The following is a 111,253-nucleotide window of genomic DNA, read 5'->3' as shown; positions in this document are numbered from 1 at the left end:
ATGGTAGTGTGGGGTTTCCCCATGTGAGAGTAGGTCATCGTCAAGATTAAATTCCAAAACCCCAATTGCGAAAGCAGTTGGGGTTTTGTTTTGGGCGCTCGAAAATCTGGTGGGGCGTCGATCATGACTGATATCCAGCCTTTCTATGCAATGACCCTGCGCATGGCTATCATGCGTGCCTCATTCTGAGGCGATATGTGCATGCTGACGTTGTTGAAACTTCTGAAAGATGGTCGCTTTCATTCTGGAGAAGCGCTTGGTGCCGCCCTAGGCGTCAGTCGCAGTGCCGTGTGGAAGCAGCTTCAGCATCTTGAGGCAGAACTGAATCTCCCCATTCATAAGATTCGGGGGCGAGGATATAGATTGGCTGCGCCATTGATGTTTTTGAATGCGCAGGAAATTTCCCAGAGGGCGGCTTCCCTGGCTTGGCCTGTTCACATTTTCGACTCCATTGACTCCACTAATGCTGAGGCTTTACGTCTTGTCGATGCGGGCAGTGCGGCTCCTTTTATTGTGTTAGCGGAGCAGCAGACGGCTGGTAGGGGGCGACGAGGCCGCAAATGGGTCAGTCCATTTGCGCAAAACATTTACTACAGCCTTGTATTGCGTGTTGAGGGCGGCCTGCGGCAACTGGAAGGGCTGAGTCTGGTGGTGGGGCTGGCAGTCCTGCAGGCTCTGCGTGAGTCGGGCGTGGAGGGCGCAGCTTTGAAGTGGCCAAACGACGTCCTGGTTGGGCACAAGAAAATCTCAGGCATCTTGCTTGAGTTGGTGGGAGATCCCGCAGATATCTGTCACGTTGTGCTAGGGATAGGTATCAATGTGAATATGCAGAAAGCTGTAGAGGTTGATCAGCAGTGGACCTCGATGCAGCTCGAGACGGGCTCTTCTGTTGATCGCAATCACCTGGTGGCGCGACTGGGCTTGCAACTGCAAGCCTACCTGGACCGACACAAGGCTGCGGGTTTTGCTGGGCTGCAAGCAGAATGGGAGCAGCATCACGCGTGGCAAGGGAAGTGTGTGTCGCTTATCGCGGGCGTCAATCAGATTGATGGGGTTGTGCTCGGTGTGGATTGTCAGGGTGCGTTGCGTTTGGATGTCGGTGGCGTTGAGAAAATATACAGCGGTGGTGAGCTAAGCCTGAGGTTGCGTGATGATTCTTGAGCTCGACTGTGGAAATAGCTTTATCAAGTGGCGTGTTCTTGAGTCGAGTGATGCAAGTGTCCGCGCCGAAGGCATCGCAGGTTCGGATATTGCGCTGATCGACAGTTTGGTGGCTTTGCCTGGTCTATTGCTCACGCGTTGTCGGTTGGTGAGTGTTCGCGCGCTTGAGGAGACCGATAAGTTGATAGCAGCGTTGGTAGGGGCATTTGGCGTTGCTGTTTCCTGTGCCACCTCTGCTCGAGAAATGAGCGGAGTACGCAACGGCTACGAAGACTTCCAGCGCCTAGGAATGGATCGATGGCTGGCCATGCTAGGCGCGTTCAAGTTGGCGTCAGGTGCATGTCTGGTACTCGATTTTGGTACGGCGGCGACCGCAGATTTTATCGGTCCGGACGGTGAGCACCTGGGGGGGTTTATTTGCCCGGGTATGCCGCTTATGCGTAATCAACTGCGAACCCATACTCGCAAGATACGTTATGACGACGCGGCCGCTGAGCGGGCGCTGGAGCGTCTCTCTCCAGGTCGCACGACCGTAGAGGCCGTCGAGCGTGGTTGTACGCTCATGCTTAGAGGTTTCGTGCTGACTCAGCTCGAGTTGGCGCGAGGCTATTGGGGGGGGGATTTCACGGTCTTCCTCACTGGAGGCGATGCCGACCTGGTCAGGGATGCTGCGCCTCAGGCTCGGCTGGTCCCGGACCTGGTGTTTGTTGGTTTGGCGATGGCGTGTCCTTTGTCTTGAGGTGATTATGCGCTGGCTGTTTTTACTTTTACTGGTTCTCAATGTTTTTTATTACGTCTGGCATCAGCAAGAGGCGCCATTGCGGGCCAAGGATGTCACGCCCTTGAATCTCCATCGAGGAGCGCAGCAAGATATTCGCCTCTTGAGTGAGTCGGCAGATGCGGTGGCTCGGCGTGATCGAGCGAGGTCGACGGAGGCGCAGAATACCTGCTTGTACATCGGTGGTTTCTCGGATCGACGCCAGGCCTCTTCTCTTGAGCAAAGGCTCACGAGCCTGGATATAAAGGTCACGGTCCAGTTGCTGAATGCACAGAGCGCCTCGGGTTATTGGTTGCGTGTGGCCCCTGAAAGCCGTCGCCTGGCTGACGATCTGCCCTTTGAAAGCCTTGCTAATGAATTCAATGAGTTAAAACATAAAATAATGCTGTGCGAAGGCATTGCAACTCTCGAATAGTTTGCATAGAATGGCGCCCGCTTCGCAGTGAAGACCTTTAAGGGCTACAGTGCGAAGCTACCGTCAATGCAGCTAACCTCATAATTTAAATGAGAAAATGCTTGACAGAAGGTCGGCGTGATGTAAAATGCCGGCTCGCTTAGGAGGGGTTCCCGAGCGGCCAAAGGGATCAGACTGTAAATCTGACGTCTACGACTTCGAAGGTTCGAATCCTTCCCCCTCCACCATTTTTAGCGTGAGCTGCAAGCTCCGCGGGTATAGTTTAGTGGTAGAACCTCAGCCTTCCAAGCTGATGATGCGGGTTCGATTCCCGCTACCCGCTCCAAGTTTGCAGGTTGTGCAAGGTGTTTCGCTCTTGTAGCTCAGTTGGTAGAGCACACCCTTGGTAAGGGTGAGGTCAGCGGTTCAAATCCGCTCAAGAGCTCCATATGACAAGGCAGATATGAAAATATCTGCCTTTGTTTTAACAGCTGCCTCGGCTTGAATGTTGTTCGATGTTTCAGGTCTTGTGGGGTTGGTTGTTGTAAAGTCTTTTTCAGGCCTGCATAATGGTCGGCCTGATTTTGTTTTAGGTCAGTAGCTCAATTGGCAGAGCGACGGTCTCCAAAACCGTAGGTTGGGGGTTCGATTCCCTCCTGACCTGCCAGATTCACGTGGTGTGTCTGGCTTTCTTTTCACAGGATCTTCATAGATGACTCCTAAGGCTGAAGCTCAAAGCTCTCGTTTCGATCTGGTAAAGTGGCTCGCTGTAGTCGCCTTGGTGGTCGTAGGCGTTGTTGGCAATCAGTACTATTCTGCTTCGCCGATCCTGTACCGTGTACTCGCTTTGCTTGCCCTCGCTGCTGTAGCTGCCTTTGTAGGCCTGCAGACTGCCAAAGGCAAGTCCTTCGCGGTACTGGTTAAGGAAGCTCGCACCGAAATCCGTAAAGTCGTTTGGCCGACTCGCCAAGAAACCACTCAGACCACATTGATTGTCGTGGCTGTTGTTCTGGTTATGGCGTTGCTGTTGTGGGGGCTTGATTCCCTGCTCGGCTGGCTTGTTTCCTTGATTGTTGGCTAAGGGTGTCCCGTGGCTAAGCGTTGGTACGTTGTGCATGCTTACTCGGGTTACGAGAAGCATGTTATGCGCTCTTTGCTGGAGCGCGTAAAGCTGGCAGGCATGGAAGATGGCTTCGGCGAAATTCTGGTTCCCACTGAAGAAGTGGTTGAAATGCGGAATGGGCAGAAGCGCAAAAGCGAACGCAAGTTCTTCCCTGGCTACGTGCTGGTACAAATGGACATGAACGAAGGTACTTGGCACTTGGTCAAGGATACCCCTCGCGTCATGGGCTTCATTGGCGGTACTGCCGACAAGCCTGCTCCGATCACCGACAAAGAGGCGGAAGCAATTCTGCGTCGTGTTGCTGACGGTAGCGACAAGCCCAAGCCGAAGACATTGTTCGAGCCGGGTGAGGTTGTTCGCGTTACAGACGGTCCGTTCGCTGATTTTAACGGTACGGTCGAAGAAGTTAACTACGAAAAGAGCCGGATCCAAGTGGCAGTGCTCATTTTCGGTCGCTCTACCCCGGTAGAGTTGGAGTTCAGCCAGGTCGAAAAGGTCTAGCAGGACAAGCATCCCAACCCCGCAGCCTAGGCTGTGGGGTTTTGTCGTCACTGGGATAAACGCGCAAGTAACCGGGGAGCCTTTCGAGGCGTTTGAACCCGTAATTGGAGTGCCTCATGGCCAAGAAGATTACCGCTTACATCAAGCTGCAAGTGAAGGCCGCTCAGGCCAACCCTAGCCCACCCGTCGGTCCAGCTCTGGGTCAGCACGGCGTGAACATCATGGAATTCTGCAAGGCCTTCAACGCCCGTACTCAGGGTCTTGAGCCAGGTCTGCCGACTCCAGTGATCATCACTGTATACAGCGACCGTAGCTTCACCTTCGAAACCAAGTCGACCCCGGCTTCGGTTTTGCTGAAGAAAGCTGCCGGTCTGACCAGCGGTTCCGCTCGTCCTAACACCGTTAAGGTTGGCACTGTAACCCGTGCTCAGCTGGAAGAAATCGCGAAAACCAAAAACGCGGATCTGACTGCAGCTGATATGGATGCAGCCGTGCGTACCATCGCCGGTTCTGCTCGTAGCATGGGCCTTAACGTGGAGGGTGTGTAATGGCTAAGCTGACCAAGCGCCAAAAGGCTATCGCCGGCAAAATCGAAGCGGGCAAGTCCTACAACTTCGTAGACGCTGCTGCCCTGCTGACCGAGCTGTCGACTGTCAAGTTCAGCGAGTCTGTTGACGTTGCTGTGAACCTGGGCGTTGACCCACGTAAATCCGACCAGGTCGTTCGTAGCGCTACTGTGCTGCCACACGGTACTGGCAAGACTGTACGTGTTGCCGTCTTCACCCAAGGCCCAGCTGCTGAAGCTGCTCTGGCCGCTGGTGCTGATCGCGTTGGCATGGATGACCTGGCTGCCGAAATGAAAGGCGGCGACCTGAACTATGACGTCGTAATTGCTTCCCCGGATGCAATGCGCGTTGTAGGTCAGTTGGGTCAGATCCTCGGTCCACGTGGCCTGATGCCTAACCCTAAAGTCGGCACCGTAACTCCAGACGTAGCTACCGCGGTTAAAAACGCCAAGGCTGGTCAGGTTCGTTATCGCACCGACAAAAACGGCATCATTCACACCTCCGTTGGCAAAGTCGGCTTCGATGCCGTCAAGCTGAAGGAAAACGTTGAAGCCCTGATCGCTGATCTGAAGCGTATCAAGCCTGCTTCCTCGAAAGGTATCTACGTCAAGCGCGTTACCCTGAGCACCACTATGGGCCCAGGTCTGGTCATCGACCAAGGCTCGCTGGACGTATAAGACATAAATTGGCGCGAGCAATTGCGCCAATTGAAAGATTGGGGTCCCTGCCTGGCGGGGGCTATCCAAGACCGTAGGCGACGCAAGTCTTAAACCAACAAGCCTACGCAGATGGTGCTCCCGGTTCCTTACCGAATCAGACACCAAAACGACATCAGGCCTAGGCCAGATGAAACGGTAACAAGCAGGAGTTAAACCCGTGGCAATTAATCTCGAAGACAAGAAGGCCATCGTCGCTGAAGTCAACGAGGCTGCCAAAGCTGCTCTGTCCGCTGTCGTGGCTGATGCCCGTGGTGTGACAGTAGGCGCTATGACCGGACTCCGTAAAGAGGCTCGTGAAGCTGGCGTATACGTACGTGTTGTACGTAACACCCTGCTCAAGCGCGCCGTTGCTGACACTGAATACAGTGTTCTCAACGACGTGTTCACTGGCCCGACTCTGATCGCGTTCTCTAAAGATCATCCAGGCGCTGCTGCCCGTTTGTTCAAGGAATTCGCCAAGAGTCAGGATAAGTTCGAGATCAAGGCAGCTGCGTTCGAGGGCAAGTTCCTCGCAGCTAACCAAATCGACGTACTGGCAACACTGCCGACCCGCGACGAAGCCATTTCGCAGCTGATGAGCGTGATTCAAGGCGCTACCAGCAAGCTGGCTCGTACTCTGGCTGCAGTTCGCGAGCAAAAAGAAGCTGCCGCAGCCTAAGGCTGAGCAACCTCTCTCGCGTATTTTTGTTTATTTCGATGGCCGCGTAGGCCGTCCCCCAATTCAGGAAATACAGCAATGTCTATCTCCCAAGACGATATCCTCAACGCCGTAGCTGAAATGTCGGTTCTGCAGGTTGTTGAGCTGATCAAAGCTTTCGAAGAAAAATTCGGCGTTTCCGCTGCTGCTGCTTCCGCCGGTCCAGCTGCTGCTGCTGCCGTTGTTGAAGAGCAAACCGAATTCAACGTCATGCTGACCGAAGCTGGCGAGAAGAAAGTAAACGTGATCAAGGCAGTACGTGAACTGACCGGTCTGGGCCTGAAAGAAGCCAAGGCTGTAGTTGACGGCGCTCCTGCCATGGTTCTGGAAGCTGTTACTAAAGACGCAGCTGACAAAGCCAAAGCTACTCTGGAAGAAGCAGGCGCTAAAGTCGAGCTGAAGTAAGCATCGACCTTGCGTCTCCAGCCCAAGCGTTAAGCTGAAGGCTGATGGCTGGTGGCTCTTGCCACCGGCCTTTTTCCGTTCTTGGCTGTCGACTCGGTCGCCGCCATTAACGCGCTGTAGCCACCCGAAGCGGTGGTGCAAACCATGGGGTTTGCAAGATTTTCTGGCTGCTCCCGTCGGAGGGGCCAAACAAGCAGGTGACCAAGCTGGGGAACGCTGATGGCTTACTCATATACTGAGAAAAAACGTATCCGCAAGGACTTTAGCAAGTTGCCGGACGTCATGGATGTCCCGTACCTTCTGGCTATCCAGCTGGATTCGTATCGTGAATTCTTGCAGGCGGGAGCGACCAAAGATCAGTTCCGCGACGTGGGCCTGCATGCGGCCTTCAAATCCGTTTTCCCGATCATCAGCTACTCCGGCAATGCTGCGCTGGAGTACGTCGGTTATCGCCTGGGCGAACCGGCATTTGATGTCAAAGAATGCGTGTTACGTGGCGTTACGTACGCCGTACCTTTGCGGGTAAAAGTCCGTTTGATCATTTTCGACAAAGAATCGTCGAACAAAGCGATCAAGGACATCAAAGAGCAAGAAGTCTACATGGGCGAAATCCCATTGATGACCGAGAACGGTACCTTCGTAATCAACGGTACCGAGCGTGTAATCGTTTCCCAGCTGCACCGTTCCCCGGGCGTGTTCTTCGACCACGACCGCGGCAAGACGCACAGCTCCGGCAAACTCCTGTACTCCGCGCGGATCATTCCGTACCGCGGTTCGTGGTTGGACTTCGAGTTCGACCCGAAAGACTGCGTGTTCGTACGTATCGACCGTCGTCGCAAGCTGCCGGCCTCGGTACTGCTGCGCGCACTCGGCTATACCACTGAGCAAGTGCTGGACGCTTTTTATACCACCAACGTATTCAGCCTGAAGGATGAAACCCTCAAGCTGGAGCTGATCGCTTCGCGTCTGCGTGGTGAAATTGCCGTCCTGGACATCCAGGATGAAAAAGGCAAGGTCATCGTTGAGGCTGGCCGTCGTATCACTGCGCGCCACATCAACCAGATCGAAAAAGCCGGTATCAAAGAGCTGGAAGTGCCTCTGGACTACGTTCTGGGTCGCACTACCGCCAAGGTCATCGTTCACCCGGCTACAGGCGAAATCCTGGCTGAGTGCAACACCGAGCTGAACACCGAGATCCTGGCCAAAATCGCCAAGGCCCAGGTTGTTCGCATCGAGACCCTGTACACCAACGATATCGACTGCGGTCCGTTCATCTCCGACACACTGAAGATCGACTCCACCAGCAACCAATTGGAAGCGCTGGTCGAAATCTATCGCATGATGCGTCCTGGTGAGCCGCCAACCAAAGACGCTGCCGAAACCCTGTTCAACAACCTGTTCTTCAGCCCTGAGCGTTATGACCTGTCTGCGGTCGGCCGGATGAAGTTCAACCGTCGTATCGGTCGTACCGAGATCGAAGGTTCGGGCGTGCTGTGCAAGGAAGACATCGTCGCGGTATTGAAGACTTTGGTCGACATCCGTAACGGCAAAGGCATCGTCGATGACATCGACCACCTGGGTAACCGTCGTGTTCGCTGCGTAGGCGAAATGGCCGAGAACCAGTTCCGCGTTGGCCTGGTGCGTGTTGAGCGTGCGGTCAAAGAGCGTCTGTCGATGGCTGAAAGCGAAGGCCTGATGCCGCAAGACCTGATCAACGCCAAGCCAGTGGCTGCGGCGGTGAAAGAGTTCTTCGGTTCCAGCCAGCTTTCGCAGTTCATGGACCAGAACAACCCGCTCTCCGAGATCACCCACAAGCGCCGTGTTTCTGCACTGGGCCCGGGCGGTCTGACCCGTGAGCGTGCTGGCTTTGAAGTCCGTGACGTACACCCGACGCATTACGGTCGTGTATGCCCGATCGAAACGCCGGAAGGTCCGAACATCGGTCTGATCAACTCCCTGGCTGCCTATGCGCGCACCAACCAGTACGGCTTCCTCGAAAGCCCATACCGTGTGGTGAAAGACGCCCTGGTCACCGACGAGATCGTATTCCTGTCCGCCATCGAAGAAGCTGATCACGTGATCGCTCAGGCTTCGGCCACGATGAACGACAAGAAAGTCCTGGTCGACGAGCTGGTAGCTGTTCGTCACTTGAACGAGTTCACCGTCAAGGCGCCGGAAGACGTCACCTTGATGGACGTTTCTCCGAAGCAGGTAGTTTCGGTTGCAGCGTCGCTGATCCCGTTCCTGGAACACGATGACGCCAACCGTGCGTTGATGGGTTCCAACATGCAGCGTCAAGCTGTACCGACCCTGCGTGCTGACAAGCCGCTGGTAGGTACCGGCATGGAGCGCAACGTAGCACGTGACTCCGGCGTTTGCGTCGTGGCTCGTCGTGGCGGCGTGATCGACTCCGTTGATGCCAGCCGTATCGTGGTTCGTGTTGCCGATGACGAAGTAGAAACTGGCGAAGCCGGTGTCGACATCTACAACCTGACCAAATACACCCGCTCGAACCAGAACACCTGCATCAACCAGCGTCCGCTGGTGAGCAAGGGTGATCGCGTTCAGCGTAGCGACATCATGGCCGACGGCCCGTCCACCGACATGGGTGAACTGGCTCTGGGTCAGAACATGCGCATCGCGTTCATGGCATGGAACGGCTTCAACTTCGAAGACTCCATCTGCCTGTCCGAGCGTGTTGTTCAAGAAGACCGCTTCACCACGATCCACATCCAGGAACTGACCTGTGTGGCGCGTGATACCAAGCTTGGGCCTGAGGAAATCACTGCAGACATCCCGAACGTGGGTGAAGCTGCACTGAACAAGCTGGACGAAGCCGGTATCGTTTATGTAGGTGCTGAAGTTGGCGCTGGCGACATCCTGGTCGGTAAGGTCACTCCGAAAGGCGAGACCCAACTGACGCCTGAAGAGAAGCTGCTGCGTGCCATCTTCGGTGAAAAAGCCAGCGACGTTAAAGACACCTCCCTGCGTGTACCTACCGGTACCAAGGGTACGGTCATCGACGTACAGGTCTTCACCCGTGACGGCGTTGAGCGTGATGCTCGTGCACTGTCCATCGAGAAGACTCAGCTCGACGAGATCCGCAAGGACCTGAACGAAGAGTTCCGTATCGTTGAAGGCGCGACCTTCGAACGTCTGCGTTCCGCTCTGGTAGGCCACAAGGCTGAAGGCGGCGCAGGCCTGAAGAAAGGTCAGGACATCACCGACGAAATCCTCGACGGTCTTGAGCACGGGCAGTGGTTCAAACTGCGCATGGCTGAAGATGCTCTGAACGAGCAGCTCGAGAAGGCCCAGGCCTATATCGTTGATCGCCGCCGTCTGCTGGACGACAAGTTCGAAGACAAGAAGCGCAAACTGCAGCAGGGCGATGACCTGGCTCCAGGCGTGCTGAAAATCGTCAAGGTTTACCTGGCAATCCGTCGCCGCATCCAACCGGGCGACAAGATGGCCGGTCGTCACGGTAACAAGGGTGTGGTCTCTGTGATCATGCCGGTTGAAGACATGCCGCACGATGCCAATGGCACCCCGGTCGACGTCGTCCTCAACCCGTTGGGCGTACCTTCGCGTATGAACGTTGGTCAGATCCTTGAAACCCACCTGGGCCTCGCGGCCAAAGGTCTGGGCGAGAAGATCAACCGCATGATCGAAGAGCAGCGCAAAGTCGCAGACCTGCGTAAGTTCCTGCACGAGATCTACAACGAGATCGGCGGTCGCAACGAAGAGCTGGACACCTTCTCCGACCAGGAAATCCTGGATCTGGCGAAGAACCTGCGCGGCGGCGTTCCAATGGCTACCCCGGTGTTCGACGGTGCCAAGGAAAGCGAAATCAAGGCCATGCTGAAACTGGCAGACCTGCCAGAAAGCGGCCAGATGCAGCTGTTCGACGGCCGTACCGGCAACAAGTTCGAGCGCCCGGTTACTGTTGGCTACATGTACATGCTGAAGCTGAACCACTTGGTAGACGACAAGATGCACGCTCGTTCTACCGGTTCGTACAGCCTGGTTACCCAGCAGCCGCTGGGTGGTAAGGCTCAGTTCGGTGGTCAGCGTTTCGGGGAGATGGAGGTCTGGGCACTGGAAGCATACGGTGCTGCATACACTCTGCAAGAAATGCTCACAGTGAAGTCGGACGATGTGAACGGTCGTACCAAGATGTACAAAAACATCGTGGACGGCGATCACCGTATGGAGCCGGGCATGCCCGAGTCCTTCAACGTGTTGATCAAAGAAATTCGTTCCCTCGGCATCGATATCGATCTGGAAACCGAATAACACGTGACGCGAATCGAGAGCGGGGCTGTTTAGCCCGCTCTCTGCTCCGCCAGGAGGAAAGGCCTTGAAAGACCTACTGAATTTGCTGAAAAACCAGGGTCAAGTCGAAGAGTTCGACGCCATCCGTATTGGATTGGCATCGCCTGAGATGATCCGTTCGTGGTCGTTCGGTGAAGTTAAAAAGCCGGAAACCATCAACTACCGTACGTTCAAACCTGAGCGTGACGGCCTGTTCTGCGCCAAGATCTTTGGCCCGGTAAAGGATTACGAGTGCCTGTGCGGTAAGTACAAGCGCTTGAAGCACCGGGGTGTGATCTGTGAGAAGTGTGGCGTTGAAGTCGCACTGGCCAAGGTTCGTCGTGAGCGCATGGCGCACATCGAACTGGCTTCGCCGGTTGCCCACATCTGGTTCCTGAAATCGCTGCCGTCCCGTATCGGCTTGCTGATGGACATGACCCTGCGTGATATCGAACGTGTTCTCTACTTCGAGAGCTATGTCGTTATCGACCCAGGCATGACCACCCTTGAAAAAGGTCAGCTGCTGAACGACGAGCAGTACTTCGAAGCGCTGGAAGAGTTCGGCGACGATTTCGATGCCCGCATGGGTGCCGAAGCTGTCCGCGAACTGCTGCACGCTATCGACCTGGAGCACGAGATTGGTCGTCTGCGCGAAGAGATTCCGCAAACCAACTCCGAAACCAAGATCAAGAAACTGTCCAAGCGTCTGAAGTTGATGGAAGCCTTCCAGGGTTCCGGCAACTTGCCAGAGTGGATGGTGCTGACCGTTCTGCCGGTTCTGCCGCCAGACCTGCGTCCGCTGGTACCGTTGGACGGTGGTCGTTTCGCGACGTCCGACCTCAACGACCTGTACCGCCGCGTGATCAACCGTAACAACCGCTTGAAGCGCCTGCTTGATCTGTCCGCTCCGGACATCATCGTGCGCAACGAAAAGCGTATGTTGCAAGAAGCGGTTGATGCCCTGCTCGACAACGGTCGTCGTGGCCGCGCTATCACCGGTTCGAACAAGCGTCCTCTGAAATCCTTGGCTGACATGATCAAGGGTAAGCAAGGCCGTTTCCGTCAGAACTTGCTCGGTAAGCGTGTTGACTACTCCGGTCGTTCGGTAATTACCGTAGGCCCGACCCTGCGTCTGCACCAGTGCGGTCTGCCTAAGAAGATGGCACTCGAGCTGTTCAAGCCGTTCATCTTCGGCAAGCTTGAAATGCGCGGTCTTGCGACCACCATCAAAGCGGCCAAGAAAATGGTCGAGCGCGAACTGCCAGAGGTTTGGGACGTTCTCGCTGAAGTGATCCGCGAACACCCGGTTCTCCTCAACCGTGCACCGACCCTTCACCGTCTGGGTATCCAGGCGTTTGAACCTGTACTGATCGAAGGTAAGGCTATCCAGCTGCACCCTCTGGTCTGTGCTGCGTACAACGCCGACTTCGACGGCGACCAAATGGCCGTGCACGTACCGCTGACACTGGAAGCCCAGTTGGAAGCGCGTGCGTTGATGATGTCGACCAACAACATCCTGTCGCCAGCCAACGGTGAGCCAATCATCGTTCCGTCGCAGGACGTTGTATTGGGTCTGTACTACATGACTCGTGAAGCGATCAACGCCAAAGGCGAAGGTCGTGTGTTCGCTGACCTGCAAGAAGTTGACCGTGTGTTCCGTGCTGGCGAAGCCGCACTGCACGCCAAGGTCAAGGTGCGGATCCACGAAACCGTCAACGACCGTGACGGCGGCAGCGTGAGCAACACCCGTATCGTCGACACTACTGTCGGCCGTGCGCTGTTGTATCAGGTTGTGCCAAAAGGCCTGTCGTACGACGTCGTCAACCTGCCGATGAAGAAAAAGGCGATCTCCAAGCTGATCAACCAGTGCTACCGCGTGGTTGGTTTGAAAGAGACCGTTATCTTCGCTGACCAGTTGATGTACACAGGTTTCGCTTACTCGACTATCTCCGGCGTTTCCATCGGTGTTAACGACTTCGTTATCCCGGATGAAAAAGCTCGCATCATCAGTGCTGCCACTGACGAAGTGAAAGAGATCGAGAGCCAGTACGCCTCCGGCCTGGTAACCCAGGGCGAGAAGTACAACAAAGTGATCGACCTTTGGTCCAAGGCCAACGACGAAGTGTCCAAGGCGATGATGGCCAACCTCTCGAAAGAGAAAGTCATCGACCGTCACGGCGACGAAGTTGACCAAGAGTCCTTCAACTCGATGTACATGATGGCCGACTCGGGCGCACGGGGTTCTGCTGCGCAGATCCGTCAGCTCGCCGGTATGCGTGGCCTGATGGCCAAGCCGGACGGTTCCATCATCGAAACGCCGATCACTGCGAACTTCCGTGAAGGTTTGAGCGTACTTCAGTACTTCATCTCCACTCACGGTGCTCGTAAGGGTCTTGCGGATACCGCGTTGAAAACCGCTAACTCCGGTTACCTGACTCGTCGTCTGGTAGACGTTGCACAAGATCTGGTTGTAACCGAGATCGATTGCGGCACCGAGCACGGCCTGCTGATGACGCCGCACATTGAAGGCGGTGACGTTGTAGAGCCGCTGGGTGAGCGCGTATTGGGTCGTGTTATTGCCCGTGACGTATTCAAGCCAGGTACCGAGGAAGTTATCGTTCCTGCCGGCACCCTGGTTGACGAGAAGTGGGTCGAGTTCATCGAACTCAACAGCATCGACGAAGTGATCGTTCGCTCGCCGATCAGTTGCGAAACCCGCTACGGCATCTGCGCCAAGTGCTATGGCCGTGACTTGGCTCGTGGTCACCAGGTGAACATCGGTGAAGCGGTCGGCGTTATCGCTGCCCAGTCCATCGGTGAGCCGGGTACCCAGCTCACCATGCGTACGTTCCACATCGGTGGTGCGGCAAGCCGGACCTCCGCAGCCGACAGCGTTCAGGTGAAGAATGGCGGTACCGTCCGCCTGCATAACCTCAAGCACGTTGAGCGAGTGGATGGTCACCTGGTTGCTGTGTCCCGTTCCGGTGAGCTGGCCATCGCTGATGACTACGGTCGTGAGCGTGAGCGTTACAAGCTGCCGTACGGTGCTGTGATTTCGGTTAAAGAAGGTGACAAGGTCGACGCTGGCGCAATCGTGGCCAAGTGGGATCCGCACACTCACCCAATCGTTACCGAAATGAAAGGTACCGTGACCTACGTGGGCATGGAAGAAGGCATCACGATCAAGCGTCAGACTGACGAATTGACCGGTATGACCAACATTGAAGTACTCGACGCCAAAGATCGTCCAGCTGCTGGTAAGGACATCCGTCCTGCCGTGAAGATGGTCGATGACAACGGCAAGGATCTGTTGCTGCCAGGCACTGACGTAATCGCTCAGTACTTCCTGCCAGCCAACGCCCTGGTCGGTGTAGCGGATGGTGCGAAGATCGCGATCGGTGATGTTATCGCGCGTATCCCGCAAGAAACTTCGAAGACCCGTGACATCACCGGTGGTCTGCCGCGTGTTGCCGACTTGTTCGAAGCTCGTCGTCCGAAAGAAGCGTCGATTCTGGCTGAAGTCAGCGGCACCATCGCGTTCGGTAAAGAAACCAAAGGCAAGCGCCGTCTGGTTATTACCCCGAACGACGGTAGCGATCCGTATGAAGAGCTGATTCCGAAGTGGCGTCACCTGAACGTGTTCGAAGGCGAACAGGTAAACCGCGGCGAAGTTATCTCCGACGGTCCGAGCGATCCACACGACATCCTGCGTCTGCTGGGTGTGAGTGCGCTGGCCAAGTACATCGTTAACGAGATCCAGGACGTTTACCGTCTGCAAGGCGTGAAGATCAACGACAAGCACATCGAGACCATCCTGCGTCAGATGCTGCGTAAAGTTGAAATCGCTGAATCCGGCGATTCCAGTTTCATCAAGGGCGACCAGATGGAACTGACTCACGTACTGGTAGAAAACGAGCGCCTGGCGAACGAAGAGAAGTTTGTCTCCAAGTTCACTCGCGTGCTGCTGGGTATCACCAAGGCGTCGTTGTCCACTGAGTCGTTCATCTCGGCGGCCTCCTTCCAAGAGACCACTCGCGTACTGACCGAAGCAGCGGTAACCGGCAAGCGCGATTACCTGCGCGGCCTGAAAGAAAACGTAGTCGTGGGTCGTCTGATCCCGGCAGGTACCGGTTTGGCTTACCACAGCGAGCGTAAGCGTCGCCGTGATGCTGACAAGCCGCTGCGCGTAAGCGCCAGTGAAGTGGAAGCTGCACTGACCGAAGCGCTGAACTCAAGCGGTAACTGAGTTCTGCGATAGATGAGTCTGGGCCCTGGCACTCCCGTTCGTCGGATCGAGGCATTTTTGCCCCGGTTCGACGCGAGGGGAGGTCGGGGCCTTGCCTTGACTGGGGACAAGATCCTCTTTAGACTCTTGTACCCCTAAATTTGGCGGGAATTCGTTCCTGCCATTTTGCTTTTCTTGCAAGACAATAGCGTCGCAAGACAACAGTGGAGCTAGTAGATGGCAACTATCAACCAGCTGGTACGTCAGCCGCGTAAGCGTATCGTCGAGAAATCCGACGTACCTGCGCTGCAGAACTGCCCGCAACGTCGTGGCGTATGCACCCGTGTGTATACCACCACGCCGAAAAAACCTAACTCGGCACTGCGTAAAGTATGCCGTGTGCGTCTGACCAACGGTTTCGAGGTTTCCTCGTACATCGGCGGTGAAGGCCACAACCTGCAAGAGCACAGCGTGGTACTGATCCGCGGCGGTCGTGTAAAAGACTTGCCAGGTGTTCGTTATCACACCGTACGCGGTTCCTTGGATACTTCCGGCGTTAAAGGTCGTAACCAGGGTCGTTCGAAGTACGGTACCAAGAAGCCTAAGTAGTAGCGGCTTTTTGTAAACCTGAATCATCTTATTTTCTGAGTCGATAAGAGTAAGGTCGGAGGCGTCCCGAAAGGGCACCGATTCCGAGCGAACCTGAAGACCGTTTGAGGGCTTATCCATGCCAAGAAGACGCGTAGCAGCCAAGCGCGAAGTGCTTGACGATCCAAAATACGGAAGCCAAATCCTGGCCAAGTTCATGAACCACGTGATGGAAAGCGGCAAGAAAGCCGTTGCCGAGCGTATCGTTTATGGCGCGCTGGAAAAGGTTAAAGAACGCAAGAACAGCGACCCCCTGGAAATCTTCGAGAAAGCTCTCGACGCCATCGCTCCGCTGGTCGAAGTGAAGTCGCGCCGTGTAGGCGGTGCTACTTACCAGGTTCCGGTTGAAGTTCGCCCGTCCCGTCGTAACGCTCTGGCAATGCGCTGGTTGGTAGACTTCGCCCGTAAGCGCGGCGAGAAGTCTATGGCTCTGCGTTTGGCCGGCGAACTGTTGGACGCTGCTGAAGGTAAAGGTGCTGCTGTTAAGAAGCGTGAAGACGTGCACCGTATGGCTGAAGCCAACAAAGCTTTCTCGCACTACCGCTTCTAATTTTAGCTTCACTAATTTTGCGAGGGCTTTATGGCTCGTACTACTCCGATTAGCCGCTACCGTAACATCGGTATCGTCGCTCACGTGGATGCTGGTAAAACCACCACCACCGAGCGCGTACTGTTTTACACCGGCAAAAGTCACAAAATGGGCGAGGTGCATGACGGCGCCGCGACCACAGACTGGATGGTTCAGGAGCAGGAGCGTGGTATTACCATTACTTCTGCTGCTATTACCGCCTTCTGGAAAGGTTCCGAGAAGCAGTACAAAGACGAGCATCGCTTCAACGTAATCGATACCCCGGGCCACGTAGACTTCACCATTGAAGTTGAACGTTCCCTGCGCGTACTCGACGGCGCTGTCGTTGTGTTCTGCGGCACCTCGGGTGTTGAGCCTCAGTCGGAAACCGTATGGCGTCAAGCCAACAAGTACGGTGTTCCACGTCTTGTTTATGTAAACAAGATGGACCGTGCTGGTGCCAACTTCCTGCGCGTGATCGGTCAGATCAAGCAGCGTCTGGGTCACACTCCGGTGCCTATCCAGTTGGCTATCGGTTCCGAAGACAACTTCCAGGGTCAGATCGATCTGATCAACATGGAAGCTGTTTACTGGAATGATTCCGACAAAGGTATGGTTCCTGTTCGTAAGCCTATCCCTGAAGAACTTCAGGAACTGGCTGACGAGTGGCGCAACAATATGGTTGAGGCTGCTGCCGAAGCCAGCGAAGAGCTGATGAACAAATACCTCGAAGGTGAAGAACTCACCAACGTGGAAATCAAGGCCGCTCTGCGTCAGCGTACTATCGCTGGTGAGATCGTCTTGGCTGTTTGCGGTTCCTCGTTCAAGAACAAGGGTGTTCCCCTGGTTCTCGACGCCGTTATCGACTACCTGCCTGCTCCAACCGACATTCCTGCTATCAAGGGTTCCAACCCTGATAACGAGGAAGAAGAAATGGAGCGTCACGCCGATGACAACGAGCCGTTCTCGGCTCTGGCGTTCAAGATCGCTACCGACCCATTCGTGGGTACTTTGACCTTCGTCCGCGTTTACTCGGGCGTGTTGGCCTCCGGCGACGGCGTGATCAACTCGGTTAAAGGCAAGAAAGAGCGCGTGGGTCGTATGGTGCAAATGCACGCAAACGCCCGTGAAGAGATCAAGGAAGTACGCGCTGGTGACATCGCGGCCCTGATCGGCATGAAGGACGTCACCACTGGTGAGACTTTGTGCGACGCTGCCAAACCAATTATCCTGGTTCGCATGGACTTCCCGGAGCCGGTTATTTCGGTTGCCGTAGAGCCTAAGACCAAGGATGACCAGGAAAAAATGGGTATCGCTCTGGGCAAGCTTGCTCAGGAAGATCCATCTTTCCGCGTCAAGACTGATGAAGAGACTGGTCAAACGATCATCTCCGGCATGGGCGAGCTGCACTTGGACATCCTGGTTGACCGGATGCGCCGTGAGTTCAACGTCGAAGCCAACATCGGTAAGCCTCAGGTTTCCTATCGTGAGCGCATCACGAAGAACTGTGAAATCGAAGGCAAGTTCGTTCGTCAATCCGGCGGTCGTGGTCAGTTCGGTCACTGCTGGATCCGTTTTGCTCCTGCTGACGAAGGTCAGGAAGGTCTGCAATTCGTGAACGAAGTAGTAGGTGGTGTTGTTCCTAAGGAATACATCCCTGCTATCCAGAAGGGTATCGAAGAGCAGATGAAGAACGGTGTTGTTGCCGGCTATCCGCTGATCGGCCTGAAAGCAACCGTTTTTGACGGTTCTTACCACGACGTCGACTCCAACGAGATGGCGTTTAAGGTGGCTGCTTCCATGGCAACCAAGCAACTGGCCCAGAAGGGCGGTGGTGAGTTGCTTGAGCCAATCATGGCGGTAGAAGTTGTTACACCTGAAGACTATATGGGTGATGTCATGGGCGACCTTAACCGTCGTCGCGGCATGATCTTGGGTATGGAAGACACGGTTTCCGGCAAAGTGATTCGCGCCGAGGTTCCGTTGGGTGAGATGTTCGGTTATGCGACCGACGTTCGCTCCATGTCCCAGGGTCGCGCAAGCTACTCTATGGAATTCAAAAAATACAACACAGCTCCGGCGCACATCGCTGAAACTGTATCCAAAAAACAAGGCTGATTCAGTCCTTTAGGCAAGGAGTTAATTGTCGTGGCTAAAGAAAAATTTGATCGTTCCCTACCGCACGTAAACGTTGGCACCATCGGCCACGTTGACCACGGTAAAACCACTCTGACCGCTGCTCTGACTCGCGTCTGCTCCGAAGTTTTCGGTTCGGCTCGTGTTGACTTCGACAAGATCGACAGCGCACCAGAAGAAAAAGCTCGTGGTATCACCATCAACACCGCGCACGTTGAGTACAACTCGACTATTCGTCACTACGCTCACGTTGACTGCCCAGGTCACGCTGACTACGTGAAGAACATGATCACTGGTGCTGCCCAGATGGACGGCGCTATCCTGGTTTGCTCGGCCGCTGATGGTCCGATGCCACAAACCCGTGAGCACATCCTGCTGTCCCGCCAGGTTGGCGTTCCGTACATCGTGGTTTTCCTGAACAAGGCTGACCTGGTAGACGACGCTGAGCTGCTGGAACTGGTTGAGATGGAAGTGCGCGATCTGCTGAGCACTTACGACTTCCCGGGCGACGACACTCCGATCATCATCGGTTCTGCTCGTATGGCTCTGGAAGGCAACGACGAAAACGAAATGGGCACCACTGCCGTTCGTAAACTGGTTGAAACTCTGGACAGCTACATCCCAGAACCAGTTCGTCTGACCGACAAGCCGTTCCTGATGCCAATCGAAGACGTATTCTCGATCTCCGGTCGCGGTACTGTTGTGACTGGTCGTATCGAGCGCGGTATCGTTCGCGTTCAGGATCCACTGGAAATCGTTGGTCTGCGTGACACTACTGTCACCACCTGCACCGGTGTTGAAATGTTCCGCAAACTGCTCGACGAAGGTCGTGCTGGCGAGAACTGCGGCGTTCTGCTGCGTGGTACCAAGCGTGACGACGTTGAGCGTGGCCAGGTTCTGGTTAAGCCGGGTTCGGTCAAGCCGCACACCAAGTTCACCGCAGAAGTTTACGTTCTGAGCAAAGAAGAAGGCGGCCGTCATACTCCGTTCTTCAAAGGCTACCGTCCACAGTTCTACTTCCGTACTACTGACGTGACCGGTAACTGCGAATTGCCAGAAGGCGTTGAAATGGTAATGCCAGGCGATAACATTCAAATGACTGTTACCCTGATCAAAACCATCGCAATGGAAGACGGTCTGCGCTTCGCTATCCGTGAAGGCGGCCGTACCGTTGGTGCTGGCGTTGTAGCTAAAATCATCGAGTAATCTCTCTTTTGAGTGAGCTCTGATGTTTTGAAAAGGCCCCCGCTTAGCGGGGGCCTTTTTTATTGGGTTGACACCTATCTAGGGCGTCTATAGAATTGCGCCTCCTTTTAACGGGCGTATTGCGCCCGGTGGGAATAGCAGCCGGAGTCTGAAATCCAATGCAAAATCAGCAAATCCGTATCAGGTTGAAGGCTTTTGACCATCGCCTGATCGACCAATCCACCCAGGAAATCGTGGAAACCGCGAAACGTACTGGTGCTCAAGTGCGTGGTCCAATTCCACTGCCTACCCGTAAAGAGCGGTTCACCGTTCTGGTCTCCCCGCACGTCAACAAAGACGCGCGTGACCAGTACGAGATCCGTACTCATAAGCGCGTACTGGACATCGTCCAGCCAACGGATAAAACCGTTGATGCACTTATGAAGCTCGATCTGGCGGCCGGTGTGGAAGTACAGATCAGCCTCGGCTAAGACTTGGGTCTTAGTCGTGTAACGCTCTGAAATGGGCGGCCATAGCGGGTGAAAGCCCCGTACACTCATGAGGTTTACAACATGACTATTGGTGTAGTCGGTCGTAAATGCGGTATGACCCGTATTTTCACCGAAGAAGGTGTCTCCATTCCGGTCACGGTCATTGAGATCGAACCGAATCGCGTCACCCAGTTCAAAACTGAAGAAACCGATGGCTATCGTGCAGTGCAAGTCACTGTCGGCGAGCGTCGTGCTTCGCGCGTGACTGCTGCTCAAGCAGGTCACTTCGCTAAAGCAAACGTTGCAGCTGGTCGTACTGTCATGGAGTTCCGTCTTGAAGACGGCGACTACCAGGCTGGCGATCTGATCAACGCTGAAATCTTCGCCGCTGGTCAACTGGTTGATGTAACCGGTCAGTCCAAGGGTAAAGGCTTCCAGGGTACGATCAAGCGTTGGAATTTCCGTGGTCAAGACAACACTCACGGTAACTCCGTTTCCCACCGCGTCCCGGGCTCTATTGGCCAGTGCCAGACTCCTGGTCGTGTATTCAAGGGCAAAAAAATGTCCGGTCATATGGGCGCTGAGCGCGTGACCGTGCAGTCCCTCGAAGTAGTGCGCGTCGACGCTGAACGCAATCTGTTGTTGGTCAAGGGTGCTGTTCCTGGCGCTACTGGCGGCAACCTGGTTGTACGTCCAGCGGCCAAGGCTCGCGGTTAAGGGGAAGCTGACATGCAATTAAATGTAAATGACGCTCAAGCGATCGAAGTTTCCGAACTGACATTTGGCGGCGAATTCAACGAGACGCTCGTTCACCAAGCAGTCGTGGCCTACATGGCCGGCGGCCGTCAAGGTAGCAAGCAGCAAAAGACCCGTTCCGACGTACGTGGTGGCGGTAAGCGCCCTTGGCGTCAGAAAGGCACTGGCCGTGCTCGTGCCGGTACTATCCGTAGCCCAATCTGGCGTGGCGGCGGTACCACTTTCGCAGCTCGTCCACAGGATCACTCTCAGAAGCTCAACAAGAAGATGTACCGCGCAGCACTGCGCTCCATCCTTGCTGAACTCGTGCGTACTGATCGTCTGGTCGTGGTTCAGGACTTCGCTGTTGAAAGTCCAAAAACCAAAGATCTGCTGGGCAAACTGAACAACATGAGCCTGACCGACGTTTTGATCGTGTCCGAAGCTGTTGATCAGAACCTGTACCTGGCTGCTCGCAACCTGCCACACGTTGATGTACGTGACGTGCAAGGTTCCGATCCAGTTAGTCTGATCGCATACGACAAGGTGTTGATCACCGTGTCGGCCGTGAAGAAATTCGAGGAGCTGCTGGGATGAACCAGGAACGCGTATTTAAAGTTCTGCTTGGCCCGCACGTTTCCGAAAAGGCTACGGTTCTGGCTGACAAGAAAGGCCAGTTCGTTTTCAAGGTTGCAACTGACGCAACCAAGCTGGAAATCAAGAAGGCCGTCGAAAGCCTGTTCAGCGTGAAAGTAGAGCGTGTTACTACCCTGAATGTTCTGGGTAAGAGCAAGCGTACTGCTCGCGGTCTGGGCAAGCGTAATGACTGGAAGAAGGCAGTTATCTCCCTTCAGCCAGGCCAAGATCTCGATTTCAGCAGCAGTGCTGAGTAAGGAAGGGGTGCATCATGGCAATCGTTAAATGCAAACCGACTTCCCCTGGCCGCCGTTTTGTGGTCAAGGTGGTCAACCAGGAGCTGCATAAAGGCGCTCCTCACGCACCGCTGCTCGAGAAAAAATCGAAGTCTGGTGGTCGTAACAACAATGGTCGTATTACCACTCGTCACATCGGTGGTGGCCATAAGCAGCATTATCGTCTGGTCGACTTCCGTCGCAACGACAAAGATGGCATCGCTGCCACTGTCGAGCGTATCGAATACGATCCAAACCGTACTGCTCACATCGCTCTGCTGCTGTACGCAGATGGCGAGCGTCGCTACATCATCGCCCCTAAAGGCGTGAGTGCTGGCGACCAGCTGATCGCAGGTGCTCTGGCACCGATCAAGCCGGGCAACGCTCTGCAACTGCGTAACATTCCAGTTGGTAGCACCGTACACGGCATCGAATTGAAGCCAGGTAAAGGCGCACAGATCGCTCGTTCCGCTGGTGCTTCGGCTCAGTTGATCGCTCGTGAAGGTGTCTACGTGACCCTGCGTCTGCGTTCTGGTGAGATGCGTAAAGTACTGGCTGAATGCCGTGCGACCCTGGGCGAAGTCTCGAACTCCGAGCACAGCCTGCGTTCGTTGGGTAAAGCTGGTGCCAAACGCTGGCGTGGCGTTCGCCCAACCGTTCGTGGTGTTGCCATGAACCCGGTTGACCACCCACACGGTGGTGGTGAAGGTCGTACCTCTGGTGGTCGTCATCCGGTATCGCCATGGGGCTTCCCGACTAAGGGCGCGAAGACTCGTGGTAATAAGCGTACCGACAAAATGATCGTCCGTCGTCGCAAGTAAATAGAGGGATACGACAGTGCCACGTTCTCTGAAAAAAGGTCCTTTTATTGATCTTCACCTACTGAAGAAGATCGAAGTGGCGGCGGAAAAGAACGATCGCAAACCAGTTAAGACCTGGTCGCGTCGTTCGATGATCCTGCCACAAATGGTCGGTCTGACCATCGCAGTACACAACGGTCGTCAACACGTCCCAGTTCTCGTTAACGAAGACATGGTCGGCCACAAACTGGGCGAGTTTGCCGGTACCCGCACTTATCGTGGGCACGTGGCAGACAAGAAAGCCAAGCGTTAAGGGGTTAGGAAATGGAAGTAGCCGCTAAGTTGTCGGGCGCTCGAATCTCCGCCCAGAAAGCCCGCTTGGTCGCCGACCAGATCCGCGGGAAGAAGGTGGGCGAAGCGCTCAACCTGTTGGCTTTCAGCAGTAAGAAAGCCGCCGAGATCATGAAGAAAGTGCTGGAGTCGGCCGTAGCCAACGCCGAGCATAACGAAGGCGCAGACGTTGATGACCTGAAGGTCAGCACCGTTTTCGTCAACGAAGGGCGTTCGCTGAAGCGCATCATGCCACGTGCCAAAGGCCGTGCTGATCGCATCGTCAAGCGGTCTTGCCATATCACTGTCAAGGTTGCTGACAAGTAACGGAGTCGAAGAGATGGGTCAGAAAGTACATCCCATTGGCATTCGCCTGGGAATCGTCAAGGAGCACACCTCCGTCTGGTACGCAGACGGTCGGACTTATGCGGACTACTTGTTCGCTGATCTGAAGGTGCGTGAGTATCTCCAAGACAAACTAAAAAGCGCGTCCGTAAGCCGTATCGATATCCATCGTCCGGCGCAAACTGCACGTATCACCATCCACACCGCTCGTCCAGGTATCGTTATCGGGAAGAAAGGTGAAGATGTTGAGAAACTGCGTCAGGACCTGACCAAGCAAATGGGTGTGCCTGTGCACATCAATATCGAAGAGATCCGCAAGCCGGAGCTCGACGGTATGCTGGTTGCGCAGAGCGTAGCTCAGCAGCTGGAGCGTCGCGTAATGTTCCGTCGCGCTATGAAGCGCGCCGTACAGAACGCCATGCGCATTGGTGCCAAAGGCATCAAAATCCAAGTGAGCGGTCGTCTCGGCGGTGCTGAAATCGCACGTACTGAATGGTATCGCGAAGGTCGTGTGCCACTGCACACCCTGCGTGCCGACATCGACTATGCCAACTACGAAGCTCACACCACTTACGGTGTGATCGGTGTAAAGGTTTGGATCTTCAAAGGCGAAGTAATTGGTGGTCGCCAAGAAGAACTGAAACCACAAGCACCAGCGCCTCGTAAAAAAGCTGCTAAGTAAGGGGTACGCCAAATGTTGCAACCTAAGCGTACGAAGTTCCGCAAGCAGATGACAGGCCACAACCGTGGTCTGGCTCAGCGCGGTAGCAAAGTCAGCTTCGGCGAGTTCGCGCTGAAGTCTGTAGCTCGTGGTCGTCTCACCGCTCGTCAGATCGAGTCAGCGCGTCGTGCTCTGACCCGTCACGTAAAACGTGGCGGCAAGATCTGGATCCGTGTATTCCCGGACAAGCCGATCTCCAAAAAACCTCTCGAGGTTCGGATGGGTAAAGGTAAGGGTAACGTGGAATACTGGGTAGCCCAGATTCAGCCAGGCAAAGTCCTGTATGAAATCGAGGGTGTTTCTGAAGAGCTGGCGCGTGAGGCTTTCGCCCTGGCTGCTGCAAAGCTGCCGCTCGCCACCTCCTTTGTTAAACGGACGGTGATGTGATGAAAGCGAATGAACTTCGTGAAAAATCCGCACAGCAGCTGAACGAGCAACTGCTCGGCCTGCTGCGCGACCAGTTCAATCTGCGTATGCAGAAAGCAACTGGCCAGTTGGGGCAGTCTCATCTGCTCTCGCAAGTTAAGCGTGACATCGCTCGCGTGAAGACTGTGCTCAACCAGCAGGCAGGTAAGTGATCATGGCTGAAGCCGAAAAGACTGTCCGTACGCTGACTGGCCGTGTTGTCAGCGACAAGATGGACAAAACCATCACCGTTTTGATCGAGCGTCGCGTTAAGCACCCGATCTACGGTAAATATGTTAAGCGTTCGACTAAGCTGCACGCGCACGACGAAACCAATCAGTGCCACATCGGCGACAAAGTCACTATTCGTGAAACTCGTCCGATGGCCAAGACCAAGTCTTGGGCACTGGTTGATGTTCTCGAACGCGCTGTGGAAGTCTAAGGACTAGGGGTCGGAGAAATTATATGATTCAGACTCAATCCATGCTCGATGTGGCCGATAACAGCGGCGCTCGCCGTGTTATGTGCATCAAGGTGCTGGGTGGCTCCCATCGTCGTTACGCTGGTATCGGTGACATCATCAAAGTTACCGTGAAGGAAGCAATTCCTCGCGGTAAGGTGAAAAAAGGCCAAGTGATGACTGCTGTTGTAGTCCGCACTCGTCACGGCGTACGTCGTGCTGATGGCTCCATTATCCGCTTTGATGGCAACGCTGCTGTTCTTCTGAACAACAAGCAAGAGCCGATCGGCACCCGTATCTTTGGGCCAGTGACCCGTGAACTTCGTACTGAGAAGTTCATGAAGATCGTCTCGCTCGCCCCAGAAGTGCTGTAAGGAGATCCGACATGCAAAAGATTCGTCGTGACGACGAGATCATCGTGATCGCCGGCAAAGACAAAGGTAAGCGCGGTAAGGTGCTTAAGGTTCTCGCTAATAACCGTCTGGTTATCGGTGGTCTGAACCTGGTCAAGCGTCATACCAAGCCTAACCCGATGTCGGGCGTGCAGGGCGGTATCGTCGAGAAAGAAGCTCCGCTGGACGCTTCTAACGTCGCCATCTTCAACGGCGAAACCAACAAGGCTGACCGCGTTGGTTTCAAAGTAGAAGACGGTAAGAAAATTCGTGTCTTCAAGTCGACCCAAAAAGCGGTTGATGCTTGAACACTGCTAGGTAGATTAGACCATGGCACGACTACAAGAGATTTACCGGAAGGAAATCGCCCCTAAGCTTAAGGAAGAACTTAAGCTCGGGAACGTGATGGAAGTTCCGCGCGTCACCAAAATCACCCTGAACATGGGTCTGGGCGAAGCGATCGGCGACAAAAAAGTCATCGAGCACGCTGTTGCTGACCTGGAAAAGATCACCGGTCAAAAAGTCGTTGTGACTTACGCTCGGAAATCCATCGCTGGCTTTAAAGTCCGTGAAGGTTGGCCGATCGGCGTCAAAGTGACTCTGCGCCGTGAGCGTATGTACGAATTCCTGGATCGTCTGCTGTCGATCTCCCTGCCTCGGGTCCGCGACTTCCGCGGCCTGAATGCCAAGTCCTTCGATGGTCGTGGTAACTACAGCATGGGCGTAAAAGAGCAGATCATCTTCCCGGAAATCGACTACGACAAGATCGATGCTCTCCGCGGTCTGGACATCACCCTGACCACCACTGCCAAGAACGATGATGAAGGCCGCGCTCTGCTGCGTGCGTTCAAATTCCCGTTCCGCAACTGATTGGAGTAGGACCATGGCCAAGATGAGCATGAAAAACCGCGAGCTGAAGCGTCAGCTCACGGTTGCCAAGTACGCCAAGAAGCGTGCAGCACTGAAAGCAATCATCGTTGATCTGAACGCAAGTCCAGAAGCGCGTTGGGAAGCTACAGTTGCTCTGCAGAAGCAGCCACGTGACGCAAGCGCTTCGCGCATGCGTAACCGCTGCCGCCTGACCGGTCGTCCACACGGCGTTTACCGCAAGTTCGGCCTCGGCCGTAACAAACTGCGTGAAGCGGCAATGCGTGGTGACGTACCAGGTCTGGTTAAAGCCAGCTGGTAAGTACTTTCAACGTCCAGGTGGTCGGAATCGCAAGATACTGACCGCCGGTGACCTTGAATCTGGATCAAGCCCCTTTTGGGGCTTGTTTCATTTCTGGAGTATGTCTAAAATACGCGGCTCGCCTGAGCCCGTGTTTTTTGTGCTCGGAGATTCTCGGCGACATATGTAGCCGCAAGGCTAATTTTTTTGTATTAGGAGCGTCTAGCCCATGAGTATGCAGGACCCGTTAGCGGACATGCTAACTCGTATCCGTAATGCCCAGATGGCTGAAAAGTCCGTCGTAAGCATGCCATCTTCCAAGTTGAAGGTAGCTGTTGCCAAAGTCCTGAAAGACGAAGGCTACATTGCGGGTTATCAGATCAGCAGCGAAATCAAACCACTGCTGTCCATCGAGCTGAAGTACTTCGAAGGCCGTTCGGTCATCGAGGAAGTGAAGCGCGTTAGCCGTCCAGGCCTGCGTCAGTACAAGTCCGCTGAAGATCTGCCGAAAGTTCGTGGCGGTCTGGGCGTGTCTATCGTCTCCACCAACAAAGGTGTGATGACGGATCGTGCTGCGCGCGCTGCCGGTGTCGGCGGCGAAGTTCTTTGCACTGTGTTCTAAGGGGGGATAAGCATGTCTCGCGTCGCTAAGAACCCCGTTAAGCTGCCAGCCGGTGTCGAAGTCAAATTCGCAGGCCAACAGCTTTCGGTGAAGGGTGCCAAGGGTACTCTTGAACTGAACATCCATTCGTCCGTTGAGATCGTTGAAGAAGCTGGTGAGCTGCGTTTCGCTGCTCGCAATGGCGATCAACAAACTCGCGCAATGGCCGGTACCACGCGTGCGTTGGTAAACAACATGGTCCAAGGCGTAAGCCAAGGCTTCGAGCGTAAGCTCCAGCTGGTCGGTGTTGGTTACAAAGCGCAAGCAAAAGGCACGGTTTTGAACCTTGCCCTTGGCTTCTCGCACCCAGTGGATTACGAACTGCCAGCGGGCATCACTGCTGAGACTCCTAGCCAGACCGATATCCTGATCAAGGGCATCGACAAGCAGCTGGTAGGTCAAGTGGCCGCTGAGATCCGCGACTTCCGTCCACCAGAGCCGTACAAAGGCAAAGGTGTGCGCTACGCGGACGAAGTCGTCCGTCGTAAAGAAGCCAAGAAGAAGTAGGGCATAGCAAATGACCGACAAAAAAGTTACTCGACTGCGTCGCGCTCGCAAAGCACGCCTGAAAATGCACGAACTCGAAGTCGTGCGTCTCTGCGTGTTCCGCTCGTCGCAGCACATCTACGCCCAGGTCATCTCGGCCGACGGCAACAAAGTCCTGGCAAGCGCCTCGACTTTGGATAAAGAACTGCGTGATGGTGCCACTGGCAACATCGACGCGGCCACAAAGGTTGGCCAGCTGGTCGCTACGCGTGCTAAGGCCGCTGGCGTCTCGCAAGTGGCTTTCGACCGCTCTGGCTTCAAGTACCATGGCCGCGTGAAAGCGCTGGCTGATGCTGCTCGTGAAGCTGGGCTGGAGTTCTAAGTTATGTCAAATAACGACCAAAAGCGCGACGAAGGCTACATTGAGAAGCTGGTTCAAGTTAACCGCGTAGCCAAAACCGTTAAAGGCGGCCGTATCTTCACTTTCACCGCGTTGACCGTGGTGGGTGATGGTAAAGGGCGTGTTGGCTTCGGCCGTGGCAAGTCACGTGAAGTGCCTGCTGCGATCCAGAAGGCAATGGAAGCTGCTCGTCGCAACATGATCCAAGTTGATCTGAACGGCACCACTCTGCAGTACGCAATGAAGTCCGCTCACGGCGCTTCGAAGGTGTACATGCAGCCTGCTTCTGAAGGTACCGGTATCATCGCTGGCGGCGCTATGCGTGCTGTCCTCGAAGTTGCTGGCGTTCAGAACGTTCTGGCCAAGTGCTACGGCTCGACTAACCCGGTAAACGTGGTTCACGCCACTTTCAAGGGTCTGAAGGCTATGCAATCTCCTGAGTCCATCGCTGCCAAGCGTGGCCTGACTGTCAAGGAGATCTTCTGATCATGGCTACCGTTAAAGTAACGCTGATCAAAAGCATGACCGGCCGCATCCCTAACCACAAATTGTGCGTTAAAGGTTTGGGTCTGCGTCGCATCGGTCACACTGTAGAAGTCCAGGATACTCCCGAGAATCGCGGGATGATCAACAAGGCTTACTACATGCTGCGTGTAGAGGGTTAATCGATGAAACTCAATGATCTGAGTCCAGCGCCGGGTTCCCGTCGCGAAAAGCATCGTCCGGGCCGTGGTATCGGTAGCGGTTTGGGTAAGACTGGTGGCCGTGGCCACAAAGGTCAAACCTCCCGTTCCGGTGGCACCATCGCTCCAGGCTTTGAAGGCGGTCAACAGCCGCTGCATCGTCGCCTGCCTAAGTTCGGTTTCGTATCCCTGAAAGCCATGGACCGCGCAGAAGTGCGTCTGTCCGAGCTGGCTAAAGTGGAAGGCGACATCGTTACTGTGCAGACCCTGAAAGATGCCAACGTGATCAACGTCAACGTACAGCGTGTGAAAATCATGCTGTCCGGTGAAGTGACTCGCGCTGTCACTATCGGCAAGGGAATCGGCGCCACCAAAGGTGCGCGTTCGGCTATCGAAGCAGCTGGCGGCAAGTTCGAGGAATAAATGGCTAAGCAAGGTGCTCTCTCAGCGCTCGGCAAAGGCGGTATGTCTGAACTTTGGGCTCGTCTGCGTTTTCTGTTCCTGGCGATTATCGTCTACCGAATAGGCGCACACATCCCGGTTCCAGGTATCAACCCGGACCGACTCGCAGACCTGTTTCGACAGAATGAGGGGACCATTCTTAGCTTGTTCAACATGTTTTCCGGCGGCGCGCTGGAGCGGATGAGCATCTTTGCACTGGGGATCATGCCGTATATCTCGGCATCGATCATCATGCAGCTGATGACAGCCGTCAGCCCGCAGCTGGAGCAGTTGAAGAAGGAAGGTGAAGCTGGCCGTCGCAAGATTAGCCAGTACACCCGCTACGGCACTGTCGTCCTCGCCCTGGTTCAAGCTATCGGCATGTCCGTTGGCCTGGCAGGGCAGGGCGTTGCGTTCACTGGTGACTTTGGCTTCCATTTCGTCGCGGTATCCACGTTTGTGGCTGGTGCGATGTTCATGATGTGGCTGGGTGAGCAGATTACTGAGCGTGGTGTTGGTAACGGTATCTCGATGTTGATTTTCGCAGGTATCGTCGCCGGTCTTCCGAGAGCAATCGGGCAGTCTTTCGAGTCTGCGCGTCAGGGTGATATCAATATCTTCGCCTTGGTTGCCATCGGTTTGCTGGCAGTAGCGATTATCGGTTTTGTGGTGTTCATTGAGCGTGGCCAGCGTCGTATTGCTGTTCACTACGCCAAGCGTCAGCAGGGCCGTAAGGTCTTTGCTGCGCAGACCAGCCACTTGCCGCTGAAAGTGAATATGGCCGGTGTTATTCCGGCAATTTTCGCGAGCAGCATCTTGCTGTTTCCGGCTTCGTTGGGTACCTGGTTTGGTCAGTCTGAAAATATGGGCTGGCTGCAGGACCTCTCTCAGTCGATCGCTCCTGGTCAGCCGTTGAATATTCTGCTGTTTAGTGCAGGGATTATTTTCTTCTGCTTCTTCTATACGGCGTTGATGTTCAATCCGAAAGACGTAGCGGAAAACCTGAAGAAGTCCGGTGCCTTTATTCCGGGTATCCGTCCAGGTGAGCAGTCGGCACGCTACATTGATGGCGTTCTGACCCGTTTGACCCTGTTCGGTGCTCTATATATGACGGCCGTGTGCTTGTTGCCCCAGTTCCTGGTGGTTGCAGCAAACGTTCCGTTCTACCTTGGCGGGACCTCGTTGCTGATCGTGGTCGTGGTTGTGATGGACTTCATGTCCCAAGTACAATCGCACCTCGTTTCGCACCAGTACGAATCCCTGATGAAGAAAGCCAACCTGAAGGGCTACGGCAGCGGCATGTTGCGCTGAGTACCCCATAAGGTTCGAGGAGTTGGTGATGAAAGTTCGTGCATCGGTGAAAAAGCTGTGCCGTAACTGCAAGATTATTCGCCGCGAAGGTGTTGTTCGAGTAATTTGCAGCGCGGAACCGCGTCACAAACAGCGCCAAGGCTGAGTGTGATCCGCTTGAAGCCCGGCAGCTAGTGCGCTGCCGGGTTGATTATTTGTTATTACAGCGATATTATCTCGCGCCCTATTTCTTGGCTTCCGGGGCGTAGGTAGCTGTCAATTGGAGTCCCACTGAATGGCCCGTATTGCAGGCGTTAACATTCCAGATAACAAGCACACTGTTATCTCGCTGACCTACATCTATGGTGTTGGTCGCACTACTGCGCAGAAAATTTGCGCAGTTGCTGGGGTAAACCCAGCCGCTAAGATCAAGGATCTGAGCGACGAGCAGATTGAACAGCTGCGTGGCGAAGTGGCGAAGTTCACCACTGAAGGTGACCTGCGTCGCGAAATCAACATGAAAATCAAGCGTTTGATGGACCTCGGTTGCTATCGCGGTCTGCGTCATCGTCGTGGTCTTCCAGTACGCGGTCAGCGTACCAAGACTAACGCGCGTACCCGTAAAGGTCCGCGTAAGCCGATCCGCAAGTAATCGCCCCAGCGAATCGACAGGAAAATTATCATGGCAAAACCTGCTGCTCGTCCTCGTAAAAAAGTTAAAAAGACAGTGGTTGATGGCATCGCCCACATCCATGCATCTTTTAACAACACCATCGTGACCATCACCGACCGTCAAGGTAACGCGCTTTCTTGGGCTACCTCCGGTGGTTCGGGTTTCCGCGGTTCCCGCAAGTCCACCCCGTTTGCTGCTCAAGTAGCTGCTGAACGTGCTGGTCAAGCTGCGCTGGAATATGGCCTGAAAAACCTCGACGTTAACGTCAAAGGTCCAGGTCCAGGTCGTGAGTCTGCTGTCCGTGCTTTGAACGGCTGTGGCTATAAGATCGCCAGCATCACCGACGTGACGCCAATCCCGCACAACGGGTGCCGTCCGCCGAAGAAGCGCCGCGTGTAATCCAGGAGATTGTAAAGAATGGCTCGTTACATTGGTCCAAAATGCAAACTCGCTCGTCGCGAAGGCACCGATCTCTTCCTGAAGAGCGGCGTGCGCGCGATCGAATCGAAGTGCAACATTGAAGCAGCACCTGGTATCCACGGCCAACGCCGCGGTCGCCAGTCCGACTACGGCACCCAACTGCGTGAAAAGCAGAAGGTCCGTCGTATCTACGGCGTTCTCGAGCGTCAGTTCAGCGGCTACTACAAAGAAGCTGCTGGCAAGAAAGGTGCAACCGGTGAAAACCTGCTGCAACTGCTCGAATGCCGTCTGGACAACGTTGTATACCGTATGGGCTTTGGTTCGACTCGTGCCGAATCCCGTCAGCTGGTATCGCACAAGTCGATCAGCGTTAACGGTCAGACCGTAAACGTTCCGTCCTACCAGGTTCGTGCTGGTGACGTGGTCGCAGTTCGCGAGAAAGCAAAAAACCAACTTCGCATTGTCCAAGCTCTCGATCTGTGTGCCCAACGTGGCCGCGTAGAATGGGTAGAAGTAGACACTGAGAAGAAGTCGGGCGTTTTCAAGAACGTTCCTGCTCGCAGTGATCTGTCCGCCGACATCAACGAAAGCCTGATTGTCGAGCTCTACTCCAAGTAAGGGCTAGAAAATAGGTGCATCCATGCAGATTTCGGTAAATGAGTTCCTGACACCCCGCCACATTGATGTGCAGGTTGTCAGTCCAACCCGCGCCAAAATTACTCTCGAGCCTCTCGAGCGTGGTTTTGGCCACACCCTGGGCAACGCGCTGCGCCGCATCCTGTTGTCCTCAATGCCCGGCTGTGCAGTAGTCGAGGCCGAGATTGACGGTGTGCTCCACGAGTACAGCGCCATCGAAGGTGTACAGGAAGACGTAATTGAAATCCTGTTGAACCTTAAAGGTCTGGCTATCAAGCTGCACGGCCGTGACGAAGTTACGCTGACCTTGTCGAAGAAGGGTTCGGGGGTGGTTACCGCTGCCGATATTCAGCTGGATCATGATGTCGAGATCGTTAACCCCGATCACGTAATCGCTAACCTGGCGTCTAACGGCGCCCTGAACATGAAGCTCACTGTAGCTCGTGGTCGTGGTTATGAACCGGCCGACTCGCGTCAGAGCGATGAAGACGAAAGCCGCAGCATTGGTCGCTTGCAGCTTGACTCTTCGTTCAGCCCGGTTCGCCGTATCGCATACGTGGTGGAAAACGCCCGTGTCGAGCAGCGTACTAACCTGGACAAGCTGGTTATTGATCTGGAAACCAACGGTACCCTGGATCCTGAAGAGGCTATCCGCCGCGCTGCAACCATTCTGCAACAGCAGTTGGCTGCGTTCGTCGACCTCAAAGGTGACAGCGAACCAGTGGTAATCGAGCAGGAAGACGAGATCGATCCGATCCTGCTTCGCCCGGTTGACGATCTGGAACTGACTGTACGTTCGGCTAACTGCCTTAAGGCGGAAAACATTTACTACATCGGTGACCTGATCCAGCGCACCGAAGTAGAACTGTTGAAGACTCCGAACCTGGGCAAGAAATCCTTGACTGAAATCAAGGACGTTCTGGCCTCCCGCGGTCTGTCCCTCGGCATGCGCCTCGACAACTGGCCGCCTGCAAGTCTTAAGAAGGACGACAAGGCGACTGCCTGATCGTCGTAATCACCGAACGTGAGTTTGGTAAGGAATGAACCATGCGTCATCGTAAAAGTGGTCGTCACCTGAGCCGTACCAGCTCGCACCGCAAGGCCATGTTCCAAAACATGGCGGTGTCGCTGTTCGAGCACGAGCTGATCAAAACTACACTGCCGAAAGCTAAAGAACTGCGTCGCGTTGCTGAGCCGCTGATCACTTTGGCCAAGACAGACAGCCTGGCTAACCGCCGTCTGGCTTTCGACCGTACTCGTTCGAAAGCTATCGTTGGTAAGCTCTTCAACGACCTGGGCAAGCGTTACGCTACCCGTGAGGGCGGCTACCTGCGCATCCTCAAGTGCGGTTTCCGCGCTGGCGACAACGCGCCTATGGCGTACGTCGAGTTGGTTGATCGTGCTACTGCCGGCGAAGCTGTAAGCGCCGAGTAATACGACAAGCTGCAACGAAAAACCGGGCCTAGTGCCCGGTTTTTTGTGCGCGTAACAAAAGCGCGTTACGTACAAGAATCTTCAGGCGGCACGCTTCACTATGAGCGTCGGGCATGTTGGTAGTTATTTTCTATTGAAGCCTACAATTTAATGAATTTGTAGGTGTCATGTGGATGGTCAATACTCCCTCCAAGCCGATTAGCCGGCAGTTTCAAGCCCGACCTGAGGAAGATGCGCATGAGCCAGAATAAAGTCCTTACCACCGCCAGCGGCGCGCCCGTTGCGGACAATCAGAACTCACGTTCCGCCGGCCCTCGTGGCCCCTTGCTGCTCGACGATTTTCACCTGATCGAGAAGCTCGCTCACTTCAACCGTGAAAACATCCCTGAGCGTCGCGTGCACGCCAAAGGTTCGGGTGCCTTCGGTACCTTCACGGTGACAAAAGACATTACCCAATACACCAGCGCCAAATTGTTCGAGTCCGTTGGCAAGCAGACCCCTACGTTCTTGCGTTTCTCCACGGTGGGTGGGGAGCGCGGTTCGGCCGACACTGAGCGCGATCCACGTGGTTTCGCCTTGAAGTTCTACACCGAGGAAGGTAACTGGGACATCGTCGGTAACAACACCCCTGTGTTCTTTATCCGTGATCCGCTGAAGTTCCCGGACTTTATCCACACCCAGAAACGCCTGCCGCAGAGCAACCTGAAAAGCGCGCAGATGATGTGGGACTTCTGGTCGCACTCACCAGAGGCGCTGCATCAGGTCACCATTCTGTTTTCGGACCGTGGCATCCCGGACGGCTATCGCCACATGCATGGTTTCGGCAGCCACACTTACAGTCTGATCAATGCCCAGGGCGAGCGTCATTGGGTGAAGTGGCACTACAAGACCAAGCAAGGCATCAAGAACCTGGCGCCGGCCGAGGCTGCCCGCTTGGCGGGTACCGATCCTGACTACGCCCAGCGCGATCTGTTTGGTGCAATCGAGCGCGGTGACTTCCCCAAATGGCGCGTGTGCATCCAGATCATGACCGAGGCACAGGCGAATGCCCATTACGAGAACCCGTTTGATGTGACCAAGACCTGGTCGCAAAAAGAGTTCCCGTTGATTGAAGTGGGTGAGCTGGAGCTCAACCGTAATCCGCAAAACTACTTCGCAGAAGTTGAGCAGGCTGCATTTGGCCCAAGCAACATGGTCCCAGGCGTTGGCCTGTCCCCAGACCGTATGCTCCAAGGTAGGGTGTTCGCCTACGCAGATGCTCACCGCTACCGTGTCGGCACTAACCACCAGCAACTGCCGGTGAACGCGCCACGTAGCCCGGTTAACAGCTACCAGCGTGACGGTTCCATGGCTTTCGGCAGCAATGGTGGGGCGGCTCCGAACTACGAGCCAAACAGCTATGCCGACGCACCAAAACAAGCCCCGCAATATGCAGAGCCAGCACTGGCCCTGAGCGGTGCCGCCGATCGTTACGATCACCGCGAAGATACGGACTACTACAGCCACGCCGGTGCGCTGTTCCGTCTGATGAATGATGAGCAAAAAGCGTTGCTCACCAATAACATCGCGGGCGCAATGGCTGGGGTTTCCAGCGATGTGGTCCAGCGTCAACTGCAGCACTTCTATAAGGCCGACCCGGCTTATGGAGAAGCAATTGCAAAGGCATTGGGTGTATCGCTTAACTGACTCTAAACGATAAGCAGAACCGCCCTCATTTGGGCGGTTTTTGCGTTATTTCAGCTACTTTTCTCCGGAAATCTTCACTTTTCTGCCGTTTGTCCCGTGACCTTCAAGTCAGCATGGTTCAAACTACAGTCTTTCAAGCAGGGAGATGTAGGGCGATGCAAGGTCACCCCGACGTAATCGATTACCTCAACACGTTGCTGACGGGCGAACTGGCAGCTCGTGACCAATATTTCATCCATTCGCGTATGTACGAAGACTGGGGCTTTACCGAGCTCTATGAGCGTATCAACCACGAAATGGAAGAAGAGGCACAGCACGCTGACGCCCTGATGCGCCGCATTCTGATGCTCGAAGGCACGCCGCGTATGCGTCCTGATGATCTGGACGTGGGTACCACAGTGCCTGACATGCTCGCTGCCGATCTTCGCCTTGAGTACAAGGTCCGTGCCGCACTCTGCAAGGGCATTGAGCTTTGCGAACAGCACACCGACTATGTCACCCGGGAAATATTGCGGGTGCAGTTGAATGACACCGAAGAAGATCACACCTACTGGCTGGAAAAGCAGTTGGGCCTGATCAAGTTGATCGGCCTGGAAAATTACCTGCAATCGCAGTTCTGATTCCCGGCTATAAAAAAGCCCCCGTCACCGCAAAGTGGCAGGGGCTTTTTATTGGGCGATGAAAAAATCAGGCCCTGTCGCGTTCCAGCAACGGTTTCAAGTAGTAACCGGTGTGCGATTGAGGCATTTCGGAAACCTGCTCCGGAGTGCCCACTGCGATGATCTGGCCACCCTTAGAACCACCTTCTGGCCCCAGGTCTACCAGCCAGTCGGCAGTCTTGATCACATCAAGGTTGTGCTCGATCACCACCACGGTATTGCCGTGGTCCCGCAAGCGGTGCAGTACGTCCAGCAACTGCTGGATATCCGCGAAGTGCAGGCCAGTGGTCGGCTCATCGAGGATATACAAGGTTTTGCCGGTATCACGCTTGGACAGCTCGCGAGACAGCTTGACCCGCTGCGCCTCGCCACCCGACAGCGTGGTCGCTGACTGCCCCAGCTTGATGTACGACAGGCCCACATCCATCAGCGTCTGCAGCTTGCGCGCCAGCGCCGGCACTGCGTCGAAGAACTCGCGAGCTTCCTCGATCGTCATTTCCAAGGTCTCGTGGATGCTCTTGCCCTTGTACTTGATCTCCAGGGTCTCGCGGTTGTAGCGCTTGCTCTTGCACACATCGCACGGCACGTAGATGTCCGGCAGGAAGTGCATTTCCACCTTGATCAGGCCATCGCCCTGGCACGCTTCACAGCGGCCGCCCTTGACGTTGAACGAGAAGCGGCCCGGCCCATAACCCCGTGAGCGCGACTCTGGCACGCCAGCGAACAACTCACGGATAGGGGTAAACAGCCCGGTGTAGGTGGCTGGGTTGGAGCGAGGCGTACGCCCAATCGGGCTCTGGTCGATGTCGACCACCTTGTCCAGATGTTCCAGGCCCTTGATGCTGTCGTGAGCCGCCGCTTCCAGGGTGGTCGCGCCATTCAGGGCGGTGGCACTCAGTGGGAACAGGGTGTTGTTGATCAGCGTCGACTTGCCCGAACCGGAAACACCGGTCACGCAGGTCAGCAGGCCCAGCGGAATCTCCAGGTCGACATTGCGCAGGTTGTTCCCGCGCGCGCCCTTGAGATGCAGCGCCATCTTCTTGTTACGCGGCGTTCGCTTGGCGGGTACTTCAATCTTCACACGCCCCGACAAGTATTTGCCGGTCAGTGAATCAGGATGTGCCATCACCTCGGCAGGCGTGCCTTCAGCAACGATATGGCCACCATGCACGCCCGCGCCGGGGCCGATATCGACCACGTAGTCCGCCAGGCGGATAGCGTCTTCATCATGCTCCACCACGATCACGGTATTGCCGATATCGCGCAGGTGTTTCAGCGTGCCCAGCAGGCGGTCGTTATCTCGTTGGTGCAAGCCAATCGACGGCTCGTCGAGGATATACAGCACGCCCACAAGGCCCGCGCCGATCTGGCTGGCCAGGCGAATGCGCTGTGCCTCACCGCCAGACAGGGTATCGGCACTGCGGTCCAGCGACAGATAGTCCAGGCCCACGTTGACCAGGAACTGCAACCGCTCGCGAATCTCCTTGAGGATCTTGTCGGCAATTTCGCCACGACGACCGGTCAGCTTCAGCACGCCAAAGTATTCACAGGCATCGCCGATCGGCAGGTTGGTTACTGCAGGCAAGGTCTTCTCGCCCACCCATACATGCCGGGCTTCACGGCGCAGGCGCGTGCCACGGCAATCCGGGCATGGCTGTGTGCTGAGGAACTTCGCCAGCTCCTCGCGCACGCTCGCCGATTCGGTTTCGCGGTAACGGCGTTCCAGGTTCGGCACGATGCCTTCGAACGGGTGCGAGCGCTTGACGATATCACCGCGATCGTTCAGGTATTTGAAGTCGACATTCTGCGAACCGCTGCCATTTAGAATGACCTTCTGCTGGTCTGCCGGGAGTTGGTTGAACGGTACTTCCAGGCTGAACTTGTAGTGGGAGGCCAACGACCCAAGCATCTGGAAGTAGTAGACGTTACGTCTGTCCCATCCGCGTATCGCCCCCTCGGCCAGGGTCAGGTCACCATTGACCAGGCGCTTGATATCGAAAAACTGCTTCACACCCAGGCCGTCGCAAGTCGGGCAGGCGCCGGCCGGGTTGTTGAAGGAAAACAGCTTGGGTTCCAGCTCACTGATGGCATGGCCACAGATCGGGCACGCAAAGCGCGCGGAGAAGATGATCTCTTCGCCCGGCTCGTCATCCATCGGCGCTACCAGGGCAATGCCATCGGCCAGCTTCAGCGCGGTTTCGAACGATTCCGCCAAACGCTGCTGCAAGTCGGCACGCACCTTGAATCGGTCGACCACCACATCAATGGAGTGCTTTTTCTGCTTGTCCAGCTTCGGCGCTTCGTCCAGCTCATAGAGCTTGCCGTTGATGCGCGCACGTACAAAGCCCTGGGCACGCAGCTCTTCGAAGACCGACAGGTGTTCGCCCTTGCGCTCGCGAATGACAGGCGCCAGCAGCATCAGCTTGGCGCCTTCGGGCTGGGCCAGCACCAGGTCGACCATCTGGCTGACGGTCTGGGCTTCCAGGGGGATATCGTGGTCCGGGCAGCGGGGGATACCCACGCGTGCGTAGAGCAGGCGCAGGTAGTCGTAGATCTCGGTAATGGTACCCACGGTGGAGCGCGGGTTGTGGGACGTGGATTTCTGCTCGATGGAAATAGCCGGCGACAGGCCTTCAATGGTGTCGACATCGGGCTTTTCCATCATCGACAGGAACTGCCGGGCGTAGGCCGACAGGGATTCCACATAGCGGCGCTGACCTTCGGCATACAGCGTGTCGAACGCCAGGGACGATTTGCCGGAGCCGGACAAGCCGGTGATGACGATCAGTTTGTCCCGGGGCAGGGTCAGGTCGATGTTCTTCAGGTTGTGGGTTCTAGCCCCACGAATCAGGATCTTGTCCAAGATGGCCTCGCACGGCGGGCGTAAATGATGCCGGAGTATACGGCTAAAGACTGGATGAATATACACTGTCAAAACGCCGCCTGCAGCCTTACATGAAAGCTGCGCGGCAAAGCGCCGCATATACCCTCTCAATCGATGGGACTGGTAGAATCGCCGCCGGTTCACACGAGGTTTTTCCATGCACGATCCCCACAGCGAACGCATGAGTAGCGGCGAGACCCGAGCGGCAAGCGGGCTGGCCCTGGTGTTCGCCTTCCGTATGCTGGGCATGTTTATGGTGTTGCCAGTGCTGGCCACCTATGGGATGGATCTCGCAGGTGCGACCCCCGCCTTGATCGGCCTGGCGATTGGTGCCTATGGCCTGACCCAGGCGATTTTCCAGATCCCGTTCGGGATTATTTCCGACCGCATTGGCCGTCGCCCGGTGATCTATCTCGGGCTGATCGTATTCGCCCTTGGCAGTGTGCTAGCGGCCCAATCCGATTCGATCTGGGGCGTGATCGCCGGCCGCATCCTGCAGGGCGCCGGTGCGATTTCCGCCGCCGTGATGGCGCTGCTGTCGGACCTGACCCGCGAACAACACCGCACCAAGGCCATGGCGATGATCGGCATGACCATCGGCCTGTCGTTTGCCGTGGCCATGGTGGTCGGGCCCTTGCTCACGCGCGCGTTCGGCTTGCATGGGCTGTTCCTGGCCACGGGCGGCATGGCGTTGTTTGGCATCCTGATCGTTGCCTTTATGGTGCCGCGCTCCACCGGTACCCTGCAGCATCGTGAATCGGGCGTCGCACGCAAGGCGTTGCTTCCCACGCTCAAGCACCCGGACTTGCTGCGCCTGGATTTAGGTATCTTCGTATTACACGCCATGCTGATGTGCAGCTTCGTCGCCTTGCCCCTGGCCCTGGTGGAAAAAGCCGGCCTGCCCAAGGAACAGCACTGGTGGGTCTACCTCACTGCGCTGTTGATTTCGTTCTTCGCCATGATCCCGTTCATCATCTATGGCGAGAAGAAACGCAAAATGAAACGAGTTTTACTCGGCGCCGTCGCGACATTGATGCTCACTGAACTATTCTTCTGGCAGTTCGGCGACAGCCTGCGAGCATTGGTGATCGGTACGGTGGTGTTTTTCACCGCCTTCAACCTGCTCGAAGCGTCGTTGCCGTCATTGATCAGTAAAGTTTCACCGGCAGGCGGCAAGGGCACGGCCATGGGGGTGTATTCCACCAGCCAGTTCCTGGGTTCCGCGTTGGGCGGCATCATGGGCGGCTGGATGTTCCAGCATGGCGGTTTGTCGGTTGTGTTCCTCGGATGCGCCGGGCTGGCTGCACTTTGGCTGGTCTTTGCTGTTACCATGCGCGAACCTCCCTACGTCACCAGTCTGCGTTTGCCGCTATCGCCCGAGGCGATCCGCGAAGCCGGCCTGGTAGAGCGCCTGAAGGCTGTCGTAGGGGTAACGGATGCAGTCGTGGTCGCTGAAGAGGCGGCCATTTACATCAAATTGGACACCGAATTATTGGATCGCGCGACGCTCGAGCAACTGGTCAACCCAGTGCCGACAGCGCGCCCAGCCTAGGAGAACGTTATGGCCCGTGGGGTTAACAAAGTCATATTGGTCGGTACTTGCGGCCAGGATCCCGAAGTTCGCTACTTGCCTAACGGTAACGCCGTGACCAACCTGAGCCTGGCGACCAGCGAACAGTGGACCGACAAGCAGACCGGCCAGAAGGTCGAGAAGACCGAATGGCACCGCGTGTCGATGTTCGGCAAGGTTGCGGAGATCGCCGGTGAATACCTGCGCAAAGGTTCGCAGGTGTACATCGAAGGCAAACTGCAAACCCGCGAGTGGGAAAAAGACGGCATCAAGCGTTACACCACCGAAATCGTGGTCGACATGCAAGGCACCATGCAACTGCTGGGCGGCCGTCCACAGAGCGACCAACAGGGCCAGGGCGGCATGTCCAACTCGGCACCGCGCCCACAGCAGTCGCGTCCGCAGCCAAGCCAGCAGCCACAGCGTGAGTCGCGCCCAGCACCACAACAGGCTGCTCCGCAACCGGCTCCGGATTTCGACAGCTTTGATGACGATATCCCGTTCTAAGGTCCAAGACCGACCCTGAACAAACAAAACCCCCGATAGCGAAAGCATCGGGGGTTTTTTATGGTCGACGTGCAGGCGTCGCGCGCGGGGTGCCTTTGTACAGGCAGCACACCAACCCCAGCATTTGTTCTCATGGCTCACAAGATTTAGGCTGGCGCCACCTCTAACAAAGAAGGAAGGCTGTGATGACCTGGTCCGCCAAGCAGTACACGATGTTCGAACAGCAGCGCACTCGCCCCGTCCGTGACCTGGTTGCGGCAATTCCCAACACCGACGTGGGCACCGCAGTCGACCTGGGGTGCGGGCCGGGAAACTCCACTGAAGTGCTGGCCGAGCGTTTCCCCCAAGCGCACGTCACTGGCATGGACAGCTCCGATGACATGTTGGCAGACGCCCGCAAGCGCCTGCCCAGGTTGAACTTCGAGCTGGCGGACATCGGCGCCTGGCATCCTGCGCAACGCTTGGATGTGATTCTGGCCAATGCCTCGCTGCAATGGCTGCCCGACCACGCCACGCTCTACCCGCATTTGGTCCACCAACTGAACCCAGGCGGTACGCTGGCGGTGCAAACCCCGGACAATCTTGACGAGCCCGCCCATCGTCTTGCCCGAGAAGTCGCGGCCGATGGCCCATGGTCGGCAAAGATAGGGGCGGTCAAACACAATGAACGGCACACCGCCAGTTACTACTACGAACTGCTGAGCAAGCATTGCAGTACCGTGGACGTGTGGCGCACCACCTATCAACACCCCTTGGCGGACCACGCGGCGGTGGTGGAGTGGTTCAAGGCTTCGGCATTGCGGCCTTTTCTTGCGCCGTTGACGGACGATGAAAAAGCCGCCTTCCTGCAGCAATACCAGGCGCGAATTACCCAGGCTTATCCAGCCCTGGCCGATGGCACGGTGTTGTTGCCCTTTCCGCGGCTGTTCATCATTGCCACACGCTAAAGCGATCAGCCCAGGTGGCGGTCACGCAGCCGCTGCTTGGGCTTTCAGATATTCCTCTGCCGACACTACACCCGCATAGCCAAATGCCAGGGAGGCCATGTACGCCCCGTGCACCTGTGCCGCCGGAATCACCTGGCCGTTGAATTCCTGGTCGCGGGTCGCGCAGGCGTCATGGATCACCGTAACCTTGTAGCCCAGGTCCGCTGCCGCCCGCACCACGGCGTCAACGCACATATGGCTCATGCTACCCACCACCACCACCTCGGTGATGCTGCGCTGTTCCAGCAGTTCGCGCAGGTTGGTTTGGCGAAACGCATTCACGAAGTGTTTGAGCACCACCGGTTCATCGCCCTCGTTGAGCACCTTGGCATGCAAATGCGCGCCTTCGGAGCCCGGTGTGAAGAACGGTGCGTCGTCGCCAGCGAACTCATGCCGTACATGAATCACCGCATCGCCTGCTTGTCGAAACGCCTGGAGCACCTGCGCCGCCTTGTCCGCTGCGGCTTCCACGCCGTCGAGCGGCCACTTGCCCTTGGGGAAGTAGTCGTTCTGGATATCGATTAGGATGAGCGCCTGCTTGGCCATGTGTGTTGCCTCGTGATGGGTTGATGGGCCTAGTATCTTAGCTGGCGATCACACCGAGAATTGGCTGCACCGACAATAACAGGGGGAAAACTGACAATGGCCGCGCAACGCAGCACTGTCGAGCTGGGTGTGTTGATCTACCAGGGCGCGCAACTCGCCGCAGTCCACGGGCTGACCGACCTGTTCGGGGTCGCTAACCGCATCGCCGCCGAGCATGAATCTGCGCAATTACCGCTGCTGCGGGTCAGCCACTGGCAGGTAGATGCCCACGGCACGCCCGCGCGCACGTTCGACAGCCACCCAGGCCCCGAGCAACCGATGATGGCCGTGTTGGTGCCGCCCTCGATTGCAGAGTTCACCGAAGACCAGGCGCCGCCTGCGCTGCTGGAATGGCTGCGCCTGCAACATGCGGGCGGCACCGTGCTGGGCTGCGTGTGCATCGGCTCGATCATGCTGGCGCGCAGCGGCCTGTTGGATGGCCGCAGTGCCACCACCCACTGGTCCTCCGCGAAATCTTTTGCGGCCTGTTACCCGGCGGTGCGACTGGAAGCGGATAAACCTATCGTCGATGACGGCGACCTGATCACCTCCGCTGGGCTGATGGCCTGGTCGGAATTGGGCCTGCGCCTGGTCGATCGGCTTATGGGGCCGAGCATTGCAGCTGACACTGCGCGCTTTCTGGTGATCGAGCACAGCGCCAGTGCCAGCCAGTGCGGTAGCAACTTTGCGCCGATTCTCAGGCATGGTGATGGTGCGGTCCTCAAGGTCCAGCATTGGCTGCAGGCCAGTGGTGCGGTGGATGTGTCCGTGGCGGCGATGGCGCAGGAGGCGAACCTGGAGGAGCGCACGTTCTTGCGCCGCTTTCGCAACGCCACCGGATTGAAACCCACCGAGTACTGTCAGCATCTGCGAGTCGGCAAGGCGCGGCAGATGCTGGAGTTCACCAATGGCACCATCGATCACATTGCCTGGACCGTGGGCTATCAAGACCCCAGCGCCTTTCGCGCCATCTTCAAGAAAATCACCGGCCTGTCCCCCAGTGATTACCGCAACCGCTTCGGGGTTTGAATCGTGCAGAACGCCGCAGGGTTCGCACCGGGTCGTGCAGAATAAAACAGGCTAACGGCCATCACTTTTTGCGCAAATTATTGATTTAACAGCTCTTCCCTCAATCCCAGCGTTGGCCTGATCCATGCAACCTCACTGCTACACAAAGGTTGATAGAAAAGGGGACCGCATGACCCCCATAAGTCGCAAGAAGTTGGTGGTCGCCCACTCCATGCGAGAGGGTGCGCCCCTGCATGAAATTGAGACCAACCGCGCCCTCGCACGCTGGCTCGCGCAGATCCTGGGGCTCAAGTTCGGTGGCAGTTACGACCCGGCCCTGCATGCGGGTCGGGAATTGTATCTGCTGCCCACGCAAACCCTGGTCGGGCCAGCCCAAGCGCACCAGCTCAATATCAAGGGGCCACAAGATCTGTGGGGCGGCTATGTCGATCACGCGTTCATCTGCACCAAAGCCATCAGTCACGGGCTGCTGAGTCCCGAGGCCAAGGCGCCCGAAGGCTGGTCGCCGTCATTCTGCGAGCGTGTGCGTGACGTGGTGTTGGACGGTGTGAGCGTGTTCGCCCTTGAGGATGCACGGCCTGCCGCGACCCGCTTGCTCTACAGCGGCCCGATTCGTCTGAAACCCGTAAATGCCTGTGCAGGGCGGGGGCAGGAAGTTATCCACAGCCTGGATGAGTTCGACGCGATAGTGGCGCGCCCGGAAGCGGCCCGAATGTTCAATGAAGGTGTGGTGCTGGAACAAGACCTGCGCGCGGTGGTCACCCACAGTGTAGGCCAGAGCTTTATCGGCGCTCACCTCTTCAGCTACTGCGGCGAGCAGCACCTGACGCAAGACGGGCAGGGGGAAGAGGTCTACGGCGGTTCCGATCTGCTGGTCGTCCCCGGTGATTACGCTGCCCTGCTCAAACTGGATCTGCCTGAAGACGTGCGTGAGGCCATCGAACAGGCGCTGGTTTTCGACCGTGCTGCGAATGAGGCCTACCCAGGCTTCTTCGCCTCGCGCCGCAACTACGACATCGCCCAAGGCCTGGACAGCACAGGCCAGCGCCGCAGTGGTGTGCTCGAACAATCCTGGCGCATGGGCGGGGCCAGCAGCGCGGAAGTCGCGGCGTTGCAGAGTTTTATCAACCATCCGGGCCTTAAAGCCATCCGTGTGTCCTCGGTAGAAACCTATGTAGACCAGGCGCTGCCGGCGGATGCCATCGAGGTATACCGAGGCCCGGCCGAAAACAGCGACTTTCTACTCAAGTATGTGACGGTCAAGACTTATGACGGCTAGAAGCGAGAGCATCACCATCGATATAGACGACGAACAGATGAGCGGGACATTCCTCAGTCCCAAGTCCAAAGTGCCCGGCGTGTTGTTCGTGCACGGCTGGGGCGGCAGCCAGGAGCGGGACCTGGAGCGGGCCAAAGGCATCGCAGGCCTTGGATGTGTATGCCTGACCTTCGACCTGCGTGGCCATGCTGGCACCGGCATCCCCTTGTCCCGCGTCACCCGCGAAGACAATCTGCGCGACCTGTTGGCCGCTTACGATCGCCTGCTGTCCCACCCGGCTATCGACACCTCGGCGGTGGCAGTGGTGGGCACCAGTTATGGCGGGTACCTCGCGGCGATCCTCACCTCATTGCGCCCGGTACGTTGGCTGGCGCTGCGAGTGCCGGCGCTGTACCGCGACCAGGAATGGCTCAAGCCCAAGCGCGACTTGGATAAAGCCGACCTGATGGATTACCGCGGCACCCTCGTGCACGCCGAAACCAACCGCGCCCTGCATGCCTGCGCGCAATTTACCGGCGATGTGCTGATTGTCGAGTCGGAAACCGACGACCATGTGCCCCACGCCACCATCATGAGTTACCGCGCAGCGTGCCAGCAGACCCATTCGCTGACCCACCGCATCATCGACGGCGCCGACCATTCCCTGAGCGACCCGGTGTCGCAGCAGGCGTACACCTCGATCCTGGTGGACTGGATTACCGAGATGGTGGTGGGGGAGCGGTTGAGCATCATTCAGGCCCGATAGTCGTTGCCCTTGTGATCGCTATCGCGGGCAAGCCTGGCACCACCTTGGAATGCATTCCCCTGTGGGAGCCGGGCTTGCCCGCGATAGCGATTCAACAATCACCACCGTCTCATCAGGCTGTTTTCTTAACCCGCAACGCCTTGGCCTTGGCCTCCACCCCCAAATACATCACCAGTGCAATCAACAACGGGCAGATAAAGTAAATCGCCCGATACGCGATCAGCCCCGCCAGCAAACTCCCCCGCGATGCCTCATGTTGCAACAGCGCAATGAACACCGCCTCCAACACCCCCAACCCGGCGGGGATGTGGGTGACCACTCCGGCAATCGCGCTGATCAACAGCACGCCCAGCACCAGTGGGTAATCCAGTTTGGCCGGCAGCAAGGTAAAGATCACCGCGGCCATCAATGACCAGTTCAACGCACCCAGGGCCAACTGCAAACAGGCCATGCGCAACGACGGCAAGTTGATCTCGATACCGCGAATCGACCACGCACGCTTTTTCGAAAACCGGCACGCCGCCAGGTAGCCCAGGCTCGCGATCACCAATAACACCCCGACGCCTTGCAAGGCGCCGCTGCTGAGCTTCCAGCCTGGCGGCAGGGTCACCAACCCGCTGCTGAACACCACCCCGGCCAACACCATATAGCCGAACCAATTGGTGGCCAGGCTCAGGCCGAGGATCTTGGCGATATTGCTGGTGCTCACGCCCAGGCGTGAATACAGCCGATAACGCATGGCGATGCCGCCGACCCAGGCGCTGAGGTTGAGGTTGAACGCGTAGCTGATGATGCCCACCGGTAATATCTGCTTCCAACGCAACGGCTGGCGAATGTAGGTGCGGCCGATCAAATCGAAGCAGGCATAGACGATAAAACTGCACAGCGTCAGCGCGCCGGCGATGAACAATGTGCGTAGCTTGAACTCGCTCAGGGTCTGGAACACTTCGCTCCAGTCGATGCGCCGGGCGAGCAGGGTAAACAACACGATCAGCAGCACGAAGAACGCAATCGTCAGCGGTTTCTTCCAGCGCTTGAACCCAGAGGCTTGCGCTTGGGGGCGGGCTTCAGACGTCATGGGGTGTGGTCTCAAAAGGCTTCAAACGCGGTTTGTGGGCCGGCAACCAACTGGCCAGGACCGGGAAATGGCGCATTACATGGAACACTAGGAAACCCACGGTCAGGCGCCAGAGCCACAGGCGCGGCTTGCGCTTTTCCGGCATGGTCTGGCAATGATTTCGGGCGAGGGCCTCCAGGCGTTCGTAGAGCTGCTGATTGAAAGCCCGGTCGCGAATCAGCACATTGGCTTCCAGGTTCAATGCCAGGCTCAGTGGGTCCAGGTTGCTCGAACCGACGGTGCTCCATTCGTCATCCACCAGCGCCACCTTGCCGTGCAGCGGGCGTTGGCAGTATTCGTGAATCACCACGCCATCCTTGAGCAAGTAGTCATAGAGCATGCGCGCAGCGAGTTTCGCCAACAGCACGTCCGGCTGGCCTTGCATGATCAACTGCACGTGCACGCCACGGCGCGCCGCGTTGCGGATCTCGCGAAGCAGGCGATAGCCGGGGAAGAAATACGCGTTGGCGATCACCACCCGCTGCCGGGCCTGGCTCAAGGCGTGGATATACGCGTCTTCGATGTCGTCACGATGCTGGATATTGTCGCGGTAAATCAGGCGTACCAGGCCGTCGCCTGGCTCGTTCGTCCAGGGTGAAGGCCGCTGTTGGCGCCGCCGCCAACCGCGACGGCTGCGCACCTGGCGGCCACTTTGGGCAAGAGCGAAATGGTGCAGGTCGGCCACGGCCGGGCCGATCACCTGCACGGCGTAATCCTGCTTGGCTTCGGGGCCGAAATCCGCCAAGTGGTCAGCAGAAAAATTGATCCCGCCGATAAACGCCACGCGGGCATCCACCACCACAATCTTGCGGTGCAGGCGGCGAAACCAGTTAGTGCGTATGCCGAAGGTCTTGGGCGCCGGGTCGAACATTTGCACCATCACCCCGGCTTCGGCCAACTCCCGCAGGAAGCCCGGGCTCAGCTCGCCGCAACCAAAACCGTCGAGGCTGACCACCACCTTTACCCCACGCTTGGCCGCCTCGATGAGGATGCTGTGCAGCTCAAAGCCGACCTTGTCTTCAAAAAGGATGAAGGTCTCCAGCAGGATCTCGCGCTCGGCGCTGCGCAATGCCTCGAACACGGTAGGAAAGTACGCCTCGCCGTTCTCCAGCAACACCACCTGGTTGCCGCTCTGCCAGCCGTAATCCAGATCTCGCGCCTTGCTGTCATCTGGCGGTTGGTCTGTGGCGATATGGTCTACCGCAACGTTCATAGCTCAACCTCCACCGACAGCGGCACATGGTCTGATAAATGGGACCAGGGACGAGTGGTGAGCACGCGAGGGTTGTGCACCGTCAGGTTGCGCACATAAATGCGGTCCAGCGGCAGCAACGGCAGGCGTGCCGGGAAGGTGCGCGCCGGTTTGCCGAGGGTGTGCATGAACACTTCCTGCAGGCCGCTTTGGCTCAGGTCGGCTTTTTGCCGCCAGTCGTTGAAATCGCCAGCGACCACCAACGGCGCATCGGCGGGAATCTCGCTGATACGTTGTTCCAGCAAGCGCAATTGTTGTTGGCGATGCACCTCGCGCAAGCCCAGGTGGATGCAGATCGCGTGCACCTGCTGGCCGCTGCCCGGCAGGCGCAACACGCAATGCAGCAGGCCGCGGTTTTCATGGCCGCTTTGCGAAATATCGAGGTTGTCGTAGCGGATGATCTGGAATTTCGACAGCAGTGCATTGCCATGATCGCCATGGGGGTACACCGCATTGCGCCCATAGGCAAACTGCGGCCAGATGCTGTCGGCGAGGAATTCATACTGCGGCATTTTTGGCCAGTCGCTGTAGCGCTGGGGATGGCGTTCGTGAGTGCCATGGATCTCCTGCAAGAACACCATGTCTGCGCCCACGCTGCGCACCGCTTCACGCAGCTCGGGCAAGATGAAACGGCGATTCAGTGCGGTGAAACCCTTGTGGATATTAACCGTCAGCACCGTGAAACGGGTGATGGCGGTGGTCGGCGGGGTGGGGATTAGCTCTGGATGCGTCATGGCAATACTCCTGGTTCCGGCAGCCGGCCAGGTTCGGTGAGCAGGTGTTGGTCCAGCCCGAAACGTTGCAGCAATTGGCGTGCATCGAAGGGGGCGCGAACTTTGATGTCGTTGTCGAAAAAGCAGAACACATCGCGCTGTTTACGCCTGCGGGGTGTGTGGTGAGGGTCGATTAGGTGTGCATCGGCAGGCTGCTTGCCTTGGGCCCAGCGTTCGATTCGGTCACCCCAGCGCTGGAGCGCTTCGGCGCTATAACCGCTGGCGTATAACTGCTTGTCGCCGTGCAAGCGCAGGTACATGAAGTTAGCGGTCACGTCTTCCATGTACGGCCACTTGCCGGCAGTGTCCGCGACCACCAGCGCCACACCGTGCTTATCCAGCAATTGGATGAACTCCGGCACGGCAAAACTTTTGTTGCGAATCTCCACGGCATGGCGCAAAGGCTTCTTGGCATAGGCCTTCATGCTCGCCTTGCCGTTCAGGCGTGGCTCATGCTGGCGGGCGAGGGCGGCTGCCTGCTGGGTATCGGTAGGTAATTCAGCCAAAAAGGTTTCGAACAGCGTGGCGTCGAATTTGAAGCTGGGCGGAAACTGCCAGAGGATGGGGCCAAGTTTTTCTTTGAGTTCCAGCACGCCGGAAGCGAAGAAATTCGCCATCGGCTTGTGCACGTCCCGCAGGCGCAGGATATGCGTGATGAAACGGGGCGCCTTGACACTGAACAGGAAACCTTCGGGCGTATCGGCATACCACTCGGCGTAGCGCTTGGGGGTCTGCAGCGCGTAGAACGAGCCGTTGATTTCGATGCTGTTGACGGCGCGTGACGCAAACTGCAACTCGCGTTTCTGGGTCAGCCCTTCGGGGTAAAAGTCCCCGCGCCAGGGCGTGTAGCGCCAGCCGGAAATGCCGATGTGAATCGCCGCCATGTTTACTCCCGTGGATGGTGGGTGAGGTGACCTCCGTTATGGGATGACTGCGCTATTTGGCTGAAAGTTTCCACATTCCTACAGGCGGTAATAGGGGTGAAATGCGGGAGGGGCATTGCAAATGCAGGGAACGATAAAGGCCCCAGCTCGTCAGTTCCTTACAGACCCTGCTGAAGGAGCTTGCTGTTTTGCTGAATTTAAAGACTGCATTACTGCTCGGCGCGCTGCTGCTCTGCGGCAATGGCGCATTGCTGGCGGCGGCCTCTGCGCCTGCTGCCGACACACCCGCCAAGCCGGAACTGCTGGTAGAAGGCGGGTTGCTCGGGGCCATCAGCTCCAGCATCGACGACGTGCAGAACAAGCTCGACCTCGACCAGAACCTCATCGACGCCTGGCGCCTGCGTGCTGATCGCGCCGCAGACGAAGTAGGGCGCCTGGTAGACCAGACAGCCGCACGCTCGCCCTGGAGCGTGGCCGGCGATTTCCTGCTGTTGTCCGGCGTGTGGGCCGGTGCCTTTGCCCTGTTGACGATGCTTGGGCGCCTGGTTGTGCAACGATCGAGCCGCGGCCCGTTCCTTGCGCGGCGTCAACGGCTGCAAGGCTTGCTGAGCTATGTGGTGCCCTACACGATTCCAGCGCTGATCTGCCTGCCGCTGACCCTTTATGTCAGTCACTTTTTACCTGCGTCTGTCGGCCGAGCCCTGGCACTGTGTTTCGCCTACGCCACCAGCAGTGGCATCTTTTCCACCTCGCTGTTGCTGTGCGTCATTGTCATGTTCAACGTCGGCCACAAGCGACCTGCCGTGCAGATCATTCGTGACTATTGCCCCAAGCCGCTGTTCCTGATCGGCTTTCTCGCGGCCCTCAGCGATGCGCTGACCAGCCCGCAAATCGCTCGTCAGTTGGGCGGCAATATCACCAGCAGCATCGCCGTGTTTACCGGCCTGTTTGCCGCGGTCATCTTTGGCGTGCTGGTGGTACGCCTGCGGCGGCCGGTGGCCCATTTGATCCGCAATCGGCCGTTGGCCCAGCGTCTCAAACATCCAGCATTGCAACAGTCGCTGCGGGTGTTTTCCGGGCTCTGGTACTGGCCGATTCTGTTGATGGTGCTGGTGTCGGCGGTCAACCTGATTGGTGCCGGTGACGACAACCAAGAGGCCCTGCGCTGCGCGTTGCTCACCACCTTGTTACTGATCGGCACGGTGTTTCTCAGCACCGTGCTGCAACACCTGTTCAAGTCCCGCAGCCAGGTATCGATCCAACGCAGCAGTGCCTACAAGGAACGCTTCCTGAGTTTGCTGCACGCAATTTTGCGTATCGTCATGGCCATCGCGTTTATCGAGATACTCGGGCGTATCTGGGGCGTTTCGCTGTTCGAATTCGCCCAGCGCAACTCGGTGGGCCGGGCCATCAGTGATTCCCTCAGCAGTATCGGCCTGATCCTGTTGGTGACCTGGCTGTTCTGGGTGGTGCTCGACACCGCGATCCAGGAAGCCCTCAAACCACCGGTGAATAAGCGCTCCAGTCGCCAGCCCAGTACCCGGGTGAAAACCATCCTGCCGCTGCTGCGCAATGCGGTGAAGATCATCCTGGTGGTGATCTGCGCGATCACCACCATGGCCAATCTGGGCATCAATGTCGCGCCGTTGCTGGCGGGCGCCGGGGTGGTGGGACTGGCGATCGGTTTCGGTTCCCAGCAACTGGTGCAGGACGTGATTACTGGCCTGTTCATCATTATCGAAGACACCCTGTCCATCGGCGATTGGGTGGTGCTCGACTCTGGTCACGCTGGCACCGTGGAGGGCCTGACCATCCGCACCCTGCGCCTGCGTGACGGCAAGGGGTTTGTGCATTCGGTGCCGTTCGGGCAGATCAAGGCGGTCACCAACCAGTCCCGTCAATTTGCCTATGCCTTCTTCTCGGTGCAGTTCACCTACGACACTGACGTGGACAGGGCCGTGGAGCTAATCCGCGAGGCCGGCCAGTCGATTCGCGACGATGTGTTCCTCAAGTACAACCTGCAAGGGCCGTTGGAAGTGTTCGGGGTGGACAAGATGGACCTCAATGGCGTGGTGCTCACGGCGCAGTTCCGCACGGTTTCGGGTGGCCAATACGCAGTCAGCCGTGCGTTTAATCAGCGTTTGAAAAAGCTTGTGGATAACTGTGATGAGGTGCATTTTGCGCAAACTTATCCACAGCAGGTGTTGTTGCCTAAGCGTGTGGCGCAGGAGCATGAGCAGGATGCGGTGTTGACGGAGCAGCCCAGGTCTCAATGATGAAGGTGGCTGTTCTGGCCCCATCGGGAGCAAGCCCCTCCCACATTGAGATTTGTGAACACGTTTCAAGTGTGGGAGGGGGCTTGCTCCCGATGAGGCCCTCAAGGTCAGCGCCTGATCAACTTCTCCTGCACCGCTTGCTGATCCATCTCCAACAAAACCTGCTGCTTGCCCCCTACCATCACCGCCGCCGGCACCCCATCACGGTACACAACCCGATTACCGCTTACCGCTGGCACCTTGGCTCCCGGTAACAGCGTGCCGACAAGATTCAACGGATCCGCCCCACACACCGCAATTAAACTCCCATCATGGGGCCGCCGCCGCACCTCGCGCAGCAACGGTATCGCCTCCGGCAATGCAAACTGCTCTCCCGCCAACCCACTGACAAACCGCCCGCCACGGATCTCGCCTCGCGCCTCCAACCGATGGAAGGTGCGCAGCAACTCGCGCCAACTCGGTAACCAATCCGCCTCGCGCTCCAGCAGCCGCCAGAACACCACGCCATAGCGGCGCAGCAGGGTCATCGCCACATGCTCCAGGGTCTCGGCCGTATGCGCGCCGGCGGCGGTCGCCGAGCGGCGAACCAAGGCCCAACGCCCGGCGTCGTCCATACCGCCGACAAACGCCCCGCGCCCACGTCGACTGCTGCGCGCCTGGCGTTTGCTCGCGGGGGTGGTCAAGGCGCGCAGGCCGGCGAAGCTGTCAGCATTCACCAAGCCGGCGCCTACCAATTCCTGCAAGGCTGTCTCCAGCTCGCTGCGCAGCAAATGGGCCTCGTGTACCAGTTCATCGAAAAACAGCGCGCCATGTTCGCGCAGGGCCAGGTGGACCTTCTGCGTCTTGGGCGACAAGGTGGTGCTGTCGGTAGGCTCGGTCAGCCCGCTCCACAACGCTACCTGGCTACGGGGGAGCAAAACCACCGGGGTGCTGCGAAACGCCGTGGCGCCGGCCTTGTTGCTCAGGCGCGTCCAGACCAGCTTGCCGCTGCGGCACAGGTCATCGAGCCAGGTCGATGAGTAATCCTTGATGCGGGCGCTGAGCAGGTCTGTGTCCCAGGCTGACGTGGCAGCGGCATAGCCTTCGAACTGGCCGACGATTTGCGGCAACACGGCGCTGCCCTGGCCGCGGGTGCTGTGGGACAGGTGTTGCCAATCGAACAGAAAGCGCATGAAATCCTGCAATGCCACCGGCTCGATTTCCCGGCGCAGGCGCTTGACCGTGTAGCGATGAATGCGCGCCAGCAAATGACGTTCGCACCATTGTTCTTCACCCACGCCGGGGCTGAAGTGACCGCGCAGCACGTAGCCTTCTTGTTCCAGGCGTGCCAGGGCCTGGGTAAGCGCCACCACCGGTAATGCCAGGGGCGCTGCGATCTCGACCAGGGTCAGTGGGCCAAAACCACTGAGGCGCGCACGTAGCACTTCCACCAGCGCTTCATCAAAGGACCAGGGCTCATCGAACCCCGGCAGCAACGGCAGATCGTTGGGATACAGCGCCTGCAAACAATTCAAGCGCTCTACGGCGCCCCACATTCCATTGGGCAACTGATAGGCCCGCCCGGCCTTGCGCAAGGCCTGCAACCATTGGGCCCATTGCGGCGTAACTTCGCCCGCTGCGATGCACGCCAGGCTCATCAACGCTTCATGCATTTCATCCAGGCCATTGGGCGCCGGCCAGGCTTCTTCGCGTACACCGGCGATGGCGTCGGCATCCAGGGCGCCCAAGTCGTCGGTGCTCTGCGGGTCGCTCCAGCGGCGGTTGAGCACGGCCTGGGTGCGGCGCTCTTCCAGGGGGGCGTCGTCGAGGAAGGTATAGGGTTTAGCGCTGAGGATTTCTGCGGCCATGGGCGAGGGCGCGGGCAGGTCGCGGCTGATCAACCGCACGTCGCCGCGTTCCATGCGCCGCAGCAGCGCCAGCCAGGCGTCGCTGTCCATAGCCTCGTGCAGGCAGTCGTCGAGGGTTTGCTCCACCAGCGGGTGGTTGGGGATTTCGCGTTCGCCGGAGAGGTTTTCCAGGCAGGCGATCTGGTCGGGAAATACGCTGGCGATCAGGTCTTCGCTCTTCATGCGCTGGATCTGCGGCGCCACCTTGCGCCCGCCGGTATAACGCGGCAGCGCCAGGGCCACGCCGGCATTCCAGCGCCAGCGCACACCGAACAGTGGCGCATCCAGCACGGCCTGGATCAGGATGTGCTCGGCACTGTTGCTGTTGAGGTAACGCCACACCTCATCCAGCGCGAAGCTGTGACTGGTGGACAACGACAGCACGATGGCATTTTCACTGGCCGCCGCTTGCAACTCGAAATTGAAGGTACGGCAAAAGCGCTTGCGCAAGGCCAGGCCCCAGGCGCGGTTGATGCGGCTGCCAAACGGCGTGTGGATGATCAGTTGGGTGCCGCCGGACGCATCGAAAAACCGTTCCATGATCAATGTGTCCTGGGACGGCAAGGCGCTCAGGGCCTGGCGCGACCGGGCGAGGTAATCCAACAGTTGGTCGGCGCTGGCGACATTGAGACCCAGGGTGCCGGTAAGCCAGTCGAGGGCCGGTTGCAGGTCGCCGGGCGTGGCGCCGAGCAAGCTGTCCAATTGCCCTTGCAAGCGGGCCACGGCCACCGATAACTCGTTGCTGCGCCCGGGCGCTTCACCCAACCAGAACGGAATGGTCGGGGGTTGGCCCTGGGCGTCTTCGACCCGCACCTTGCCGGCTTCGACACGCAGGATGCGATAGGAGGTATTGCCGAGCTGGAAGATATCCCCGGCGATGCTTTCCACCGCAAAGTCTTCGTTGACGCTGCCGATATTCAGGCTTTGCGGCTCCAGCAACACGCTGTAGTCGGCGTTGTCGGGGATCGTGCCGCCGCTGGTTACCGCCGTGAGCCTGGCGCCACGGCGGCCACGCAGGGTGTGGGCCACAGCGTCGCGGTGCAGGTAGGCGCTGCGCATGCCCTGGCGGCCGTTGTAGCCCTCGCTGAGCATCTGCAAAAGGGCCTGGTAGTGGCGTTCATCCAGTTCGGCGTAAGGCGCGGCGCGGTGGATAAGCGCCAGCAGCGCCTGTTCCGGCCATTCCTGGGCGCTGACCTCGGCGATGATCTGCTGGGCCAGTACATCGAGCGGTGCCACCGGAATATGCAAGGTATCCAGCTCGCCACGGCGCACGCAGTCGAGCAGCGCGGCGCACTCGATCAGGTCGTCGCGGGTGGTGGCAAACAGGCGCCCCTTGGGCGTGCCACCGACCTGGTGCCCGGAACGGCCGACCCGTTGCAGGAAGCCGTTGATGGAACCGGGTGAGCCGATCTGGCACACCAGGTCCACTTCGCCGATATCAATCCCCAGCTCCAGGGACGCCGTGGCGATCAACACTTGCAGTTCGCCGGCCTTGAGGCGCTGTTCGGCATCCAGGCGCATCTCCTTGGCCAGACTGCCGTGGTGAGCGGCCACGGCGGTCTTGCCCAGGCGCTCGCTCAAGTGCCGGGCCAGGCGTTCGGCCAGGCGTCGGGTGTTGACGAATACCAGGGTGGTGCGGTGTTCACGGGCCAATTGCGCGAGGCGATCGTAGACCAACTCCCACACGTCGTTGGCCATCACCGCCGAGAGCGGCACCAGCGGCACTTCGATCGCCAGGTCACGGGGGCGGGCGTGGCCGATATCCACAATGGCGCAATCACGTTCGGTGCCAACTAAAAAGCGTGCGACGGCTTCGATGGGTTTTTGCGTGGCCGACAAGCCGATACGGGTCAATGGCTCGGCACACAGCCCTTGCAGGCGCTCCAGGCTCAAGGCCAAGTGGCTGCCGCGCTTGCCAGCGGCGATGGCGTGGATCTCATCGACGATCACCGTACGTGTGCTGGCGAGCATGTGCCGGCCGGAATCCGAGCCGAGCAGCACGTAGAGCGATTCAGGAGTGGTTACCAGGATATGCGGTGCGCGTTTGCGCATCTGGGCGCGGTCTTTTTGCGGGGTGTCGCCGGTGCGCACAGCGGTGCGGATTACCAGCGGCGGCAGCCCCCGCTTCTCTAGATGTTCGGTAATGCCGGCCAGCGGGTTTTGCAGGTTGATCTGGATATCGTTGGATAGCGCCTTGAGCGGCGACACATACACCACCAGGGTTTGGTCCGGCAGTTCGCCGCCGTTGGCCAGGCCTTGGTGCACCAGGTCGTCCAGCACCGCCAGGAAGGCCGTCAGCGTCTTGCCGGAGCCGGTGGGCGCGGCGATCAGCGTCGAGCGGCGCTGGCGGATCAACGGCCACGCCTGGGCCTGGGCGTTGGTCACCGAAGGAAAGGTACTACGGAACCAAGTGCTGACGGCGGGGTGAAAGCCGTGCAAACCCTTGTCCGTTGATTCGGGAAGGTTCATTCACCCTATATGCAACCGGCGGGGCCAAGTTGCAACCCCGCACTTTATCCGTGACGGTTGCGCTACAAACCCGCAAAATGCAACGATTCTGGCAACTACCTACGGCAAGGCGCACATGCCTGTCGATAATAACCATCGTTCCAAACAGACCGGGCCTGCTCAATCTATGCGAATGCGCCTTATGTTACTGGGCGGCGGGAATGCCCTCGGGCAGGCGCTGATTCGCCTCGGTGCGGAGGAAGACATCGGTTTCCTCGCCCCCAAACCGCCCCAAGACGGCTGGGATGCCGCAAGCCTCACCCAATTGCTCGACGACACCCGTCCCGATGCCTTGATCAACCTCGCCTACTATTTCGACTGGTTCCAGGCCGAAGCCGTGAGCGAAACCCGCTTGGCCGCCCAGGAGTTTGCCATCGAACGCCTGGCCGAGCTGTGCCAGCATCACAGCATCACCCTGCTGCAACCGTCCAGCTACCGCGTATTCGATGGCTCCCGCGCCACGGCCTACAGCGAGAAAGACGAGCCGGTGCCCCTGGGCCTGCGCGGCCAGGCGTTGTGGCGTATCGAACAAAGCGTGCGCGCTACGTGCCCGCAGCATGTGCTGCTGCGGTTTGGCTGGTTGCTCGATGACAGCGTCGACGGCACGCTCGGGCGCTTCCTGGCCCGGGCCGAGAACGCCGACGAGCTACTGATGGCCGACGACCGCCGGGGCAACCCGACGCCGGTGGACGATGCGGCGCGGGTGATCATCTCGGTGCTCAAGCAACTCGATTGCGCTGCGCCGCTGTGGGGCACCTACCACTACGCCGGCCACGAGGCGACTACCCCGTTGGCGCTGGGGCAGGCGATTCTGACTGAAGCGCGCAACTTCCATCCGCTGGCCATCGAGTCCCCCACCGCCCAGGCTCACGCAGCGCGGCCGGATGCGGCGGATGAACCGCAGCATGCGGTGTTGGCCTGCAAGAAAATCCTCCACACCTTTGGCATCAAACCACGGGCATGGCGGGCAGGTTTGCCGGCGCTACTGGATCGCTTCTACCGCCATAGCTGACACCCTCAAAACCAAAATGTGGGAGGGGACTTATGTGGGAGCTGGCTTGCCTGCGATAGCATCACCTGGGTATCACTGATACACCGTGGTGTCTGCATCGCGGGCAAGCCCGGCTCCCACATAAGCCCCCTCCCACATGGGTTATGCGGTGTGGCTTAAACCGAACTCAGAATTTGTAACCGATACCCACCATGTAAACCATCGGGTCTACATCCACATTGACCTTGGCCCGAGTGCCCTGGCCCAGCGCGTTGTTATCCACAGTCGCTTTGGTGCTGATGTCGATGTAGCGCGCCTGGGCGTTGATCATCCACTTGTCGTTGATCATGTAGTCGGCGCCGATCTGTGCAGCCCAGCCCCAGGAGTTCTCGGCCTTGAAGTTGCTGAAACCAGCCTGTTCGGCGCGGCTGCCCACGTGCTCGTCGTAGATCCAGGTGTAGTTGATACCGGCGCCCACATACGGTTGGAACGCGGATTTGTGATCCAGCGGGTAGTACACGACGCTCAAGGTCGGCGGCAGGTGCTTCAGCGTGCCGAGCTTGCCATTGGCGGCGCCCAGGGCGGTGTTCTTGATCTTCACGTCATGCTCGAACGGCGTGGCCGCGAGCAATTCGATGCCGACGTGGTCGGTGATCATGTAGGCGAAGTTCAAGCCCAGTTGGGTGTCGCTGCTCATGGTCGCCTTGCCGCCCAGATTGGTGCCGGCCAATGGGCCCTGGTCAACCTTGACGCTGCTGCTGTCGGCCTTCGGGTTCACGGTAATTGCACCGGCGCGAACCAGAATATCGCCCGCCTGGTGAGCGTGAGCGACGGGGGCGACGAGGGCGAGCGCGAAGAGGGACGCGCCGAGCAGAGACTTGTTCATGGGAGCTCCAAAGGACGTTTAAAAGTTGTACGTCCAATGGTAAAGATCGTTCCGTACGGTCTTTTGACTCAGCTCAATGAAAGGGTGATCAGTCACTTGCGCCACTGATCTAAACCTGTGGGAGCTGGCTTGCCTGCGAAAGCGGTGGTGCAGTAACAGATGCAGCGCCTGATACACCGCTTTCGCGAGCAGGCCCGCTCCCACATTTGGATCTTCGGTGTGTGGGGTTATTCCTCAAGCTCGTACATGTAAATCTTCTGGGCATCCATCTGGTAACCAGCGTCCGCTAACTCGCTGGACGATGGCTTGACCTGCATCGCGCCCTCGATCCAGTACGGTTGATACAGCTCATCGAGCTTCACCCCGACTTCACTTTTCACATGCACGATCTGGTTCGATGGCGGTGGCGGCACATGGATACAGGCGCCGAAATACGGCACCAGCAGAAACTCCGTGGTGCGGCCTTCTTCGCTGACTTCCAGGGGCACGATATACCCCGGCAGGCGAATGTGCTGGCCGTCCAGGCTCTGTACCACTGGCGCGTTAGGCATGTCCTGCTTGGCCGCCGGCGCGGCTTCGACGGACAAGGCATCGGCCATGTTCGACAGGTCGTGCAGCGGCTTCATATTGGGCACTTCAGGTGGCGCATCCGGCGGGATCATCTCCTGCCAGGACAAATCCTTGGGCTGTTCATCCGCCCACACCGGAACGGCCGTCAGCAGCAACAGGGCAAACAGGGCACGACGCATCGAAGCCTTCCTCATAAACGGATGGACAGGCCATCGGCCAAAGATTGGCGGTAGGCGCGCCACGCGGGCACGCTGCCCATCAACAGGGCGGCTGCCAGGATACCGGCGAGCAACGTCCATTCATATTCGCTTGGCCATGACATCGGCAGGTCCAGACCGTAGTTGGCCTGCAAATAACCCCGCGAGGCGGCGATGCACAGGTACAGCAACCCCAGGCCCGCCATTACGCCGGACAAGGCCAGAGCGAAGGCTTCGAAGATCAGCAGCGTTGCGATGTGCCAAGGCCGCGCGCCCACCGACCGCAGGATCGCCATCTCGCGGCGGCGCTCGTTAAGGCTGGTGAGGATCGCCGTGAGCATGCCGATCAAACCGGTCAGTACTACGAACAGCGAGATCACAAACAAGGCTTTTTCGGCAGTGCCCATCATGCTCCAGAGTTCTTGCAGCGCGACACCGGGCAGGATCGCCAGCATTGGCTCGCCACGGAATTCATTGATCTCCCGTTGCAAGGCAAAGGTGGAAATCTTGTTGTTCAGGCCGAGCATGAACGCGGTAATGGCCTGCGGCGTCAGGTCCATATTGCGCGCTTGGTCGGCACTGATGCGGCCTTTGCCCTGGGCCGGCACACCGTTGTGCCAGTCGATATGGATCGCTTCCATGCCGCCGAGGCTGATATGCAGCGTGCGGTCCACCGGCGTGCCGGTGCGCTTGAGAATGCCCACCACCGTGAACGGTTTGTCGTCATGCTTGACCAGGCTGACCACCGCCACGCCGTGGGCCAGCACCAGCTTGTCACCGAGTTTGTAATGCAGGGCGTCGGCCACTTCGGCGCCGAGCACGACTTCGAATGGGTCGGTGGCGAAGGCGCGGCCGCTGGCCAGCGCGAGGTTTTGCTTGCGCCCGTACTGGTAGTGCTCGAAGTAGGATTCGTTGGTGCCCATCACCCGGTAGCCGCGATGGGAGTCGCCGAGGGAGATCGGGATCGCCCATTTCACTTGAGGGTTGGCGGCGAAGTGCTCGTAGCTGTCCCAACGGATGTTGTTGGTGGCGTTGCCAATGCGGAACACCGAATACAGCAGCAGGTTGACCGAGCCGGAACGAGCGCCGACGATCAGGTCGGTGCCGCTGATGGTGCTGGCGAAACTGTTGCGCGCCTCGACGCGCACACGCTCCACCGCGAGCAGCAAGCAGACGGAAAGCGCGATGGCAAACGCGGTGAGGATCGCGGTAAAGCGGCGGTTAGCCAGGCTGGCCATGGCTAGACGGAACAGATACATCTCAAACCTCTGCGGGCATGGCGGCGCGATTGAGTTCGGCCAGCGACAGGTTGCGGTCGAACAGCGACGCCAGGCTCTGGTCATGGCTGACAAACAACAGGCTGGCGCCCGCTTCGCGGCATTCTGCGAACAGCAACTGCAGGAAGGCTTCGCGGGCGTCGTAGTCCAGGGCCGAGGTGGGTTCGTCGGCAATCACCAGTTCCGGTTGTCCGATCAGCGCTCGGGCAGCGGCCACCCGTTGTTGCTGGCCGATGGACAGCGAATCGGCACGGCGTTCCAGCAGGCTCTGGTCCTTCAAACCCAAATGTGCGAGCAAGGTCGCCGCGGCCTGGTCGACACTGCCGTGGCGCTGTTTGGCCCGTTGCGCGCGCAGCTTGGAAAAGTGGCATGGCAGCTCGACGTTCTCGCGCACCGACAGAAACGGCAGCAGGTTGAACTGCTGGAAGATATAGCCGGTGTGGTCCACACGGAAACGGTCACGAGCACCGGCCGACAGTTCGGTCAACTCCTGGCCGAGCAGGCGGATGCTGCCCTGGCTGGGCTTCTGCACGCCTCCCAACAGCCCGAGCAGAGTGGTCTTGCCACTGCCGCTCGGGCCCTTGAGGAACAGGGTTTCCCCTGGTTCCAGGCGGAACGCGGGAATGTCCAGCAACTGCGGGTGACCGGGCCAGTTGAAGCCCAGGTCGGACAGTTCGATTAACGCTTGAGTCATGGGAAGTCAGTGTCGCCTGGTAGTCGAAAATGGCGCCGATCCACTGTGGGAGCTGGCTTGCCTGCGATGGCATCGCTACGGTGTGCCTGCTGCACCGCATCGCCTGTATCGCAGGCAAGCCAGCTCCCACAGGGACTGTGCTTTCAAGTCAGAACTTCAGGGTGGCGGCGGTGGCCGTCGCTTCAACACCTTGCTGACCGCTAGGGCCGATCAGTTGTACCTGAATTTTCTGCGTGGCGGGGAAGGTCTTGAACACTTGGCTCAAGTCCAGGTTGCCCAGGGCCGCCGGCGTGGCGCAGGTGAACTGGTAATGGGCGTGGATTTCACTGTGGTCGTGATCATGCTTGTGGGCGGCTGCGCCCTTGCCGTCGGTGGCGTGGTCATCGTCGTCATGCTCAGCTTCTGGTTTGTCACCGAACAACGGGCTGTTGAGTTCCTGGCTGCTGACCACGCAACCTGCGGCCTTGGGCAGGTTGAACAGTGCCGATGGATTTTCCAGCTGCTTGCGCACGGCGGCGACCTTGGCTTTGTCGGCGGCGCTGGTGGCGGCATGTTCAAAACCCACCAGGTTCATGGCCGGGCTGTCCAGTTCCAGCTCCAGGGCCTGGCCGTCCAGTACGGCATTCAGGCGCCCGACGCCATGTTCATGGGCGCCGAGGCTGCCGTGCTCGTGGTCGTGGTCTTCGTGAGCATGAGCGACAGCCAGTGGCAGCAGGGCAAACGGCAAAGCAAGCAGCAAACGGCGCATGAGTGGGCTCCAGAATGAAAGTTTTGTTATGTGATCTTATAACAATTGATCCGAGAGTTTGACCGCCCGCTTGGTGTTGCGCAAGCTGCATGGGAGCATGCCCGTCAGAAAAATGCAGGAGTAAGGACGATGTTGCGAATTCGTGGAACCATCGGCGACCTGCCGGTGGACTTGACCCTTGAGCTGGACGACGGCGATTGGGCGCGATTAGGCGCTCAACTGCAGGCCGCTCCAACGCCCAGCGCACCGGCTGCGGCGCCGGTCAAACAGAACGAAGACCTGTGGCAGAACGCCCAGGATTTGCTACGCAAGGCCGGGCAACTCAATGGCCTGGAATTGCTCGACCAACTCGAAGGCTTGGCTGGCGATGCCGGGGCGGGCAAGCGCCTGTTGGTGCGCCTGCGCCACAGCGCGAACGTGAAGGTGGCCAGCGGCGGCGACACACCGCTCTACACATGGATTGGCCCTTTGTAGGAGCGAGCGCGCTCGCGAAAAACCCTCAGGCTCCGCGTTCATTCAGGATGCACGCGTTATCGTTGTCGTTTTTCGCGAGCAAGCTCGCTCCTACAAGGTTGGGTTAATACAACGCGGCAAACAACTTGCGGCGGTATACCGTGACCAGCGGGTGATCATTGCCCAGCAATTCGAACACTTGCAGCAAGGTCTTGTGGGGCAGGCCTTCGCTGTAGCTGCGATTGCGGATAAACAACTTGAGCAAACCTTCCAGCGCCGCGTCGTATTGCTGGCGCGCCAGTTGCTGGATCGCCAACTGATAGGCCGCTTCGTCATCCTGGGGGTTTTGCGCCAGGCGGCTTTTCAGCTCGGCAGCGTCCGGCAAATCCGCCGCCTGGCGCAGGAAGGTGATTTGCGCCTTGGCCCCGGCCAGGGCAGCCTTGTGGTCGTCGCTCTTGACCGCGTCGAGCACGGCCTGGGCTTCACCCAGCTCACCGCGCTCGGCCAGGCAGCGTGCATACAGGATCAGGGCGGCGGCGTTGGTATTGTCCTCGCCCAACAATTGCACCAGCAACGCTTCGGCCTCGCTGATGCGCCCTTCGCTGAACAGCGCCTGAGCCTGCTCCAACGGGTCCGCCGCAGCCGGCGGTGGCATTTGCACATGGGGCTCCAGCATCGCCCGCACGGCCGACTCCGGCTGTGCACCGGCAAAGCCGTCCACCGGTTGGCCATCCTTGAACAGCACCACCGTCGGCAGGCTTTGAATGCCAAAACGCGCCACGATGTCCTGTTCGGCTTCGCAGTCGATCTTGGCGAGCAGCAACTCACCCTGATAACTCTCGGCAATCTTCGCCAGCATTGGCATCAGTGCTTTGCAGGGTGCGCACCACTCGGCCCAGAAATCGACCAATACGGGCTTTTCGAAGGAGTTCTGGATAACGGCCTGATCGAAGTTGGCGGTGGTGACGTCGAAGATGTACGGCGTGGGCTCACTCATGGGGCGTCTCGAATAAAGCGGGAATGGGGGCAACTATAAGGGCTGGCGAGGTTGGCTGAAAGCATCCTGGATTCAAGACCGCTATCGCAGGCAAACCAGCTCTCACCTTGAAATGCATTCCCCTGTGGGAGCGGGCTTGCCCGCGATGGCCTCAAGCGCGCCGCGAATGGTACAGGCTCACCTTGCGAAACTCCCAAGGCTCGGCCAGGTCCGGCAGGGTCAAGGCTTCGAGGATCTCCAGCCGCTGGTAATCCGGATGCTGGAAGTCCCGTACCCGCGAATCCGCCACCAGCGCTTCGCGGCCGCGGGTGAGGAACTGATCCAGCAACGGCAGGTTGGCGCGGTCGTAGAGCACGTCGGCCACCAGGATCAGGTCGAAGCGGTCGGCTTCGGCAAAAAAGTCTGCCGAATAACTCAGTGACACCTGGTTGAGCTCGGCATTCGCACGGCAAGCGGCCAAGGCCAGTGGGTCCAGGTCGCAGGCCACCACCTCCAAGGCCCCAGCCTTGACGGCGGCGATCCCGGCTACTCCCGAACCTGCGCCGAAATCCAGCACGCGTTTGCCGGCGACCCACTCGGGATGCGCCGCCAGGTAGCGGGCCAACGCCAGGCCGCTGGCCCAGCAAAAGCTCCAGTAGGGCGGCTCATGCAGGATGCGCCGGGTTTCTTCCTGGCTGAAGGCGCGGTCCATGTTGTCGGCGTCGAGCAGCCACAGCGACAATTCGGTGCCCGGCAGTGGGCAGGGCACTAATTGCGCGTCGCCGATCAGTTCGCTCAAGGCACGCTGCAGGTGCAGCGGTGGTGTCATGGTGCCTTGACGAGTTGCAAGGGGCCGGTGCTCTGGGTGATCGCCTGGGTGACGCGCACGGCGGGTAGATGCAGGATCAACTGGCCGGACTGGCTGGCGCGACCGCGCAATTCCACGCGGGCACCGGCCGGGAAGGCTTCAGGGTTGAAGCGCAGGCGGAAGGCCAAAGGCTTGCCGTTGCCGCTCAGTACGCTGCTGGCGAGCAGTTGCTGCGGGCGCGAACGCTCGTCGATCACCAAGAGCGCCATCTCGACTTCGGCACCGGCGGGCACGTTGGTCAGGCTGCCGCTGATTTCGCGCTGATAGGCGGGCAGGGGGCCGAGGTCTTCAATGCCCGGGACTTTCTTCTCTTGCGCGGGTGTCGGTTGAGGCGCGGCCGGCTTGGGGGCTTCGCTGCTGCAGGCGACCAGAAAACTGAACAGGCTGAGTAGAACGAGTGGTCGTAACTGCATGTACGGCTCCAGAAAGGACAAAATCCGTGGCTTAAAAAATATCAAACATATAAGCCTGCCTATATACCGTAAAGGCTATGGCTTGTCTTGCCACAGGGATGCGCTACCATGGCCCTCCCATTTTTTGTTGCCTGCCAACCATGCACTGTCCCTTCTGCGGTGCCAACGACACCAAGGTCATCGACTCGCGTCTGGTCGCCGAGGGCGACCAAGTGCGTCGCCGGCGCGAATGCCTGGCCTGTGGTGAACGTTTCACCACCTTCGAAACCGCCGAACTGGTGTTGCCGCGTCTGATCAAGTCCGACGGCAGCCGCCAGCCTTTCGACGAAGAAAAACTGCGCGCCGGTATGCAGCGCGCCCTGGAAAAACGCCCGGTGAGTGTCGAGCGCCTGGAAGCGGCGCTGGTGCATATCAAGCACAAGCTGCGGGCGACCGGCGAGCGCGAGGTCAAGAGCCTGGTGGTCGGCGAGTTGGTGATGGGCGAGCTGCAAAAGCTCGACGAAGTCGCCTATATCCGTTTTGCCTCGGTGTATCGACGCTTCCAGGACCTCAATGAGTTCCGCGAAGAGATCGACCGCCTGGCCCGTGAGCCCTCCAAACAATGACATCTGAACAGGCTGTGCTTGACGCCCACTACATGGCCCGCGCCCTCGAATTGGCGCGCAAGGGCCTGTACACCACCCACCCCAACCCGCGGGTCGGCTGCGTGATAGTGCGTGACGGGCAGATTGTCGGCGAAGGCTGGCATGAGCGCACCGGCGAGCCCCATGCCGAGCCCAATGCCCTGCGCGCCGCTGGCGACAAGGCCCGTGGCGCGACAGTGTACGTGACCCTTGAACCGTGCAGTCATCATGGCCGTACGCCGCCCTGTGCCGATGCGCTGGTGACCGCCGGCGTCGCGCGGGTGGTGGCTGGCATGCAGGACCCGAACCCCGAAGTGGCTGGCCGAGGTATGCAGCGCCTGGCCCAGGCGGGTATCGAGGTGCGCAGCGGTGTGCTGGAAACCGAAGCGCGGGCGCTTAACCCCGGCTTCCTCAAGCGCATGGAGCACGGTCTGCCGTTTGTGCGGGTCAAGCTGGCGATGAGCCTGGACGGCCGCACGGCGATGGCCAGCGGCGAAAGCCAATGGATCACCGGCCCCGCCGCCCGTGCTGCGGTGCAACGCTTGCGTGCCGAGGCCAGCGTGGTGCTGACCGGTGCCGACACGGTACTGGCCGACGGTGCCCGCTTGACCGTACGCGCTGCCGAACTGGGCCTGGACGACGCAACCACCGCCCTGGCCATGTCGCGCCCGCCGTTGCGCGTGCTGATCGATGGCCGCCTGCGGGTGCCGCTCAACGCACCGTTCTTCAAGGCCGGCCCGGCATTGGTCATCACCTGCGTGACTCCGGAGAACCAGTTCCCCCGCGGGCCTGAGTGCCTTGTGGTTCCAGGTGTGGAGGGCCAGGTCGACCTGCGCTCGGCATTGGTCGCCCTGGCTGCCCGTGGCGTCAACGATGTGTTGGTGGAAGCCGGCCCAAGCCTGGCCGGCGCGTTTGCCCAGCAGGGCCTGGTGGATGAGTACGTCATATTCATCGCCGGCAAGTTCCTCGGCTCCGCTGCCCGCCCGTTGCTGGACTGGCCGCTTGATAAGTTGGCCGATGCTCCCCAACTCAAGATCACCGAAATGCGCGCTGTGGGCGACGACTGGCGAGTCACTGCCATCCCCGTCCCAGCAGTGAGCGTATAATTCCCGGCCTGCGCTTGAGCGTCAGCCCCCTCGTTTTCAGGAGAACGAAATGTTCACCGGCATTATCGAATCCATCGGCAGCATCCGTGCAATGACCCCCAAAGGCGGGGATGTCCGCCTGCTGGTTGAAACCGGCAAGCTGGACCTCGGCGACGTCAAGCTGGGCGACAGCATCGCCGTCAGCGGCGTGTGCCTGACCGTCATCGAGCTGCCGGGCAACGGCTTTGCTGCCGATGTCAGCCGGGAAACCCTGGACTGCACCGCGATGAACGATCTTGCGGCCGGCAGCCCGGTCAACCTGGAAAAAGCCCTGACGCCCACCACCCGCCTGGGCGGTCACCTGGTCAGCGGCCACGTCGACGGTGTCGGCGAAGTGGTGGCCCGCAGCGAAAACGCTCGCGCCGTGGAATTCCGTATCCGCGCGCCAAAAGAGCTGGCCAAGTACATCGCCCACAAAGGCTCGATCACCGTCGATGGCACCAGCCTGACCGTGAACGCCGTGAATGGCGCTGAATTTGAACTGACCATCATTCCCCACACCCTCAGCGAAACCATCATGGCCTCGTACCAGCCGGGTCGCCGGGTGAACCTGGAAGTGGACTTGCTTGCCCGTTACCTGGAGCGCCTGTTGCTGGGCGAAAAGGCCGCAGAGCCTGCATCAGGCAACATCACCGAAAGTTTTCTGGCCGCTAACGGCTACCTGAAATCCTGACCAAGGGGGTGCCGCGTGGCGCTCAATAGCATCGAAGAACTGGTTGAAGACATCCGCCAAGGCAAGATGGTCATCCTCATGGATGACGAAGATCGCGAGAACGAAGGCGATATCATCATGGCCGCCGAAGCGTGCAAGCCCGAGCACATCAACTTCATGGCCAAGCACGCCCGTGGGCTGATCTGCATGCCCATGAGCCGCGAACGCTGCGAATTGCTCAAGCTGCCGTTGATGGCACCGCGCAATGGCTCGGGTTTCGGCACCAAGTTCACCGTATCCATTGAAGCCACCACGGGCGTCACTACTGGCATTTCCGCCGCTGACCGCGCCCGCACCGTGCAAGCCGCTGCCGCGAAAGACGCCAAGGCCGAAGACATCGTCAGCCCCGGCCACATCTTCCCGCTGATGGCCCAACCGGGCGGTACCCTGGCCCGCGCTGGCCACACCGAAGCCGCCTGCGACCTGGCGCGCATGGCCGGTTTCGAGCCAAGCGGGGTGATCTGCGAAGTGATGAACGACGATGGCACCATGGCCCGTCGTACTGAACTCGAGGCCTTTGCCGCAGAGCACAACCTCAAGATCGGCACCATCGCCGACCTGATTCACTACCGGATGATCCACGAACGTACCGTTCAGCGGATTGCCGAGCAGCCACTGGACAGCGAGCTGGGCCAATTCAATTTGGTGACCTACCGTGATTCAGTGGAAGGCGACGTGCATATGGCCCTGACCCTGGGCAACATTTGCGCAGAAGAACCGACCCTGGTACGCGTACACAACATGGACCCACTGCGTGACCTGTTGATGGTCAAGCAGCCCGGTCGCTGGAGCCTGCGCGCCGCCATGGCTGCGGTTTCCGAGGCCGGCAGCGGTGTGGTGCTGTTGCTCGGTCACCCGCTCGATGGTGATGTGCTGCTGGCGCACATCCGCGAAACCGCCGACGCCGTGCCGGTGAAAAAACCGACCACCTACAGCATCGTCGGTGCCGGTTCGCAGATCCTGCGCGACCTGGGCGTGCGCAAAATGCGCCTGATGAGCGCACCGATGAAATTTAATGCGATATCCGGATTCGACCTGGAAGTTGTAGAATACGTGCCCTCCGAATAAAGGCTGGCGATTTTTGCCCCTTGTTCGCGGTTAAATCATCACTGAGGGACGCACTTTTCGCGTCCCGGCTCTTTAAGAGATTTGTCGAATGACCCTGAAGACCATCGAAGGTACCTTCATCGCCCCCAAAGGCCGCTATGCCCTGGTGGTTGGCCGCTTCAACAGCTTCGTGGTTGAGAGCCTGGTAAGCGGTGCGGTTGACGCCCTGGTTCGCCACGGTGTGAGCGAGAGCGATATCACCCTTATCCGTGCCCCTGGCGCCTTCGAAATTCCACTGGTTGCGCAAAAAGTTGCTCAGCAGGGTGAATACGCGGCGATCATCGCCCTGGGCGCGGTCATTCGTGGCGGCACCCCGCACTTCGAATACGTAGCCGGCGAATGCACCAAGGGCCTGGCCCAGGTGTCCATGGAGTTCGGCGTGCCAGTCGCTTTCGGCGTACTGACCGTGGATTCCATCGAGCAAGCCATCGAGCGTTCCGGCACCAAGGCCGGTAACAAAGGCGCTGAAGCTGCCTTGTCCGCCCTGGAAATGGTCAGCCTGCTGTCGCAGTTGGAGGCCAAGTGATTTCCGACGAAAGCGATCAGTTCAACCCTCAGGACCCGCGTCCTGCCGATGCCGGCAAACCGTCCAAGAGCGAGAAGCGCCGCAAGGCGCGTCAACTCGCGACCCAGGCGCTGTACCAGCGTCACTTGGCGGGCGCTTCGCTGAACGAAATCGAGGCACAGTTTCGCGTCGATAACGATTTCACCTTCGCCGACCAGAGCTACTTCCACGACATCCTGCACGGCGTGCATGCCAACCTGACCGAGATCGACACAGCCCTGGCGCCATGCCTGGACCTGACCATCGAAGAACTCGACCCGGTTGAGCTGTGCGTGATGCGCCTGTCCACCTGGGAGCTGCTCAAGCGCGTCGACGTGCCGTACCGCGTCGTGATCAACGAAGGCATCGAACTGGCGAAAGTCTACGGTTCGACCGACGGCCACAAGTTCGTCAACGGCGTGCTCGACAAGCTGGCCCCACGCCTGCGTGAAGCCGAAGTGAAGGAACACAAGCGCTAATCTGCGCTTGATTCCTCAATGGGTGAGTTTGAGCTGATCCGCACATACTTCGCCGCCGCGCCTTGTGCGCAAGGCGGCGAAGGCATTGCCCTGGGGATCGGCGACGACTGCGCCTTGCTGGCGCTTCCCGCCGGGGAGCAACTGGCAGTCTCCACCGATACGCTGGTGGCTGGCGTGCATTTTGCCGACCCCTGTGACCCGTTCCTGCTCGGCCAGCGCTCGCTGGCCGTGGCGGTGAGCGACCTGGCCGCCATGGGCGCCCACCCCCTCGCCTTTACCCTTGCCCTGACCACGCCGAGCGTCGAAGCCGATTGGCTGCAACGCTATGCCCAAGGCTTGAGCGCCATGGCGCAAAGCTGCGGCGTAGGCTTGGTGGGCGGTGACACCACCCGTGGGCCGCTGAGCCTGACCCTGACCGTGTTCGGCCGTGTGCCGGCTGGCCAGGCCTTGACGCGCAGCGGTGCACAGCCGGGTGATTTGCTGTGTGTGGGCGGCGAGTTGGGCAATGCCGCTGGCGCCTTGCCGCTGGTATTGGGGCAACGCACGGCTGACGCAGCAATCGCCGAGCCGCTGCTGGCGCATTACTGGTCGCCGCAACCGCAGCTGGCCCTGGGGCTTGCGCTGCGGGGCAAGGCGACAGCGGCGATGGATATCTCCGATGGGCTGTTGGCTGACTGTGGGCATATCGCCAAGGCGTCAGCGGTGCGCCTGGTGGTTGAGCGCCAGCGGTTGCCGTTGTCCGAGGCCTTGCTGGCGTTTGTCGGTGAAGACCAGGCTCAAGTAGCGGCGTTGAGCGGGGGCGACGACTATGTGTTGGCGTTCACCTTGCCACCGTCCGAGTTGGCGCCGTTGCAGGCGGATGGCTGGCCGGTGCATGTGGTCGGTCGGGTCGAAACGGGGCACGGCGTGACGCTGCTCGACGGCGACGGCCAGGACATCACCCCGGCCGTGCGCGGCTACCAGCATTTTCGCCAGACGCCCTGAGCCGGCGGTCTGCGCTACCCTTTAGACGATTATCCCGAGTAAGAGGCCGTGACTATGGCTGCATGCCGCTGGCTGCTGATCGTGCTGTGTACCTTCGTTTCCCTGGCCCAGGCGGACACTCCCGTGCCCGGTAAAATCGTGCTGGCCAGTGAGGAGTGGAACGACTACACCAACAGAGATGGTAGCGGCCTGGCCTGGGACCTGCTGCGCCGCGTCTTCGAGCCAGCAGGCATTACCCTGGAAACTCGCAGCGTGCCCTATACCCGATCGGTCGGCCTGGCCCAGCGTGGTGAGGCGGATGGTTGTGTCGGCACCTACCGCGATGAGGTCAGCGCAGTGCTGTACCCGCGCTGGAACTTCGACGCCGATCATGTCTACGCTCTCGGGCTGGCAACTTCACCCACGCCGACGTTGGCGACCCTGGGCAACTACCGCCTGGCCTGGGTGCGCGGCTATAAATACGAGGAATACCTGCCCACCGTGCGCCGCTTCAACCAGATCGAGCGGCGCAGCGGCATTCTGCCAATGCTGCAACACGGCCGTGCCGATTTTTATATCGACGCCCTCACCGAAGCCAAATACGTGCTCAGCCAGGCGCAAGACCCGGCGCTGTTCAAACTCACCCATATAGCTGAATTACCGCTCTACGTAGGCTTTGCCGACACCGAGCGCGGCAGGGCATTGATGGCCGTGTATGACCAGCGTTTGGGTATCCTGGTCCAGACCGGTGAGTTGAAAGCGATATTCGAACGCTGGAAACAGCCGTATCCGTTCTGGCGCCCATAGAACTGACTCAAAGGCCAATCGAACCTATTGATCTTTATCAGCGATAATTCAGCTTAAGCGTCTGTAGGAACGTGCTGTTACAATGCCCGCCTCTGTGAAATCTGAAATCAGGAGCACACGGTGCCCGTCGTTTTCGTCGCCGCTTCCAAGCTGCCTACCCCTTTTGCCACGTTCACCATGAACGGCTTTCTTGAAGAAGCCACCGGGCGCGAGCACGTTGTGCTCAGCCTCGGCGACATCACCGATGGCGCGCCGGTGCTGGGGCGTGTGCATTCCGAGTGCCTGACCGGCGATGCGCTGTTCAGCCAGCGCTGTGACTGCGGCTCGCAACTGGAGGCCGCACTGCAGGCCATCGCCCGTGAAGGGCGTGGCGTGCTGCTGTACTTGCGCCAGGAAGGCCGGGGCATTGGCCTGTTGAACAAGATCCGCGCCTACGAACTGCAAGATGGCGGCGCCGACACCGTGGAGGCCAACGAGCGCCTGGGCTTTGCTGCCGACCAGCGCGACTACGCCATCTGCCTGCCGATGCTCGAGCACCTGGGGGTCAAATCCCTGCGCCTGATGACCAACAACCCCCGCAAGGTCAAAGCCTTGACCGAGATGGGCATCACCGTGGCCGAGCGCGTACCACTGCACACCGGGCATAACCCGCACAACAAACTCTACCTGGCCACCAAAGCCAGCAAGCTCGACCACATGATGGGCAACGAGCACCAGGGCGAGGTCGACCGCGCGTGACCCGTGGCCAGGTGAAACGGCGACTGTCCTTCAACTGGTGGCAGTACCTGGCCCTGGCGTTGCTGCCCTTGTTCGTGATCAACCTGCTGTTTGGCCGTGCTGAATCCTTGTTGCCCGTATTGGCCATGCCGTTCTTCATCGCCGGCGTGGCCTCGATGTTTCTCAGCCTGCGTTATTTTCACGCCTACAAACACGCGCTGATCGCCACCTCCAAAGCCCTTGATACTGCTGACGAACCCGCGGCCTGGATCACCCTGGCGGCGCGTCGGCGCACGGCGTTGCTGGTTGCAGCGTTACCGGCCTGGATTGGCGCGCTGGCGGTATTCGTCGGCCTGGAGGCGGTGCCGCTGTTTCTGTTGGCGCTGTCGACGCTGGTGTTGTTCTATCTCTATCGCATACCGCGCCAGTTGGGATGAAGCGCTATTGGCTGGCGCTGCTGCTGGTATTCAGTGCCCAGGGCTGGCCGGTCGAGCGGGTTGTCAGCCTGGCGCCGTCACTGTCTGAAATTGTGCTTGAGCTGGGTGCCGAGGACTTGCTGGTCGGCATGCTTGATGGTGGTGACCGCCCGGCGGCGTTGGCGAAGGTGACCTCGGTCGGGCACTACGGCCAGTTGGACATGGAGCGCCTGCTCAGCCTCAAGCCCGACCTGATCCTGCTCTGGCCTGGCAGCGTCGGCCCGGCCCAGCGGGAGCAGCTCCAACGATTGAATATCCCGGTGTACGTCGCCGAACCCCACAGCCTTGAACAACTGACCGCCCAGGTGCAGGCCATTGCCGAGCAATTGGGCCGCGCTGAGGCAGGGCACCCGCTCGCTGCACAACTGCGTCAGCGCTTGGCCGAGTTGCGCCAGCGCTACCAGCGGGCCGAGCCGCTGCGGGTGTTTTACCAAGTGTGGAACCAGCCGCTGTACACCGTGGGTGGTGGGCAGATTATCAGCGATGCCCTCAGCGTGTGCGGGGCGCGCAATGTGTTTGATGACCTGAAGTTGCCGGCGCCGCAGGTGAATATCGAATCGGTGCTGGCGCGAGACCCCGAGGTGATCCTGGTGGGGGATCAGGCTCAGAAGGAGGCCTGGAAAGCATGGCCGGCGATGGCTGCTCGGGTGCGGTTGGTGCCGGACAAGGGCCTGGAGCGGCCCAGCGGGCAGATGTTGGAGGCGGTAGCGCGGTTGTGCCAGGTGATTGCGCCGAACCTGTGACAACGCTATCGCAGGCAAGCCAGCTCCCACTGGGGAATGCATTTCAATTGTGGGAGCTGGCTTGCCTGCGATGACGCCGGATCAGGCTACTTAGATCTCAGGTGTCCACGTCACCCCAAGCATCCACACCCGACCTTCTTCACGATAATTCTGAGCTTCCCCGAGGTAGCTGTACTTCGCCCGTGCGTAAGACTTGTCCAGCACGTTATCCACCTTCAGCGACAACGACACCTCCCGGTTCAACGCCCAACTACTGCGCAGCCCCAGCAAGGCATAACCGCCCAGACGGTTGCGGTTGGCTTCATCATCGTAGCTGCTGCTGATCGCTTGCCAGCTGGCGCCGAGACCGAGTTGATCAAATTGCCGATCCAGATCCAGGTTCACCGTGCGCCGTGCGCGACGTGCCAGGGTGTGGCCGCTGTCACGGTCACGCGGGTCGATAAGCGACAGGCCCAGGTTGCCCTGCCAGCCAAACAGTTCCTGCTTGAGCGCCGCTTCAAAGCCGTTGATCCGCGCCGACGCCACGTTTTGCGGCTTGCCAGCGTCAAGGATAATCGCGTCGCTCAGGTCGGTGCGATACAGCGAGGCTTCCAGGCGCGTGCTGTCGCTCAGTTGGCTGCGCCATTGCAGCTCGTAGCTCTTTGATGTCTCGGGCTGCAGGTTGGGGTTGCTGTACTGGGTGTCGGGGTAATAGAGGTCGTTGAAGGTCGGCGCGCGAAAGCCTTCGCTGTAGCTCAAGAGCAGGTCATTGTCAGGGTTGACCGGCAAGGTCAGGGTGCCGCTCCAACTGTTCTGGCCGCCGAACTGCTGGTTCTGGTCGCGGCGCAGGCCCAGCTCGGTGGAAAACCACTGGCTATGGAAGCGATGCTGCACGAACGCTGCCCGGTTCCAGCGGCTGTTCTCGGTAAAGGTGGTAGAACCGTGGAAACGATCTTCGTACCAGTCGCCGCCGACGATCAGGCTGTTTTGCTCATCCAGGGTCAGGTCGTTCTGCCAATTGACCGAGTCGCGGTAGGTGTTGAATGCACTGTAATCATCGCTGAGGGTATCGCGCTTGGTGTCGCGGTTTTCACTGTGGCCCAGCTCCAGGCGCGACTGCCAGCTGTCATTGAGCTTGGCATCGAGATAGCCGCTGGCGCTGCTCACGGTGTAGTCGGTGTAGGGTTTCTGGCCCAGGCTCTGCCCGGTGGCGCCGTCGTAGCGGCCATAACTGTTGTCGTACTCCGACTTGCCACGGTTATCCAACAGGTTGAAGCCCGCCTCCAGCTCATCGCTGAACGAATGGCTGAGGTTCAGGCTGATGGACTGGTTGCGGTAGGCATCATGGTCGCCGTCACTGGGAAACGACGCGTGGCTCGCGTTGATACCGGCGGTTTCATCCAGGCTCGCGCCCAGGTTGAAGCGCGTGTGTTCATCGCCGCCCGACAGGCCCAAGCTGCGCTCCCAGGTCTGGTTGCTGCCAAAGCCCAGTTTCAAGCGCGGCTGCAAGCCTTGCTCGGCATTGCGCCGGGTAAACACCTGAATCACCCCGCCAATCGCATCGCTGCCGTAAATCACCGAACGTGAACCGCGCAGCACTTCCACCCGTTCAATCTGATCGACGTTGAGGTATTGCAAGCCGCTGTCGCCGGAGGTGGTGTTGGCGATGCGTTGGCCGTCCACCAGCACCAGGCTCTGCGCCGACTTGGTGCCGCGAATGAAAATCCCCGGCAAACTGCCACGCCCACCGGTTGGCGCAACTTGCACGCCCGGCACGCGGCTGAGCAGGTCGGTGACGCTGGTGGGCTGAAGGCGGTCGATGTCTGCGCGGGTGAATACGGTGTTGGCGGCGCTGCTGTCATTACGCGCCTGGACTTGGCGGTTGGCGCTGATGACCACGTCGGAGAGCTTCAGGGCCTGGTCGCGGGTGTCGGCGAGCAGGTCAGCGCAGGGTAGCAGCAGCAGGGCAAGGCACAGGCGTTTCATGGGCTGTCCATAGCATTCGAAGGTCATGCAAAACCACTGTGGGAGCTGGCTTGCCTGCGATAGCGGTGTATCTGACACATTGTTAGCGAATGTGCCGCCGTCATCGCAGGCAAGCCAGCTCCCACATCTTGGGGCTGATTACAGATTCAGTAGCGCCAGGCGCTCGCGAACGGACGCCTCGATACCCGCCTCATCCAACCCGCATTCAGCCAGCATCTGCGCCGGCTTGGCGTGCTCGACGTATACATCCGGCAAGCCTAGGTGCAGCACCGACTTGAGGATATTCTCCCGCGCCAGGAACTCGCTGACCGCCGCACCGGCGCCGCCCATGATGGCGTTCTCTTCGACGGTCACCAGCAGCTCATGGCCAGCGGCGATCTCGTGCACCAACGCGTCATCCAGTGGCTTGACGAACCGCATGTCGACCACGGTGGCGTCGATCTTCTCAGCGACTTTCAAGGCTTCGGCCAGTTGTACGCCAAACACCAGGAATGCAGTCTTGCTGCCTTGGCGACGCACGATGCCTTTACCGATTTCAATCGGCTCCAGGTCTTTTTCGATCACGGCGTTCGGGCCGGTGCCGCGCGGGTACCGCACAGCGGCCGGGCCGTTGTACAGGTGGCCGGTGCTGAGCATCTTGCGCAGTTCGTTCTCGTCGCTCGGAGTCATCACCAGCATGCCGGGGATGCAGCGCAGGTACGAGAGATCGAAACTGCCGGCATGGGTCGGGCCGTCTTCGCCTACCAGGCCGGCGCGATCGATGGCGAACAGCACATCGAGGTTCTGCACCGCCACATCGTGAACCAGCTGGTCATAACCGCGTTGCAGGAAGGTGGAGTAGATCGCCACCACTGGCTTGGCGCCTTCGCAGGCCATGCCGGCCGCGAAGGTCACGGCGTGTTGCTCGGCAATCGCCACGTCGAAGTAACGCAGCGGGAAACGCTCGCTGAACGCCACCAGATCGGAGCCTTCCTTCATCGCCGGGGTAACCCCTACCAGGCGCGGGTCGGCGGCGGCCATGTCGCACAGCCATTCGCCAAACACCCCGGAATACTTCGGCCCGCTGGCCTTTTTCGGCGCGGCGGCGGGGGCATCGAGGGGTTCGAGCTTGGTGATCGCGTGGTAACCAATCGGGTCGACTTCCGCCGGAGCGAAACCTTTGCCTTTTTTGGTGACAATATGCAGGAATTGCGGGCCCTTGAGGTCGCGCATGTTGCGCAACGTGGCGATCAGGGTGGGCAGGTCGTGGCCGTCGATAGGGCCGATATAGTTCCAGCCCAGCTCTTCGAACAGGGTGCCGGGTACCAGCATGCCCTTGGCATATTCTTCGGTGCGACGCGCGATTTCCCACGCGCCAGGCAGGCGCGACAGCACTTTCTTGCTGCCTTCGCGCATGCTGGCGTAGGTACGGCTGGAGAGGATCTTCGCCAGGTAATTGGACAGGCCACCCACGTTGCGCGAAATCGACATGTCGTTGTCGTTGAGGATCACCAACATGTTGGCGTCCACTTCCGGCGCATGGTTCAGCGCTTCGAAGGCCATGCCTGCGGTCAGCGCGCCATCACCAATCACTGCAATCGCCTTGCGCTCACTGCCTTGCAGGCGGGCGGCAATCGCCATGCCCAGCGCTGCACTGATGGACGTGCTGGAGTGGCCGACGCCAAAAGTGTCGTACTCGCTCTCCGCACGGCGCGGGAAGGCGGCCAGGCCGTCCTTCTGGCGCAGGCTGGCCATGCGCTCGCGACGGCCGGTGAGGATTTTATGCGGATACGCCTGGTGGCCCACGTCCCACACCAGCCGGTCGTCCGGGGTGTCGAACACGTAATGCAAGGCGATGGTCAGCTCGATCACGCCCAGCCCGGCGCCAAAATGCCCACCGGTCTGGCCGACCGTGTAGAGCAATTCCAGGCGCAGCTCATCGGCCAGGGTTTCCAGCTCGGCTTCACCCAGTCGACGCAGGCCGTCCGGCGTGGCAGCACGGTCGAGCAGGGGCGTAGACGGGCGTTTGCGGGGAATCTCTTGAAACGTCGTGGGCATCAGGCGAATCGTTATAGGTATAGAAGAGGCGGCAGTTTACCTCAAGCCGTGCAAACTGCCCACGCAGAGGGCCTAACTTGGCCGATATGCGGCGCAAATGGCCGCGGCTGTCAGTGGCGACGTTCGACGATATACCGCGCCAGGTCACGCAGTGGCTCGGCCGCCGCGTCGAAAGGTCGCAGGGCATCCAGGGCCTGGTCGCGCAGCTCGACGGCATACGCCTTGGCGGCTTGCAGCCCCAGCAATGCAGGATAAGTCGGCTTGTCCCGTGCGATATCGGCGCCTTGGCGTTTGCCGAGGGTGGCGGTGTCACTTTCCACGTCGAGAATATCGTCCTGCACCTGGAAGGCCAGGCCGATAGCGCGGGAATAGGTCTGCAGGGCCGCCAATTGCTCGGCGCCGGCGCGGCCACTGGCCAGGGCGCCCAACTGCACGGCCGCCTCAATCAGCGCGCCGGTCTTGTGGCGATGCATGTGTTCCAGGGCTTTTTGATCCAGCTTGAGGCTGACCGAGCCCATGTCGATGGCTTGCCCGCCGACCATGCCAGCCGGGCCTGCGGCGTGGGCCAAGGCGGTGACCATGCGCAGGCGGATCTCGGCGTTGACGCTGCTTAGCGTCGGGTCCAGCAATGCGCTGAACGCCAGGCTCTGCAAGCCATCTCCGGCCAGAATTGCGTAGGCCTCATCGAAGGCTTTGTGGGTGGTGGGCTGGCCGCGACGCAAATCATCGTCGTCCATTGCCGGTAAGTCGTCATGCACCAGGGAATAGGCGTGGATCAACTCGACCGCACAGGCCGCACCATTCGCCTCGGCTGCCGGCGCCCCGAGAGCTTCGCAGGCGGCATAGGCCAGCAACGGGCGCACACGCTTGCCGCCATTCATCACGCTGTAGCGCATGGCCTCATAGAGGCGCGTCATTTCCGGGCTTGGCGCAACAAACAGGGGCTCCAGCGCGGCATTCACCCGGGCTTGGCTACTGGCCTGGTATGCGCTGATCATTCCGGCTGTTCCGCATCGAAAGGCTCTTCGGCCAACTCCCCGTCACGCTCCAGCAACACCTGGACCTTCTGCTCCGCCTGCGCCAACGCGCTCTGACAGTCGCGGGTCAGGCCGATGCCTTGCTCAAACGCTGTCAACGAGTCTTCCAGCGACAACTCGCCGTTCTCCAGACGCTCGACCAGGGCTTGCAGGTCGGCGAGGGATTGTTCGAAATCGAGTGCAACTTTTTTGCGGGCCATGGCGGCAATTCCGGTAGACGGTAAACCGGCGCGACACTAGCAGACATGGGGGATTGGGGCAAATGAGTGGCGCACACACGGTGATGTGAGCCGATTGATGGGTTTATTCGGCTCACCCCATGAGCCGATTAGCGACCTTATTCGGTTCACCGAGTCTCAGCTTGCCTTCGTGGCGACCCAGCACTTCCCCTGCGCCGCTTTCAATTGGGCCTCGAAGACCAATAAACCCTGATGCATATTCTGCAATGTCACAATTTGCATGGCTAACGCTTGCTTCTTATTGGCGATGGCTTGGTCAGCCTTGTCCCAGGGAAGCGCATCACCCTCGTACCCCTGCAAAATCTCCTGTAATTCCTTGAGCTTGAACCCCAGCTGTTGCGCGCACTTTATAAACATCAGCCGCTCGACACTCTGCTCGGTATAAACGCGATAACCGCCCCGACGCGCAGGCGCTGGCATCAGCCCGATTGCCTCATAGTGACGAATCGCCTTGATGGTCGTGCCGGACAACTGCGCGGCTTTGCCGATGTACATGAAAATTCCCTTTTTCAAATAGTGCGCCGGCCTGTTTGAGCCACTTGGCCCGCTGCGTCAGCGAAGAGCCCAGCACCGGCCCCAACAGCAGCGTCTTGCTCGTCGCGATGCCGCACAGCGCCAGCGTGGTGCGCCGCATTTGGTGGATGGCCGGCATGCGATAAGCCCAGCGGTAATACCACGGCGGCGTGTCTAGGGTCACTAACAAGTGCGCGGTTCGGCCCTTTAGCAGCGTGTCTGGGAATGCCTTGCCTGCGCGGTACTTGAAGGCAAAGCCGGGTAGGAACGCGCGGTCGATAAAGCCCTTCATCAGTGCCGGGATACCGCCCCACCAGACAGGGAAAACCCAGGCCAGATGCTCGGCCCAAAGGATGTCGGCTTGGGCGCTGAGCACGTCAGGTTCCAGCGCTTGAACCTGGGTGTAAGCATGATGAAGGATGGGGTCGAACCTGAGATCACCCAGGCGCAGGACGCGGACTTCGTGACCGGCCGTTTTAGCAGCGTGGATATAAGTGTGTGCGAGGGCGGAACAAAAGCTATCGGCGGACGGGTGGCCGAGAATGACCAGAATGCGCTGACTCATGGTGATAAGTTCTGAGAAAAGGGCATTCAGGGTAGGGGGTGCCGTATAGGGGAGAGTCAAGTGCCAGCAGGACCTTTCTGTGAGGTACGCAGGCCCCTTCTTGAACTGTTCACGAACGCTTGTGACGGTACTGTCGGCTGGCTAGCCTGCCGAAAACACCAGAGTAAAAAAGGCATGAGCGAAACTTCTATCGGGTTGATCGCGCCTCCTGAGGGCTACGGCGATTGGCTGACAGACCTCAAGGGCCGCATCCATCAGGCGCAACAACGTGCGTCAATTGCAGTCAATCGTGAACTGGTACTGCTCTACTGGCAGCTCGGCCACGATATTTTGACGCGTCAGCACGCTCAAGGCTGGGGTAGTAAAGTGATTGACCGCCTTGCGCAAGATCTGCGAGCGGCCTTTCCGGACATCAAGGGTTTTTCGCCGCGCAATCTTAAGTACATGAGGGCTTTTGCCGAGGCGTGGCCGGATTCGGAGTTTGTGCAAGAGGTGCTTGCACAATTGCCTTGGTACCATCAAATCGCGCTTCTGGACAAACTTCCCGGCCCTGAAACGCGACGTTGGTACGCCATCCAAACGATCAAGCATAGTTGGTCGCGCAACACCTTGGTGATGCACATTGAAAACCGCCTGTTGGAGCGCAGTGGCAAGGCAGTGAGCAACTTCGAAAGCCATCTGCCCAAAGCGCAATCCGACCTGGCTCGCGAGTCTCTTAAGGACCCTTATCGCTTTGATTTCCTCAGCCTGGGTCAGAATGCACAAGAGCGCGAAATCGAAAACGCCCTGATCAAGCATGTCACTGACTTCTTGTTGGAGTTGGGCGCAGGTTTTGCCTTCGTTGGCCGGCAAGTGCTGCTGAATGTAGGCGGCGATGAGTTCTTCATCGACCTGTTGTTCTATCACCTGAAGCTGCGTTGCTATGTGGTGATCGAACTCAAGGCGGGCAAGTTCAAGCCCGAGCATCTGGGCAAATTGAGCTTCTATCTTGCGGCGGTGGATGCCGAGATAAAGCACCCACAAGACGGCCCGACTATCGGTCTCTTGCTGTGCAAGGGTAAAAATGAAGTGGTGGCTGAATATGCACTGCGCGATAACAACCGACCTATTGGTGTGGCGGAATATCAACTGATGGAGTCTTTGCCAGTCGAACTGCAGTCGAGCTTGCCTAGCATCGAGCAAATCGAGCGAGAGTTGGCGGGATAGGCTGGGTCTTTTCGGTGGCTGAAAAATGTAAGGAAAAATCTCACGCGTGAGCTATTGAGTGCCTTGAGGATTGCCTGTAGATTTTCTCACGCGTGAGTTTTTCACAGCGAGGTCAGTACCAATGAACAGCAGCTCTCCATCGAGCCCATCAGCAGGGCCCGATACCGATTCAGCAAGCCTCAAGGGAGAGCGCTTGAAATCGCCTGCAAAAAAACCGTCGAGCTTTTACATGAAGCAGATGCGTGCGGGGCTGGCGGCGGCCGGTTATGTGAAACACGAGACTTGGGTGCTTCCCGAAAACCGAAGCCTGCTCAAGCAAATGGAGAAACAGCTACGCCAACCGATCCTGGCTGGCTCATTCATGTCGGAGAATTTCATGAGCGCAGGTACCAACTGGAATATCGATCGCCTCTTCAGTGCTCTTCAGGCGCTGGATGACGTGACGTCCAATGACATTACGCTTTCTCTCGTCCAAGGCTCCGAGTCCAGCATCAAGCTGGAGATGAACGACTTTGGTGGCTTGCCGATTTACATCGCGGTGGTGGGCGAGCAAATCATCGTGGATACCGTCCTGGTCGACGCCGAGTCCATCAACGATGTCGCGAAATTCAACGACGCCGTGCTGCGCAGCCGGGAGATGTTCCCGTTGTCGTCCATCGGTATCGAGTCCATGCCGAACGGGCAGGTGGTTTACAACATGTTCGGTGCGCTCAGCTCCGACTCCAGCCTGACCAACATCGTGACCGAGGTGAAAACCCTGGTTGATAACGTGCAGCGCGCCAGCGAAGCCTTCGAACGTTTCTTCATTTAATTATTCGGGAAAACCCAATGACTCAGTCCATCTGGAGCAAATTGTTCACCGCGTTGCGTGGCGGTGCCAGCGAAGTCGGCGAATCGATCGTCGACCAACAGGCCCTGCGCATCCTCGACCAGGAAATTCGCGATGCCGACAGCGCCTTGGCCAACGCCAAGCGTGAATTGGTAAGCATCATGGCCAAGCACAAACTGGCGGCTGATCGCGTTGGCGAGTACGACGCCAAGATCAAAGACCTGGAATCCAAGGCGATGGCCGCTATCCAGGCCAACCGTGAAGACCTCGCCCTGGAAGTGGCCGAAGCCATTTCGACCCTGACCAACGAGCGGGACGTGGAGCAAAAGCAGACCACCGAGTTCGGTGGGTACGCTGAGAGCATGCGCAAAGACATCACCAAGGCCGAAAGCCGCATCAAAAGCCTGCGCCAGCAAGTGGACATGGCCAAGGCTCGCGACAGCGTGCAAAAGGCCCAGGTCAGTGCCTCCATTGCCAGCGGCGGTGCCAACGGCAAGCTGGAAACCGCCGTCGGTACGCTCAATCGCTTGCAGGCCAAACAGCAACAACGCGCCGCTGAGCTGCAAGCCCAGGATGAGCTGGCTGAAGCGTCGACGGGGACAGACCTGGAGCGCAAACTGCGCGATGCCGGCATCACGCCGAACGAAGGCAGTGCCAATGCGATTCTGGAGCGTCTGAAGCAAAAGTCGGCTGAGTAATCAACGCAGGTCAGTTAAGCCTGCAACTTTGTGGGGAGGGAGCTTGCTCCCGCTGGGCTGCGCAGCAGTCCTGTTTTTGGGGCCGCTTCGCGCCCCAGCGGGAGCAAGCTCCCTCGCCACAGTGGCAGTGCCTTTCTTTTGTATGTTGAGGTCAGGATGAACGCCTTGAAGGGTTTCAAGACAATCGCAGGCCTGGCCCTCTTCATGGTCGCGCTGCAACTGCTCAATGTGGCGACCGGTTACAGCCTCATGGCATTCGGGCTAATCCCAAGAACGGTGCAGGGTCTGTTCGGCATCCTCTCCTCGCCGTTTTTGCACGCCTCCTTCGCCCACCTGAGCGCCAACCTGATTGCCTTTGTGATCCTGGGTTCTCTGGTCATCATCGAAGGGGTCAACCGGTTCATCGCCGTCAGCGCCATCATCATTCTGCTGGGCGGCTTGTTGGTCTGGCTGTTTGGTTTTTCAGGCGTACACGTCGGCGCCAGCGGCTGGGTGTTCGGGCTATGGGCTTATCTGCTGTCTCGCGCCTGGTTCCATAGAAGCTGGGGCAACCTGCTAACAGCCGCTGTCGTGGCTTTGCTGTATGGCGGACTGGTCGTGGGCTTCCTTCCGCGGCAGGGCGTTTCCTTCGAAGGGCATCTGTTTGGTGCGCTCGCCGGATTTATTGCAGCCAAGGTACTTCTATCCACGCCGCGCAGCGGGTTTAATGCCGGGTGAACGCACTTGAGCATCCAGACGCCGAGGCGATGCTGTCGTCAGGATTCAAGTACCCAGGGAGCCAGGGGCCAAATGTCGATTTTCCTACTGTTACGCATGTACGCCTCGTCCCTCTTTCACCGCTTCGGTTGGGCAGGGCTGATCGTTGCCTTGGGTGTCCACCTGAGCACGGCTTACCTGGGCCTGGTGTTGCTGGGCGAACAACACCTCACCGCTCCCGCCACGTTTATCTACTTCTACCTCACCACCACACTCACCGTCGGCTATGGCGACCTCGCGCCGCAGACCTCGGCGGGACGAATTTTCGTGGCGACCTGGGTCATGCTCGGGGGCATTGCGCTGCTCACGGCCGCCATCGGCAAAACCACCAGCAGTGTTATCGATGCATGGAGAAAAGGCATGAAGGGCAAAGGTGATTTCACCGGCAAGGTCGGCCATACCGTGCTGATCGGCTGGGAGGGCGCGTCCAGCGAGCGGGTGATTGAATTGTTGCTGCAAGACGAAACCTCGAACGACAACCTGATCGTGATCTGCGATTGCAGCCTTGAAGAAAATCCGATGCCGGGCAAAGCAGCGTTCATCCGCGGCGAAAGCCTGTCTTCCACCGCACTGTTGCTGCGTGCCGGTGTGCCCGGTGCCGAGCGTGTGCTGGTGCGAACCCCGTCTGATGACCTGACGCTGGCCACCGTGCTGGCGGTGAATCAACTGAGCCCCGTCGGGCATGTGGTCGCCCACTTCAACGAAAGTGAAATCGCTGCACTGGCCAGCTCCTACGCCCCGCGCCTGGAATGCACGTCCAGCATGGCTATCGAAATGCTGGTGCGCGCCTCTCAGGATCCGGGCTCGTCGGTGGTCATCAATGAGTTGCTGTGCGTGGGGCAGGGCGCCACCCAGTACCTGATGAAATTGCCCGACGCCTTTGAGGCAACATTCGGCGAGCTGTACACGCAGATGAAGGAGCGCCACAACGCCACCCTCATCGGCTATCGCGCCAAAGGTGTTCAGCAGCCATCGATCAACCCGCCCAGTGCCACAGAGGTCAAAGGCGGCGAACTCTTCTACATCGCTTCCACTCGCCTTAAGGAAATCTCCCATGGGATGGCTTAAACAGTTGATGGGGCTTGAGGCCCCAAAAGCCACTACCGACTCGAGCCGAACCGCCAGCCCAAGCCTGCCTGCCACTGGCCCTTTGGGCCTGGCGCCGGGCAAGGGCGTGATGTTTGACACGACTCTGAAATTGCTGCTCGATGAAAAAACTAACGTGGTGATCCCCGGCTCCCAGGAAATCTGGAGCAACGGCACCATCGACCTCGGCCAGTCCACCTGGCTGTCGCGCTATTACATGAACGACGAAGATTATTGGTTGCAGGTGCACACCACCGGCCAGATAGCGGGCCAGGTCGAGTCAGTGATTCTGTTCAACTACCTGAGTTACGTCACCATCAGCAGTGAAGCGGAACTGAGCAGGCTGGCGGGCCCACAGAGCATGATCGGGCTGCCGACCTACACCCACGACGGCGTCGAGTACTTCCGGGAGTGGGGCAGCGAGGACGGCCAGACCGAATTGGTGGCGATGAGCGAACAGGTCACCAGCCCAGAAGCCACCTACAGCGTCGAGCACCGTTCGATGCTATACGCCCGCGACACCGGCTTGACCGACCGCCGAGAGTTCCTGCTGTTCTCCGTCGAAGAAGATGCCGAAGGCACCATCAGCCTGAGCACATCCCTGGGCATTTCGCTGTACACCACCGACCTGACTACGCTCTAAAAAAAGGAAGCCGTCCATGCTAGAAGCACTCTCCATCTCCCTCAACAAAGCTGCGGTGCTCGGCTTTGTCCTCTACATCCTGGGGGCTGCGGTACTGTTCGCGCTGTTCCAGTTCATCTACACCCGCATCACCCCGCATAAGGAGTTCGAACTGATCCGTGCGGGCAACACCTCCGCAGCGGTCGCCCTGGGCGGTGCCATCGTCGGTTTCGCCATTCCGGCCAGCAATGTGATTGCCTACTCGATCAACGTTCTCGACTTCATCGTCTGGGCCGTGATCGCCGCCGTCGTCCAACTGCTGGCGTTTCTGCTGACCAGCCTGGTGCTCAAAGGCACGTCCGAGCGCATCAAGAAGGGCGAACTGGCGGCCGGTATCTACGTGGCCGCGGTGGCCATCAGCGTCGGCATGCTGAATGCCGCGTGCATGACGCCCACCTCGAACTGATTGCCCACGGAGCTCCCGATGAAACGAAGCAAGTACGTCCAGCTGTCGCTGGCAGCGTCGGTCGCCATGGCGATATCCGGCTGTGGCCCAACGGAAAAAACCTACGATCTGCAAAAGAAGTACAACTTCCAATCGGTACAGCAATGCGCCGATGAAAAACTTCCGGTAGACGTCTGCTCGGACGCCTACATGACGGCCATGGCCGAGCATCGCCGCATTGCGCCGGTGTATGACAGCCAGGCCGATTGCGACGCCGACTTTGTCGCTGACTGGTGCCAGCAAGACTCCACCGGCAAATTCATCCCGCGCTTGGGCGGTTTCGAACTGACCGCCGAAGGCCAGGTGACCCAATCCCAGGTCGACGCTGCCAATGCGCAAGCGGCCAATGCTCAGGCCAGCAGCGGCGGCTCAGGCTTCTCCACCAGCAGCCTGCTGACCGGCTTGCTGATCGGCAACATGCTGAGCAACAACCGCAACAGCTACCGTTCGGAACCGGTGTACCGCTATCGCGATGATCGCGGCAACTACGGTAATTCGACGCTCAACCAGCGCGTGTCCAATGGCGCGACCTTTGGCCGTTCCAATCAGGCCCGGTACGGCAGCAGCAATTACACCAACACGCTGCGCTCTTCACCTAAGTCGAGCTCGGTTTCATCGGCCACCTCCCGCGGCGGCTTCGGCAGCAAAGCCAGCGCACGCAGCGGCTGGGGCGGCGGGTCGAGCAGCTAAGGAAACCGGCCATGAAGAAGATCCAATGCGCAGAGCGTCATGACTGGAAACACACAGCCGAGAGTCTTGGCTTCCTGTTCCATACCATCGACGACGAACCTTACTGGGACGAAAGCGCGTACTACCAGTTCACGCTCAAACAAATCGAGCGCGACCTCGAAGACCCGACCACCGAGCTCCATGACATGTGCATGGACCTCGTCGCCCGCGTGGTCCACAGCGAAGAACTGCTTGAACGCCTGAGCATCCCCGCGCCGTTCTACGACATGATCCGAACCTCATGGCTCGAAGGCCACCCGCACCTGTACGGGCGCATGGACTTCTCCTACAACGGCAGCGGGCCCGCCAAGTTGCTGGAGCTCAACTACGACACCCCCACCAGCCTCTACGAAGCAGCTGCGTTTCAGTGGGGCTGGCTGGAACAATGCATCGAACGCGGCCTGCTGCCCAAGCACGCCGACCAGTTCAATAGCATCGACACCAAACTGCACCAGGCCTTCGCCCAACTGCAGGTCAACCAGCCGTTCTACTTCGCCTCGATGAAAGACTCCATCGAAGACAAAGGCACCACCGACTACCTGCGCCTGGTCGCCGAAAAGGTCGGCATCGAATCGCGCCACATCGACATCGAAGACATCGGCCTGACCAGCGAGGGCCGCTTCGTCGACCTTGAAGATCGCTGGATCCCCCACCTGTTCAAACTGCACGCCTGGGAGTTCATCTTCCACGAGCCCTTTGGTGCCGCGATTGCCAAGAGCGACACGCAGTTCTTCGAACCCGCGTGGAAATCCGTCCTCTCCAACAAAGGCATCCTGCCGCTGCTGTGGGAATTCAACCAAGGCCACCCCAACCTGCTCGCGTCCCACCTGGACACCGACCCAGGCAAGGCCGTGCCAAAAGGCTGGGTGCGCAAGCCGTTCTTCTCCCGGGAAGGCGCCAACATCGAACTACAAACCGCCGACGGCCTGATCGTAAAAGAAGACGGCCCCTACACGGATGCGCCATTCATCCTTCAGGAGTTCGCACCGCTGCCAAAATTTGGGGACAGCTACACGCTGATCGGCTCTTGGGTAATTGGCGACCAGGCCGCTGGCATAGGTGTGCGAGAGGACAATAGCTTGATCACCAAGGACTCAAGCCGGTTTCTGCCGCACTTGATCCTGGATTAAGGAAGTTGATCGTTCCCATGCTCCGCGTGGTAATGCATCCAGTGACGCTCCGCGTCACCCACACGCATCTCAATCTACGCCCATAAAAAAGCCTGCCTTTTCAGGCAGGCTCAATACGGAGCATGGCAGTCTTAGCTCTGGCGAGCAGACAGGGCCGAGTAGCTGTTCATCAAATTGCGATAGTTAGGAATCCGCTGGGACAACAAATTCCCCAGCCCTTCGATATCGTTGCGCCAGTCGCGGTGCAACTCACACGCCACCGAGAACCAGTTCATCAACTGTGCACCGGCCTGTGTCATCCGGCTCCACGCCGCCTGCTGCACCGTGGTGTTGAACGTGCCCGACGCATCCGTCACCACAAACACCTCAAACCCTTCCGCCAGCGCCGACAACGTCGGGAACGCCACACACACATCCGTCACCACACCGGCAATGATGATTTGCTTACGCCCCGTGGCCTTGATCGCCTTGACGAAATCCTCGTTGTCCCAGGCATTGATCTGACCAGGGCGAGCGATATACGGCGCGTCCGGGAACATCTCCTTCAACTCCGGCACCAGCGGGCCGTTAGGGCCTTGCTCGAAACTGGTGGTGAGGATGGTCGGCAAGTTGAAGAACTTGGCCAGGTCAGCCAGAGCCAGCACGTTGTTCTTGAACTCGTTGGGGGAGAAGTCCTGCACCAGGGAGATCAGGCCGGTCTGGTGATCGACCAGCAGAACAATGGCGTCGTCTTTGTTCAAGCGGTTGTAGGTTGCAGTGCTCATGGTTGAATCCTTTTTTGTTTAGGTTGGTTGGGCGTTGCGTTCAACATGGGCACAGATTAATGGGTGGGTGACGAGGGATAAATCGGGTGGAAGGAGTCTTACTGTCAACTTAAAAGAGACAGTTGTTGGCGCATAATGTTTGCATCGGATTGCTGCGCAAAGGATCCCCATCGCCTGCATCTTATGGTAGCTGTGCGCAGCACACCCTCGTGTGCGCCGGGTTCCAAGCGACCGGTGGACTAACTGCTTACGGCTGCCACCGTTTGTTTAGTTCCACAAATGACCGCTTCAATTAGCGATTGGAACTTTGCTATGGATAACGTTGTTTTGGATTCGATGTCGTCACGCGACTCATGTCTCACTGACATAGCAATTTTATTGAGTGGCAGTTTTTCAAGCGTTGGTGGTAGTTGCGGAAAATACTCAATTCGGTCAGGCCGGTTCTACTCGTTGTCTAAGCGTATTGGGACGATCGAGAGGTCACGATTTTTCGGTTTGCTCTCCCGTTTTGCTTATTCAGACGATTTTCTCGAGCAGATTGTCTCCTAGGTGACACTTTGGGCTTTCTCGCCTTAATAGAATTAGAACTCCCATGTTTCACGCACGTTGTGAAAAGTGCATGCGCGCGTGGTAGGGCCCTTTGTGTATTCGTCAAAGGGCCATTTTACGAATCGGAGTCGGATAACAATGTATAAAAAGACTGTTTCTCGAGTTTTTGCCCTGAGTGCTTGTGCAATATCGCTTCAAGCATATTCCAACGGCGTCACAGTTAATGAGCAAAGTGCAAGTGGGGCGGGCACGGCATTTTCTGGCAGGGCATCGACTGTTCTGGACGCAAGTATTATCTACGGAAATCCCGCAGGATTAGTAAAGCTCAAGCGTTCGGAGATCAGCGGTGGTTTTGCAGTCATTGATCCGAGCATTGATATAAAAAATGTATCGAGCGGTGCTCGAGGTACTAATAAGGGTGATTCAGCTCCTATTACAACCATTCCGTTTGGGTACGCTTCGTCCCCCTTGAGTGATGACGTCAGTGTTGGGATAGGTGTGTATGCGCCGTTCGGACTGATCAACGACTATGAGTCTTCGTTCCAAGGTCGCTATCACGGTTCATATAGTATGGTAAAAGTCATCACTTTCCAGCCAACCATCAGCTTCCGAATCAATGACTTCATTTCTGTCGGAGGAGGTTTAACCATAAATCGTCTTGATGGCAAGTTGAAGAATGACTTGGCCACCGCAGCGCTTAACCCAACTGGAAAAGATACCGAACTCAAGATTAAGGGGGATGATACTGCTATCGGTTATAACCTTGGTGTGATGATCGACATCAGTGAGTCCGCCACGTGGGGCTTAGCCTACCATTCCAAGGTTGATTATAGCCTCAAAGGCCACATCAGCGTTTCGGAGTCCCCCGCTGCTTTTCGCTTGAACGGTCGATACGGCACGAGCATGGATGTCACTCTTCCAGAGTCTGTCGACACCTCACTGACATACCGCTTCGATGAGAAGTTGACTGGTTACCTTGGCACAACTTGGACACGCTGGAGTCGCCTGAAGGATTTGACTGCTGAGAATGAGGGAATCCCTCCGCTCGGCGTCGCTTTAGGATTTGGGACGGTGGGTGAGGAGGTCAACTTTCGTGATATTTGGTCAGTGGCTGTAGGTACTGCCTACCAATTGACACCGCAGTGGGTGCTGCGAACTGGCTTTGCCTACGATCCGTCTCCGACGACGAACGAAGATCGGATCGTTCGCATCCCTGTGGGGGATCGTCGAACAGTGACTGTTGGCGCAGGTTACTCTCCCTTGAGCGAGCTGACATTCGACATTGCATATGCTTACCTTTGGGAAAACGCTGCTCCGGTCAGTCAGTCAAACTCATCCGGTCTCCAGCCCGCATACAGTGCGAAGTACGAAAATAGCGCACATGGACTGACAGCGCAGATGACTTATCGCTTTTGAGCGGGCGATGTTGATATCGCACTTCGGCGCCCTGCCGGGTAATTGCTCTGCTACGGTGGTTGTCAGATTTACTGGCTCTTCCTCATCTTTGCCAGAACAACCCTGACGATATAAAAGCTTCGTCTTTAAACGACCTCTTCAGTGGTTTTCTGGCCGCCGTCTGTACCGACAACATCACGGTATATCGCCTGTCGCTATACAGGGTATTCTGGATAGCGATGGGTCCGAGGCCGACTATATAACTCTGATAACATGATCTTCGCGCCTCGGTCATACCAAGGTTTCCAGATACTTGGGTCCGTTTAAACCCCCGTTGACAAATTGGATGTAAGTTGTATAAGGCCGCGCGCTGCAATAGGCGTTTACGCGTGATGATCGGACGATTTACCAATTCATATAGAGTGGCCGATTCGGCGTAAGATCAGTCAAAGTTTCAGAGCGCGAAGTTGGCATTACGTCAATGAGTCATGTGGCAGAACTCCAGCACTTGGTCGGTCATGATTTGTAATTGTTTATCCACCAGTTCGTCATTGCATGCACCGTCCGCCTCGAAAGTTGTCTGCGTCGAATTGATCACAACGCCCATAGGTGTGGGCCAGCCACGCAATGCATGAACGATACTGCGCAATCCCACTAGGGTAGCCGCGCCGGCCTGCCAGCCTGCCGCTAAACCGATGCAGCCCACGGCGCGACGACTTAGGTAGGGATGCGCATCGCCACGCGCCTCCTCCATATAGTCGAGAGCGTTTTTCATCAATCCAGAAAGCGCTCCGTGATAACCGGGCGAGGCCAGAATCACGCCATCGGCTTGCCGTATCTCGTTGAGCAAATCCTGCACCAGTGGGTGGGAAACCGGTGCTGAGCCATACAGGGGTAACTGCAGTTTTTCTCCCCCCAACAGTTTGATGCGAGCTCCACCGTTTTCTGCATGACTGAGGACGTTGAGCAGCACTCGCTCAGTCATTGAACCGGAGCGAGTAGTGCCACCGATAGCCACGATATAAGGTTTTTTCATTTCAGTGTCTCTTCCGTGCAGATGAAGGCCGGCCGGCGAACGGCCTGCCAGTAGTCGTTGACCAAACCGGCGATTAGCTCGCGTGCGGGCTCCGAACGCTTGATCGCATCCACGCCGTGTCCCGCGGACCGTACTTGAGTCCAGCGTCGTTTTGCGCCTTTGGGATCGGCGAAGTCGATCGCCGTGGACTTGCCCGGGTTGTCATCAGTGATATCCGCAAGATCCAAACTCTGCCGCAACCAGTTGGCTGCCACACCGGTGACTTGGTTGCTTAGCACCAGATCCTCGAAGCCAGATTCCACTAGCATTTTCCTGTAGTGCTCATCAGCGAGGCTTTCTTGGCAAGGAATGAAACGCGTACCCATGGATGCTAAATCTGCACCCAATAATTCGGCGGAGCGTACTGAAGCCCCCGTCATCAAGCCTCCGGCCAGAACCAAAATGCCGTCGAAGAACTCACGAACGGCGCCGACCATGGCGAAGCCGTTCATCTGTCCCGTATGCCCGCCAGATCCGGCACTGACTAAAATCAGGCCATCAGCGCCTGCCTTAGCGGCCTCCCTTGCATATTTCAGCGAGTTGACATCCGCTAGCACGCGGCCACCGTATCTCTGTACCCGCTCGATTACCGCCTTGGGACTGCCAAGCGCAGTGATCACGAGTGGTGGCTTGAACTCTTCAACTAACTCGAGATCTTGCGATAGACGATCATTACTGCGGTGTACCACTAGGTTGACCGCCCAAGGCGCATCCTTTTCGGTAAGCGTCTGGCTAATCTGCAATAGCCATTCTCGAAGAATCGCAGGAGTGCGGGCGTTGGGAGTCGGAAAGCTACCAATTACACCGTTTCGGCAACACTCGATCACCATTTGCGGTCCAGAAATGAGGAACATTGGAGCCGCGATTAGCGGCAATGCAAGACGTGAACGCCACTCCGTAGGAATGCTCATTGGAGGTCTCCTCTGTTTCAGAACATAGAGACGTTGGTATCGAGCCCAAGGAATAGCCGCCCGACCACTTCATAGGTGGATTCACTCACCATGAAGTGTTGGGTGACTACGTGGATGTCACGCAGACATTGCTGCAGGGGCGAACTGTCAAAAATCGAAGAGCCACCACCCAGTTGATACATGCTGGTAACGATGTTACGGGCGATCTCTACTGCGTAAGTCGTAGCCAAGCGAATATCGCGGCGCTTTTCAAGGGCAATCACACCTTGCTGCTCGGCCTCATTCCACGCCTGACGAACGGATTCCATCAAGAAAGCCCTCGCTGAGCGCAAGCCAGCCTCGGCCTTTGCTATTGCCTGTTGCGTGCCCGGACGTTGATCCAGGGTTTTGCCGCTGAACTGCGGTGTTCGCACTTTGGCTAGGTCGCACAGGCTGTCCAGCGCATGTCGGGCTATACCCAGCGCCACAGCACCTACGCCAATACCGAGCAGGCCGAATGCGGGAAACCGATAAAGCGTTCGAGGCAGCGGCTCATCATCCGTAAGCGAGGCGCTGTGATGTTCAGCTACGAATACGTCATGCACTTCGAACTCGCCGCTGCCACTTCCACGTAGCCCAAACGTGTCCCAGTTGTTCAGCCAAGTCACTTGGTCTCGACGGAATACCATCATCTGCACACGTGTAAAACCGTCGGGGAGGATTTCTGGTTTGCCCTGCTCGTTGAGGACCATGCAGCCACCGAGGACGATGTCAGCATTTTTGCTTGCCGACCCCCATGCCCAGCGACCACTGATGCGAAAGCCCGGTACGCCGTCGCGCACTTCACGTGTGGCTTTGCCACGCGGAGCGAACACACCCGCCGCCTTTAGCTGAGGATTGGAAAACAGTTCCGACGCGCCCTCATTGGGTAGATAGGCGGCGAGAATACAAGCGGTGCAGTCGATGAATGTGCACCAGGCAGCCGAGGCCTCGTAGCTTGCCAGCCGCTCAATAACTTCGACAAAGGTCTCCACACTCACTTCCAGTCCACCATACTCGCGCGGCGTCAGCATACGGTACAGTCCGGCGCCGGCCAGCGCTTCGGCCAAGTCTTGAGGCAGGAATCGATTGGCTTCGATCTCCTTGCTCCGGGCCGCACAGCGACGCCCAAGATCATCGGCCGAGGCCAAGAGGTCTTCACGCTGGGAATCGGAAGGGGCAACAGTGCTCATTATTGTTCTCCTGTTTTCAAGCGGGTGGCAGACAGCTGCACAGAAAAGTACTCCAGGTGGAGTATTTTTACTTTTATCCGAGTGGATAATTTTGTCAATAGGCGCGTATCTGAAATAATCACCCCTCATGCCGCAGCCGGAAAAATTGGCCGTGGAGAACCGTCTTCCTCCTCAGGTCTTGTCATGACAGAACTGCATTCGAATAAACCGTCGCCGTCCCGCTGCGACGAAAACCTTTCCGCCAAAGGGGAGCAGCGCCGCCTTTCGCTGATTGAAGCAGCCATGCGTCTGATCGTTCGCGATGGGCATCACAGCCTCAGCCTGCGCAGCGTGGCCAAGGAAGCGGGTTGCAGTCATGGCTCGGTTGCTTACTATTTCGGTTCGAAGGGCGCATTGATGTCGGCAGCCATCGACCATGCCTGCGAAAAAATCGCCACCAGTTTCAGCGAAATCGCTCCTGACTTAGAGGCGTGCGCACATGACCCAGCACGGTTCGCTACGCTCATCGCCCAGTACAACACTCGCCTGCTGATCGAGGATCGCAGTATGGGGATCGCTGTATACGAACTGAATCTTGCCGGTGCCCACGACCCGAGCTTGCGTCCAGCCCTATCAAAGTGGGGACGTATACACGCTGACCTTTGCAGAGAGGCGTTTCTGAAGCTCGGCTCGCAGGACCCAGGCGCCGACTTTGCCTTCGTCTTGCATGCCATCGGCGGCTTGGTCATTGCTCAGTTATCCCTTCCACGCAAGGACTTCGAGCATCGGATTTTCCTACCCGCCATCGAGCGTTTGGTATTCAGTGTTGCTGGACTCGCGCCGAGAGCTGCTCAAGCTAAATCCTAGTGTGGCGTGTTAATACGTAGAGTAATAAAGCATTAAACAATATATAAGTTATTGTGTTACTCATGATTGTTGTGGGGGGCTGACGTACCACGTTGAAGGTGGGGGCGCATTTGCCAGTCTGATCGAGGGGGCAGGGTTCGGTATTTAGATCGGCTTTTTTGCAGTTGTGTTGATATATAAGGCTGAGGTTGTGGAGGGTTGGCTTCTAATCAAGTCTGGCGCGTAGTCTCTTTTTCGTAGGTCAATAACAGTAATCGACGAGCGTATCGCCAACCACAGGTTGTCCGAATTTGCGTGACGGCTTGTAGTCGTGATTTGATGTGGTCAGGGCGCAACCTGGTAAGCCGTACCTTGAACATATTCTGGCGGCGAATAGGTCGGTTGGTTAGAGACGATTGATTACATGCGAAAGGGGAGTGATGAAATGACCGGTTTTAATTGGATCGAAGACTTGAGTCCTTCGGCTAGCGAAGCTTTGCGTGAAAAGTCACGCATACGTAGCCTGCCTGGTGGCATTACTCTGTACCGTCAGCGTGATCCAATGACGGAGGTCTTTCAGATTGTTTCTGGCGCGGTTCGGCAATGTATATTAACCGCGGATGGTCAAGAAGTTCTGATCTATATCTATAGGCCCGGAGATGTAATCGGTGACAGCGCTGTAGCTAGCAATGAATCGTATTCGATAAACTTTATCACGCGGGGGAAGTCGGTATTAAGAGTATGGGGTGCGCGTGACTTTAATGATCTTAGGGCTCGTTATCATGACATTGAAGCGGCTATAGTTGCGCAGACTAATCGTCGACTCAAAGGTGCGCTTCAGATAATCGAGGAGCTTTTGACGCTGCCGGTCGCCGCCCGCATAGCGTCTCGGTTTGTTTCTTTGGCACAGATGCAAAAGTCAGAAAAAGTTGCTGTCAGCCTGAGTTTGTCCCAATCAGATATAGGCTTGATGGTTGGCAGTGCTCGACCTAATGTTAACCGAGCAATAAGGGAATTGCGCGAGTTGGGTCTAATAGAAACCGATTACGGTAGAATTTTGGTAAAGAATAGGGAAGGGCTTGTCCGCTACATAAACGATCATGGTCGTCAAACTAAAAACAATATAGATGATGAATGATACGACATCGCGACGGGTGATGTTGCATGAGAAGGTACAAGAGTGTCATTTGTATGACGTTGTTAGGGAGCGACTCTTTCTATCATAGGGGCCCGGTGTGTGACCCAAGGCGGATCGGGTTCATTACAAAAATCGAAGCGCTTTAAAATTGTATCTCTGATACGCACACGTCCGGTGGGTAGCATTAAAAATGAATAGTAATAATAAGCTTTTTGATGTGTCTGGCAAGGTTGCTGTCGTAACTGGAGGCACTCGAGGGATAGGTTTCATGATTGCCAAAGGGCTGGTGCAGAACGGGGTTAAAACCTATGTGGTATCTCGCAGTTCTGAAGCCTGTGCACAAGCAGAAGCTGATTTGAAACAATATGGTAAGGCGATCGCAATCGCTGCCGACTTGGCAGACCTAGCGCAGCTGGACGTTGTGGTCGAAAAAATTTTGGCGCGTGAGCCAGAAATCGACATTTTGGTAAATAATGCTGGCGTCACTTGGGGGGCGAGTTTTGATGCGTTTCCTGAAGCTGGGTGGGATAAGGTGATTGATCTCAATATGAAATCTGTCTTCTTCTTAACTCAGCGCTTGGTGAACGCGTTAAAGGCAGCCGGCAGCCTCGCGGATCCATCTCGAGTGATTAACATCGGTTCTGTCGACGGGATTAGTGTTCCTGAGTTTGAAAATTATTCATATTCCACAAGTAAGGCAGCGGTGCACCATTTGACCCGCCATTTAGCGTGCGATCTCGCGTATGCAAACATTAACGTTAATGCTATAGCGGTAGGCCCTTTCAAAACTAAAATGACAGAGTTTATGCTTGGTAAGCATGGCGATGCTATAATAAAGTCAATGCCGCGCGGACGTCTTGGTATTGAATCAGATATCGTTGGAACCGTTATTTTTCTAACGTCCGCGGCATCGTCGTTTATGACTGGAGCAGTGATTCCGCTTGATGGCGGTTGTTCAATCAGTCGATAAGAATGCACCCGCTGATAGACTTTAAAAAGATCGAAATATTCTCTATTAGAGTAATTGAGGTGACCGGGTAGTTGTGAAAAGTCAGTTTTTTCCGCGGTCCACTCGCTGGTAAAAATCAAAGAATATTTAATATTGGTGTTGCAATGTTCTGGAGGCGATAGTGGCCGCTGTGCTTGCGATGCTCTGTTTTGCAGCTTGAGCGCGCGTGAATATTTTCAGGGCGTTGCGGGGTTGTGAGTTAGAATTTTTTCCCAATGGGTTTAGGGAGGCGGAAGCCACGACCTTCTGGAATACTTCCCATTTTTTATTGCGGTAAAATTATTGTCTGCAGTGTACTTCGCTTTGGGGACTATTGTTAATGCAATTGAGTTATGGTCTGTGTGTCATCTAATATTAAATGTGATTTCTGTGTTCGATATGCTATTAATTATCTGCCAGGTGTTTGCTGTTTCTCTATGGTTGCAGTAATTAAATATCAAGCGCGTTTTTTCTTGGTGGTGATTGCGGTTGTTGTAAAACTCGGCTATCTGAGTTTTCCCTAAAGCCATATTTACGGATGGGTTAATTAAAGAACACCATGGGAAAGAGAAATGCCCCGAAAGCCCCGAAATATCTTAGCTATCAGGAAGATTCTCGGATGGGGCAGGATTATTTCGGACATTAAAAAGCCGGCTTGTGGCCGGCTTCTCGGGGGACTGCCTCAGCTTGTTTTTGACAAACCTCACCAGCCTTCAAATCGCTCAGCCCACATTGCGTCAGGCTGAATAGTAGGGGCATCCGCGGGAACTCCTCCGCTTCGCCGGCAGGGAATCAGCTAAAAGCGACCCCTGCCAAATGTGCGGCGCATGATATCCACATTCACTTCAGTTGCCCACCTCCGGTTCCGATTTAGAGCCTTCCCAGCCCAGCAGGTGTTCATCCAGCGGCACCGGTGGGCGGCGGTTGTTGAGGGTGGACCACCAGAATACCCAGCCGACGATCTTGAAGCTTTGCTCGAAGCGTTCCTCGTGGTTCAGATATTCGTCCGGGTGTTCGCTGGCGTTGTGGCTGCGCATGCGCAGGCCGCCGCCAGGGCGGTTGTAGAGGTATTTGATGCGCAGCATGCCGTCGTGTTCGACGGCGTAGATTTCGCCGTCGATGATTTGGGTGCGGCCTCGGTCGATGGCGAGTGTAGCGCCCTGTTGGATGATGTCGATCATGCTGTTGTCGACCATGTAGGCGCCTATCGCGCGGTAGGGGTTGACGTTGAGGGTTTCCAGATTGTGCAAGGAGACGCGGATGCGTTCGGTTGAGGTGAAGGTGGGGTGGAGAGGGATCTCCACGTCGGTTTTTTCCGGGCGGCAGGCGGGGCCTGTGAGGTATTTGCCTGTGTCTTCGCGGGTGGTTGCAATCCTTGCGATGGGGCCTTCCAACAGGTAGTTGGCAGGCGGGTGCTTGGGGCCTTTACCGTCGCTTAACCAGCGACTTGAGACGCACAGCAATTCTGCGATCTCGTTGAGTCGGCCCATGGGGACGCCGCGTTTGAACCAGTTGTTCACGTGCTGAGGCGTGACGCCGCGGTTCTTGGCGAAGTCGGAGGCGGAAAGATGAACTTCCCGTAGTAGTGCTTTTAAACGATCACCTGATGTATTCATAAACGCAGAGTTTACTGGCCGGAAAGTCCCATCAAATAAACCATGCGTTGATTTGCAGTTGTAGGATCTGGCTTAGTTATGGCTTGATCTTTCATATGTGCAACTTGGTTAAACGCTGCAACTAAACATTGAACTTGATGTTTAGTCTGGCCCATAAAAAAGCCCCGAATTAACGGGGCTTTTTATTTGCCGTGGCACTGAGGTGCGGGTATCAGCCTTTGTAGGCAGCAACCGACTTCATGATCTCGGCGCGGGCGGCGTCTGCGTTGCCCCAACCGTCGATCTTCACCCATTTGCCTTTTTCGAGGTCTTTGTAGTTCTCGAAGAAGTGCTTGATCTGTTCCAGCAGCAGTGGCGGCAGGTCGGTGTATTCCTTCACGTCCACATACAGCTGGGACAGCTTGTCGTGTGGCACTGCGATGACTTTGGCATCGCCGCCGCCGTCGTCGGTCATGTTCAGGATGCCGACTGGGCGGGCGCGGATAACCGAGCCTGGGGTGACCGGGTAAGGGGTCACGACCAGCACGTCGAGGGGGTCACCGTCGTCAGCCAAGGTGTTGGGGATGAAACCGTAGTTGGCCGGGTAGAACATCGGGGTGGCCATGAAACGGTCAACGAACAGGCAGTCGCTGTCTTTGTCGATTTCGTATTTGATCGGCGCGTGGTTGGCCGGAATTTCGATGGCGACGTAGATGTCGTTCGGCAGGTCTTTGCCAGCCGGAATCTTGCTGTAGCTCATTGGGCGTTGCCCCCGTTAGTTGGCCATATGACATGGCCGGATTGGCCTAAAAGTGGCGGCGATTATAGGCATATTCTGACGCCGATGCCATGCGCCAAGCGTCGTACGGTCATTCGCCCTGTGGCGAGTAGCGCGGGTCGCTGGCTGGCAGTTGGGTCAGGCGGGCCAGGGGATCCTGGCGATAAAAGCGGCTGAGTTGGGCGTACACCTGTGGATAACAATTGATCAGTAAATCCGGGGCGCTGAAGAAATATTCACTGGTGACGGCAAAGAATTCCGCCGGGTTTTCCGCAGCGTAAGGGTCTATCTCGGTCTCGGCGTCCGGGTTGGCGTCCAACTGGCGGTTGAGGTCATCGAAGGCGCCTTGCATGACGCTGGCCCAGTCCTGCACGCGCATGTCATGGTGCAGAGGCGGCAGGCCGTTGGCGTCGCCGTTGAGCATGTCCAGCTTGTGCGCCAGTTCGTGGATGACCAGGTTGTAGCCTTCCCATTGGCCGCTGGCGAGCACACCAGGCCAGGCGAGGATCACCGGGCCTTGTTGCCAGGCTTCGCCGCTGTGTTCGCCGTCCCATTCGTGCTCCACGCCACTGGCATCGCGATGGCGTTGTGGGCTGAGGAAGTCGTCGGGGTACAGCACGATCTCATGGAAACCCTGGTACCAGTCGAGGTCGCCCAGGTTCATCAGCGGCAATTGCGCCTGGGCGGCGAGCAGCAGGCGTTGTTCCTGGTGCAGTTCGACGCCGGGCAGGGCGGTGAGGTGTTTTTCGCTGAGGAACACCACGCAGGCTTCGCGCAGCCACTGGTCTTGCTCCGGCGTAATGCCGTCGAGGAAGGTCAGGTGGTGGCGCACCCGTTGCCAGGTGTCATCGGCAATCGGGTGCTTGGCCAGCAGGCGCCGGCGACGCCAGGCGCTGAGGGACCACACGGGGAGTCAGTGCGGGTTGGCTTCGGAGGACGTGCGGCCAAAGCGGCTGCGCACTACGCCAATAATCATCGGCACCAGTGACAGCAGGATGATGAACACCACCAGCAGCGACAGGTTCTTCTTGATAAAAGGCACGTTGCCGAAGAAGTAACCCAAGGTCACCAGGCCACCGACCCACAGGATGGTGCCCAGTACGCTGAAGCCGAAGAAGCGCGGATACGGCATCTTGGCCACGCCCGCGACGAACGGCGCGAAGGTGCGCAGGATCGGTAGGAAGCGCGCCAGGGTCACGGTCTTGCCGCCATGCTTGTCGTAGAAGTCGTGGGTTTTTTGCAGGTAGTCGCGGCGGAAGATCTTGGAGTTCGGGTTGCTGAACAAGCGCTCGCCCGCCGTTCGTCCGATCACGTAGTTGGTGCTATCGCCGAGGATGGCCGCCAGCATCAGCAGGCCGGCCAGCAGGACTGGGTCCATACCGCCGCCAGCCGCTACAGCACCGGCGATGAACAGCAAGGAGTCGCCCGGCAGGAAAGGCATGACCACCAGGCCGGTTTCGCAAAAAATCACCAGGAACAGAATGGCGTAGATCCACGGACCGTAATTGGTTACCAGCATGTCGAGGTAGACGTCGAGATGCAGGATAAGGTCGAGCGGGTTGAAATCCATGGATGGCACCTGTGTGAATAGCCCGACTCAGCGGGCTTGTGCGGAAGCTCAGGCAATAAGGCTACAAGTAATTGTCGCGGTTCTTACAACCCTGAAAGGTCGGCATTATACGGATTGAGAGGTGAAAAGCGTGTGGCTTTTGTAGCGGGGGGTGTCGCGAAATTGTGAAGGGGTTGGGCTTCAAGCCAGTCGCCGGATCCAATGTGGGAGTTGGCTTGCCTGCGATAGCGGTGGGTCAGTATGAGAAATGCTCGCTGACACTCCACCATCGCAGGCAAGCCAGCTCCCACAAGGATATTGCGGTGTCTGGCTGACTGGTTTTCAGTCTTCGTTGATCGGCAACACGTAGTTTTTGAATTCGGTGTCTTCGCGAAACCCAATCGACTCATAGGTCTTCTGCGCCACGTCGTTATCGCTGCTGGTCGATACCCGCAGCCGCACCGCGTGGGTGTCCTTGGCCATTTTCTTGGCCGTGCGCATCAAGTTGTCGGCCACCAGTTGCCGGCGTGCGTCCTCGGCCACATAGATGTCGTTGAGGATCCACACCCGCTTGAGCGACAGCGAAGAAAAACTCGGATACAGCTGGCAAAACCCCAGCAGCCGCTTGTCGTCATCGTCGGCCAGGGCCAGGTAGATCACCGACTCCTTGCGCCGCAGGCGCTTCTCCAGAAAGGCCCGTGACGAGTCCGGGAACGGCAAGGCCCCGTAGAACTCGCGGTATTTGACGAACAACGGGGTCAACAGGTCCAGGTGTTCCAGGGTCGCTTGAGTAATCCGCATGCCAGGCCTCAACTTCCAAATGGGGTATGACCACACGAGCGGCCGTGACTCGATGCTGCCTAATGACGCTAAAAAGCGCAATCGTGCCGCTAGCGGTCATCTGCCGGGCTGAGCAGGAAATTGCCCTTCATCAGGTCCGGGTCGTCGGATTCGAGGGTCTGAACCTGTGCCTCATCCTTGAGATTGACCCCCGACAACTGCCGGCGACACGCCTCTCGCATCAAGTACAGCAGGCGATGGGCCGCCATGCCATAACTCAAGCCCTCCAGCCGCACATTGGAGATGCAGTTGCGATAGGCATCGGTGAGGCCGACCTTGGGGTTGTAGGTGAAATACAGTCCCAGGCTGTCCGGCGAGCTGAGCCCCGGTCGTTCGCCGATCAGGATCACCACCATCTTGGCGCCCAGTAGCTGCCCGATTTCATCGGCCACCGCCACGCGGCCTTGCTCCACCAGGATCACCGGTGACAAGGACCAGCCTTCGACGTGGGTCTGTTCTTCCAGGCGCGCCAGAAACGGCGCTGTATGTTTATGCACGGCCAGTGCCGACAGGCCATCGGCCACCACGATGGCCAAGTCCACGCCACCGGGCTGGGCCAGGGCGTAGTCGCGCAGCGTTTGCGCCGACTCATCGCTCAGGCGTCGCCCAAGGTCCGGGCGTTGCAGGTAGATGTGCCGGTCCGTGGCGGCGCTGTGCAACAACAGGCTGTCTCGGCCACGTTCGGCCAGTTGGTGGCTGAGCCCGGCGTGATCGAAGGGCAGGTGCACCGCGTCCCGCGCCTGGGCGTGGGCAAACTGGAAGTCCAGTTGGGCGCTGGTGGGAAGGCTGGTGCCGGTGCGGCCCAGGGCAATACGCGCCGGGGTCAGGCGGCGCAGTTCCAGCCACGGGTTGTCAGGCAATTCTGGTTGCACAGTCGGCTCCTTCATCCCAATTGCGCCAAGGCGTGGCGAAAGGCCGGTGGCAGGCTGTTGCCAAAGTGCACCTTGCCATCGGCCTGCGTGAAGATGCCCATTTTCGCCAGCCACTGCTCGAACTCCGGCGCCGGTTTTAAACCCAATGTTTGCCGCGCGTACAGAGCGTCGTGGAACGAGGTGGTCTGGTAGTTGAGCATGATGTCGTCGGAGCCGGGGATGCCCATGATGAAGTTGATGCCGGCCACACCGAGCAGGGTCAGCAGGGTGTCCATGTCGTCCTGGTCGGCTTCGGCGTGGTTGGTGTAGCAGATATCGCAACCCATGGGCACGCCGAGCAGTTTGCCGCAGAAGTGGTCTTCCAGGCCGGCGCGGATAATCTGCTTGCCGTTGTACAGGTACTCCGGGCCGATAAAACCGACCACGGTGTTCACCAGAAACGGCTTGAAGTGCCGCGCCACGGCGTAGGCACGGGTTTCACAGGTTTGCTGGTCGACGCCAAAGTGCGCATTGGCCGACAAGGCGCTGCCCTGGCCGGTTTCGAAGTACATCAGGTTCTGGCCCAGGGTGCCGCGCTTGAGGCTCAAGCCGGCGTCGTAACCTTCCTGCAGCACGTTCAGGTTGATCCCGAAACTGGCATTGGCCGCTTCGGTACCGGCAATTGACTGAAACACCAGGTCCAGCGGTACGCCGCGGTTGATCGCTTCGATGGAGGTGGTGACGTGGGTGAGCACGCAGGCCTGGGTGGGGATTTCGTAGCGCTGGATGATCGCGTCCAGCATCTCGAGCATGGCGCAGATCGAGGCGATGCTGTCGGTGGCCGGGTTGATGCCGATCATGGCGTCGCCGTTGCCGTACAGCAGGCCGTCGAGAATGCTCGCGGCGATGCCGGCCGGTTCGTCGGTGGGGTGGTTGGGCTGCAAGCGCGTGGACAAGCGCCCGCGCAGGCCCAGGGTGCCGCGAAACTGGGTGACCACGCGGATCTTCTGCGCCACCAGCACCAGGTCTTGCACGCGCATGATCTTGGACACGGCCGCGGCCATTTCCGGTGTCAGCCCTGGCGCCAATGCGCGTAGGGCCTGTTCATCGGCCGCGTCGCTGAGCAGCCAGTCGCGCAGGCCGCCGACAGTGAGGTGGCTGACCGCTGCAAACGCCTGTTTATCGTGGGTGTCGATGATCAGCCGGGTGACTTCATCGCTTTCATAAGGAATCAGTGCTTCTTGCAGGAAGTGCTTGAGCGGGATATTCGCCAGCGCCATCTGCGCCGCCACACGCTCACCGTCATTCTGGGCAGCGACACCGGCGAGGAAGTCCCCGGAGCGTGCGGGGCTGGCCTTGGCCATCACGTCCTTGAGGCTGTCGAAGCGGTAGGTTTGAGCGCCCACCGCGTGGGAAAAGCTTGCCATACAGTGTCTCCTTGATGACGCGGGCCTGCTGTGGGCAAGGCACCGCGTCGAGGTTTTCGGCAGTTAGTGCAGAGCGGCCTCTGCGGCCTGGATCGCCGCGAATTCCTCTTCCGGCGTGCCCGCTACCAAGTGATGCCGGCTGTAGAAAGCAAAGTAAGCAATTAATACTCCATAGATGATCGCCGCGCCAATCACCACGCGCGGGTCCACCAGAAAGCCCGCCACCACGGCCACGCAAGCCAGTACCAGTGCCACGCCTGAAGTGAAAATGCCCCCCGGCGTGCGGTATGGCCGCTCCATTTTAGGGCGACGGATGCGCAGGGTGATGTGGGCGGCCATCATCAATACGTAGGAAATGGTGGCGCCAAACACCGCCACCAGGATCAGCAAGTCACCCTGGCCGGTCAGCGACAGGCCAAAGCCGATAATCCCGGGGATCACCAGTGCCAATACTGGCGCCTTGCTCTTGTTGGTCTCGGACAATTTGCGCGGCAAGTAACCGGCACGGGACAAGGCAAAGATCTGCCGCGAATAGGCGTAGATAATCGAGAAAAAGCTCGCGATCAAACCGGCCAGGCCGACTAGGTTGACGAAGCTGCCCATCCAGGTGGAACCGCCGTAGGACAACGCCAAGGCTTCAACCAGCGGGTTGCCGGATTTGATCAGCGCGTAAGTCCCCGCACCGCCCGGCGCGATCACCAGGATCAACAGGGCAAAACTGGTCAGCACCACAATCGCGCCGATCAGCCCGCGAGGGAGGTCGCGCTTGGGGTTCTTGGTTTCTTCAGCGGCCAGCGGCACGCCTTCCACCGCCAGGAAAAACCAGATGGCATAAGGGATCGCGGCCCACACGCCGACGTAGCCGAACGGCAGGAAGCTGCTGGCGCCCTTGGCCTCGGTCACGGGTATATCCAGCAGATTGGCGACGTTGAAATGCGGCACCATCGACACCAGGAACACGCCCAGGGCAATCGCGGCGACAGCGGTGATCACGAACATCAGCTTCAAGGCTTCGCCCACACCAAAGATGTGGATGCCAATAAAGATGATGTAGAACGCCAGGTAGATCATCCAGCCGCCAATGCCGAACAACGACTCGCAATAGGCGCCGATAAACACTGCGATGGCGGCGGGGGCGATGGCGTATTCGATAAGGATGGCAGTACCCGTGAGGAACCCGCCCCAAGGGCCGAATGCGCTGCGGGCAAAACCGTAGCCACCGCCAGCAGTGGGGATCATGGAGGACAGCTCGGCCAGGGAAAAGCACATGCACAGGTACATGGTGGCCATCAGCAAAGTGGCGAGGAACATGCCGCCCCAGCCGCCTTGGGCCAGGCCGAAGTTCCAGCCGGCGTAATCGCCGGAAATAACATAGGCGACGCCAAGGCCAACCAGTAGTACCCAGCCGGCGGCGCCTTTTTTCAGTTCGCGTTGTTGAAAATAATCGGTGCCGACTTTTTCGAAGTCGACAGAAGAACCAGTGGGTTCGCTAGGCATGGGAAGTACCTTCCATTCTTATTGTTTTTGACTCGGCGTCTGTGTGCCGAACGAGGTAGCAATTGCTTGTGATATCAAATGTGGGAGCTGGCTTGCCTGCGATAGCGGCCTGTCAGCTACCCCTTATTTGGCTGATACACGCCGCTAATGTAGGAGCGAGCTTGCTCGCGAAAAACTTGCGAGCGCCTCGGGGAGTCAGGCTGCTCGCGTTATCGTTAACGTTCTTCGCGAGCAAGCTCGCTCCTACAGTGACGGTTGTTGCTTCAGTGGGGTTAGAAAAAGCCCAACGGATTAATGTCGTAACTCACCAGCAAGTTCTTGGTCTGCTGGTAGTGATCCAACATCATCTTGTGGGTTTCACGGCCCACGCCAGACTTCTTGTAACCACCAAACGCGGCATGCGCCGGGTACAGGTGGTAGCAGTTGGTCCACACGCGGCCGGCCTTGATCGCCCGGCCCATGCGGTAGGCGCGGTTGATGTCGCGGGTCCACAGGCCGGCGCCCAGGCCGAACTCGGTGTCGTTGGCAATCGCCAGGGCTTCGGCTTCATCCTTGAAAGTGGTGATGCTTACCACCGGGCCGAAGATTTCTTCCTGGAACACGCGCATGTCGTTGGTGCCCTTGAGCAGGGTCGGCTGGATGTAATAACCGGTGGCCAGGTCGCCCGTGAGCTTCTCGACCTTGCCGCCGGTGAGCAATTGCGCGCCTTCGCCCTTGGCGATTTCCAGGTAGGACAGGATCTTGTCGAACTGCTGCTCGGACGCCTGGGCGCCGACCATGGTGTCGGTGTCCAGCGGGTCACCACGCTTGATCGACTCGACCTTCTTCATCACCACTTTCATGAAGTCGTCGTAGATCGACTCTTCCACCAGAGCGCGGGAAGGGCAGGTGCACACTTCGCCCTGGTTGAAGAACGCCAGCACCAGGCCTTCGGCGGCTTTTTCGATAAATGCAGGTTCCGCTTTCATGATGTCGGCGAAGAAGATGTTCGGCGACTTGCCGCCCAGCTCGACCGTGGACGGAATGATGTTCTCGGCCGCGGCATGCATGATGTGCGAGCCCACAGGCGTTGAACCGGTAAAGGCGATCTTGGCGATGCGCTTGCTGGTGACAAGGGCTTCGCCAGCTTCCTTGCCGAAACCGTGCACCACGTTCAGCACGCCCGGTGGCAGCAAGTCGCCGATCAGCTCCATCAGCACGCTGATGCCCAGCGGCGTTTGCTCGGCTGGCTTGAGCACCACGCAGTTACCGGCGGCCAGGGCCGGTGCGAGTTTCCACGCGGCCATCAGCAGCGGGAAGTTCCACGGGATGATCTGGCCAACCACACCCAGCGGTTCGTGGAAGTGGTAGGCGGCGGTGAGTTCGTTGATTTCCGCGCTGCTGCCTTCCTGGGCGCGGATGCAGCCAGCGAAGTAGCGGAAGTGGTCGGCGGCCAGAGGGATGTCGGCGTTGAGGGTTTCGCGCACGGCCTTGCCGTTGTCCCAGGTTTCGGTGATGGCCAGCAGTTCGAGGTTTTGCTCGATGCGGTCGGCGATTTTCAGCAGTACCCGCGAGCGGTCCTGGGCGCTGGTTTTGCCCCAGGCGTCTGCGGCTGCGTGGGCGGCGTCCAGTGCTTTGTCGATGTCTTTGGCAGTGGAGCGCGGGAAGTCGGCGATGGGCTTGCCGTTGACCGGCGAGGTGTTGGAGAAGTAGTTGCCATCGACCGGCGCCACGAATTCGCCGCCGATGTAGTTGCCGTATTTGGCCTTGAACGAAACGATGGCGCCTTCGGTACCGGGGTGTGCATAACGCATGGTGGGCATCTCCTGCTTTTATGTTTATCGGAGTACAGCGCTGCGAGCGCGTTATAAAGCGTAGAGCAAAGGTCGGGCCATCGCCGTGCGGGCCAGCAGAATCAAGAGGTTGGGCTTTGTTGCAAGGCTTTGCCGTGACGGGAGTGATACAGGCAAGGTGACAGTTTGTGCCATAAACGATACAGCCTGTGACCGGTGGGTCGGGCCGGGATTGCAATGGCCGGATGGCTGGGGGATGCTGGGCGTTCTCACGCAGGGAGAATAATAAGAACATGCATAACGATCATTTCAGTCGCCATGCCCAGCAAGTCTTGACCGTCACCCGTGGCCAAGAGCTTTCCCAAGGGCCTGGCAGCGACCCGTCCATCGCCCGTTCCTGGCTGCGCTGCGTGGAGGATTACCACCTCGACCCGGCGCTGACCATCGCGCCCACCGTGCTCGAGCACGGGCGCCTGCTGGAAAGTCGCGAACGCCTGCGCCAAGTGCTGCACATCGCCGGCAGCGAAATGAACAGCCTGCACCAGCAACTCTCCGGCGCCGGTCATGCGGTGCTGCTCACCGATGCGCGTGGGGTGATCCTCAACTGTGTCACCGCGCCGTCCGAGCGCAAGATATTCGAGCGCGCCGGCTTATGGCTGGGCGCTGACTGGAGCGAAGCCTGCGAAGGCACCAACGGCATCGGCACCTGCCTGGTGGAGCGGCAGTCGTTGACGATCCACCGTGACGAGCATTTTCGCGGCCGTCATACCGGGCTGACCTGTTCGGCCAGCCCGGTGTTCGACCCACATGGTGAATTGCTGGCGGTGCTGGATGTGTCCTCGGCCCGCGAAGCCGTGTCGCGCCAGAGCCAGTTCCACACCATGGCGCTGGTGAACCTGTCGGCCAAGATGATCGAAAGTTGCTATTTCCTGCGCCACTTCGAACACCACTGGCTGTTGCGTTTCCACCTGCAGGCCGAGTCGGTCGGGTTGTTCAGCGAAGGCTTGCTGGCGTTTGATGGCGAAGGGCGCATTTGTGCGGTCAACCAGAGCGCTCTGAACCTGTTGGGGCAGCTACGCGGCGGCTTGGTAGGCCAGCCGGTGGAGGCATTTTTCGACTGCTCCCTGGATCAGTTACTGGGGCGGGCCAGCGCGAATGCCACGGCCAGTTGGCCGCTGCGCACCCGCGATGGCCGGCTTTTGTTTGCAGCGCTGCGAGGCCAGCCGCGCAGTGTGCCGGTACCCATCATCAAGCCGCAGGCGCCACGGCCTTTGGGTATCTGCGTGGGCGACCCGGCGTTGCAAAATGAGCTACGCAAGGCCTCGCGAGTGTTCGAGCGCGACGTGCCCTTGCTGATCAACGGCGAAACCGGCTGCGGTAAAGAAGCCTTCGCCAAGGCTGTGCACCAGGGCAGCCAGCGGGGCGATAAGGCCTTTGTTGCGCTGAACTGTGCGGCGATTCCAGAAAACCTGATCGAGAGCGAACTGTTTGGCTATCGCGCCGGCAGTTTCACCGGCGCCCTTAAAGAAGGCATGCGCGGCAAACTGCAACAGGCCGACGGCGGCACGCTGTTTCTCGACGAAATCGGCGACATGCCCCTGGCGTTGCAAACCCGCCTGTTACGGGTGCTGGAGGATCGCCTGGTGGTGCCTATTGGCGGCGAACCTCAAGCGGTGAACGTGCGCATCATCAGCGCCACGCACCGTAATTTGCTGGAGCGCGTGGCCGATGGCAGCTTTCGCGAAGACCTGTATTACCGCTTGAACGGCTTGGAAGTGGCCCTGCCGCCGTTGCGCGAACGCAGTGACAAGTCGCAACTGTTGGACTTCCTCCTGGCCCAGGAAGCGGGCACCGAGCAGGTGATGCTGGACGAGCCTGCGCGCCAGGCTCTGTTGGCATTCCACTGGCCCGGCAACCTGCGGCAGTTGCGTACGGTGTTGCGCACGGTAGTGGCGCTCTGTGAGGGCGGGCGAGTCGGTCTTGAAGACTTGCCGGCACTGATTCGCCAAGCGCAGCCGCAAGGGGCGAGGGTGGATGCGCCGTGCGTCTCGCCGCTGGAGAACGCCGAGCGCCAGGCATTGCTCAACGCGTTGGCGCAGCAGCGCTGGCATATGAGCCATGTGGCTGAACAGTTGGGGGTCAGTCGCAATACGCTGTACCGCAAGTTACGCAAACATGGCATTTCACGGGACGCCATGCAGTAAGGGGCGCTGTCGGAGTAACCTGGTTATTGCGAACCGCTCGTTTTTTGTCTCACGCTCTACCTTGAAAGCCGCTGAGCTTAAAAACGCCGGCAGCGCGGTTTAAGACCTTCCTTGTGCCGGATCCTACCGGCGAGCGTTTCGTGCTCAGCTAAAGCGTGCGAACTTTCCCACCCTACGCTAACCTGCCTCGATGTTTACGAGGTCGACTATGCACATTCATATTCTGGGTATCTGCGGTACGTTCATGGGTTCGATGGCGGTTCTGGCCAAAGAGCTGGGCCATCACGTAACAGGCTCCGATGCCAATGTTTATCCACCCATGAGCACGCAGCTACAGGCGCAAGGGATTGAGCTGACCCAAGGTTACGACCCTTCGCAATTCGACCCGGTGCCGGACCTGGTCGTCATCGGCAACGCCATGTCTCGCGGCAACCCGGCGGTGGAATACGTACTGAACAAAGGCTTGCCTTACGTCTCCGGCCCCCAGTGGCTGGCGGACCATGTGCTGCAGGGCCGTTGGGTCCTGGCAGTGGCGGGCACTCACGGCAAGACCACCACCAGCAGCATGCTGGCCTGGGTGCTGGAGCATGCAGGCATGAGTCCGGGTTTCCTGATTGGCGGTGTGCCGCAGAACTTCTCGGTATCGGCGCGCCTGGGCCAGACCCCGTTTTTTGTGATCGAGGCCGATGAATACGACAGCGCCTTTTTCGACAAGCGCTCCAAGTTCGTCCATTACCGCCCACGCACAGCGATCCTGAATAACCTTGAGTTCGATCACGCGGATATCTTCCCCGATCTGCCGGCGATTGAGCGCCAGTTCCACCACTTGGTGCGCACTATCCCAAGTGAGGGCCTTGTCATTCATCCCACCACCGAGCCTGCGTTGCAGCGTGTGATCGACATGGGCTGCTGGACCCCGGTGCAAACTACCGGCGCGGACGGGCAGTGGCAGGCGAGGTTGCTCAGCGAAGACGGTTCGCGGTTTGAAGTGCTGTTCGAAGGCCAGCCCCAAGGCATCGTCGATTGGGGCATGACCGGCCAACACAACGTGGCCAACGCTTTGGTGAGCCTGGCTGCCGCTCGGCATGTTGGCGTGGTGCCAGCCATGGGCATTGCCGCCTTGAGCGCGTTCAAGAGTGTGAAGCGGCGCATGGAGAAAGTCGCTGAAGTAAATGGAATTACCATCTACGACGACTTTGCTCACCACCCGACCGCAATTGCCACAACCCTGGATGGCCTGCGCAAGCGCGTCGGCGATGCGCAGATCATTGCCATCGTCGAGCCGCGCTCCAACTCCATGAAGCTGGGCGCGCACCGTGATGGCCTGCCCGAGAGCGTCAACGATGCCGACCAGGTGGTGTGGTATGCGCCGGCCAACCTCGGCTGGGATTTGCCCGCGATTGCTGCGCTATGCACCGTGCCCTCCACAGTCTGCGATTCGTTGGAAGGCATCATTGAGCATGTGAAATCCTTGGCCCAGCCCGGCACCCACGTGGTGGTCATGAGCAACGGTGGCTTTGGCGGCCTGCACGGCAAGCTGGCCGAGGCACTGAAATGAGCGGGCCGGAACGCATCACACTGGCGATGACCGGCGCATCCGGTGCGCCCTACGGCTTGCGCCTGCTCGACTGCCTGGTGCGTGAAGACCGTGAGGTGCATTTTCTGATCTCCAAGGCGGCGCAATTGGTGCTGGCGACTGAGACCGATGTCGCGCTGCCTTCCAAGGTGCAGATGATGCAGGCATTCCTCACCGAGTACACCGGCGCAGCGGCGGGGCAGATCAAGGTTTACGGCAAAGAGGACTGGATGTCGCCGGTAGCCTCAGGCTCCGGTGCGCCAGCGGCGATGGTGGTGGTGCCGTGTTCCACCGGCACCTTGTCGGCGATTGCCATAGGCGCCTGCAACAACCTGATCGAAAGGGCGGCGGATGTGACCTTGAAGGAGCGCCGCCAGTTGATCCTGGTGCCGCGCGAAGCGCCGTATTCGAGCATTCACCTGGAGCACATGCTCAAGTTGTCGAACATGGGCGTGACCATCCTGCCCGCGTCGCCTGGTTTCTATCACCAGCCACAGACCATCGATGACCTGGTGGACTTTGTGGTGGCGCGCATTCTCAATCTGTTGAACATTCCCCAGGACATGCTGCCGCGTTGGGGCGAGCACCATCTGGGCGGCGATGAATAAAGCACTGCTGCTGTTGATGGCACTGCAACTAACCGGCTGTGCCACCGCGCGCACGCTGGATGCCGCGCAACCGGGCGCCCCGGTGGTGTATGCCGGCACACGCCTGGATCTGTACGCGATCAATGGCGGCTGCTGCGCCAAGGACCGCTTTGGTGCCGAGGCCCCGAGCTATCCCCATCTCGACCTGCCGGCCAGCGCGTTGCTCGATACCTTATTGTTGCCACTGTCGGTGTTGACGGTGCTGGGTGTGGGCTTCAACGCCACGGGCGGGCTGTAGATAGGATGTGGATCGTTCCCACGCGCGTTGGATCGTTCCCACGCTCCGCGTGGGAATGCAGTCGGGGACGCTCCGCGTCCCAAGCATGACGCAGAGCGTCATAACCGGCGTTCCCACGCAGAGCGTGGGAGCGATCAGTACAAGCCCTGCATCATTACTTACCGAGCTTGCGCAACTCGTCCGATTCCACCACCCGCACGCCATCCTGTTCTTCCAGCGCCAGGCGCCACATGGCGCGGGCCAGTTCGCAGACTTCAATACCGTGGTACTTACCGGGAATCAGCCGTGACAGCGGCCCGGCCAACTGCTCGGCCAAGCGCGGTTCCAACCGCTCCCCCAGCAGCAGCGATGGACGTACGATGGTCAACTGCGGCCAGTCTTGCGCTCTCAGCGCCAGTTCCATTTCCCCCTTGACCCGGTTGTAGAACACCGAGGATTTCGGGTCGGCGCCAATCGCACTGATCACGATCAGATGCCGCGCGCCCAGTTCCCGTGCGCGCTTGGCGAAGGCCACCACCATGTCCAGGTCGACCGCACGGAACGCCGCTTCCGAGCCGGCCTTTTTGATCGTGGTGCCCAGGCAGCAGAAGGCAATATCCACGCGGCCGCTCAGTTGCGGCAGGAACACCGCCGGGTCGCCCACCGGGTTTTCCAGGCGTGGATGTTCAGCCAATGGTTTGCGGCTGGGTGCCAGCACGCGGGTCACGGTGGGTTCGTTGAGCAGGCGGTCGAGCAGGTGTTCGCCAGTGAGGCCGGAAGCCCCGGCCAGCAAGATATGCTGCGGTGTCAGGTACATGGTGTTTCCCCCTTGTTACACGTTACAGCTTAGTTGCCTTTGGCTTCCTTGCTATTCATTGAGACGCTTTCGAGCGCCTTTCGTGCCTGCTGTTTACGTAATAATTGCCAATGGGCGATCACGCCTTTAGGGGCCCAGATCTGCGGTTCGGAGGCTTCGAAGTTGTCCGCCTGTTCGCGTTCGGCCACGTGCAGTTGCGCCAGTTTGAAGGCGTGTTGCAAATCATCCGTCTGGTTGAAAGCTTGTGCGAAAAGGGCATCACCGAAGTAGGTGAAGTCTGCTTCTTCCGAGCAGCCGAATGACACGCGGTCTGCACGGGAGGCGGTCATGATCAGGGTGCGCTCATCTTTGAGCGCCGGTATGAAACCGCCGGAGTAACACGCGGAGATCACGATG

At 58.4% G+C, this 111,253-nt stretch carries 118 protein-coding genes and 4 tRNA genes (1 of these 122 cut by a window edge); 86 read left to right on the top strand and 36 right to left on the bottom strand.

What is annotated here, in order from left to right:
• Window positions 1–201 precede the first annotated feature (201 nt).
• The 49 genes from birA to bfr all read left to right on the top strand — a co-directional run bounded on the left by birA (window position 202) and on the right by bfr (window position 35,605).
• Window positions 202–1,161, top strand: a complete 960-nt coding sequence (gene birA, locus OC445_RS03955; RefSeq protein WP_057975596.1) for a bifunctional biotin--[acetyl-CoA-carboxylase] ligase/biotin operon repressor BirA — start codon at window positions 202–204, stop codon at window positions 1,159–1,161.
• Window positions 1,151–1,900 carry a pantothenate kinase gene (locus OC445_RS03950; protein ID WP_198791675.1) on the top strand — a complete coding sequence of 250 codons (750 nt, stop codon included), beginning with the start codon at window positions 1,151–1,153 and terminating at the stop codon, window positions 1,898–1,900. The genes birA and OC445_RS03950 overlap by 11 nt, the downstream gene beginning before the upstream one ends.
• A gap of 7 nt (window positions 1,901–1,907) precedes the next feature.
• The gene (locus tag OC445_RS03945) at window positions 1,908–2,354 is read left to right on the top strand and encodes a hypothetical protein (protein WP_198791676.1); all 447 of its coding nucleotides are present in this window, start codon (window positions 1,908–1,910) and stop codon (window positions 2,352–2,354) included.
• Window positions 2,355–2,496: 142 nt separating this feature from the next.
• Window positions 2,497–2,581 (top strand) — tRNA-Tyr (locus OC445_RS03940).
• A 24-nt stretch (window positions 2,582–2,605) separates the two neighbouring features.
• Window positions 2,606–2,679 (top strand) — tRNA-Gly (locus tag OC445_RS03935).
• A 26-nt stretch (window positions 2,680–2,705) separates the two neighbouring features.
• Window positions 2,706–2,781, top strand: a tRNA-Thr gene (locus OC445_RS03930).
• Between the two features lie 143 nt (window positions 2,782–2,924).
• Window positions 2,925–3,000 (top strand) — tRNA-Trp (locus OC445_RS03925).
• Between the two features lie 45 nt (window positions 3,001–3,045).
• On the top strand, window positions 3,046–3,414 hold the full coding sequence (gene secE / locus OC445_RS03920) for a preprotein translocase subunit SecE (RefSeq protein WP_003194658.1): 369 nt from the start codon (window positions 3,046–3,048) through the stop codon (window positions 3,412–3,414).
• Between the two features lie 9 nt (window positions 3,415–3,423).
• A complete protein-coding gene (nusG, locus tag OC445_RS03915; protein ID WP_003176436.1) occupies window positions 3,424–3,957 on the top strand; it encodes a transcription termination/antitermination protein NusG in 534 nt (177 codons plus the stop codon).
• A gap of 116 nt (window positions 3,958–4,073) precedes the next feature.
• On the top strand, window positions 4,074–4,505 hold the full coding sequence (gene rplK, locus OC445_RS03910; protein WP_003176435.1) for a 50S ribosomal protein L11: 432 nt from the start codon (window positions 4,074–4,076) through the stop codon (window positions 4,503–4,505).
• A complete protein-coding gene (gene rplA / locus OC445_RS03905; RefSeq protein ID WP_003176434.1) occupies window positions 4,505–5,200 on the top strand; it encodes a 50S ribosomal protein L1 in 696 nt (231 codons plus the stop codon). The genes rplK and rplA overlap by 1 nt, the downstream gene beginning before the upstream one ends.
• A 199-nt stretch (window positions 5,201–5,399) precedes the next feature.
• Window positions 5,400–5,900 (top strand): 50S ribosomal protein L10, encoded by a 501-nt coding sequence (gene rplJ / locus OC445_RS03900; protein WP_003232405.1) that lies wholly within the window; start codon window positions 5,400–5,402, stop codon window positions 5,898–5,900.
• Window positions 5,901–5,978: 78 nt separating this feature from the next.
• On the top strand, window positions 5,979–6,344 hold the full coding sequence (rplL, locus tag OC445_RS03895; RefSeq protein WP_020302454.1) for a 50S ribosomal protein L7/L12: 366 nt from the start codon (window positions 5,979–5,981) through the stop codon (window positions 6,342–6,344).
• Window positions 6,345–6,563: 219 nt separating this feature from the next.
• A complete protein-coding gene (gene rpoB / locus OC445_RS03890; protein WP_010206926.1) occupies window positions 6,564–10,637 on the top strand; it encodes a DNA-directed RNA polymerase subunit beta in 4,074 nt (1,357 codons plus the stop codon).
• A gap of 64 nt (window positions 10,638–10,701) precedes the next feature.
• The gene (gene rpoC, locus OC445_RS03885; RefSeq protein WP_003194653.1) at window positions 10,702–14,901 is read left to right on the top strand and encodes a DNA-directed RNA polymerase subunit beta'; all 4,200 of its coding nucleotides are present in this window, start codon (window positions 10,702–10,704) and stop codon (window positions 14,899–14,901) included.
• A gap of 216 nt (window positions 14,902–15,117) precedes the next feature.
• Entirely contained in the window at window positions 15,118–15,489 is a 372-nt protein-coding gene (gene rpsL, locus OC445_RS03880; RefSeq protein WP_002555494.1) for a 30S ribosomal protein S12, read from the top strand.
• Window positions 15,490–15,607: 118 nt separating this feature from the next.
• Entirely contained in the window at window positions 15,608–16,078 is a 471-nt protein-coding gene (rpsG, locus tag OC445_RS03875) for a 30S ribosomal protein S7 (protein ID WP_002555493.1), read from the top strand.
• A gap of 30 nt (window positions 16,079–16,108) precedes the next feature.
• The gene (gene fusA / locus OC445_RS03870) at window positions 16,109–18,214 is read left to right on the top strand and encodes an elongation factor G (RefSeq protein ID WP_003194651.1); all 2,106 of its coding nucleotides are present in this window, start codon (window positions 16,109–16,111) and stop codon (window positions 18,212–18,214) included.
• Window positions 18,215–18,244: 30 nt separating this feature from the next.
• Window positions 18,245–19,438: an elongation factor Tu gene (gene tuf, locus OC445_RS03865; protein ID WP_005791980.1), complete on the top strand. Its 1,194-nt coding sequence runs from the start codon at window positions 18,245–18,247 to the stop codon at window positions 19,436–19,438.
• Between the two features lie 158 nt (window positions 19,439–19,596).
• Complete coding sequence (gene rpsJ / locus OC445_RS03860) at window positions 19,597–19,908, top strand: 30S ribosomal protein S10 (protein ID WP_003186070.1); 312 nt, start codon at window positions 19,597–19,599, stop codon at window positions 19,906–19,908.
• Window positions 19,909–19,989: 81 nt separating this feature from the next.
• The gene (gene rplC / locus OC445_RS03855) at window positions 19,990–20,625 is read left to right on the top strand and encodes a 50S ribosomal protein L3 (RefSeq protein ID WP_003194649.1); all 636 of its coding nucleotides are present in this window, start codon (window positions 19,990–19,992) and stop codon (window positions 20,623–20,625) included.
• A 12-nt stretch (window positions 20,626–20,637) separates the two neighbouring features.
• Window positions 20,638–21,240 (top strand): 50S ribosomal protein L4, encoded by a 603-nt coding sequence (gene rplD, locus OC445_RS03850; RefSeq protein ID WP_003176424.1) that lies wholly within the window; start codon window positions 20,638–20,640, stop codon window positions 21,238–21,240.
• On the top strand, window positions 21,237–21,536 hold the full coding sequence (rplW, locus tag OC445_RS03845) for a 50S ribosomal protein L23 (RefSeq protein WP_002555488.1): 300 nt from the start codon (window positions 21,237–21,239) through the stop codon (window positions 21,534–21,536). The genes rplD and rplW overlap by 4 nt, the downstream gene beginning before the upstream one ends.
• Before the next feature lie 14 nt (window positions 21,537–21,550).
• The gene (gene rplB, locus OC445_RS03840) at window positions 21,551–22,375 is read left to right on the top strand and encodes a 50S ribosomal protein L2 (protein WP_003186055.1); all 825 of its coding nucleotides are present in this window, start codon (window positions 21,551–21,553) and stop codon (window positions 22,373–22,375) included.
• 16 nt (window positions 22,376–22,391) lie between these two features.
• Complete coding sequence (gene rpsS / locus OC445_RS03835) at window positions 22,392–22,667, top strand: 30S ribosomal protein S19 (RefSeq protein ID WP_002555486.1); 276 nt, start codon at window positions 22,392–22,394, stop codon at window positions 22,665–22,667.
• 11 nt (window positions 22,668–22,678) lie between these two features.
• Entirely contained in the window at window positions 22,679–23,011 is a 333-nt protein-coding gene (rplV, locus tag OC445_RS03830) for a 50S ribosomal protein L22 (protein ID WP_003103908.1), read from the top strand.
• A 13-nt stretch (window positions 23,012–23,024) separates the two neighbouring features.
• Window positions 23,025–23,711: a 30S ribosomal protein S3 gene (gene rpsC, locus OC445_RS03825; protein ID WP_003176422.1), complete on the top strand. Its 687-nt coding sequence runs from the start codon at window positions 23,025–23,027 to the stop codon at window positions 23,709–23,711.
• Window positions 23,712–23,723: 12 nt separating this feature from the next.
• Window positions 23,724–24,137 carry a 50S ribosomal protein L16 gene (gene rplP, locus OC445_RS03820; RefSeq protein ID WP_003176421.1) on the top strand — a complete coding sequence of 138 codons (414 nt, stop codon included), beginning with the start codon at window positions 23,724–23,726 and terminating at the stop codon, window positions 24,135–24,137.
• Window positions 24,137–24,328, top strand: coding sequence for a 50S ribosomal protein L29 (gene rpmC / locus OC445_RS03815; protein ID WP_002555481.1), 192 nt, complete (start codon window positions 24,137–24,139; stop codon window positions 24,326–24,328). Before rplP ends, rpmC begins: the two co-directional genes overlap by 1 nt.
• A 2-nt stretch (window positions 24,329–24,330) precedes the next feature.
• Window positions 24,331–24,597, top strand: a complete 267-nt coding sequence (gene rpsQ / locus OC445_RS03810) for a 30S ribosomal protein S17 (protein ID WP_003194644.1) — start codon at window positions 24,331–24,333, stop codon at window positions 24,595–24,597.
• A gap of 23 nt (window positions 24,598–24,620) precedes the next feature.
• Complete coding sequence (rplN, locus tag OC445_RS03805; protein ID WP_002555479.1) at window positions 24,621–24,989, top strand: 50S ribosomal protein L14; 369 nt, start codon at window positions 24,621–24,623, stop codon at window positions 24,987–24,989.
• A gap of 11 nt (window positions 24,990–25,000) precedes the next feature.
• The gene (rplX, locus tag OC445_RS03800) at window positions 25,001–25,315 is read left to right on the top strand and encodes a 50S ribosomal protein L24 (RefSeq protein WP_003176416.1); all 315 of its coding nucleotides are present in this window, start codon (window positions 25,001–25,003) and stop codon (window positions 25,313–25,315) included.
• Between the two features lie 22 nt (window positions 25,316–25,337).
• On the top strand, window positions 25,338–25,877 hold the full coding sequence (gene rplE / locus OC445_RS03795; protein WP_003194642.1) for a 50S ribosomal protein L5: 540 nt from the start codon (window positions 25,338–25,340) through the stop codon (window positions 25,875–25,877).
• A 13-nt stretch (window positions 25,878–25,890) separates the two neighbouring features.
• Entirely contained in the window at window positions 25,891–26,196 is a 306-nt protein-coding gene (rpsN, locus tag OC445_RS03790; protein WP_003176414.1) for a 30S ribosomal protein S14, read from the top strand.
• 208 nt (window positions 26,197–26,404) lie between these two features.
• A complete protein-coding gene (rpsH, locus tag OC445_RS03785; protein ID WP_003176413.1) occupies window positions 26,405–26,797 on the top strand; it encodes a 30S ribosomal protein S8 in 393 nt (130 codons plus the stop codon).
• Between the two features lie 12 nt (window positions 26,798–26,809).
• Complete coding sequence (gene rplF / locus OC445_RS03780) at window positions 26,810–27,343, top strand: 50S ribosomal protein L6 (protein ID WP_003194640.1); 534 nt, start codon at window positions 26,810–26,812, stop codon at window positions 27,341–27,343.
• Between the two features lie 10 nt (window positions 27,344–27,353).
• The gene (gene rplR / locus OC445_RS03775; protein WP_003186037.1) at window positions 27,354–27,704 is read left to right on the top strand and encodes a 50S ribosomal protein L18; all 351 of its coding nucleotides are present in this window, start codon (window positions 27,354–27,356) and stop codon (window positions 27,702–27,704) included.
• Between the two features lie 3 nt (window positions 27,705–27,707).
• Complete coding sequence (gene rpsE / locus OC445_RS03770; RefSeq protein ID WP_003176409.1) at window positions 27,708–28,208, top strand: 30S ribosomal protein S5; 501 nt, start codon at window positions 27,708–27,710, stop codon at window positions 28,206–28,208.
• Between the two features lie 2 nt (window positions 28,209–28,210).
• The gene (rpmD, locus tag OC445_RS03765; RefSeq protein WP_003176408.1) at window positions 28,211–28,387 is read left to right on the top strand and encodes a 50S ribosomal protein L30; all 177 of its coding nucleotides are present in this window, start codon (window positions 28,211–28,213) and stop codon (window positions 28,385–28,387) included.
• Window positions 28,388–28,390: 3 nt separating this feature from the next.
• Window positions 28,391–28,828 carry a 50S ribosomal protein L15 gene (gene rplO, locus OC445_RS03760; protein WP_003176407.1) on the top strand — a complete coding sequence of 146 codons (438 nt, stop codon included), beginning with the start codon at window positions 28,391–28,393 and terminating at the stop codon, window positions 28,826–28,828.
• Entirely contained in the window at window positions 28,829–30,157 is a 1,329-nt protein-coding gene (secY, locus tag OC445_RS03755) for a preprotein translocase subunit SecY (protein WP_003194637.1), read from the top strand.
• A gap of 28 nt (window positions 30,158–30,185) precedes the next feature.
• A complete protein-coding gene (gene rpmJ / locus OC445_RS03750) occupies window positions 30,186–30,302 on the top strand; it encodes a 50S ribosomal protein L36 (protein ID WP_002555468.1) in 117 nt (38 codons plus the stop codon).
• Window positions 30,303–30,431: 129 nt separating this feature from the next.
• On the top strand, window positions 30,432–30,788 hold the full coding sequence (rpsM, locus tag OC445_RS03745; RefSeq protein WP_003194635.1) for a 30S ribosomal protein S13: 357 nt from the start codon (window positions 30,432–30,434) through the stop codon (window positions 30,786–30,788).
• A gap of 30 nt (window positions 30,789–30,818) precedes the next feature.
• Window positions 30,819–31,208, top strand: a complete 390-nt coding sequence (rpsK, locus tag OC445_RS03740) for a 30S ribosomal protein S11 (protein WP_002555466.1) — start codon at window positions 30,819–30,821, stop codon at window positions 31,206–31,208.
• 18 nt (window positions 31,209–31,226) lie between these two features.
• Window positions 31,227–31,847 carry a 30S ribosomal protein S4 gene (rpsD, locus tag OC445_RS03735; RefSeq protein WP_003176404.1) on the top strand — a complete coding sequence of 207 codons (621 nt, stop codon included), beginning with the start codon at window positions 31,227–31,229 and terminating at the stop codon, window positions 31,845–31,847.
• A gap of 22 nt (window positions 31,848–31,869) precedes the next feature.
• Window positions 31,870–32,871: a DNA-directed RNA polymerase subunit alpha gene (locus OC445_RS03730; RefSeq protein WP_003176403.1), complete on the top strand. Its 1,002-nt coding sequence runs from the start codon at window positions 31,870–31,872 to the stop codon at window positions 32,869–32,871.
• 41 nt (window positions 32,872–32,912) lie between these two features.
• The gene (rplQ, locus tag OC445_RS03725; protein WP_003176402.1) at window positions 32,913–33,299 is read left to right on the top strand and encodes a 50S ribosomal protein L17; all 387 of its coding nucleotides are present in this window, start codon (window positions 32,913–32,915) and stop codon (window positions 33,297–33,299) included.
• 237 nt (window positions 33,300–33,536) lie between these two features.
• On the top strand, window positions 33,537–34,985 hold the full coding sequence (locus OC445_RS03720) for a catalase (RefSeq protein ID WP_044269390.1): 1,449 nt from the start codon (window positions 33,537–33,539) through the stop codon (window positions 34,983–34,985).
• A gap of 155 nt (window positions 34,986–35,140) precedes the next feature.
• The gene (gene bfr, locus OC445_RS03715; protein WP_262019947.1) at window positions 35,141–35,605 is read left to right on the top strand and encodes a bacterioferritin; all 465 of its coding nucleotides are present in this window, start codon (window positions 35,141–35,143) and stop codon (window positions 35,603–35,605) included.
• Window positions 35,606–35,672: 67 nt separating this feature from the next.
• Here bfr and uvrA read toward each other — a convergent pair whose 3' ends face one another.
• A complete protein-coding gene (gene uvrA / locus OC445_RS03710; RefSeq protein ID WP_054918198.1) occupies window positions 35,673–38,507 on the bottom strand; it encodes an excinuclease ABC subunit UvrA in 2,835 nt (944 codons plus the stop codon).
• 178 nt (window positions 38,508–38,685) lie between these two features.
• Here uvrA and OC445_RS03705 point away from each other — a divergent pair, with 178 nt between their 5' ends.
• From OC445_RS03705 to tam, 3 genes are all read left to right on the top strand, one after another.
• Window positions 38,686–40,080, top strand: coding sequence for an MFS transporter (locus OC445_RS03705; RefSeq protein WP_014720149.1), 1,395 nt, complete (start codon window positions 38,686–38,688; stop codon window positions 40,078–40,080).
• A 9-nt stretch (window positions 40,081–40,089) separates the two neighbouring features.
• The gene (locus tag OC445_RS03700) at window positions 40,090–40,605 is read left to right on the top strand and encodes a single-stranded DNA-binding protein (RefSeq protein ID WP_198791677.1); all 516 of its coding nucleotides are present in this window, start codon (window positions 40,090–40,092) and stop codon (window positions 40,603–40,605) included.
• A 185-nt stretch (window positions 40,606–40,790) separates the two neighbouring features.
• A complete protein-coding gene (gene tam, locus OC445_RS03695) occupies window positions 40,791–41,552 on the top strand; it encodes a trans-aconitate 2-methyltransferase (protein WP_054896951.1) in 762 nt (253 codons plus the stop codon).
• A 21-nt stretch (window positions 41,553–41,573) separates the two neighbouring features.
• Here tam and OC445_RS03690 read toward each other — a convergent pair whose 3' ends face one another.
• Window positions 41,574–42,137, bottom strand: a complete 564-nt coding sequence (locus OC445_RS03690; protein ID WP_198791678.1) for a cysteine hydrolase family protein — start codon at window positions 42,135–42,137, stop codon at window positions 41,574–41,576.
• Window positions 42,138–42,233: 96 nt separating this feature from the next.
• Between OC445_RS03690 and OC445_RS03685 the strand changes: the two genes are divergently transcribed.
• From OC445_RS03685 to OC445_RS03675, 3 genes are all read left to right on the top strand, one after another.
• Window positions 42,234–43,205, top strand: coding sequence for a GlxA family transcriptional regulator (locus OC445_RS03685; protein ID WP_198791679.1), 972 nt, complete (start codon window positions 42,234–42,236; stop codon window positions 43,203–43,205).
• Window positions 43,206–43,374: 169 nt separating this feature from the next.
• On the top strand, window positions 43,375–44,484 hold the full coding sequence (locus OC445_RS03680) for a DUF3182 family protein (RefSeq protein ID WP_198791680.1): 1,110 nt from the start codon (window positions 43,375–43,377) through the stop codon (window positions 44,482–44,484).
• Window positions 44,474–45,229: an alpha/beta hydrolase family protein gene (locus OC445_RS03675; protein WP_019818878.1), complete on the top strand. Its 756-nt coding sequence runs from the start codon at window positions 44,474–44,476 to the stop codon at window positions 45,227–45,229. Before OC445_RS03680 ends, OC445_RS03675 begins: the two co-directional genes overlap by 11 nt.
• Before the next feature lie 112 nt (window positions 45,230–45,341).
• On the opposite strand, the gene OC445_RS03670 is transcribed toward OC445_RS03675, so the two are convergent.
• From OC445_RS03670 to OC445_RS03655, 4 genes are read right to left on the bottom strand one after another with little or no spacing between them, the layout of a single operon-like run.
• Window positions 45,342–46,307 carry a lysylphosphatidylglycerol synthase domain-containing protein gene (locus OC445_RS03670; protein ID WP_198791681.1) on the bottom strand — a complete coding sequence of 322 codons (966 nt, stop codon included), beginning with the start codon at window positions 46,305–46,307 and terminating at the stop codon, window positions 45,342–45,344.
• Complete coding sequence (clsB, locus tag OC445_RS03665) at window positions 46,297–47,559, bottom strand: cardiolipin synthase ClsB (protein ID WP_262019946.1); 1,263 nt, start codon at window positions 47,557–47,559, stop codon at window positions 46,297–46,299. Before clsB ends, OC445_RS03670 begins: the two co-directional genes overlap by 11 nt.
• A complete protein-coding gene (locus tag OC445_RS03660) occupies window positions 47,556–48,332 on the bottom strand; it encodes an endonuclease/exonuclease/phosphatase family protein (RefSeq protein WP_032895083.1) in 777 nt (258 codons plus the stop codon). Before OC445_RS03660 ends, clsB begins: the two co-directional genes overlap by 4 nt.
• A complete protein-coding gene (locus OC445_RS03655; RefSeq protein ID WP_054918185.1) occupies window positions 48,329–49,255 on the bottom strand; it encodes a DUF72 domain-containing protein in 927 nt (308 codons plus the stop codon). Before OC445_RS03655 ends, OC445_RS03660 begins: the two co-directional genes overlap by 4 nt.
• A gap of 188 nt (window positions 49,256–49,443) precedes the next feature.
• Between OC445_RS03655 and OC445_RS03650 the strand changes: the two genes are divergently transcribed.
• Window positions 49,444–51,531: a mechanosensitive ion channel family protein gene (locus tag OC445_RS03650; RefSeq protein ID WP_198791683.1), complete on the top strand. Its 2,088-nt coding sequence runs from the start codon at window positions 49,444–49,446 to the stop codon at window positions 51,529–51,531.
• A gap of 107 nt (window positions 51,532–51,638) precedes the next feature.
• Here OC445_RS03650 and OC445_RS03645 read toward each other — a convergent pair whose 3' ends face one another.
• Complete coding sequence (locus tag OC445_RS03645) at window positions 51,639–55,886, bottom strand: DEAD/DEAH box helicase (RefSeq protein WP_198791684.1); 4,248 nt, start codon at window positions 55,884–55,886, stop codon at window positions 51,639–51,641.
• Window positions 55,887–56,052: 166 nt separating this feature from the next.
• Between OC445_RS03645 and OC445_RS03640 the strand changes: the two genes are divergently transcribed.
• Window positions 56,053–56,937 carry a sugar nucleotide-binding protein gene (locus OC445_RS03640; RefSeq protein ID WP_054896955.1) on the top strand — a complete coding sequence of 295 codons (885 nt, stop codon included), beginning with the start codon at window positions 56,053–56,055 and terminating at the stop codon, window positions 56,935–56,937.
• Between the two features lie 166 nt (window positions 56,938–57,103).
• Here the strand turns inward: OC445_RS03640 and OC445_RS03635 are convergent, their stop codons facing one another.
• The 5 genes from OC445_RS03635 to OC445_RS03615 all read right to left on the bottom strand — a co-directional run bounded on the left by OC445_RS03635 (window position 57,104) and on the right by OC445_RS03615 (window position 61,288).
• Window positions 57,104–57,802 carry an OmpW/AlkL family protein gene (locus tag OC445_RS03635; RefSeq protein WP_014720136.1) on the bottom strand — a complete coding sequence of 233 codons (699 nt, stop codon included), beginning with the start codon at window positions 57,800–57,802 and terminating at the stop codon, window positions 57,104–57,106.
• A gap of 227 nt (window positions 57,803–58,029) precedes the next feature.
• Window positions 58,030–58,551, bottom strand: a complete 522-nt coding sequence (locus OC445_RS03630) for a DUF3299 domain-containing protein (RefSeq protein ID WP_198791685.1) — start codon at window positions 58,549–58,551, stop codon at window positions 58,030–58,032.
• Between the two features lie 11 nt (window positions 58,552–58,562).
• Window positions 58,563–59,828 (bottom strand): ABC transporter permease, encoded by a 1,266-nt coding sequence (locus OC445_RS03625; protein WP_198791686.1) that lies wholly within the window; start codon window positions 59,826–59,828, stop codon window positions 58,563–58,565.
• A 1-nt stretch (window position 59,829) separates the two neighbouring features.
• A complete protein-coding gene (locus OC445_RS03620) occupies window positions 59,830–60,540 on the bottom strand; it encodes an ABC transporter ATP-binding protein (RefSeq protein WP_054896940.1) in 711 nt (236 codons plus the stop codon).
• Window positions 60,541–60,688: 148 nt separating this feature from the next.
• Window positions 60,689–61,288, bottom strand: coding sequence for a DUF2796 domain-containing protein (locus OC445_RS03615; RefSeq protein ID WP_054896939.1), 600 nt, complete (start codon window positions 61,286–61,288; stop codon window positions 60,689–60,691).
• Between the two features lie 129 nt (window positions 61,289–61,417).
• Between OC445_RS03615 and OC445_RS03610 the strand changes: the two genes are divergently transcribed.
• Window positions 61,418–61,762 (top strand): hypothetical protein, encoded by a 345-nt coding sequence (locus OC445_RS03610; RefSeq protein WP_034125933.1) that lies wholly within the window; start codon window positions 61,418–61,420, stop codon window positions 61,760–61,762.
• 103 nt (window positions 61,763–61,865) lie between these two features.
• Here OC445_RS03610 and trxA read toward each other — a convergent pair whose 3' ends face one another.
• The 3 genes from trxA to OC445_RS03595 form a co-directional block, all read right to left on the bottom strand.
• The gene (gene trxA, locus OC445_RS03605; protein WP_019818859.1) at window positions 61,866–62,738 is read right to left on the bottom strand and encodes a thioredoxin; all 873 of its coding nucleotides are present in this window, start codon (window positions 62,736–62,738) and stop codon (window positions 61,866–61,868) included.
• Between the two features lie 151 nt (window positions 62,739–62,889).
• A complete protein-coding gene (locus tag OC445_RS03600) occupies window positions 62,890–63,546 on the bottom strand; it encodes a class I SAM-dependent methyltransferase (RefSeq protein ID WP_034126854.1) in 657 nt (218 codons plus the stop codon).
• Window positions 63,543–63,998 (bottom strand): YbaY family lipoprotein, encoded by a 456-nt coding sequence (locus tag OC445_RS03595; protein ID WP_034133864.1) that lies wholly within the window; start codon window positions 63,996–63,998, stop codon window positions 63,543–63,545. Before OC445_RS03595 ends, OC445_RS03600 begins: the two co-directional genes overlap by 4 nt.
• 140 nt (window positions 63,999–64,138) lie before the next feature.
• Between OC445_RS03595 and nrdR the strand changes: the two genes are divergently transcribed.
• The 11 genes from nrdR to OC445_RS03540 all read left to right on the top strand — a co-directional run bounded on the left by nrdR (window position 64,139) and on the right by OC445_RS03540 (window position 72,314).
• Window positions 64,139–64,603 carry a transcriptional regulator NrdR gene (gene nrdR, locus OC445_RS03590; protein WP_019818855.1) on the top strand — a complete coding sequence of 155 codons (465 nt, stop codon included), beginning with the start codon at window positions 64,139–64,141 and terminating at the stop codon, window positions 64,601–64,603.
• Window positions 64,600–65,727: a bifunctional diaminohydroxyphosphoribosylaminopyrimidine deaminase/5-amino-6-(5-phosphoribosylamino)uracil reductase RibD gene (gene ribD, locus OC445_RS03585; protein ID WP_019818853.1), complete on the top strand. Its 1,128-nt coding sequence runs from the start codon at window positions 64,600–64,602 to the stop codon at window positions 65,725–65,727. The genes nrdR and ribD overlap by 4 nt, the downstream gene beginning before the upstream one ends.
• 49 nt (window positions 65,728–65,776) lie before the next feature.
• The gene (locus OC445_RS03580) at window positions 65,777–66,439 is read left to right on the top strand and encodes a riboflavin synthase (RefSeq protein ID WP_014720128.1); all 663 of its coding nucleotides are present in this window, start codon (window positions 65,777–65,779) and stop codon (window positions 66,437–66,439) included.
• 15 nt (window positions 66,440–66,454) lie between these two features.
• Window positions 66,455–67,546, top strand: coding sequence for a bifunctional 3,4-dihydroxy-2-butanone-4-phosphate synthase/GTP cyclohydrolase II (gene ribBA / locus OC445_RS03575; protein WP_003194579.1), 1,092 nt, complete (start codon window positions 66,455–66,457; stop codon window positions 67,544–67,546).
• 88 nt (window positions 67,547–67,634) lie between these two features.
• Window positions 67,635–68,111: a 6,7-dimethyl-8-ribityllumazine synthase gene (ribE, locus tag OC445_RS03570; RefSeq protein ID WP_003194576.1), complete on the top strand. Its 477-nt coding sequence runs from the start codon at window positions 67,635–67,637 to the stop codon at window positions 68,109–68,111.
• Window positions 68,108–68,608 (top strand): transcription antitermination factor NusB, encoded by a 501-nt coding sequence (gene nusB / locus OC445_RS03565; RefSeq protein WP_014720126.1) that lies wholly within the window; start codon window positions 68,108–68,110, stop codon window positions 68,606–68,608. Before ribE ends, nusB begins: the two co-directional genes overlap by 4 nt.
• 18 nt (window positions 68,609–68,626) lie before the next feature.
• On the top strand, window positions 68,627–69,592 hold the full coding sequence (gene thiL / locus OC445_RS03560) for a thiamine-phosphate kinase (RefSeq protein WP_262019945.1): 966 nt from the start codon (window positions 68,627–68,629) through the stop codon (window positions 69,590–69,592).
• Between the two features lie 54 nt (window positions 69,593–69,646).
• A complete protein-coding gene (locus OC445_RS03555; RefSeq protein WP_262019944.1) occupies window positions 69,647–70,378 on the top strand; it encodes a substrate-binding periplasmic protein in 732 nt (243 codons plus the stop codon).
• A 120-nt stretch (window positions 70,379–70,498) separates the two neighbouring features.
• Window positions 70,499–71,116, top strand: coding sequence for a GTP cyclohydrolase II (ribA, locus tag OC445_RS03550; RefSeq protein WP_005791841.1), 618 nt, complete (start codon window positions 70,499–70,501; stop codon window positions 71,114–71,116).
• Complete coding sequence (locus OC445_RS03545) at window positions 71,113–71,532, top strand: hypothetical protein (protein ID WP_034126857.1); 420 nt, start codon at window positions 71,113–71,115, stop codon at window positions 71,530–71,532. Before ribA ends, OC445_RS03545 begins: the two co-directional genes overlap by 4 nt.
• A complete protein-coding gene (locus OC445_RS03540; protein WP_262019943.1) occupies window positions 71,529–72,314 on the top strand; it encodes a cobalamin-binding protein in 786 nt (261 codons plus the stop codon). Before OC445_RS03545 ends, OC445_RS03540 begins: the two co-directional genes overlap by 4 nt.
• A 90-nt stretch (window positions 72,315–72,404) precedes the next feature.
• Here the strand turns inward: OC445_RS03540 and OC445_RS03535 are convergent, their stop codons facing one another.
• The 6 genes from OC445_RS03535 to OC445_RS03510 form a co-directional block, all read right to left on the bottom strand.
• Window positions 72,405–74,279, bottom strand: a complete 1,875-nt coding sequence (locus OC445_RS03535; protein WP_057975578.1) for a TonB-dependent receptor domain-containing protein — start codon at window positions 74,277–74,279, stop codon at window positions 72,405–72,407.
• A 138-nt stretch (window positions 74,280–74,417) separates the two neighbouring features.
• On the bottom strand, window positions 74,418–76,316 hold the full coding sequence (gene dxs / locus OC445_RS03530) for a 1-deoxy-D-xylulose-5-phosphate synthase (RefSeq protein WP_252950798.1): 1,899 nt from the start codon (window positions 76,314–76,316) through the stop codon (window positions 74,418–74,420).
• Window positions 76,317–76,426: 110 nt separating this feature from the next.
• The gene (gene ispA, locus OC445_RS03525; protein WP_057975576.1) at window positions 76,427–77,314 is read right to left on the bottom strand and encodes a (2E,6E)-farnesyl diphosphate synthase; all 888 of its coding nucleotides are present in this window, start codon (window positions 77,312–77,314) and stop codon (window positions 76,427–76,429) included.
• Entirely contained in the window at window positions 77,311–77,553 is a 243-nt protein-coding gene (locus OC445_RS03520; RefSeq protein WP_003194556.1) for an exodeoxyribonuclease VII small subunit, read from the bottom strand. The genes ispA and OC445_RS03520 overlap by 4 nt, the downstream gene beginning before the upstream one ends.
• Before the next feature lie 156 nt (window positions 77,554–77,709).
• Complete coding sequence (locus OC445_RS03515; protein WP_054918153.1) at window positions 77,710–78,087, bottom strand: MerR family transcriptional regulator; 378 nt, start codon at window positions 78,085–78,087, stop codon at window positions 77,710–77,712.
• Window positions 78,026–78,670, bottom strand: coding sequence for an NAD(P)H-dependent oxidoreductase (locus tag OC445_RS03510; RefSeq protein WP_082430427.1), 645 nt, complete (start codon window positions 78,668–78,670; stop codon window positions 78,026–78,028). The genes OC445_RS03515 and OC445_RS03510 overlap by 62 nt, the downstream gene beginning before the upstream one ends.
• Before the next feature lie 174 nt (window positions 78,671–78,844).
• Here OC445_RS03510 and OC445_RS03505 point away from each other — a divergent pair, with 174 nt between their 5' ends.
• From OC445_RS03505 to OC445_RS03465, 9 genes are all read left to right on the top strand, one after another.
• Complete coding sequence (locus OC445_RS03505; protein WP_054896929.1) at window positions 78,845–79,876, top strand: YhcG family protein; 1,032 nt, start codon at window positions 78,845–78,847, stop codon at window positions 79,874–79,876.
• A gap of 229 nt (window positions 79,877–80,105) precedes the next feature.
• The gene (locus OC445_RS03500; protein ID WP_034126864.1) at window positions 80,106–80,687 is read left to right on the top strand and encodes a YjfI family protein; all 582 of its coding nucleotides are present in this window, start codon (window positions 80,106–80,108) and stop codon (window positions 80,685–80,687) included.
• A 17-nt stretch (window positions 80,688–80,704) separates the two neighbouring features.
• Window positions 80,705–81,403, top strand: a complete 699-nt coding sequence (locus tag OC445_RS03495) for a PspA/IM30 family protein (protein ID WP_014720114.1) — start codon at window positions 80,705–80,707, stop codon at window positions 81,401–81,403.
• Window positions 81,404–81,559: 156 nt separating this feature from the next.
• A complete protein-coding gene (locus OC445_RS03490; RefSeq protein ID WP_054896928.1) occupies window positions 81,560–82,120 on the top strand; it encodes a rhomboid family intramembrane serine protease in 561 nt (186 codons plus the stop codon).
• 72 nt (window positions 82,121–82,192) lie between these two features.
• Window positions 82,193–83,227, top strand: coding sequence for an ion channel (locus OC445_RS03485; RefSeq protein WP_198791690.1), 1,035 nt, complete (start codon window positions 82,193–82,195; stop codon window positions 83,225–83,227).
• Window positions 83,214–83,888 (top strand): DUF2491 family protein, encoded by a 675-nt coding sequence (locus OC445_RS03480; RefSeq protein WP_198791691.1) that lies wholly within the window; start codon window positions 83,214–83,216, stop codon window positions 83,886–83,888. Before OC445_RS03485 ends, OC445_RS03480 begins: the two co-directional genes overlap by 14 nt.
• Window positions 83,889–83,904: 16 nt before the next feature.
• Window positions 83,905–84,333 carry a DUF350 domain-containing protein gene (locus OC445_RS03475; RefSeq protein WP_003194539.1) on the top strand — a complete coding sequence of 143 codons (429 nt, stop codon included), beginning with the start codon at window positions 83,905–83,907 and terminating at the stop codon, window positions 84,331–84,333.
• 18 nt (window positions 84,334–84,351) lie between these two features.
• Complete coding sequence (locus tag OC445_RS03470; protein WP_181125279.1) at window positions 84,352–85,062, top strand: DUF1190 domain-containing protein; 711 nt, start codon at window positions 84,352–84,354, stop codon at window positions 85,060–85,062.
• 11 nt (window positions 85,063–85,073) lie between these two features.
• Complete coding sequence (locus OC445_RS03465; protein WP_236453015.1) at window positions 85,074–86,231, top strand: glutathionylspermidine synthase family protein; 1,158 nt, start codon at window positions 85,074–85,076, stop codon at window positions 86,229–86,231.
• 131 nt (window positions 86,232–86,362) lie between these two features.
• Here OC445_RS03465 and ycaC read toward each other — a convergent pair whose 3' ends face one another.
• Window positions 86,363–86,995 carry an isochorismate family cysteine hydrolase YcaC gene (ycaC, locus tag OC445_RS03460; RefSeq protein WP_014720109.1) on the bottom strand — a complete coding sequence of 211 codons (633 nt, stop codon included), beginning with the start codon at window positions 86,993–86,995 and terminating at the stop codon, window positions 86,363–86,365.
• 687 nt (window positions 86,996–87,682) lie between these two features.
• Here ycaC and OC445_RS03455 point away from each other — a divergent pair.
• Entirely contained in the window at window positions 87,683–88,960 is a 1,278-nt protein-coding gene (locus OC445_RS03455; RefSeq protein WP_198791693.1) for an outer membrane protein transport protein, read from the top strand.
• A gap of 457 nt (window positions 88,961–89,417) precedes the next feature.
• Here OC445_RS03455 and OC445_RS03450 read toward each other — a convergent pair whose 3' ends face one another.
• From OC445_RS03450 to OC445_RS03440, 3 genes are read right to left on the bottom strand one after another with little or no spacing between them, the layout of a single operon-like run.
• Complete coding sequence (locus tag OC445_RS03450; protein WP_198791694.1) at window positions 89,418–89,975, bottom strand: NADPH-dependent FMN reductase; 558 nt, start codon at window positions 89,973–89,975, stop codon at window positions 89,418–89,420.
• Window positions 89,972–90,925 (bottom strand): NAD(P)H-dependent flavin oxidoreductase, encoded by a 954-nt coding sequence (locus tag OC445_RS03445; protein ID WP_054896921.1) that lies wholly within the window; start codon window positions 90,923–90,925, stop codon window positions 89,972–89,974. The genes OC445_RS03450 and OC445_RS03445 overlap by 4 nt, the downstream gene beginning before the upstream one ends.
• Before the next feature lie 17 nt (window positions 90,926–90,942).
• The gene (locus OC445_RS03440; protein WP_197880350.1) at window positions 90,943–92,136 is read right to left on the bottom strand and encodes an acyl-CoA dehydrogenase family protein; all 1,194 of its coding nucleotides are present in this window, start codon (window positions 92,134–92,136) and stop codon (window positions 90,943–90,945) included.
• A 183-nt stretch (window positions 92,137–92,319) separates the two neighbouring features.
• Here OC445_RS03440 and OC445_RS03435 point away from each other — a divergent pair, with 183 nt between their 5' ends.
• The 3 genes from OC445_RS03435 to OC445_RS03425 all read left to right on the top strand — a co-directional run bounded on the left by OC445_RS03435 (window position 92,320) and on the right by OC445_RS03425 (window position 95,069).
• Window positions 92,320–92,982, top strand: coding sequence for a TetR/AcrR family transcriptional regulator (locus tag OC445_RS03435; protein ID WP_197880351.1), 663 nt, complete (start codon window positions 92,320–92,322; stop codon window positions 92,980–92,982).
• A gap of 424 nt (window positions 92,983–93,406) precedes the next feature.
• The gene (locus OC445_RS03430; protein WP_172415507.1) at window positions 93,407–94,099 is read left to right on the top strand and encodes a Crp/Fnr family transcriptional regulator; all 693 of its coding nucleotides are present in this window, start codon (window positions 93,407–93,409) and stop codon (window positions 94,097–94,099) included.
• Between the two features lie 190 nt (window positions 94,100–94,289).
• Entirely contained in the window at window positions 94,290–95,069 is a 780-nt protein-coding gene (locus OC445_RS03425) for an SDR family NAD(P)-dependent oxidoreductase (protein WP_262019942.1), read from the top strand.
• An 863-nt stretch (window positions 95,070–95,932) separates the two neighbouring features.
• Here the strand turns inward: OC445_RS03425 and OC445_RS03420 are convergent.
• The 9 genes from OC445_RS03420 to OC445_RS03375 all read right to left on the bottom strand — a co-directional run bounded on the left by OC445_RS03420 (window position 95,933) and on the right by OC445_RS03375 (window position 105,417).
• A complete protein-coding gene (locus OC445_RS03420) occupies window positions 95,933–96,703 on the bottom strand; it encodes a helix-turn-helix transcriptional regulator (RefSeq protein WP_262019941.1) in 771 nt (256 codons plus the stop codon).
• Between the two features lie 211 nt (window positions 96,704–96,914).
• Complete coding sequence (gene ppa / locus OC445_RS03415) at window positions 96,915–97,442, bottom strand: inorganic diphosphatase (RefSeq protein WP_003176323.1); 528 nt, start codon at window positions 97,440–97,442, stop codon at window positions 96,915–96,917.
• Between the two features lie 109 nt (window positions 97,443–97,551).
• The gene (locus OC445_RS03410; RefSeq protein ID WP_198790875.1) at window positions 97,552–98,367 is read right to left on the bottom strand and encodes a zinc-dependent peptidase; all 816 of its coding nucleotides are present in this window, start codon (window positions 98,365–98,367) and stop codon (window positions 97,552–97,554) included.
• A gap of 6 nt (window positions 98,368–98,373) precedes the next feature.
• Complete coding sequence (locus OC445_RS03405) at window positions 98,374–99,030, bottom strand: DedA family protein (protein WP_003194521.1); 657 nt, start codon at window positions 99,028–99,030, stop codon at window positions 98,374–98,376.
• A gap of 321 nt (window positions 99,031–99,351) precedes the next feature.
• Entirely contained in the window at window positions 99,352–99,810 is a 459-nt protein-coding gene (locus OC445_RS03400) for a GNAT family N-acetyltransferase (RefSeq protein WP_014720105.1), read from the bottom strand.
• 89 nt (window positions 99,811–99,899) lie between these two features.
• Window positions 99,900–100,736, bottom strand: coding sequence for an ethanolamine ammonia-lyase subunit EutC (eutC, locus tag OC445_RS03395; RefSeq protein WP_054896915.1), 837 nt, complete (start codon window positions 100,734–100,736; stop codon window positions 99,900–99,902).
• Window positions 100,733–102,127: an ethanolamine ammonia-lyase subunit EutB gene (locus tag OC445_RS03390; protein ID WP_003194516.1), complete on the bottom strand. Its 1,395-nt coding sequence runs from the start codon at window positions 102,125–102,127 to the stop codon at window positions 100,733–100,735. The genes eutC and OC445_RS03390 overlap by 4 nt, the downstream gene beginning before the upstream one ends.
• A 63-nt stretch (window positions 102,128–102,190) precedes the next feature.
• Window positions 102,191–103,624 carry an ethanolamine permease gene (gene eat, locus OC445_RS03385; RefSeq protein ID WP_003194515.1) on the bottom strand — a complete coding sequence of 478 codons (1,434 nt, stop codon included), beginning with the start codon at window positions 103,622–103,624 and terminating at the stop codon, window positions 102,191–102,193.
• Between the two features lie 272 nt (window positions 103,625–103,896).
• Complete coding sequence (locus tag OC445_RS03375) at window positions 103,897–105,417, bottom strand: aldehyde dehydrogenase family protein (protein WP_262019940.1); 1,521 nt, start codon at window positions 105,415–105,417, stop codon at window positions 103,897–103,899.
• A 272-nt stretch (window positions 105,418–105,689) separates the two neighbouring features.
• On the opposite strand from OC445_RS03375, the gene OC445_RS03370 reads away from it, so the two are divergent.
• The 4 genes from OC445_RS03370 (at window position 105,690) to OC445_RS03355 (ending at window position 110,061) form a co-directional block, all read left to right on the top strand.
• Window positions 105,690–107,600: a sigma-54-dependent Fis family transcriptional regulator gene (locus tag OC445_RS03370; RefSeq protein WP_220382819.1), complete on the top strand. Its 1,911-nt coding sequence runs from the start codon at window positions 105,690–105,692 to the stop codon at window positions 107,598–107,600.
• 208 nt (window positions 107,601–107,808) lie between these two features.
• Window positions 107,809–109,158 carry a UDP-N-acetylmuramate:L-alanyl-gamma-D-glutamyl-meso-diaminopimelate ligase gene (gene mpl / locus OC445_RS03365; protein WP_060764042.1) on the top strand — a complete coding sequence of 450 codons (1,350 nt, stop codon included), beginning with the start codon at window positions 107,809–107,811 and terminating at the stop codon, window positions 109,156–109,158.
• The gene (ubiX, locus tag OC445_RS03360; protein ID WP_197900748.1) at window positions 109,155–109,784 is read left to right on the top strand and encodes a flavin prenyltransferase UbiX; all 630 of its coding nucleotides are present in this window, start codon (window positions 109,155–109,157) and stop codon (window positions 109,782–109,784) included. Before mpl ends, ubiX begins: the two co-directional genes overlap by 4 nt.
• Window positions 109,777–110,061: a YceK/YidQ family lipoprotein gene (locus OC445_RS03355; RefSeq protein ID WP_003194502.1), complete on the top strand. Its 285-nt coding sequence runs from the start codon at window positions 109,777–109,779 to the stop codon at window positions 110,059–110,061. The genes ubiX and OC445_RS03355 overlap by 8 nt, the downstream gene beginning before the upstream one ends.
• Window positions 110,062–110,215: 154 nt before the next feature.
• On the opposite strand, the gene OC445_RS03350 is transcribed toward OC445_RS03355, so the two are convergent.
• Entirely contained in the window at window positions 110,216–110,857 is a 642-nt protein-coding gene (locus tag OC445_RS03350; protein WP_014720096.1) for an oxidoreductase, read from the bottom strand.
• Between the two features lie 29 nt (window positions 110,858–110,886).
• Window positions 110,887–111,253: the end of a C13 family peptidase gene (locus OC445_RS03345; RefSeq protein ID WP_262019939.1), read on the bottom strand. It continues 1,352 nt past the right edge of the window; only the last 367 of its 1,719 coding nucleotides appear in the window; its start codon lies off the right edge, out of view; it ends in the stop codon at window positions 110,887–110,889.

The organism is Pseudomonas sp. Pse35 (assembly GCF_024519715.1).
Lineage (GTDB): Bacteria > Pseudomonadota > Gammaproteobacteria > Pseudomonadales > Pseudomonadaceae > Aquipseudomonas > Aquipseudomonas paracarnis.
The sequence above is the reverse complement of the archived record's forward strand: the minus strand, read 5'-3'. Positions and strand labels throughout refer to the sequence as shown.

Excerpts from the sequence above, each read along its gene's own strand:
- OC445_RS03950 (WP_198791675.1), top strand. The coding sequence starts at position 1,151 with ATGATTCTTGAGCTCGACTGTGGAAATAGCTTTATCAAGTGGCGTGTT.
- OC445_RS03615 (WP_054896939.1), bottom strand. The coding sequence starts at position 61,288 with ATGCGCCGTTTGCTGCTTGCTTTGCCGTTTGCCCTGCTGCCACTGGCT.
- rplW (WP_002555488.1), top strand. The coding sequence starts at position 21,237 with ATGAACCAGGAACGCGTATTTAAAGTTCTGCTTGGCCCGCACGTTTCC.
- rplV (WP_003103908.1), top strand. The coding sequence starts at position 22,679 with ATGGAAGTAGCCGCTAAGTTGTCGGGCGCTCGAATCTCCGCCCAGAAA.
- rplN (WP_002555479.1), top strand. The coding sequence starts at position 24,621 with ATGATTCAGACTCAATCCATGCTCGATGTGGCCGATAACAGCGGCGCT.
- rpsC (WP_003176422.1), top strand. The coding sequence starts at position 23,025 with ATGGGTCAGAAAGTACATCCCATTGGCATTCGCCTGGGAATCGTCAAG.
- OC445_RS03700 (WP_198791677.1), top strand. The coding sequence starts at position 40,090 with ATGGCCCGTGGGGTTAACAAAGTCATATTGGTCGGTACTTGCGGCCAG.
- rpmD (WP_003176408.1), top strand. The coding sequence starts at position 28,211 with ATGGCTACCGTTAAAGTAACGCTGATCAAAAGCATGACCGGCCGCATC.
- rpmC (WP_002555481.1), top strand. The coding sequence starts at position 24,137 with ATGAAAGCGAATGAACTTCGTGAAAAATCCGCACAGCAGCTGAACGAG.
- rpsK (WP_002555466.1), top strand. The coding sequence starts at position 30,819 with ATGGCAAAACCTGCTGCTCGTCCTCGTAAAAAAGTTAAAAAGACAGTG.
- OC445_RS03400 (WP_014720105.1), bottom strand. The coding sequence starts at position 99,810 with ATGCGGATTACTCAAGCGACCCTGGAACACCTGGACCTGTTGACCCCG.
- rpsQ (WP_003194644.1), top strand. The coding sequence starts at position 24,331 with ATGGCTGAAGCCGAAAAGACTGTCCGTACGCTGACTGGCCGTGTTGTC.
- OC445_RS03645 (WP_198791684.1), bottom strand. The coding sequence starts at position 55,886 with ATGAACCTTCCCGAATCAACGGACAAGGGTTTGCACGGCTTTCACCCC.
- OC445_RS03670 (WP_198791681.1), bottom strand. The coding sequence starts at position 46,307 with ATGACGTCTGAAGCCCGCCCCCAAGCGCAAGCCTCTGGGTTCAAGCGC.
- OC445_RS03480 (WP_198791691.1), top strand. The coding sequence starts at position 83,214 with ATGGGATGGCTTAAACAGTTGATGGGGCTTGAGGCCCCAAAAGCCACT.
- OC445_RS03515 (WP_054918153.1), bottom strand. The coding sequence starts at position 78,087 with ATGTACATCGGCAAAGCCGCGCAGTTGTCCGGCACGACCATCAAGGCG.
- OC445_RS03355 (WP_003194502.1), top strand. The coding sequence starts at position 109,777 with ATGAATAAAGCACTGCTGCTGTTGATGGCACTGCAACTAACCGGCTGT.
- OC445_RS03445 (WP_054896921.1), bottom strand. The coding sequence starts at position 90,925 with ATGAGCATTCCTACGGAGTGGCGTTCACGTCTTGCATTGCCGCTAATC.
- eutC (WP_054896915.1), bottom strand. The coding sequence starts at position 100,736 with ATGAAGGAGCCGACTGTGCAACCAGAATTGCCTGACAACCCGTGGCTG.
- OC445_RS03535 (WP_057975578.1), bottom strand. The coding sequence starts at position 74,279 with ATGAAACGCCTGTGCCTTGCCCTGCTGCTGCTACCCTGCGCTGACCTG.
- rpmJ (WP_002555468.1), top strand. The coding sequence starts at position 30,186 with ATGAAAGTTCGTGCATCGGTGAAAAAGCTGTGCCGTAACTGCAAGATT.
- OC445_RS03505 (WP_054896929.1), top strand. The coding sequence starts at position 78,845 with ATGAGCGAAACTTCTATCGGGTTGATCGCGCCTCCTGAGGGCTACGGC.
- clsB (WP_262019946.1), bottom strand. The coding sequence starts at position 47,559 with ATGAACGTTGCGGTAGACCATATCGCCACAGACCAACCGCCAGATGAC.
- OC445_RS03435 (WP_197880351.1), top strand. The coding sequence starts at position 92,320 with ATGACAGAACTGCATTCGAATAAACCGTCGCCGTCCCGCTGCGACGAA.
- rpoB (WP_010206926.1), top strand. The coding sequence starts at position 6,564 with ATGGCTTACTCATATACTGAGAAAAAACGTATCCGCAAGGACTTTAGC.
- OC445_RS03730 (WP_003176403.1), top strand. The coding sequence starts at position 31,870 with ATGCAGATTTCGGTAAATGAGTTCCTGACACCCCGCCACATTGATGTG.
- trxA (WP_019818859.1), bottom strand. The coding sequence starts at position 62,738 with ATGAGTGAGCCCACGCCGTACATCTTCGACGTCACCACCGCCAACTTC.
- OC445_RS03945 (WP_198791676.1), top strand. The coding sequence starts at position 1,908 with ATGCGCTGGCTGTTTTTACTTTTACTGGTTCTCAATGTTTTTTATTAC.
- OC445_RS03350 (WP_014720096.1), bottom strand. The coding sequence starts at position 110,857 with ATGTACCTGACACCGCAGCATATCTTGCTGGCCGGGGCTTCCGGCCTC.
- rplL (WP_020302454.1), top strand. The coding sequence starts at position 5,979 with ATGTCTATCTCCCAAGACGATATCCTCAACGCCGTAGCTGAAATGTCG.
- OC445_RS03375 (WP_262019940.1), bottom strand. The coding sequence starts at position 105,417 with ATGCGTTATGCACACCCCGGTACCGAAGGCGCCATCGTTTCGTTCAAG.
- OC445_RS03540 (WP_262019943.1), top strand. The coding sequence starts at position 71,529 with ATGAAGCGCTATTGGCTGGCGCTGCTGCTGGTATTCAGTGCCCAGGGC.
- OC445_RS03555 (WP_262019944.1), top strand. The coding sequence starts at position 69,647 with ATGGCTGCATGCCGCTGGCTGCTGATCGTGCTGTGTACCTTCGTTTCC.
- OC445_RS03405 (WP_003194521.1), bottom strand. The coding sequence starts at position 99,030 with ATGGATTTCAACCCGCTCGACCTTATCCTGCATCTCGACGTCTACCTC.
- OC445_RS03635 (WP_014720136.1), bottom strand. The coding sequence starts at position 57,802 with ATGAACAAGTCTCTGCTCGGCGCGTCCCTCTTCGCGCTCGCCCTCGTC.
- rpsM (WP_003194635.1), top strand. The coding sequence starts at position 30,432 with ATGGCCCGTATTGCAGGCGTTAACATTCCAGATAACAAGCACACTGTT.
- OC445_RS03640 (WP_054896955.1), top strand. The coding sequence starts at position 56,053 with ATGCGAATGCGCCTTATGTTACTGGGCGGCGGGAATGCCCTCGGGCAG.
- rplF (WP_003194640.1), top strand. The coding sequence starts at position 26,810 with ATGTCTCGCGTCGCTAAGAACCCCGTTAAGCTGCCAGCCGGTGTCGAA.
- rplR (WP_003186037.1), top strand. The coding sequence starts at position 27,354 with ATGACCGACAAAAAAGTTACTCGACTGCGTCGCGCTCGCAAAGCACGC.
- OC445_RS03620 (WP_054896940.1), bottom strand. The coding sequence starts at position 60,540 with ATGACTCAAGCGTTAATCGAACTGTCCGACCTGGGCTTCAACTGGCCC.
- rpsN (WP_003176414.1), top strand. The coding sequence starts at position 25,891 with ATGGCCAAGATGAGCATGAAAAACCGCGAGCTGAAGCGTCAGCTCACG.
- OC445_RS03675 (WP_019818878.1), top strand. The coding sequence starts at position 44,474 with ATGACGGCTAGAAGCGAGAGCATCACCATCGATATAGACGACGAACAG.
- nrdR (WP_019818855.1), top strand. The coding sequence starts at position 64,139 with ATGCACTGTCCCTTCTGCGGTGCCAACGACACCAAGGTCATCGACTCG.
- secE (WP_003194658.1), top strand. The coding sequence starts at position 3,046 with ATGACTCCTAAGGCTGAAGCTCAAAGCTCTCGTTTCGATCTGGTAAAG.
- rplD (WP_003176424.1), top strand. The coding sequence starts at position 20,638 with ATGCAATTAAATGTAAATGACGCTCAAGCGATCGAAGTTTCCGAACTG.
- rplX (WP_003176416.1), top strand. The coding sequence starts at position 25,001 with ATGCAAAAGATTCGTCGTGACGACGAGATCATCGTGATCGCCGGCAAA.
- OC445_RS03465 (WP_236453015.1), top strand. The coding sequence starts at position 85,074 with ATGAAGAAGATCCAATGCGCAGAGCGTCATGACTGGAAACACACAGCC.
- rpsJ (WP_003186070.1), top strand. The coding sequence starts at position 19,597 with ATGCAAAATCAGCAAATCCGTATCAGGTTGAAGGCTTTTGACCATCGC.
- OC445_RS03705 (WP_014720149.1), top strand. The coding sequence starts at position 38,686 with ATGCACGATCCCCACAGCGAACGCATGAGTAGCGGCGAGACCCGAGCG.
- OC445_RS03680 (WP_198791680.1), top strand. The coding sequence starts at position 43,375 with ATGACCCCCATAAGTCGCAAGAAGTTGGTGGTCGCCCACTCCATGCGA.
- OC445_RS03490 (WP_054896928.1), top strand. The coding sequence starts at position 81,560 with ATGAACGCCTTGAAGGGTTTCAAGACAATCGCAGGCCTGGCCCTCTTC.
- OC445_RS03655 (WP_054918185.1), bottom strand. The coding sequence starts at position 49,255 with ATGGCGGCGATTCACATCGGCATTTCCGGCTGGCGCTACACGCCCTGG.
- ycaC (WP_014720109.1), bottom strand. The coding sequence starts at position 86,995 with ATGAGCACTGCAACCTACAACCGCTTGAACAAAGACGACGCCATTGTT.
- dxs (WP_252950798.1), bottom strand. The coding sequence starts at position 76,316 with ATGCCCACGACGTTTCAAGAGATTCCCCGCAAACGCCCGTCTACGCCC.
- rpsL (WP_002555494.1), top strand. The coding sequence starts at position 15,118 with ATGGCAACTATCAACCAGCTGGTACGTCAGCCGCGTAAGCGTATCGTC.
- OC445_RS03420 (WP_262019941.1), bottom strand. The coding sequence starts at position 96,703 with ATGAATACATCAGGTGATCGTTTAAAAGCACTACTACGGGAAGTTCAT.
- OC445_RS03470 (WP_181125279.1), top strand. The coding sequence starts at position 84,352 with ATGAAACGAAGCAAGTACGTCCAGCTGTCGCTGGCAGCGTCGGTCGCC.
- OC445_RS03495 (WP_014720114.1), top strand. The coding sequence starts at position 80,705 with ATGACTCAGTCCATCTGGAGCAAATTGTTCACCGCGTTGCGTGGCGGT.
- ribE (WP_003194576.1), top strand. The coding sequence starts at position 67,635 with ATGACCCTGAAGACCATCGAAGGTACCTTCATCGCCCCCAAAGGCCGC.
- rplA (WP_003176434.1), top strand. The coding sequence starts at position 4,505 with ATGGCTAAGCTGACCAAGCGCCAAAAGGCTATCGCCGGCAAAATCGAA.
- OC445_RS03440 (WP_197880350.1), bottom strand. The coding sequence starts at position 92,136 with ATGAGCACTGTTGCCCCTTCCGATTCCCAGCGTGAAGACCTCTTGGCC.
- OC445_RS03485 (WP_198791690.1), top strand. The coding sequence starts at position 82,193 with ATGTCGATTTTCCTACTGTTACGCATGTACGCCTCGTCCCTCTTTCAC.
- OC445_RS03450 (WP_198791694.1), bottom strand. The coding sequence starts at position 89,975 with ATGAAAAAACCTTATATCGTGGCTATCGGTGGCACTACTCGCTCCGGT.
- eat (WP_003194515.1), bottom strand. The coding sequence starts at position 103,624 with ATGCCTAGCGAACCCACTGGTTCTTCTGTCGACTTCGAAAAAGTCGGC.
- OC445_RS03510 (WP_082430427.1), bottom strand. The coding sequence starts at position 78,670 with ATGAGTCAGCGCATTCTGGTCATTCTCGGCCACCCGTCCGCCGATAGC.
- mpl (WP_060764042.1), top strand. The coding sequence starts at position 107,809 with ATGCACATTCATATTCTGGGTATCTGCGGTACGTTCATGGGTTCGATG.
- rpsH (WP_003176413.1), top strand. The coding sequence starts at position 26,405 with ATGAGTATGCAGGACCCGTTAGCGGACATGCTAACTCGTATCCGTAAT.
- rplO (WP_003176407.1), top strand. The coding sequence starts at position 28,391 with ATGAAACTCAATGATCTGAGTCCAGCGCCGGGTTCCCGTCGCGAAAAG.
- ispA (WP_057975576.1), bottom strand. The coding sequence starts at position 77,314 with ATGATCAGCGCATACCAGGCCAGTAGCCAAGCCCGGGTGAATGCCGCG.
- secY (WP_003194637.1), top strand. The coding sequence starts at position 28,829 with ATGGCTAAGCAAGGTGCTCTCTCAGCGCTCGGCAAAGGCGGTATGTCT.
- rplQ (WP_003176402.1), top strand. The coding sequence starts at position 32,913 with ATGCGTCATCGTAAAAGTGGTCGTCACCTGAGCCGTACCAGCTCGCAC.
- rplB (WP_003186055.1), top strand. The coding sequence starts at position 21,551 with ATGGCAATCGTTAAATGCAAACCGACTTCCCCTGGCCGCCGTTTTGTG.
- rplP (WP_003176421.1), top strand. The coding sequence starts at position 23,724 with ATGTTGCAACCTAAGCGTACGAAGTTCCGCAAGCAGATGACAGGCCAC.
- OC445_RS03475 (WP_003194539.1), top strand. The coding sequence starts at position 83,905 with ATGCTAGAAGCACTCTCCATCTCCCTCAACAAAGCTGCGGTGCTCGGC.
- thiL (WP_262019945.1), top strand. The coding sequence starts at position 68,627 with ATGGGTGAGTTTGAGCTGATCCGCACATACTTCGCCGCCGCGCCTTGT.
- OC445_RS03720 (WP_044269390.1), top strand. The coding sequence starts at position 33,537 with ATGAGCCAGAATAAAGTCCTTACCACCGCCAGCGGCGCGCCCGTTGCG.
- OC445_RS03610 (WP_034125933.1), top strand. The coding sequence starts at position 61,418 with ATGTTGCGAATTCGTGGAACCATCGGCGACCTGCCGGTGGACTTGACC.
- rpsG (WP_002555493.1), top strand. The coding sequence starts at position 15,608 with ATGCCAAGAAGACGCGTAGCAGCCAAGCGCGAAGTGCTTGACGATCCA.
- birA (WP_057975596.1), top strand. The coding sequence starts at position 202 with ATGCTGACGTTGTTGAAACTTCTGAAAGATGGTCGCTTTCATTCTGGA.
- rplC (WP_003194649.1), top strand. The coding sequence starts at position 19,990 with ATGACTATTGGTGTAGTCGGTCGTAAATGCGGTATGACCCGTATTTTC.
- OC445_RS03630 (WP_198791685.1), bottom strand. The coding sequence starts at position 58,551 with ATGCGTCGTGCCCTGTTTGCCCTGTTGCTGCTGACGGCCGTTCCGGTG.
- fusA (WP_003194651.1), top strand. The coding sequence starts at position 16,109 with ATGGCTCGTACTACTCCGATTAGCCGCTACCGTAACATCGGTATCGTC.
- OC445_RS03370 (WP_220382819.1), top strand. The coding sequence starts at position 105,690 with ATGCATAACGATCATTTCAGTCGCCATGCCCAGCAAGTCTTGACCGTC.
- OC445_RS03390 (WP_003194516.1), bottom strand. The coding sequence starts at position 102,127 with ATGGCAAGCTTTTCCCACGCGGTGGGCGCTCAAACCTACCGCTTCGAC.
- OC445_RS03430 (WP_172415507.1), top strand. The coding sequence starts at position 93,407 with ATGACCGGTTTTAATTGGATCGAAGACTTGAGTCCTTCGGCTAGCGAA.
- OC445_RS03455 (WP_198791693.1), top strand. The coding sequence starts at position 87,683 with ATGTATAAAAAGACTGTTTCTCGAGTTTTTGCCCTGAGTGCTTGTGCA.
- OC445_RS03580 (WP_014720128.1), top strand. The coding sequence starts at position 65,777 with ATGTTCACCGGCATTATCGAATCCATCGGCAGCATCCGTGCAATGACC.
- OC445_RS03625 (WP_198791686.1), bottom strand. The coding sequence starts at position 59,828 with ATGTATCTGTTCCGTCTAGCCATGGCCAGCCTGGCTAACCGCCGCTTT.
- OC445_RS03520 (WP_003194556.1), bottom strand. The coding sequence starts at position 77,553 with ATGGCCCGCAAAAAAGTTGCACTCGATTTCGAACAATCCCTCGCCGAC.
- ubiX (WP_197900748.1), top strand. The coding sequence starts at position 109,155 with ATGAGCGGGCCGGAACGCATCACACTGGCGATGACCGGCGCATCCGGT.
- bfr (WP_262019947.1), top strand. The coding sequence starts at position 35,141 with ATGCAAGGTCACCCCGACGTAATCGATTACCTCAACACGTTGCTGACG.
- OC445_RS03500 (WP_034126864.1), top strand. The coding sequence starts at position 80,106 with ATGAAGCAGATGCGTGCGGGGCTGGCGGCGGCCGGTTATGTGAAACAC.
- OC445_RS03425 (WP_262019942.1), top strand. The coding sequence starts at position 94,290 with ATGAATAGTAATAATAAGCTTTTTGATGTGTCTGGCAAGGTTGCTGTC.
- OC445_RS03595 (WP_034133864.1), bottom strand. The coding sequence starts at position 63,998 with ATGCAGTTACGACCACTCGTTCTACTCAGCCTGTTCAGTTTTCTGGTC.
- OC445_RS03690 (WP_198791678.1), bottom strand. The coding sequence starts at position 42,137 with ATGGCCAAGCAGGCGCTCATCCTAATCGATATCCAGAACGACTACTTC.
- rplK (WP_003176435.1), top strand. The coding sequence starts at position 4,074 with ATGGCCAAGAAGATTACCGCTTACATCAAGCTGCAAGTGAAGGCCGCT.
- ppa (WP_003176323.1), bottom strand. The coding sequence starts at position 97,442 with ATGAGCTACAGCAAGATTCCGGCTGGCAAAGACCTGCCGAACGACATC.
- rplE (WP_003194642.1), top strand. The coding sequence starts at position 25,338 with ATGGCACGACTACAAGAGATTTACCGGAAGGAAATCGCCCCTAAGCTT.
- rpsD (WP_003176404.1), top strand. The coding sequence starts at position 31,227 with ATGGCTCGTTACATTGGTCCAAAATGCAAACTCGCTCGTCGCGAAGGC.
- OC445_RS03660 (WP_032895083.1), bottom strand. The coding sequence starts at position 48,332 with ATGACGCATCCAGAGCTAATCCCCACCCCGCCGACCACCGCCATCACC.
- ribD (WP_019818853.1), top strand. The coding sequence starts at position 64,600 with ATGACATCTGAACAGGCTGTGCTTGACGCCCACTACATGGCCCGCGCC.
- OC445_RS03600 (WP_034126854.1), bottom strand. The coding sequence starts at position 63,546 with ATGACACCACCGCTGCACCTGCAGCGTGCCTTGAGCGAACTGATCGGC.
- tam (WP_054896951.1), top strand. The coding sequence starts at position 40,791 with ATGACCTGGTCCGCCAAGCAGTACACGATGTTCGAACAGCAGCGCACT.
- OC445_RS03685 (WP_198791679.1), top strand. The coding sequence starts at position 42,234 with ATGGCCGCGCAACGCAGCACTGTCGAGCTGGGTGTGTTGATCTACCAG.
- rpsE (WP_003176409.1), top strand. The coding sequence starts at position 27,708 with ATGTCAAATAACGACCAAAAGCGCGACGAAGGCTACATTGAGAAGCTG.